The following is a 112,625-nucleotide window of genomic DNA, read 5'->3' on the forward strand; positions in this document are numbered from 1 at the left end:
CGCCAGCATTTCGCCTTCGGGCAGCATGTCGACGGTGCCAAGCGCGATTTGTTCGAATGTATCCTGATGCTTCATAGTCATAAATTGGCCGGTGTTTTGTGATGAGGCTGCATATTAGCATTGGCGGGCTCCCGGCTGAATGCTCTTTGCCGACATCGGGATTGGCGTCATGGGTCACGGTCAGGCACTGGTTAGTCGCCGCAACAAAGGCACCTTGATCTGGTCGAGGATCAGGGTGTAGAGCATCGTCGCCAGGAGCAGGCCGGCGATAAGCGGTATCGGTAAGGGCGCCATCAACCAACCCATCGCAGCCAGACCGCCCACCACCAGAATATCCGCGAGACTGGCCCAAAGCAGGAAGCGACCGGGGACTGACGCCCAGAGATGGCCGCGCTCCCGCACCAAAAAGACATTGGCCAGGCCGGAAAATACCAGGCCAAGGAAATCCAGGGTCTGCACCGATGCCAACGACAGCCCCAGCGACCGGCCCACACCATACACGGCGAAGATATAAATCAGCCAGGCGAAGGCAACGACCAGCGAGGAAAATACCAGGGTATGTATGTCCCAGCGATCCGGTTTTGGCGAGGGGCGCACGTTGTCCTCCGCCAGGGACATGGTCACGAAATCATTGGCGAAGAGCAGCAGAAGAACCAGCAGTGGGGTAACCACAAAGCTGCGGAACAGCAGGAAGCCCAGGCTCAGGAACAGGGCGACCTGAAAAACTTTGACAATTTTATTGAGGGTATAGGTGAGCATGCGCTGATAGACGCGCCGGCCGGTGACCACCGCATCAAACACCCCCTGCAGACCGGGCGTGGTGAGCACGAGGCTGGCCGCCGCCTTGGCAACATCGGTGGCGCTTTCCACGGCGACGCCCATCTCTGCCTGTTTGAGGGCGGGGGCGTCGTTGACCCCGTCGCCCGTCATTCCGACGATCCGGCCTTTTTTCTGCAAACCTTGTACCAGATGAAACTTGTCAGCGGGGAAAACCCCGGCATACACGCCACAGTCCTCCGCCAGGGCCTTGCCGTCACAAACGCTGCCCATGATACCCAGCGCTGTGGCAACATTTTTTGCGGTCTGCGGACTGTCACCGGTGACCATGCGCACCTGCACGCCCAGTTCCTGCAATTGTTGAACGACTTGGGCCGCATCCGGGCGGATCGGATCAGCGAGCGCAAGCAGACCGAAAAATCGTGGTTGGCCATCCGGGCCCGCTGCCACGGCGAGCACCCTTGCGCCACCGGCGGCGAGATCCGTTGTCGCCTGTTCCCAGTCCGTATTGCCGCAGAGTTTGGCGATGATCTGGGGTGAGCCTTTGAGTGCGCGCCAGGATGCGCCGTCCTGCATGAAAACCCCCTCCGAACGCTTGGTAGCGGGATCAAAAGGCACGAACTGCTGACGATCAGGGAGGTGGGGGGTCTGGGCTAGCGACGCCTGGAGAACGGCGAGATCAATGGGATCCTGAGTGGCGCTGTCGCTGGCGATGGCCGCCATCTTCAGAAGCTCCGCCTCTTCCACGCCGGGCCAACCCTTTGCCTGACTGAGGCTGAGACGGTTCTGCGTGAGAGTGCCGGTTTTGTCACTACAGAGGTCGCTCATGGCAGCGGCTTCTTCCACGGCGGCCAGGCGGGTAACCAGCACACCCCGATGCACCAGATGCAGGGAGGAGATGGCCGTAGCCAGGGTGAAAGTGGCGGGCAGCGCCACTGGTACCGAAGCAACCAGCAGGATGAGCGCAAAAGGCAATATTTCCGCAAGAGGGACGTGACTGGCGGCTGCGTAAATCAGGATCGCGGCGACGAGAATGACGTCCATCATTACCAGATAGCGGACGATGGAAAGCACCAGTTCTTCCAGGTGACTTTTGGCACCGGCGCCGCGCACCAGTTCAGCGGTCTTGCCAAAATAACTTTTGGCCCCCGTGGCCGTAACTTCCCCCGAAGCTTCGCCGCGACGGACGACCGAGGCGGAATAGAGGGTGTCGCCCGCCGCCCGCTCCACGGGCATGGATTCCCCCGTCAGGGCGGATTGGTCCACCAATATGCCGCCATCGCTGAGACACAGATCGGCGGGAACCATATCCCCAACCCGTACATGAACCAGATCGCCTGGCACAAGGTCGGCGGCCGGGATACTTTGCCATCGTCCATCGCGACAGGCGCGGGCCTGAATCCGCAATCTCTCTTTCAGCAGTTCCAGCGCGCTCTGCGCCTTGCGTTCCTGGCTGAAACCGAGCACTCCATTAAAAATGAGGAGCAAAGTGATGATGATCGCTTCTGGCCACCTACCCAATATGGTTTCCAGAATCAGGGTGCCTTCCAGCATCCAAGGTACCGGTGCCCAGAACTTGTGGAGAAAGAGAAGCCAGTTTTTGGGTTTTTCTTCGGTGACTGCATTGGGGCCATATTGGGCAAGCCGTTGCCGCGCTTCATCACTACCCAGTCCGCTACAGGTGTTTTCCGGCATATTCCGTTATCCTGATATCTTTTACGTTTTTCCAAGTATAGAACCCCGAGACCTGCGAAGGTTCCCCCACAGGCCATGCTGGTAGTAAACTGCGCAGATCGCGTTGTATGGGGAGCATGGCGTCATGTTAAACCTTCTGGGAAAAATGGTGATTGAGGCAGGGATGCCGGCTGCCCTGGCGTCTGTCGCCCGGGGGGCAATCCGGCTGACCAGCCGCCCGCCCCGGGAAGAGGGTCGGCGATGATTCTGTTAACCCTCCTGAAGGGCAAACTGCATCGGGTGCGGGTCACGGCTGTCGAACTGGAATACGAGGGTTCCTGTGCGATCGACAGCGACCTGTTGGCTGCGGCGGGCATTCATCCTTATGAGCAGATACACATTTACGATGTGAATAACGGTGACCGATTCAGTACCTACGCGATCAGCGCGTCAGCGGGGTCGGGCATCATTTCGGTCAATGGTGCGGCGGCGCGCAGAGTGTCCCTGGGAGATGTGCTGATCATCGCCGCCTACGCGCAGGCCACCGCAGATGCCGTGGCCGGTTTCCGGCCGCAACTGGTATATGTAGACGAGCACAATCGCATCATACCGCGCAATCAGCACATTGACTCCGCCCCTGCCTGAACGACACCCCCCTTGCTGAAAGGGGTCCCCCGTACTGCGCGACTGCTGATGGGTGCACGAGCTGCGCGCAGCGTGGGGCAGGGTGCGCTGGTCGTCGACTTTGCACTCTATCTGCATGCCCTGCATTGGTCGGCATTGACTATCGGCCTCCTGTACTCGGCCAGCCTGCTGGTCGGCGCTGTGGCGACACTGCTGGTGGGCCCCCTGAGCGATCAATATGGTGCCAAAGGCTTTCTGCTGGGCTACGAGGCAGTTCAACTCATCGCGGCGTCCATTGCGCTGAGTACCGCCCAGCCCGTCTGGCTCACTCTGGCAGCCGTATTGGGCGGGTTCGGTCGCGGCGCCAACGGCGGGGCAGGGCCCTTCGCACCAGCGGAGCAATCCTGGATGTCCCGGAGTGTAACCCGCGGGCAATGGGGGCAGGTGTTCCATTTGAATACCAGCATCGGGCTTCTGGGGATGGCCGCCGGCGCTACGCTGGCAACCTTACCCGGCATATTAGCGGGCGTATTGCCGGGTACCGAGGCCTACAGACTGCTCTTCCTGGTTGTCTTGCTGGGTTCGCTTATCTGTCTGCTGTTCTTGGGTGCGGCAAAAGAATCGACAGTCGATACGGCATCCGCAGTGCAAAGTGAGCAGATACAGACTGCCCCCCCGGAGGTGCGCAAGCCCATCTGGCGGGTGTTGCTGACTTTTGGCACTATCAATGCGCTGAATGGCCTGGGAATTGGCATGGTGGGACCGTTGATGGCGTACTGGTTTCACCTGCGCTTTGGGGTAGGGCCCGCGGCGATTGGCGGCGCGATGGCCCTCGCCTTCGTCAGTGCCGCTGTCATGTCGCTGATCGGTCTGCGCCTCATTCGGCGCTTTGGCCTGGTCGGAACGGTTTTGCGTATGCGTCTGCTCGGGCTGGCGCTGCTGCTGGCTCTGCCGTTTGCACCGTTTTTCTGGGTGGCGATGCTGCTCTTCATCGCCCGTGCGGCTTTGAATCAGGGGAGCATAGGCTCACGGCAGGCCCTCTTTCTGGGGCTGGTGGGCAAAAGCCAACGTGGTCTGGCCGCGACGGTGAACAGCCTGTCTGTACAGGCACCGCGCTCTATCGGCCCGACCATTACCGCCATGTTCTTTCAGGCAGAGATGCTGGTAACACCTTTTTTGGTTGCGGGGGCGCTGCAAGGCGCTTATCTATACTTTTTCCAGCGGTTTTTTAGCCGGGCGGAGGACCACGACCAAACCGCGTAGCCGGTGGCGCTGTCCGTCGCCGGACATGGTCAGGCGCCACCGGCGGCTACCATCGTATCGGGCCGTTTACGGCCGCACCGGGCCAGACCCAAGCGGTGACAGGCATAAATTTGGGCTTCCGATTGCCAGATAAGGCGCATGGCGACTATGCTCTGGGCATGGACCATACCAACCCCAATTCCTTTCGTTTCGCGCCGCTACGGCGGGCAGCCTATCGCCTGAGTGTGACCCAGCCTAGCCAGTTGCCCGCCGATGATGGCGCCGAAGTGGCCATTGCCGGCCGTTCCAATGTCGGTAAGTCATCCACCCTCAATATGCTGACCGAGCGCCGCGCACTGGCGCGGGTCAGCCGCACCCCGGGCCGTACCCAGGCCATCAATATTTTCGATCTCGATCCGGGGCAACGCCTCGTGGACCTGCCCGGCTACGGGTACGCCAAGGTCCCCGAGGCACTGCGGCGCTCCTGGGGGCCACTGCTGGAACAATATCTACGGCGGCGCGGCAGCTTGCGCGGATTGATCCTGGTCATGGATATCCGCCACCCCTATACTGCCCATGATGCCGACCTCATTGCCTTCGCGGAGGGCTGCAATAGACCGGTGCATGTCTTGCTCAACAAAGCAGACAAACTCAGCCGCGGTGCGGCGATTCAGGAAATGGCCCGCTTGCGGCGGATTCCGGAATTGCAGGGGGTCGATATGCAGCTATTTTCCGCCCAGTCAGGGTTGGGTATCGATGAGTTGCATGAACGTATAGCAAGATGGTTCACACCGGATTCAGAAAAAGAAACCCCAGCCGAAGCCGGGGCTAATAGCGAGTTCTCAAAGGGAGGGGAGAACTCATGATCCGGTCAGGGAGGGTAGACCGGACCCAGACAACCAACGGGTCATCTACAGCGTTGGAGTGACGCGTGCCAAAAAAGTTCAGTGAACAACATCCCTGGCATGTTTTGCGGCCAGACCGGCGTGCCCGCTGGCGCGCGCGCAGGCAGCACTGGACGAACGTCCTCCACCTGGAGGACTGGTATCCGCATTTTCCCATCGCGGCGGCGGTAGGTTTTCTCGGGCTCTTCAATATCCTCCCGGCGCTGGAGCATCTGCTGGGCCTGAGCTACGTCGACAGTCTGGCGGATGTCTCGCACAGCTTTGTGCTGGATGCCTTTCGCGGCGTTCCCCAGGGTGCTGCGGGCGTGGTGTTGCTGATCATGTCCCTGGGCCTGGTCTTCCGCTCCCGTTTCGCCTGGGCTATCGTCCTGACCATGGCGACGGCCATCCTCGCCTTTGGCATTTACCGCCATCCTCAGCAGATTTCCGTGCTGCTCTGTTATAATGCCGCGCTGGTCTTTTTCCTCTGGATATTTCGCGGCCGTTTTAACCGCAGCAGTCTGGCCACCGGCACGCTGTTTGCGTTGGTCGGCGCCATCATGGTCATGAGCTACGGCGTCTTTGGCGCATATATTCTGGGGAACGGGTTCAGACCGCAGATTCATAGCCTGTCTACGGCACTGTATTTTTCGGTGGTCACCATGGCTACCGTGGGCTACGGCGATATCCTGCCGGTCAGCAACGAAGCGCGACTTTTTGTGGTATCTTTAATCGTGCTGGGGATAACGGTGTTTGCCACGTCGCTTTCGGCCATTATCGTTCCGGCAGTGAACAACCGCCTGCAATCCGCCCTGCAAGGAGAAAAGCGCCACATGATCCGCAAAGGCCATTATATTATTGCGGGCGACACCCCGCTGGCGCGCAACAGCTATCGCGAACTCAAGAGTCGCAATCTACCCGTGGTAATGGTTATGGGGCATCAGCCTGATGACTCCATCTATCAGCCGGAAGATCTCATTATCGGCGACTCCAGCGACACGGATGTGCTGCGCAGTGCCGGGGCCGACCAGGCGGCGGCCGTACTTGCCCTACGCGCCGACGACTCCGAAAACGCCTTTGTGGTGTTGGCGGTCAAAGAAATGGAGGGCTCCGCCAAAACCGTAGCTGCCGTCAACGATAGCAAAAATCTGGGACGCGTCCGCCGGGTGCAGCCGGACATGATCATCGCCCCGCAGGTGCTGGGCGGGGAACTGTTGGCCATGGCCCTCAATGGCGAACAACTGGACAGCGATGCAGTGATGAAGATGTTCCGCTTCAGCAGCGGAACGGAGACTGCCGGGAAAGCCTGAGTTCAGCCGTGCGCTTCATCCCAGTGCTTGCCGATACCCAACCCCACGAGGAGCGGCACCGCCAGTTCCGCTACACCCTCCATACGCGCCTTTAGTGCCGACTTCGCAGCCTCCAGGCCGGCCTCCGGCACCTCCAGAATCAGTTCGTCGTGTACCTGGAGAATCATCCGACCACGCTCGGGCTGTTCCTGCAACCAGGTATCCACCGCAATCATCGCCATCTTGATGAGATCCGCCGCGGTGCCCTGCATCGGTGCGTTAATGGCCGCACGCTCGGCATAATTACGCCGGGCCGGGTTGCTGGAGCGAATTTCCGGTACATACAGGCGACGGCCAAAGAGCGTCTCTACATAGCCCTGCTTTTTCGCCAGGGCACGGGTCTGCTCCATATATTCGAGAACACCCAGATAGCGCTCAAAGTAACGGTCCATGTACTGTCGCGCGGCCGTCTGATCAATGCCCAACTGTTGCGCGAGGCCATAGGGCGTCTGCCCGTAAATCAGACCGAAGTTGATAGCCTTGGCGGCACGACGTGCGGCACTGTCCACATCTTCCGGGGCCAGATCAAAGACCTCGGCGGCGGTGACCGCATGAATGTCCTCGCCCTCCGCAAAGGCTTGCAACAGGCGAGCATCCCCGGAGAGATGGGCCAGGATACGCAGTTCGATCTGTGAGTAATCGGCGCTCAGCAGCCAGTGCCCCTCCTCGGCGACAAAAGCCTGGCGGATACGCCGACCCTGTTCGGTACGCACCGGGATATTTTGCAGATTCGGATCGTTGGAGGAAAGGCGTCCGGTGGCCGCGACCGCCTGCTGAAAATGGGTATGGACCCGGCCGGTGTCGGGATTGATCATCTGCGGCAGCGCATCCGCATAGGTGTTTTTGAGCTTGGCCATGCCACGATAATCAAGAATCAGGCGTGGCAGATCGGCATGAACAGCGAGCTGGGCGAGCACGTCTTCATTGGTCGACGGCTGACCGCCGGGGGTTTTCTTGAGTACCGGCAACCGCATCTTGTCGAAGAGGATTTCCTGAATCTGCTTCGGGGAGTTGAGGTTGAAGGATTGCCCCGCCAGAACAAAGGCCTTCTGTTCACAGTCCGCCATGTCTTTACTCAGTTCCGTGCTCAGCACTTCGAGCTGGGCACGATCGATTTTGACGCCCGCTTCTTCCATACGCGCCAGCACCAGCACCAGCGGCATTTCTATTTCCATCAACACGCGCCGCAAGCCCGGCTCGCTGGCGAACCGCGGCCAGAGCTGCGCGTCCACACGCAGACAGACATCGGCATCCTCTGCCGCGTAGGGCAACGCCTCCGCTACCGGCACATCGGCAAAACTACGCGCTGACTTGCCTTTGCCGACCACCTCTTCGTAGCGGATGTTCTGATGTTGCAAGTAGCGCTCGGCGAGGGTGTCTAGATCGTGACCATTGTGACTGCTGTTTAAGACGTAGCTCTCCAGCAACGTGTCGCGGGTCAGGCCGGCGGGGTGGATGCCATGTCGCCAGAAAACCCGCCAATCGTATTTAGCGTTCTGGGCCAGCTTGGCGGCCTGTGGGTCTTCCAGCCACGGGCGCATGGCGGTGAGGACTGCCTGTCGATCCAGTTGCGGACCAGCGTCGCGGTGGCCAACGGGAACGTAGACAGCCTGATAGTCGCCACCGGCCTGCCAGGCGCAGGAAATCCCCACCAGATCGGCATGCAGTGGATCGAGGCTCGTGGTTTCCGTGTCCAAAGCGACCACATCGGCCGCTTTCAGGGCAAGCAGCAGCGCATCCAGCGCTTCCGCACTGGTGATGGCCTGGTAGGCGGCGCGATCTATGTCACTGCTCCGCGTTTCCGGCGCTTTCCCCGCATCGTCCGCCGGCAAGTCCCTGAGCCAGGCCTGAAAACCCAGGCGCTGCGCCAACGCCCGCAGGGCGACCACGTCTGCCGCCTGGCGGGCGTAAGTCGCGACAGGCAGCGTCAGACCACAGCGAATGGTCGCCAGATCGCGGCTCAACGGCAGATAATGTGCGGAGGCACGCAGCGCCTCACCCACCTTGCCGCCGATGTCGCCGGCGTGGGCCAGCACGCCGTCCAGATCGCCATATTGCGTCAACCACCGGGCGGCCGTTTTCGGTCCGACGCCGGGCACGCCGGGGATGTTGTCCACCTTGTCGCCGATCAACGCCAGCAGGTCGGCAATACGCTCCGGCGGTACACCAAAGCGCTCCTCAACCCCGGCCACATCCGTTTCGATACCTTTCATGGTGTCGACAAGCCGCACCCGCGAATTCACCAATTGAGCCATATCCTTGTCGCCGGTGACGATAAGCACCTGCTGGTTGGGCGCCGCCTCCCGGGCCAGGGTGCCGATCACGTCATCCGCCTCCACGTCGGGCTCGATCACGAGCGGCAGGCCAGTGGCCCTGATCCAGTCGTGCAGCAGCGGAACCTGGACTCGTAGCTCCTCCGGCATGGCGGGCCGGTGTGCCTTATACTCAGGATAAAGTCTGTCCCGGAACGTCTCGCCGGGGGCGTCGAATATGACGATGATTTCGTCACTCGGATACTCTTTCAGCAAGCGGCGGAGCATGTTGGCGACGCCGTAAATAGCCCCGGTCGGAAGATTGTCCGGGGCGCGCAAGTCAGGCAGCGCGTGAAAGGCACGATAGAGGAAGCTGGAGGCATCGACGAGGATACGGGGATCTTGGGGCATGGTCTGGGACTTCTCCGCGGATTTCCGTCATAATACGGAAAACTACCACCATTGACACTGGAACGACGGATGCGGGCACATCTTGATGCGGAAAAACTGCGCGACAAGGGCGAGGGGCGCCTCACCCGCGAAGCCTGGAAAATTTTTCAGATTATCGCTGAGTTTGTACATGGTTACGAAAAGCTGGCCGACGTCGAACCCTGCGTCAGCATTTTCGGTTCAGCCCGCATCGAGCCGGAACATCCCTGGTATCTGAAAGCCCAGGAAATTGCCGAGAAGCTCTCCAATGCCGGGTTTTCTGTCATCAGCGGCGGCGGTCCCGGCGTGATGGAAGCTGCCAACAAGGGCGCCTTTCGCGGCACGGGCTACAGCATCGGGCTCAATATCGAACTGCCCCATGAGCAACACACCAACCCTTACCAGGATGTCTCCATATCCTTCGAGCATTTCTACTCACGCAAGGTCATGTTCGTAAAATATGCGGTCGCCTACGTGGTGATGCCGGGCGGTTTCGGAACCCTGGACGAACTGGCGGAGTGCCTGACCCTGGTCCAGACGGGCAAGACCCGCAAAATGCCCATCATCCTGGTGGAGTCCAGCTTCTGGAAAGGGCTGATCGACTGGTGGCAGGGCTCCATGCTTGCGGCAGGCACCATCAGACAGGAAGATCTCGATCTCATCACCATGATCGACGACACCGACGAAGTGGTATCGGCCATTTTTAATCACTATGAAAAACGCGGCTTTGCACCATCCGCCGCTGAGACAGAGGCCCTTCTCAACCTTTAAGGACCCCAGGGAGTATTACCATGTCCATTCGTATCTTCGTGCTGGTTGTCGGTACCTGCTTTGCGTTAGGCGCCAGCCTCTCCACATGGGCGGCGGACAATCTCCAAAAACTGCATCTGCCGACGCTGGCCCCCGAGGCCAAAACCGGACCCAAAGCCGAGATCAAGGTGCCGAAAGGCTCCCGGATCGAGGAATATAAGGTCAATGGCAAGGTGTACATGGTCAAGGTCATCCCACCCAAACCGTTCCCTCCCTACTATCTGGAAGACAAGGGTGGCACCGGCCGCTTCACCGAAGTGCCGCAGACGGCGGCTGAACACCTGAGTGTGCCGCATTGGGTAATTTTCCGCTGGTAATTCTGCCCCGTTCCTTCCCATCTCTGAGCGAAAGTGCCGTTTATGTCTGTTTATACCAATGTCAGCGAACCCGAACTCGCGCAATTTCTCAGAGATTATGACCTCGGCGGCGCCCGCGCGCTGATCGGCATCTCCGCCGGCGTGGAGAACAGCAACTATTTCCTCGACACCGAAAAGGGTCATTTTGTCCTGACAATATTCGAGCGTCTGCCGCGTAATAAAATCCCTTATTTCCTGGATCTTACTGAATGGCTGAGCCTACGCGGCATTCCCTGCCCACGCCCGGTGCACACCACCGCAGGAAACAGTCTCAGTACGTTATGCGGCAAACCGGCGGCCATCGTTCAGCGTCTGAGTGGCGCATCCATCGTGGGGCGGGCACCCTCTGTTGCCGAAATCGGTGTGCTTGGCACCTTGCTGGCGCGCATGCATCTGGCTGGAGAGGCCTTCCCGGAGCGGCACCAAAACCCCGCCGGACTCCTCTGGTGGCAGGAAACGGCCAGATATCTGGTGCCGCACTTGAGCCCGGAAAACAACGCCGTGATTGCGGATGAAATCGCCTATCAGAGCGCCCTGAATCGCAGGGATCTTCCCGGTGGCGTCGTCCATGCGGACCTTTTTCCCGATAATGTCCTGTTCGAAAACGGCCAGATCTCCGGCACCATCGATTTTTACTATGCTGGGGACGATGCCTGGCTTTACGATCTGGCGGTGGTGGCCAATGCCTGGTGCTCGGAAGCCGATGGTCGTTTCGACCGGGCATTGGTTACGGCGTTGTGGGATGCCTATGTGGCTACCCGACCTCCGCGGACCGGCGAGGAAGCATTGTGGTTTCCACTGCTGCGCGCAGCGGCCCTGCGCTTCTGGCTCCTGCGCCTGGATGCCGTGCACTTTCGCCGCCCCGGGACCATCACCCAATGCAAAGACCCGGAGGAATACCGGCGGATTCTCCTCATGCGCCAGCGAGGCGCTTAGCATAAACCTGATGCTGCTCGGAGACATGCCATTGGTATCACGACTGATCATCGGGTGGCTTCTTCCCCGACCAGTGTGCGAGCACCACCAGCGCGAGCCCGAAGAACAGGCCCTCGCTGGCCGGTAAGGCCCAATCCAGCGCATGCCCACCGGCAAGGATCGAGGCGAAGAGTGCAGCCGCCGCCACCATCAGAAAGATCCCCAGACTCTGCATGATTTTTTGAAACCGTATGGTATCGACCGAACTGACCAGGTTCCACAAACCCAGCAAGCGCAGCAGCCGTTGGGTCTGGCGCGGAAAGAGCACGGCCAGGACGATACCTACGGCGATGCAGGTGTTGATGACGTACAACCAGATCATGGGCCTCTCCCTTATCTGCACCAGCCGGTATCCAACGACCTTTCACGCGCGCCGGGCCCCGGGGTTATAGGATATCAGAGTGTTCTTATAATCCTGCCGAGGTCGGGATTCAAGCATCATCTTGGCGGTCTGGCCTGCCTGGGTTAGAGTGCTCCGATCCACCCTGAATCCGGTCCGTTTATGACGTGGAGGCGTCGCCCGATGATCATGTGTGCAGAAGCCAACCCGAAACCGCCCCGTAATATCTGGCCCCGGGAGGGCCGTTGGCTGCATGCAGGGATTGCCTTTGGCGTCACCTGGCAGCTCTGGTCCTCGCTGTGGATGGAGCCCAACTGGAAGCATGCCAACTATAGCAGTGTCGGCGGCATCCTCTTCAGCCTCCATTCCTGGATTGGCCTGATGACGGTGCTGTTCATTCTCTGGCAGTGGTTATGGATTGCCAGCGAACCGCAGATCCGCCGTGAGATCTTTCCTTGGAGGGGGCCATGGGCGCCCATCCTGGCGGATGCCCGCATGCTGCTGCGTGCCCGCCTGCCGCCAACCGGGCCTCGTTGCGGGCTGGCCGGCCTGATGCATGGTCTGGGACTGCTGGCAGTGACCTGCACCGGGGTCATCGGCTCCGTCATTTTCTTTTTCCTGCCCCAGAGCGGAACCCCGCCGGGGGGCACCCTGCACATGCTGGTTCCCTTGCATGAATTCCTGGGTACCGTGGTCTGGGTCTATTGGATCGGGCATGTCGGCATGGCAGCCCTGCATGCCTGGCATCGCGAACCGATCTGGGGGATTTTCCGCCTGATGGACTGAGGCAGATCGCTTAGTCCTTCAGCGAGAAAGCGTTCGTCTGCGGGCCGCTTTCCAGGATGTATCCGTGACTGCCGTGCCGGACAACGCGCTCCTCGCCGGTCGGCACGGCGGTATGGGAATGGCCGGTGTGTCTGGCTGCGGTTTGTGGCAAGGTCGTGGCACCATCGAGACTGAGCACCGGGCGCAACCGCTCCAGGAGCCTGGGACCGATACCGTGAACACTGGCGAGCTCATCCACGCTCCTGAAAGGCCCGTGCGCCTGCCGGTATTCCAGCACCGCCTGGGCCTTGGCCGGACCGATGCCCGGCAACGCATCCAGCGCCGTCGCATCCGCAGTATTGATATTCACCGACGCCCAGACGGCGGGTGCAAACAGCAGAAATAGTACGCACAAAACGCCCTGTAGTTTCATTTTCATCACGCTCCACTCCTTGTTTTAAGGTAACCGCTCCAAAGCCACCACCCCCAGCGCCAGCCATTTGCTTCCCGACGCAAACTGCACCTGAATCCGGCCCTGGCGACCGCCAGCCTCATAATCCAGCACCATTCCCTCGCCAAAGACCGGGTGCTGGAGGCGCGCCCCCAGAGGATAGGGCATTCCGGGTGTCTGTACTCGCACTGGCATGACAGGTCGGCTGATCCGTGCCCGGGGCCTCAGCTCCCGCAGCAGTTCCTGGGGAATCTCCCGCAGAAAGCGCGAGGGCATGGTCATCCGCTCACTGCCGTGCAGGCGGCGGCTCTCGGCATGGCTGATGACCAGCAGACGCATGGCCCGGGTCATGCCGACATAACACAGGCGCCGTTCCTCAGCCAGCCCCTGGGGGTCTTCCAGAGAGCGCTGATGGGGAAACAGCCCCTCTTCCAGCCCCACCAGAAACACCAGCGGGAACTCCAGGCCCTTGGCGCTGTGCAGGCTCATCAACTGCACACAGTCCTCCCAGGCGTCTCCGGCGCCATCCCCGGCTTCCAGGGCAGCGTGGGTCAGGAACTCCGAGAGCATATTGCCCGGTTGCGGCGCAAGATCACCGAGATTGGGGTCGGCGGACCAGTCCTGGGCATAGCCGCGTGCCGCATTGATCAGCTCATCCAGATTCTCCAGGCGGCCTTCGGCGCGGTCGCCCTCGCGACTGTGCCACTCACGTAGGCCGGTGCGGGACAGTACCATCTCCACCCGCTCGCCGAGATCCACCTCCGCCGTTCGTGCGGCGAGATCATCCACCAGATTGAGGAACGCACTGATTTTCGGCTGACCGAGTTCGCCGGCGGCCTGCCAGAGCGAGAGGCCGCGCTCGCGGGCCAGATTCCGCAGACGCTCGACACTGACCGCACCAATGCCCCGCGCTGGCACGTTCACCACCCGTTCGAAAGACGCATCATCGTGACGGTTGGCGGTAAGACGTAGATAGGCCAGCGTATCCTTAATCTCCGCTCGCTCGAAAAAGCGCAGACCACCATAGACCCGATAGGGCATCCCTTCACGCACCAGCACTTCTTCAAAGGCCCGCGACTGGGCATTGGAGCGGTAGAGGATGGCGCAGTCCGCACGCCGCCCACCACCGTCCAGCCATTGCTGAACGCGGCCCACCACATAGCGCGCCTCGTCAAATTCGTTGTAAGCGGTGTAGAGTTGGATGGCTTCACCGCCCCGCTCCGCCGTCCACAGGGTTTTGCCGAGACGATCGGAATTGTGGGCGATCACGGCATTCGCCGCCTGCAGGATGGGTGCCGTAGAACGGTAGTTCTGCTCCAGGCGCACCACCCGCGCCCCGGCAAAGTCTTCGCCGAAGCGGAGCAGATTCTCCACTCGTGCGCCCCGCCAAGCGTAAATGGACTGGTCATCATCGCCGACAGCAAAAATCTGCCCATTCCGGGCCAGCCCCTTCAGCCATGCGTACTGCACCGCGTTGGTGTCCTGAAACTCATCCACCAGAATATGCTGAAAACGGCGCTGATAATGATCGAGGATTTCCGGCGATTCCCAAAGACGCAGGGCGTAGAGCAACAGGTCACCGAAGTCCACCAGCCCGGAGCGCTTTTTAGCCGCTTCATAGGCGCTGTAGATGGGAATGAAGGGCGCCGCTGCCGGACCTTCATATTGTTGCACCTGTTCCGGCCGCCAACCCTCGTCTTTCCAGCGGCCGATACGCCCGGCCATGGCGCGCGGCGGCCACTGCTTCTCATCCATCTGCGCTTCGCGCATGATCCGCCGCAGCAGGCGCTGACTATCGTCGGCATCCAGGACCTGAAAGTCTGCAGGCAGGCCCAGCACTTCGTGATGCATGCGCAACAGACGGTGGGCGATGCCGTGGAAGGTGCCCATCCACAAGGCCCGCAAGTCCATGGCCACCATGCCATCCAATCGCCCGCGCATGGCGCGTGCCGCCTTGTTGGTGAAGGTCACCGCAAGAATTGCGCCAGGGTATACGTCCCCTTCCAGCAGGTGGGCGATACGACTGGTCAGCACCCGCGTTTTTCCCGATCCTGCCCCCGCCAGCACCAGCGCCGGACCGGGCGGCAGGGTTACCGCCTCCATCTGGCGGGGATTGAGAGCAGACCATTCAGACACGACAACTCCTTGCGCGCACGCGCCCAGGCTTGAAAATACGGCGTAATGACCGCATTGTGGCAGGCAGACTTGCAGTCGGACCGCTGTCTGCTATAACCAATGATAAGGGGGACGAGTTGGAATACAAGGACTACTACAAAATTCTGGGGGTCGAACGCAGCGCCGATGCCGATGCCATCAAAGCGTCCTATCGCAAAATGGCGCGCAAATATCACCCGGATGTGAGCAAGGAAAAGGATGCGGAGGAACGCTTCAAGGACCTCCAGGAAGCCTACGAGGTGCTCAAGGATCCGGAGAAACGTGCCGCCTATGACCAGTTGGGCAGCAACTGGCGCGCCGGCCAGGAGTTCCGGCCCCCGCCCGGCTGGGGTCAGCAGGCCGCGGGTGGCTTTGGCGGGGGTGGCGGTGGGTTCAGCGACTTTTTCGAGTCCATATTCCGCCAGCAACAGGGTGGTGGGTTCGGTAGCGGCGGGGCGGGCGGATTCCGCAGCCAAGGCGAAGATAGCGAGGCCACGATCCGCGTCAGCCTGGAGGATGCGGCCCAGGGCGCCCAGCGTGAGATCAGCCTGGAAGTACCCACCATGGGGCCCGATGGCCGTATGCGCCGTGAAGCGCGGCGCCTGACCGTCAAGATCCCCAAAGGCATCCGCGAAGAACAGCGACTGCGTATGGCCGGGCAGGGCGCGCCGGGTATGGGTGGCGGTCCCAATGGGGATCTGTACCTGCACATCCAGTTTCTGCCACACCCCAGGTTTCGGATAGAGGGCAGTGATTTATATCATGACCTGCACATCACTCCGTGGGAGGCGGTGCTCGGCGCCAGCGTCGAAGTTCCCACCCTGGATGGCGACGTGCGCATGAAGATTCCGGCCGGCAGCAGCAGCGGGCAGAAGCTGCGGCTCAGTCAAAAGGGGTTGCCCGGCGCCGGCAGCAAACCACCTGGAGATTTGTATGCCGTAATCCAGATTGTCGTCCCCAAAAAAATCGGCGAACCGGAGAAAGCCCTGTGGAACCAACTGGCAGAGATGTCCGACTTCCATCCCCGCCGCTGACGAGAAGACCGAGGAGAATGCGCCATGGTTTCACCACCGATCACCGTCATCGAAGCGGAGTTGCTGGAAGAGGGCGATTTCTGCTTTGATTTTCCGCACTTTTGCACCCTGCTCCACTGCGCCGAAGGCGAAGCCGTGCAACTGGTGCATTACGGCGTCATTCGTCCCGAAGGCAGCGGCCCGCAGCACTGGCGCTTCCGCAGTCTCGATCTCTATCGCGCCCGCCTCAGCCGCCGCCTCAGCCGCGATCTGGAGATCGATATGGCAGGGGCCGCGCTGGCGGTGGACTTGCTGGAGCGGTTAAGGGGGTTCCAACCATGACTACTTATCCCCCGAATTATGCCAGCCGTGAAGCGGCAGCGGAATTACTGGCGCGCAGCCTGACCGCTTATGATGGCAAAGATCCCCTGGTGCTCGCCATTCCCCGCGGGGCACTACCCATGGGGCGCATCATCGCCAACGCGCTGCACGGTGACCTTGACGTGGTTCTGGTACGCAAGATCGGGGCGCCCGGCAACCCCGAATATGCCGTAGGCGCCGTCGATGAAAGCGGGCGGATATGGATGGATCCCATTGCCGGCCGTCTGGGCATCGGCGAGCAATACATTCGCGACGAAGCCACCCGGCAACTGGAGGTGATCAAGGCGAGACGGGCGCAATACACGCCGATTCACCCGGCCATCGATCCCCGTGGCCGGATCGTCATTGTGGTTGACGACGGCGTCGCCACCGGTGCTACTCTGGGGGCTGCACTGCGTCTCCTTCGCCAGCAGCGGCCCGCGCGCCTGATCGCCGCCTTTGCCGTGGCCCCTCCCGACACCATCGCGCGTTTGCATCCCCTCGCAGATGATCTGGTTTACCTGTCGGCCCCGGAGCCGTTTCATGCGGTAGGAGAGTTCTTTACGGATTTCCGGGAAGTCAAGGACGAAGAGGTGCTGGAGATATTGCGCAATACACCGCCGCCACAAAAACCGCCGCATCCCTAAGTCATGCCCGTTCTCAACCCCGACATCGCGCGCGCATTCGACGAAATCGCCGATCTTTTGGAGATCGAGGACGCCAACCCCTTTCGGGTGCGGGCATACCGCACCGCCGCCCGCCTCGTGCTGGGGCTGACCAGCGACCTCAAAACCATGGTGGAGGCTGGCGAGGACCTCACCGAGCTACCCGGCATCGGCGAGGATCTAGCCAAAAAAATTATCGAGATCGTCACCACGGGACACTGCTCCTTCCTCGAAAAACTGGAAAAACAAACCCCGCCAGCGCTGACGGAGCTGCTCAAGGTGCCGGGTCTTGGACCCAAGCGGGTCAAGGCACTTTGGCACGAACTGGACGTGGAAACCGTGGACCAGCTCACCCGCGCCGCCAGAGAGGGGCGCATTCGCAGTATCCCCGGTTTTGGCGAGAAAACCGAAGCGCGCATTCTGGAAGCCCTTCAGGCCCAGATCGCCGCCGTTCCTCGTTTTCCCATCGCCGTCGCCGCTCCGTATGCCGCCGCCCTGGTTCGCTATCTGCGGAACGTACCCGGGGTGCGGCGAGTGGTGGTGGCCGGCAGCTTCCGGCGCGGCAGGGATACGGTGGGCGACCTGGATATACTGGCTACGGCCTCTGCGGACAGTCCGGTCATGGAGCGCTTCACCGCCTATGAGGATGTGGCGGAAGTGTTCTCCCAGGGTACCACCCGGGCCACCGTGATCCTGCGCAACAAGCTCCAGGTGGACCTGCGCGCCGTGGACGAATCCGCCTATGGTGCCGCCCTGCATTATTTTACCGGCTCCAAGTCCCACAACATCGCCATCCGCCGCATGGGTCAGGATATAGGTCTGAAAGTCAACGAATATGGGCTTTTTCGCGGGAAGGAACGGATTGCCGGCGATACGGAGGAGTCGGTCTACGCCGCTGTCGGCCTGCCTTATATCGAGCCGGAATTGCGGGAGAACCGCGGCGAGATCCAGGCCGCCCGCGCCGGACATCTGCCGAAACTGGTGGCGATGGGCGATTTACGCGGTGACCTTCACGCCCACAGCAAGGCCAGCGATGGCCACTATAGTATACGAGACATGGCTGCGGCGGCCCGGGCCGCGGGTCTGGAATATCTGGCTATCACCGAGCACAGCCGCCACCTGACCGTCGCCCATGGCCTCGACCCGGTGCGTTTGCGTCGGCAGATGGATGAGATTGATACCCTCAATACCGAACTCGACGGTATCACGCTCCTCAAGGGCATAGAGGTAGACATTCTGGAAGACGGCAGCCTGGATTTACCCGGCGGTATCCTGTCCGATCTGGACCTGGTGGTGGCGGCCGTGCATTACCGCTTCGATCTGCCCAGGGGCAAACAGACCGCACGCATCCTTAAGGCCATGGACAACCCCCATTTCACCATCCTCGCCCACCCCAGCGGGCGACTCATCGGCAGCCGGAACCCCATGGATGTGGACATGCCCCGCATCATCCGCCATGCGCGCGAGCGAGGATGCTTTCTGGAGATCAATGCTCAGCCCGAGCGGCTGGATCTCGTCGATATCCATGCGCGGACGGCCAAGGAAGAAGGGGTGCTGCTGGCCGTCAATTCCGACGCCCACAGTATTCACGACTTCGACAACCTGCGTTTTGGCCTGCAGCAGGCGCAGCGCGGCTGGCTGGAGATGAAGGACGTGCTCAATACGAGAACGCTCAAGGAGTTGCGGCCCCTGCTGGCAGCGACCATGAGCCGGTAGATATTGACGGACAAAACTGTCACCCCGGCATAGCCGGGGGATTTCCTGTTTTTGGTCAGGCAAGCTCAGCCTGCCAGCGCAAGCATCAACTGATTGATACGGGCGACGAAACCGGCGGGATCTTCCAATTGCCCCCCCTCGGCCAGAATCGCTTGATCCAGCAACAGTGCTGACCATTCGGCGAAGCGAGTATCGTCTTTTTCGCCTTCTATGCGTGCCAGCATGGGATGGGTGGGGTTGATCTCCAGGACAGGTTTGGTGCTGGATATTTCGTGACCGGCCTGCTTGAGCAATTGCTGCATGTACAGGGCCATGTCCCGCTCGCCCAGGACGATACAGGCCGGAGAACTGGTCAGGCGATGGGATACGCGCACAGCCTCCACCCGCTCGCCTAAGGCGTTTTTGATGCGTTCCACCAAACCCTCGGCATCCTTTTCGGTTTCTTCCTGCGATTTGCGTTCTTCTTCGGTTTCGATGGCGCCCAGGTCAAGTGCACCTTTGGCGACGGACGTCAGTACCTTACCCTCAAATTCCGGCAGATGGCTGGTCAGCCATTCATCCACGCGATCACTGAGCAGCAATACCTCGATGCCTTTTTTGCGCAGCAACTCCAGCTGTGGGCTGTTCTTGGCGGCAAGGAAGGAGTCCGCAGTGATGTAGTAAATTTTGTCTTGACCCTCGGCCATACGCGCGAGGTAATCGGCCAGCGATACATTTTGCGTGTCCGTGTCCGTGTGGGTGCTGGCGAAGCGCAGCAGCCTGGCGATCTGTTCGCGGTTGCTGTAATCCTCGCCCGGCCCTTCCTTGAGTGCCCGTCCGAATTCATTCCAAAACGTCTGATATTTTTCAGGCTCTTTCTCGGCCATTTCCTCGAGGAGACTCAGTATTCGTTTCACCGAACCGGAGCGCATCTGATCAATGACTCGGTTACCTTGCAGAATCTCGCGGGAGACGTTAAGAGGCAAATCGCTGGAATCGATCACACCGCGCACAAAGCGCAGATAGCGGGGAAGGAGCTGCTCGGCATCGTCCATGATGAAGACGCGCTGCACATAGAGCTTGATACCGTGGGAATGGTTGTGATCCCAGAGATCAAAGGGTGCTTTGGCAGGAATGAAAAGTAAGGAGGTGTATTCCAGCCGTCCTTCCACATGGTTGTGGCTCCAGGCCAGAGGGTCGCCATAGTCGTGGCTGACATAGCGATAAAACTCCTTGTATTCGTCGTCGCTGATCTCGGACTTGGATCGTTGCCAGAGAGCGGAGGCCTTATTGACCGTTTCCCATTCGTCACCAGGTTTGCCATCTTCGCCTATTTTGCGCATACGGATCGACAGGGGTATGTGATCCGAATACTTGTTGATGATGCTGCGCAAGCGCCATGCGCTGAGCAGGTCCTGGCGTTCTTCCTCACGCAAGTGCAAGACGATTTCGGTACCGCGCGCGGGCAGATCCTGGGTTTCCAGGGTGTAGGTTCCGGTACCATCCGACTCCCAGCGAACGCCATGCTCGGCCTCCATGCCGGCGCGACGAGTGTTCAGGCTAACGCGATCTGCAACGATGAATGCCGAATAAAAACCTACTCCGAACTGGCCGATCAGCTTGGCGTCTTTGGTCTGATCGCCGCTGAGGCGTTCAAAGAATTCTCGCGTTCCGGATTTGGCGATGGTGCCGATATTAGCAATCACTTCGTCGCGGTTCATGCCAATACCGTTGTCCCGCACGGTAATGGTGCCGGCTTCGGGATCGAAGTCCACCTCTACCTTGAGCTCGCTGTCACCTGTCAAGAGGGCGGGGTCAGCCAATGCCTCGAAACGTAGCTTGTCGCAAGCGTCGGAGGCATTGGAGATCAACTCGCGCAGAAAGATTTCTTTGTTGGAGTACAGCGAATGGATCATCAACTGCAATAGCTGATTGATCTCGGTTTGAAATTGCATGGTTTCCTTGCCGGTGGCCATTATCTCTCCTGATGAAGTAACGGGGTTCGCGCAGCGAGCGAACGGTTGAATGTAAGCACGCTGAAAGTGGTGCCTGCCAAAGAAAAAATCAAGGCCGCAGGTGCCTCATCCAAGGCTGGCGCCGATGGGGATTCCTCGCGAATGGAATATCGGAACTGTTCTCACCCCTTGCTGCGAACGCAATTTGGATTATCCTTTCCATCGCTGTAGTCATCCAGGTTCTGGATCGTGGTGTCCGCGATGGTTTTTAGGGCCTCGCGGGTAAAAAAGGCCTGATGGCCGGTAACGATAACGTTGGGGAAGGTAAGCAACCGTTCGAAGCTGTCATCGCAGATAATGTCGTCGCAATGATCCTTAAAATATAATTCCGCTTCTTCTTCATAGACATCCAGACCCACTGCACCCAGATGGCGGCTTTTCAGCGCCGCAATGAGTGCCGTGGTGTCGATGAGCGGACCGCGGCTGGTATTGATCAGCACGGCACCATCGGGCATCAAGGCGAACCGTTCCGCATTCATCAGATGCCGGGTTTCCGGGAGAAGCGGCACATGGAGGCTGACGATTTGGCTTTTGGCGAGCAATTCTTCCAGCGGTACATACGCAACGCCGAGTTCCAGGCACGCGGGATTGACGACTGTGTCATAGCCCAACAGGTGGCAGCCCATACCATGCAGAATCCGGGCGAGTGCCTGACCAATTTTTCCAGTGCCAACAATACCGACAGTTTTGCCATGCATATCAAATCCAAGCAAGCCGTCGAGGAGAAAATTACCGTCACGCACTCGATTATAAGCTTTATGCAAATGCCGGTTCAGGGTCAACATCAGGCCGACGGCATATTCAGCCACCGCATAAGGAGAATAATCGCGCACCCGCATGACGGTGATGCCATACTTCTCGGCAGCAGGGATGTCCACATGGTTGAACCCGGTGCTGCGCAACACCAGTAGTTTAGTCCCCAAGCGCGCTATGGTTTCCAGGGTTTTTGCGTCCAGCGTGTCATCCACGAAGGGGCAAATGGCAGGGTATCCCTGGGCAATGAAGGCCGTATCCGCGCTCAATGCGGTTTCAAGAAATACCAATTCGTGGCGTCCGTGGTTAGCGGCGCTGAGGAACTGCTCATCGTAAGGGCGAGCACTGCTAACCAGACAACGCATAGCACCTCTCCTTCTCTGTATTCATCAGCACACGGGGGATCAGCAAAAGTAGCTGCCCGTGACACGGACTATAGCCGGCGCCTCTTCACAGATCTCCCCCGGCACGCCGTGACCATGCCTGCGCCATTCACAGCCCAGTTCGCTGCGTCTGCCAAGCAGGTCCGGCCGCCCGAAATTCAGGGAAACGCCGGGATGATACTCTATTGTCCGTTAACAACACCCGGTACACCGAACCGCCCCATTACTCCACCGTCACGCTCTTCGCGAGGTTACGCGGCCGGTCCACATCGGTGCCCTTCACCAGCGCCGCGTGATAGGCCAGCAACTGCACCGGGATAGCGTGGACGATGGGGGAGAGCAGACCGGCGTGACGGGGCAAACGCATCACATGCACGCCCTCACTGGCGTTAAAGTGGCTGTCCGAATCGGCAAAAACATAGAGCTCACCGCCACGGGCGTGGACTTCCTGCATGTTGGCAGCGAGCTTTTCGAGGAGGCGGTCATTGGGCGCGATCACCACCACGGGCATGTCGCGGTCCACCAGGGCCAAGGGGCCATGCTTCAATTCGCCCGCAGGATAAGCCTCGGCGTGGATATAGGAGATTTCCTTGAGTTTGAGCGCGCCCTCCAGCGCAATGGGGTAGTGCAGGCCGCGCCCCAGAAAAAGCGCATGGTCCTTGCTGGCAAAACGTGCCGCCCACCCCTGAATCTGCGGCTCCAGGTTCAGGGCTTGCTGGACACTGCCCGGCAGTTGCCGCAAGGCATCCAGGTGATCAGCCTGCTGCACTTCGTTCAGACGCCCCTGCGCCTTGGCCAAAGACAGAGCCAGCAGATAGAGCGCCGCCAACTGGGTGGTGAACGCCTTGGTCGAGGCCACTCCGATCTCTGGGCCGGCCCGGGTCAGGAAACGCAACGCCGACGCCCGCGGAATAGCGCTCTCCGCGACATTGCAGATGGCCAGTGTGCGCGTATGACCGAGATCCTTGGCACGGCGCAAGGCCTCGAAAGTATCCAGCGTTTCGCCGGATTGCGAAAGGGTCACCACCAACTGGCGCGGGTCGGGAATGGAGTCCCGGTAGCGATATTCGTGCCCCAGCTCCGCCTGCGCCGGAATCCCTACAATGCTTTCCAGCCATTGGCGTCCCACCAATGTCGCGTAGTGGCTAGTGCCAGAGGCCAGGAACAGCACCCGGTCCACATCGCGAAACATGGCCGCGGCACCATCTCCCCAGAGGTCCGTCAGATCCAGTTGACTGTTCAGCGCACCTTCCAGGGTATCCGCAACTGCGCGGGGCTGTTCGTGGATTTCCTTCTGCATGAAGTGGCGGTAAGGCCCCAGATCGACAGCCGCCGCACTGAGCTGGCTCCAGTGTTCTTCCCGCTGCCGTGACGCTCCGGCCTGATCCGTAATCCGCAGGGTCTGTCGCTGCAGCATGGCCACATCGCCGTCTTCGAGATACAACACGCGGCGGGTCACCGGCAGCAGGGCCGCCACGTCCGAAGCGAAGTAATGCCCATCATCGGCAATGCCCAGCAGCAGCGGGCAGCCCATCCGTGCCACGCACACGGTCTCCAGATCGCGGCTGGAGATCACCGCGATGGCATAGGCGCCGCGCAGATCGCCCACTGCCCGGCGAGTCGCCGCGAACAGGTCCGGCGCGGTCTGCCGATAATGGTGCACCAGATGCGCGATGACCTCCGTGTCGGTCTCGGAGGTGAAGGTGTACCCAGCTGCTTCCAGGCGGGCGCGCAAGGCATGAAAGTTCTCGATGATACCGTTATGGACCACTGCGATCTGTTCATGGGAGATCATGGGATGCGCATTGCATTCGGCGACGCCGCCATGGGTGGCCCAGCGCGTGTGGCCGATGCCCACCTGACCCTGCAAGCCACGCTCGACAACGGCGGCAGTCAGCTCGGCGACGCGCCCGACGCTGCGCACCCGCAGCAAATCCGCATTGGTCCCCAATATCGCCAGCCCGGCAGAGTCATAGCCACGATACTCCAGGCGCTGCAGCCCCTCCAGAATCATCGGGACCAGATCTGTTTTGCTCACCCCACCGACAATACCGCACATGATCCTGTTCTCCTGTCATCGAAGACCATCCCGCGTTATCGGGAATTACTTTTTGTCACGCCGCGGCCGCTGCCAATGAGGAATGGTACGCTGCGGGTTGCGACTCAGCGTCAGTCCTCCCGGAGGTACCTCTTTGGTAATGGTGCTGCCCGCGCCGATGGTCGCTCCGTCGCCAATGTGCACTGGCGCCACCAACTGGCTGTCGGAGCCGATGAACACGTCATTGCCGATGATGGTCCGATGTTTGTTCGCTCCGTCATAATTGCAGGTAATCGTCCCGGCGCCCACATTCACTCCGGTACCGATCTCCGCGTCCCCGATGTAACTCAGGTGGTTGGCCTTGCTGCCCGCGCCGATTTTGGCAGCCTTCACCTCGACATAGTTGCCGATATGAGCGGCTTCGCCGATCTCCGTTCCGGGGCGAATCCGCGCGAAAGGTCCGATCCGCGCCCCGGCCCCAATTTGGGCGCCTTCGATAAGGCTGTAGGGTAGAATCTCCACGTCGTCGCCAATCTGCGCATCCTGCAAAACGGCGCCAGCTCCTACGCGGACGCGATGCCCCAGATGCACCTCGCCGACAAACAACACGTTGGCATCCACCCAACAGTCCTGACCGCAAGTAAGCTCGCCACGAATGTCTACCCGCGCCGGGTCCGCCACCCGTAATCCCCGCATCTGCAGCGCGCGCAGTTGCTGCCGCTGAAACACACGCTCCAGAATCGCCAACTGCAAGGGGTCATTCACCCCCAGAGCCTCGGTCGCATCAGCCAGTGTAAAGGGCCAAACGACATAGCCGTCCGCCCGCGCTGCCGCCACCACATCCGTCAGGTACATCTCGCCCTGGGCATTGCGTGCAGACAGTCCCTGTAGCCAGCCCGCCAGCGGCTGTACCGGCAGTACCATCATCCCAAGATTTATCTCGCAGATGGCCTGTTCGTCCGTCTGGCAATCCTTGTGCTCACGGATAGCCTGCACCTGGCCGTCCGTATCACGGAGAATCCGGCCGTAGCCGTGGGGCTCGCTTACCGATGCCGTCATCAATCCAAGTGCTGTCGCCGGGGTTTGTTGGAGAAATTCGCGCAGTGTCGCTGCCGTCAAGAGGGGCACGTCGCCATACAGTACCAGTACCCGGTCCGCTCCCATGAAACCCGGCAACGCCGATTTCAGCGCATCGCCGGTACCGAGCTGCCGTGCCTGAGTCCACCAGCTCGCCGGCGTGTCCGGGAAGACGGCCTGCACGGCATCGCCGCCGAAACCGACCACAATGTGGATACGCCGCACCGCCAGATCTGTCGCCGTAGCCAGTACGTGGGCAAGCATTGGTTTTCCCCCAAGCGGTTGCAGCACCTTGGGTAGAGCCGAGTGCATGCGCGTGCCCTGCCCGGCAGCGAGGATTACGATATCCGTCAACATGATGTCTCCATGCCTTGCGTTGTCTGTCAGCATAAACGCCAGACCACAAAATACACAGACCCCAGGGACTCTTCAGCCGCTGGGGTCTGTGTGGTGTTACACGACGCGCCTGCACACATTGCGCGACGGTCAGCGCAGCAATCCCTGCTCCCGCAGGCGTTGCACCGTCTTCAGGCGAGCAATCTGCTCCAGCAATTCCGCCTGGGCCGCCGCATACTCCATCTGATCCGTGTGTCCCGCCATCCGAGCTTCCGCAGCCTGCTTGGCCGCTAAAGCCTTGGCTTCGTCGATATCTGTCGCGCGTTCCGCCGAGTCAGCCAGCACCGTCACCATGTCGGGTTGAATTTCCAGAATCCCGCCATTGACGAAGAGATATTCCGTCTCCGCGCCGTGAATGATCCGCAACTCACCGGGGCGCAGCCCGGTCAGCAACGGCGCGTGGCGGGGCAGAATGCCAAGCTCGCCCATCTCGCCGGGGGCCACCACCATATCGGCGACCCCCGCGTAGATGCTGCCTTCAGCGCTGACTACCCGCACATCTATGGTCATCGCCATGATTTAGCCTTGCTGCAGCTTTTGCGCCTTGGCAAGGGCTTCATCTATGGTGCCGACCATGTAGAAGGCCTGCTCGGGCAGGTGGTCATACTCTCCTGCCACGATCGCCTTGAACGCACGGATCGTTTCCTTCAGGGAGACATAGGTACCGGGGCTGCCGGTGAACACTTCAGCGACAAAGAAAGGCTGGGACAGATAGCGCTGAATCTTGCGTGCCCGCGACACCAGCAGTTTGTCGTCCTCGGACAATTCATCCATGCCCAGAATGGCAATGATATCCTGCAATTCCTTGTAGCGCTGCAACGTCTTCTGGCAGGAACGAGCCACATCATAGTGCTCTTGGCCAACGATCTGCGGATCGAGCTGACGGCTGAAAGAATCGAGTGGATCGAGCGCGGGGTAGATGCCCAGTTCCGCAATCTGCCGCGACAACACCACCGTGGCGTCCAAGTGGGCAAAGGTCGTCGCCGGAGAAGGATCGGTGAGATCGTCCGCCGGCACGTAAACGGCCTGCACAGAGGTGATGGACCCTACCTTGGTGGAAGTGATACGTTCCTGCAACTGGCCCATTTCTTCAGCCAGCGTTGGCTGATAGCCCACCGCAGAAGGCATGCGCCCCAGCAGCGCCGAGACTTCAGTGCCGGCCAGCGTATAGCGGAAAATGTTATCGATGAACATCAAAATGTCGCGACCTTCGTCACGGAAGTGCTCCGCCATGGTCAGGCCGGTCAACCCGGCGCGCAAACGGTTGCCAGGCGGCTCGTTCATCTGCCCGTATACCAGGGCGACCTTGTCCAAAACGCCGGAGTCGGTCATTTCATGGTAAAAGTCGTTCCCTTCGCGAGTCCGCTCGCCGACGCCTGCGAACACCGAATATCCGGTATGCTCGATAGCGATGTTGCGGATCAACTCCATCATGAGCACCGTCTTGCCCACGCCGGCGCCGCCGAAGAGGCCGACCTTACCGCCCTTGGCGAAAGGACAGACCAGATCAATGACCTTGATACCGGTCTCCAGCACCTCGGTGCTTGCCGCGAGTTCGTCAAAGGCCGGCGCCGGGCGATGGATGGCCTGGCGATCTTCCGTCTGTACGGGTCCTTTGCCATCTACCGGCTCACCCAGGACGTTCATGATCCGGCCCAGAGTGGCATGCCCTACCGGCACACTGATCGGCGCACCGGTACGGGTGACGGCCAACCCGCGTTTGAGGCCTTCGCTGGACCCCATGGCGATACCGCGCGCCACGCCGTCACCCAACTGGGCCTGCACCTCGATGGTCAGATTGTTTTCGTCGACCACAATAGCTTCCATGATCTCGGGGACCTGCCCACGAGAAAAGGCGACGTCGATCACCGGCCCGATCACCTGGACGATATGGCCGACGGCGTTTTCTTTAGCAACCGCTTCGCTCATGATTTAACCCTCAAAAATTCCAAAAAATGCTGTGCACATCGTCAAACCGCCGCCGCACCGGCGCTGATCTCGGCGATTTCCTGAGTAATGGCGGCCTGGCGCGCCTTGTTGTAGGCCAACTGGAGGTCATCCACCATACGTTTGGCGTTGTCCGACGCACTTTTCATGGCAACCATGCGCGCGCTCTGTTCGCAGGCAAGGTGTTCGATAACCGCCTGGTACACCACTGATTCCACATAGCGCTGCATCAGACGATCCAGCACCGGACGGGCTTCGGGCTCATAGATGTAATCCCACAACTCCGCACGCGGTTCTGCGGACGCCGTCGGTTTTTCGACCGGCAGCAATTGCTCGACCGTTGCTCGCTGCAACATCGTATTCACGAAACGGGAGGAAACCAGATAGACCACGTCGACCTCGCCCTTGGCGTAAGCATCCGCCATCGCCCGGATGGGTCCGATCATGTCGCCCAGATGCGGGCTGTCACCCAATCCGTTCAGCTCCGCCACGAGATGCGCACCATGGCGCCGCAAAAAGCCCAACCCTTTGTTGCCCACCACCGCGAGATTCGACTCGACCCCCCCATCGTGGAGCTCGCGCATCTTTTGGACGACGCTACGCAGCACATTCACGTTGAGCCCGCCACAAAGCCCTCGATCCGTGGTCACCACCAGAAAGCCTGCCTTTTTGACGGGGCGCACCTGCATCAACGGGTGTTCATACTCGGGATGGGCCTGCGCCAGATGTCCCAATACCTCGCGAATTTTCTCCGCGTAGGGACGGGCGGCGCGCATCCGCTCCTGAGCGCGCCGCATCTTGCTCGCAGCCACCATCTCCATGGCGCGCGTGATCTTGCGCGTATTCTTTACGCTCTTGATCTGCCCCCGGATTTCCTTGGCGTTGGCCATGCTACTCTCCTAGTACGTCGAGCCGGACTTGAACTGCTTGACCGCCGCGTCGAGTTGCTTCTTGAGGTCGTCCGTCAGATCCTTCTTCTCTTCGATTCCGGCCATCAAGTCTTTGTAGTTGCTGTTCAAATAAGCGAGCAGCGCCTTCTCGAAGGGTCGTACATTGGCCACTTCGACATCGTCCAGCGCACCACTGCTGGCCGCAAAAAGCGCCGCGCCCTGCTCTGCCACAGACATCGGAGAGAACTGATCCTGCTTCAGCAATTCCGTGACCCGCTTGCCGCGATCGATCTGCTTGCGGGTAATTTCATCCAGATCGGAGGCAAACTGCGCAAAGGCTGCCAGCTCACGATACTGGGCCAGATCCAGACGAATACCGCCGCCCAGCTTCTTGATGAGCTTGGTCTGCGCCGCGCCACCCACCCGCGATACCGACAGGCCGGCGTTGATGGCGGGACGGATACCGGCGTTGAAAAGATCGGTTTCCAGATAGATCTGGCCGTCAGTGATGGAGATCACGTTGGTGGGCACGAAGGCCGACACGTCACCCGCCTGGGTTTCGATGATGGGCAGGGCGGTCAACGAACCGGTCTTGCCCTTCACCTCGCCCTTGGTAAACTTCTCGACGAAATCCGCATTGACACGCGCGGCGCGCTCCAGCAGACGGGAATGCAGATAAAACACATCCCCCGGATACGCTTCACGGCCCGGCGGACGGCGCAACAGCAGGGAAATCTGGCGATAGGCCCAAGCCTGCTTGGTAAGATCATCATACACGATGAGCGCATTCATACCGCGGTCGCGGAAATATTCCCCCATGGTGCAACCGGCATAGGGCGCCAGATACTGCATGGCGGCAGATTCGGAGGCGTTGGCGGCAATCACCGTGGTGTACTCCATGGCGCCGTATTCTTCGAGCTTGCGCACCACGCTGGCAACGGTGGAAGCCTTCTGGCCGATGGCAACATAGATGCACTGCACATCCTTGCCTTTCTGATTGAGAATGGCATCGATCGCGACGGCCGTCTTGCCGGTCTGGCGGTCGCCGATGATGAGTTCGCGCTGACCACGACCAATCGGCACCATGGCGTCGATGGACTTGATGCCGGTCTGCATGGGCTCGTCGACACTCTGCCGGTCGATTACGCCAGGGGCGATTTTTTCAAGGACGTCGAACTCCTCGGCGTCAATGGCACCCTTGCCATCGACAGGCTGGCCCAGGGCATTGACGACACGACCGAGAAGCGCCTTGCCAATGGGCACCTGCATGACTCTGCCGGTGCACTTGACGACGTCGCCCTCCTGGAGACCGGAGAACTCGCCGAGCACGACTGCGCCGACATTGTCCTGTTCCAGATTCATGGCCAGCCCGAAGCGGCCGCCGGGGAGTTCCAGCATCTCGCCGTACATTACGTCTTCCAGACCGTGAATGCGGAGAATGCCGTCACTCAAGCTGATGATGGTGCCCTGCGAGCGCGTTTCGACACGGCCTTCAAAGCCGGCGATCCGTGCGCGGATCAGTTCACTGATTTCCGATGGATTCAGTTGTTGCATACCATTTCCTCAAGACTTAGCTGCGAAGGGTTCGGGCAAGCTGCTGCACTTGTCCACGCACGGAAGCATCTATGGTGAGATCACCCGTATGAATAACTAGGCCACCGATCAGCGCGGCATCGACCGCTTCCCGGAATGCCACCTTGTGGCCGGTAAAGCGGCGCTCGAGCGCGGACTGCACAGCCGTCTTCTGCCCGGCGTCCAGGGCGACGGCGCTGGTGACCAGGACATCGACAATGCCTTCCGCGCGGCGCACGGCGTCCGCGAAAAGCGTGCCGATCTCGGCCGTCGCGGGCCAGCGATCATTGTGGATCAACAGCGCCAGGAATGCCCTCCACGCCTCGCCGTCCACCGCCACAGGAACCGCAGTCAGCAAGGACACCTTTTCGGCGTCAGCACGCTCCGGATCAGTGAGAAAGGCCTGCGCCTGAACATCGGCAATCATGGCGGCAAGCGCCTGCAGCGCATCCGCCCAGGCCTGTTCCTGGCCACTCTCTTTCGCCAGCCCATAAAGCGCCTCTGCGTAGGGACGCGCCACCGTGATCAGATCCGCCATGGGAGGCTCCTCACAATTGGCCGACCATACGGTCGATGATGTCGCGGTGGGCCTGATCGTCGATTTCGCGATGCAGAATGCGCTGGGTGCCATTCACCACGAGCTCCACCACCTGCCCACGCAGCACTTCGCGCGCCCGATTGGTTTCGACGTCGATTTCGGCGCGCGCGCTGGCGATGATCCGATCGGCTTCCTCGCGCGCCTTACCCTGTGCCTCTTCACGCAACTCCACACCACGACGCTCGGCATTGGCGATGATTTCTGCCGCCTTTTCCTTGGCTTCACGGAGCAGTTCCGTCGCACGCTTCTGCGCCAGAGCCATCTCTTCCTTACCGCGTTCCGCTGCCGCCAGGCCGTCGGCGATTTTGGCGCGACGGTCATCCATGACCTTACGCAAAGGACCATACATATACTTGTACAGCAAGGCCACCAAGATGACGAAGGTGACGAACTGTACGATCAGCGTTCCATTGATACCTACTGGATTCATGACTACCTCACTTGCAAGTGGGCCGGCTCAGCCGGTCCAGCATCAGCCCAGGAACGGGTTGGCGAAGAGGAACCAGAAACCGAAGGCCAGAATAATGAAGGGGAAAGATTCCATCAGACCGGCAAAGATGAAAGTATTCACCAACAACTGTGGGCGCATTTCCGGCTGACGGGTGATACCTTCAATAGTCTTGGAGGTGATCAGACCCCAACCGATGGCGGAACCCAGACCGGCGGCGCCGAAAATGATACCTACGGCAATGGCAGTAGCAGCAACAATGATGGTATGTGCGTCCATGGTAACTCCTTACAAGTGTCGCAAAGTGAAATAATAAACTCTTAGTGATCCTGCATGTTCGCCATGCCGAGATAAACCACCGTCAGCACGGTGAAAATAAATGCCTGCAGGATGATGATCAAACTCTCAAACAGTGACCAGACTTCGCCCATGACCAGCCCGCCCCACCAGGGCAGCATGGCCAGCAGCAGGAAGACCAGTTCGCCGGCAAACATGTTGCCAAAAAGTCGCAGACCCAGGCTCAAACGGTTTGGTGATCTCTTCGATCAGCGACATGATGATATTTATCGGCGCCAGGAAGATACCGAAAGGATGGGTCAGGTAGGTCTTGAAATAGGAGAATCCCTTGACGCGCAGATTGGTGGCGATCATCAACAGAAACACGGCGACGGCGACACCCAGAGTCGTATTCAGGTTGACCGTGGGGGTAATGCGGAACTCCGTGAGCCCGAACCCGTGTGCAACCATCCCCGGCAGGTACGCGGGGATGAGGTCCATGCTGTTCATCAACAGAATCCAGAGAAACACCGTCATGGCGACCGGGGCAATCAGTGGATCCTTGACCGGGAAGCTGCCTTGTACCAGATCGTCGATGAAATCCACCACCCCCTCCAGCCAGTTCTGCATCCCGCTGGGGGCGCTGGCCTGCAAACGGGAGCCCACCACCATGGCGGTAATCACCAGGATGGCGGCCAGGACCCAACCCATGACGATGGTGTCGAGATCAAACGTCCAGAAACCGGAACCAATCGTCCAGTTTACGAGGTGATGGGCGATATCGCCTGATGCCACGCTTAACTCCTTTGTCTGGAACGTTCCCGCACCAGAAATGCCAAAAATACGAAATGGGTCAGCAAGAATCCGGCGACCAGCCCGATGACCGGCAGGCGCAGCCAGAATATTGCAAAAATCAGTCCGAGGATGGTGATCGTCCAGCGCTGCAACACCGCTCCACCCAAGCGCTGTGCAGCGCGTTGCGCAGAGGCGGGGAGCGCGATCAGGCGACCACCCAAAATAAGCATGTTGACCACACTCAAAAATGCTGCAAAAAGCACTGCGTAGGCTTCTTCACGCCCCCAGCCCCAGGCCGCTACCGCAGCCATCAGCAGCGCTAACGTCAGTACAGTGGCGGTCACCCGCCCCACATACGACGAAAAATTGACCATCGCGGTTTGTTTTTTTAGCGCCTTCAACAGACAATTCTTGAATACGCGGTGAGTCTAAACACGCCGATGCAGCCCGTCAAGCGCCGAATATCCACCTTCGTCATCATCCAGAGACACGCCCAGACACTGAAAAAGTGCCGCCTCCTGTTCCGGATCCTCCCAGCGGATCCGCAATTCACCGCCCCGCCCCTGCGCACGCAGGTCGACGGGCAGCCCCAGGCGCGCGGCGATCCGGGCGGAAAGTGCGGCAATATTGGCGTCGGGCTCCGCCTTGGGGGCCTTGATCCGGCCTTCGGCCTGGACCAGTCGCTCGGTGGCCCGCACACTCAGGGCCTCACGCACCACCCTTTCCGCAATCTGCACCTGGCGCCCGTCCGGCAGGGTCAGCAGGGCACGGGCGTGACCGGCGCTGAGCGCGCCATTTTCGACATGGGGATGGAGGTCCGGACAGAGGCGCAGCAGGCGCAACTGGTTACTGATCGCAGCGCGGGAACGGCCGAGGGATTCGGCCAGCGCTTCGTGGCTGAGGCCGAACTCGTCGAGCAGGCGTTGCAGGGCCTGCGCTTCTTCCAGCGGATTCAGAGCCTGGCGCTGGATGTTCTCGATGATGCCGATGGCAAGGGCCTGTTCATCACTACACTCACGGACCACGGCGGGGATGTGGCTGAGGCCCGCCAATTGCGCCGCGCGCCAACGGCGCTCGCCGGCGACGATCTCATAACGGCCGCCACCGATGGCACGAATGACGATGGGCTGCACCACCCCCTGACTGCGGATGGATGCGGTCAGTTCTTCCAGAGACTCGGCACTGATCAGGCCGCGCGGCTGATAACGCCCGCGCTGCAGTACGTCGAGGGGAACCTCGCGCATGGCCGTGCCCGCACCACCTTCACTGGCGAAAAGGGCGTCCAGACCCCGGCCCAGGCCGACCCGCTTCATTTCAACCACTCGCGGCGCAAAAATTCGGTGGCAACGCCCTGATAAGCCCGCGAACCGGCGCAGGCAGGATCATAGACCAGAGCGGCACGGCCAAAGCTGGGCGCCTCGGCGAGGCGGATATTGCGAGGGACGACAGCCTGGTACAGCTTGTCGGGAAAATGCCGCTCCAGCTCCAGTGCCACTTCGGAAGCCAGCCGGTTGCGGTTATCGAACATGGTCCGCAGCAGACCATGCACCTCCAGACGGGGATTCAACTGGGCGCGGACCCGGCGCACCGTGCCAAGCAATTGGGTCAGCCCCTCCAGTGCATAGTATTCACACTGCATGGGGATCAGGACACTATCGGCGGCGACCAGCGCGTTTATGGTGAGCATATTGAGGGCAGGCGGGCAGTCGATCAGGGCATAGTCGAAGCCCGCGACCGGTGCGAGGGCATCCTGCAGGCGCCGCTCACGATCGGGCCGGCCATAAAGCTCCACCTCCGCACCCGCAAGATCGGGGCTGGAGGGCGCAAGGGAAAGACCCTCCGGAAACGCATTCAACAACACCGCGCTCAGGGGCAGTTCGCCAAGGAGGACGTGGTAGATCGTCGCCGTGGCACTGCTGCCGAGACCCAGACCAGTGGTCGCATTGGCCTGGGGATCGAGGTCGATCAGGAGAACGCGCTTGCCGTTCTGGGCGAGTCCAGCGGCCAGATTGACGGCGGTGGTGGTCTTACCCACCCCCCCCTTTTGATTGGCAATAGCGACGGTGCGCATGGCGACTGGGCGGAATTCCATTCTTCGACGATAACTTGGCGTAGGATACCCCGTAGCGGTGCGGGGGGCTAGGGCGTGGCGACCGGGATGCGCCAGGAAAGCAGAAAACGCGGCGGCAGGCCGGGAACGGCGAGGTCCTGGCGGGTGATGTGGAGGGTTGCGGCGCGGGGCCAGTCGGTCAACTCCTCCCCGACGCCCGGACCTTTCTGGGCGAGCACCCAGGTGTGCGGACCCTGGAGGTGCCTGGTCATGGCGTCGAGACGAGCGAGGGGCGCGGTGGCACGGCTGATGATGACGTCTGGCAGGAGATCGGGGTGATAATCTTCGCTGCCCTGTGGGGCCACCTGCACGTTGGTCAGCCCAAGATCCGCGATGGCGTAACGGAGGAAAGCGACCCGTTTGGCCGCCGGTTCCACCAGGGTGAACGCTTGTGCTGGGCAGCAGATGGCGAGAGGGATGCCGGGTAATCCGGCACCGCTACCGATATCCACCACCGCACCCTCCGGCAAATAGGGTAGCACCGCCAGACTGTCCAGCAGATGGCGGGGCACCATCTCCAGGGGATCGCGCACCGCCGTCAGGTTGTGGGTGGCATTCCAGCGCTGCAGGAGGGCGACATAGTGGATCAGCAGGTTACGCTGCTCGGCGCCGACCGTGTTGTCGAGGCCGAGAGCCACCAGTCCGGCATTCAGACGGGCACGCAGCTCTTGCGAGGAGACCTCCGGCTTGGCCATCGAATCAGCCTACCTGCTGCAGACCGCGACGTTTCACATGAATCAGCAGCAGGGAGACGGCAGCCGGGGTCACACCAGGGATACGGCTGGCCAAACCGATGGTCTGCGGTCGCTGACGGGCGAGGCGCTGCATCACTTCGGTAGAGAGACCCCGCACCGCTGCGTAGTCCATGTCGGCAGGGATATCCATTCCCTCCCAGCGTGCGGCGCGGGTGATCTCATCGTGCTGACGGGCGACATAGCCGGCATACTTGCACTCGATCTCCAGTTGCTCGCGGGCCTGCGCATCGCTGCACGGAACGAGGTCGAGCACCTGGAGCAGGCTGGCGTAATCCCAGTCGGGGCGGCGGAGGAGTTCAAGGGCAGTGACATCGCGGGAGAGGGGTTGATCCGTCTTCGCCGCAATACGCCCGGCGATGGCGCTGCCGGGATGGATGCGCAAGCCCTCGAGGCGGCTGCGCTCCGCCTGCACTGTGTCCTGCTTGGCACTGAAAGCCGTCCAGCGCCGCTCATCCACCAGCCCCAATGCCCGGCCATGTGGCGTCAGACGCAGGTCGGCATTGTCCTCCCGCAGTTGCAGGCGATATTCGGCGCGGCTGGTGAACATGCGGTAGGGTTCGTCGAGTCCGCGGGTAACCAGATCGTCCACCATCACCCCCAGATAGGCTTCGTGGCGACCGGGCGTCCACGCCGCGAGTTCGCGCGCGCGGCGGGCGGCGTTGAGACCAGCGAGCAATCCCTGGGCCGCAGCCTCCTCGTAGCCGGTGGTGCCGTTGATCTGGCCGGCACAGAACAGACCCGGCAAGCGTCGGCTTTCCAGACTGGGGCGGAGCTCGCGGGGATCGAGGTAGTCGTACTCGATGGCGTAACCAGGGCGCAGCAACACGGCGTTTTCCAGACCGCGCATGCTGCGCACCATTTCGACCTGGACACCGAAAGGCAGGCTGGTGGAGATACCGTTGGGGTAGACTTCGTGGGTATCAAGGCCTTCCGGTTCCAGAAAAACCTGATGCGACGCCTTATCGGCAAAGCGCACGACCTTGTCCTCGATGGAGGGACAGTAACGCGGCCCTACCGACTGGATATGACCGCCGTACATGGCCGACTGGTGCAGGTTCGTCTGAATGATTTCATGAGTACGGGCGTTGGTGTGGGTGATGTGGCAGGCTAGTTGTGGCACGTCGATGCGCCGGGTCATAAAGGAAAAAGCGGGCGGTGGCGTATCACCGGGTTGTGCCTCCAGCACCCCATAGTCGATGCTGCGGCCGTCGATGCGCGGCGGGGTACCGGTTTTCAGCCGCGCCACTGGGAAGGCCATCTCCCGCAGGCGTTGCGCCAGAGCGTTGGACGGCGGATCGCCGGCGCGGCCGGCGGGGTAATTCTGATCACCCATGTGCACCCTGCCACCCAGAAAAGTACCTGTGGTCAGAACGACCTGTGCAGCACGCAGCACCTGGCCGGTTTCCAGGATGACGCCACCCAGCCGGTCGCCTTCCATGAGCAGATCGCCGACCATGCCCTGGAACAGTTGCAGGGCGGGTAGGTCTTCGAGCAAACGGCGTACGGCGCGCTTGTATAGGCTGCGATCGGCCTGGGCGCGGGTGGCGCGCACCGCCGGACCTTTGCTGGCGTTGAGGGTGCGGAACTGGATGCCCGCCTGATCGATGGCGAGCGCCATGATGCCGCCGAGCGCGTCGACTTCTTTGACCAGATGACCTTTGCCAATGCCGCCGATGGCCGGGTTGCAGGACATCTGGCCGATGGTATCGAGATTCTGGGTAAGCAGCAGCGTGCGCACACCGAGACGGGCGGCTGCGGCAGCCGCTTCCGTCCCGGCGTGACCGCCGCCGACCACGATAACGTCAAATGAGTTTTGCATGGCGGGATTATCTGCGTTTCACCGGGGTTTTGGCAATTTTTTCAGGATAAAACGGGCAGCCAGCGGACCCGTGAAGGCTTGCCATCCATGCCCAGTTGGGTGAGCTGGTTTTCACCGACACGGTGGAGAGTCGTCCCACCGCGCATGCCTTCCAGCCGAATAGTGTTGCCGTCGACCCAGGAGAATTCGTTTCCCCGAAGGATGGCAACAGAGAGAAACACGGTGTGCGGCCTCAGCATCGCCATACCCCTGCCGCCCGATCCACATCCTCCTGCAATTCCAACAAAGTCAGCGCCGGGAATGCCCCGGCCAGCTCCCCAGGCTTCAGACGGTACTCCGGATTTTGCGGCCCGCGCCCAGCGTATGCCCCCGCCCAAGTCTCATAAAACAGCAGACCGCCCGACCGCGATGCCGCCGCCAGGGCCGGAAACAATGGCCGGTACAGAAAATGCGCGACGACGATTACATCGAAAGATTCCGGCTCCGGAGGATGAGCGACCACGTCCCGGCATTCCACCCGCAAGGGTAGGGCATCCGCCCGCTGCCGCAACCCGGCCACCGCACTCTCCGCGTAATCCCATGCCCAGGTCTCCAGCCCGCGTCGCGCCAGAAACAGCGCATTCCCGCCTCGGCCGCAGGCGAGGTCCAGCGCCCGACCGCCGGCAGGCAGCCAATCCGCATGCGCCGCCAGAAAAGGCAGCGGTTCCGGCGCCAGTGTCTCTGCCTGCGCGTAGCACGCGTGCCAGCGCGCCCGCTTCTCGTCCTCTGCCATCATACCCGCTCAGTGCTCGTACCGGATGCGCGGCAGCAGTTCGCTCAGATTGCAGGGGCCGTGCCGGATGTCCAGTTGCGGAATGATGATGGCCTCCATGCCGAGGCGGACGCCGCCGGTGGAACCAGGGAGGAGAAAGACGATGGTGCCATCGCAGATGGCGGCTTCGGCACGGGATTGGATGGTGCTGGTGCCGATCTCCTGAAAGGAGAGCATGCGGAAAAGTTCGCCAAAACCGGGGATGGGCTTGCTGATGAGAGGCGCGAGGGCCTCGGGAGTGACGTCGCGACCCGTGATGCCGGTACCACCGGTGGCGATGATCACGTCGATGGCGGGGTCGGCGATCCAGTCGCGCATTTGCGTGCGCAGGGTTTCGGCGTCATCGGCGATGATCTGACGGGCGGCGATCTGGTGTCCGGCATGGCTGGCGAGTTCGGCAACTTTGTCGCCGGATTTGTCGGTTTCCGGCGTGCGACTGTCGGAAACCGTGAGGATGGCGATGGCGAGAGGTAAAAAGGCTTTGCCTTCGGGTGACTGCTGCGCACGGCTCACGGCGGTATTCCCTTTACAGGATGACGGAAAGTCCAGTATAAGAGGCTCCGTCCTACGGTCCAAGGGGCACGGCGTGCGGCGATCATCATAGGCGTTGATTTTCCGGACCTCAGCCCCGAAACAGTCCGCTTCTGACCAGGAGAGCGTCATGGATGTGTCCCTGCCAGCAGATCCGTACCATCCCCCCGCATCGAGCTCCGCGCTGGTGAACGGGAGCGGCTGGCAGCATCTCACGGCGCCGCGGCCGACAGACTGGGAACGGGCGGGGCAACTGGCGGATGACTGGGACTTTGCCCAGGATATCCTCGATCCCGATGAACGCTCCTGGCTGCGCCGCGATGGCGGGCGCGTCTTCATTACCTTGCAGTTCCCCGTGAAAGGGGGTGACGCAGATGCGGATAGCTGGGAACAACGGCCCCTGGGCGTCATCCTGCAGGGGCCCCGGATTACCACGGTGCTGGCGCGGGAACTTGCCCCGCTGTCGCCCTTTTTCGGGCAAATGGAACACCTTTCCAGCCCACCGGAAAGCGTCGAAATTCTCGCCGCCATCCTCAAGATTCTGGCGCAAAGTTACGAAGACGCCCTGCACGAGCTCAATGCCGCCATCCACGATAACGAGCAGCAACTGGACTGGACCCAGAGCAACGGCGACTTTTTTACCCTGCTGGAGATCAGCAAGAGCCTGACCCGCTTCGAGGTCGCGCTGGTCGGCAATATTGCAACGGCATTCAAGATTTCCCGTCTGCCGGAAATCCGCGACGACCTGCCCGCCACCCGCCAGATCGACACCGCCCTGCTGGAACTGCAGGTAGCCCATGAACGGGCGCGGGTTTATGCCGGGACCAGCACCTCCATGATGGACGCCTACGCAGGCATGGTACAGAACAATATCAACCATGGTCTGAAGGTGGTGACGGTGCTGGCCATGATCTTTTACGTGCCCAGCCTGCTCGCGACCCTCTACGGGGTGAATACGACCCTGCCTTTTCAGAACACCCATTGGATATTCTGGGTGATAGTGGGTCTGGGGACAAGCGTGTCTGTCGGACTGACACTGTTTTTCAGGCGGAAGGGCTGGATATGAACAGACTGACGGGCGCACGGAGGGATCGGGATGCTGCACTGGTTTGACGAAAAAACGGATGCTCCGTTGGAAGTCACGGCGGATTTTCACTGGCCGCCGACCGCAACCTGGATTCAGGTGGTGGCCCCCACGACTGCGGAGCTGGATTTTGTCGCAAAGCACTTGCAGGTGCCCGACTACCTGTTTCAGGACGTTTCCGATGAGGACGAGCGCCCGCGCCTGGAGCGGGAAGGAGATATTGCGCTGATCATTCTCAAGGTGCCCGCTCCCATGCAGGCCGACGCCGAGTTGCGCTTCCGGACACTGCCCGTGGGACTCTGGTTGCTGCCCCACCAGATGGTGACGGCGAGCACCCAGCCCTTGGCGCTTTGGGATGAATTGCGCGGGCAGCGCCAGCGGGGCAAGGCACTGCACGTACGGGGGCTGCTGGCGGAGATTTTTCAGGCCATCGCCAGGGACTATCTGCGCGCCTTGCGCCTGATCAACGCCGAAATCGCCGCCACCGAAAAAATACTGCGCGACTCCCAGAATAACAATGAGTTTTTTCGGCTCCTCGCCCTCAACAAAAGCCTCATCCTTTTTTCTTCGGCACTCAAAGGCGACATCTCGGTGGCCCAGCAAACCCTGCGGCTGCCGCTGCTGAAACAGGACGAAGGCGATCTGGAAGATATCGCCGATGCCCTGATCGATCTGCAGCAGGCGCGGGACATGACCGAAATTTACGCCTCCACCATTACCAACATGATGGATGCCTACGTCGGCGTGCTGCAGAACAACATCAGCAACACCCTGAAAATCATCACAGCCTGGACCGTGGTCGTGGCCGCGCCCGCGACGGTGGCGAGTATTTACGGAATGAACGTGCCCCTGCCCCTGCAGCACTGGGCCTATGCGTGGCCCGTGCTCATGGGGGGAGGATTTGTGGTATCCGGCATGCTGTTCATGATTTTCCGCAAGAAAGACTGGATCTGAGCGCGCCATGGGCTGCCAGTTTTACGACAAGGCCGCAGGCGCCTGGACAGCCGCCGAACACTATACGGCGGACGGCCTATTTCTGCTGACACCGGAAGCCGTTTATCGCTGCCCGCAACTGGAAGCGGTGCTGCAGCACTGCTCGGAACAACGTCTTTACTGCCGGGACACCGAGATCACCCTGCGCCTGCCCGTGGCGTTGCTGGAGCAGGACGCACGGTTTGGTACGGTGGCACGGATGGAGCACCTGACCCTGCATTATACTCCCCGGAGTCTTGCCATTCTGGGTGAAGAAGCGTTGATCCCTACACTGCAACGGGACTGGCTCGGGGACTTGCGGCATAGCGCCATGGACGAACTGCTGCAGCGCGTGCTACTGAGCAGCATCTATAGTCACGAGCGAGTGGCGCGGGTGCTGGTGGAACGCCTGCAGGTGCTGCGCATGGCGCTCAAAACCGCCATGGGTAACGCGGAACTACGCCAAATTGTGGTTCTCAATCGCGACCTTGGTGAACTGGTTATTGCCCTGCGGGAAACTGGCCTCATTCTGCGCGATGCGTTGCGCGCCACCGCCGGCGAGTCACCGGTCTACCCCCTGCTGGACGCGGCGTTACGTGAGCAACGCCGGATAGAGGATGGCGTAAATCTGATTCACCAACGCTATCTGGCCGTGACGAACGCCTATAACGGCATCATCCAGAACAATGCCCATACCGTGATGAAGGTCATGACCGTATGGCTGGCCCTGCTCATGATGCCCATCGCTTTCATTATGCCCTGGCACATGATGACGCCTTTGCCTTTGGAGCACTGGCATTATCTCTGGTTTGGACTGCTCGCCTACGTCTTTGGCGTGACTTGGCTCTTCGCGCGCTGGGCCGGCAAGCACGGCTTTTTTTCCATGTAAGGGGAGGATAGCTCCATGATGCGTATCATCCGCGATTCCCTGCTGTCCGGGAACGCCAACCGGCGGAGCTGGATGGCTTTGACCGATCCCTCCACCAGCGAACTGACGCAGGCGGCAGCGACTCTGGACATCCCCGAGAGCTTTCTGCGCAAACGCCTGGAGGGCGAAGCATCCCGTCCCCTGATCAAGGAGGAGCGGCTGATTTCTCTGCAGTTCCAGGTACCCATGCCGGAAGCGGGTGCGGCAGGACAATTTACCCTGGTGCCCCTGAGCCTGTATTTCGTACCCGGTTATTTCGTCACCCTGGCCGAGCGCGAGATTCCCTTCCTGAACCGGCTGATCGATCCGCAAAAGCCGCGCAAGCGCTGGGAACTGGTCCTGCGCATCATTGCCGAAGTCACACGTAATTATCTGCCCACCGCACGCTCGGTAACTCGGGAGATGACCGTAGTGGAGCGGGACCTGCGCCAGGCCCAGCGCCATGATGTGGTGTACCGCGGACTGGATATCAACGACCGTCTGCTGGCGTTGGATCTGGGACTACTGCAACTCGAATACGTGGTCAGTGAAATCGCGCATTTTCTCCCCGCCGGAGACACGTTCCTGATGGAACTCCACGAAGACACCAGGGTTGAACTGTCCCAGGTACGGGACCAGGTGGACAGTGATCAGGCGACCCTCAGCGAACTGCTGGAATCTTATGCCTATGTGGTGCACAACAATGTCAATCACCTGTTCAAATTCATGGCGGCATTGATCATTCTCGCGACGATTCCGCTCTTCATTCCCGGAGCGGTCGCCATGAACGTGCCCCTGGGACCTTTGCCGCACTGGCGTTACGGCTTTGCGGCGGTGACCGGCGGGCTGGTGCTGGTGGAGATGCTGACGGCCGGGGTGTTTTACCGCATGGGGTGGCTAAAGCTGGATTGAGACGTTTCCTGTCTGACCGCCGATTGCTCCAGTTCCGCCGCCAGCGCCAGATAGCGCTGGGCGTCACGCAGCCCGGTGATGAAACGACGAGGAATTCCCTGCAGACCTACCTGGGCGCCCACGAGCGCGCCCGTCAACATCGCGCGAGACATATTTTGTCCGCCCCCGTTGATGGCGTGCAGTACGGCTGATTCATAATCTTCCCGGAAACGACTGGCCAGGTAGTAAGCCGCAGGCAGTTGGTGGTAAATGGCGCAGGGCATGCCGTAAACCAGACTCACCTTCCAGGCGGGTTCAATGGCGATGTCAGGATCCGCTGCGGCGAGCGCGGCGTATCCGGCCGTGAGCAGGGCGTCGGGCGACATGAACTGACCGACCTGCATCCTTTCGCCACCTTGCGGCGGTGGCTGCAAGTGGCCTTGGGTAACCATGTGGAAGGGCAGGGCTCCGCTGCGCACCTGCGCCATGAGCGTGGCGCCAATCTGCGGCGTCAACGAAGCGCCAGAGACCAACTGGGCCAAAACGGCGTTGAAGGCGACGCTCATGGCGACGATGGCCGGATCATGCTGGGTCAGGATGATGTTGCTACATACGGCCTCCGCCATTTTTTTCGGCTGCAGCGCATAAAAGGCAGCGATGGCCATGGCGCGTTCGGCTCCCTCCGTCGTGTCCGCATCCCCGGCGCATTCTCCCCATGGACGACGCTCCGGCACGCGCTTACGCCAGGCCTCCCGAATGGATTGATTGGTATAGCCTCCCGGTCCCTGCATGGGCGTGCCATCCAACTGCGGGAACAGTTCCGTATCCAGCCGACGGGTGAAATCGTCCTCCTCATAACCCGCACAGTGCACCAGCGACTCCATCAGCATGACCAGCAGCAGTCCGGTTTGCGAGATATCCCCCGCAAGCAGGCCGCTGTGATAACGACCGGGGCGCGGCGTCAGATAGTCGGTAATCCAGGGGCCACATTCCCGCCGCATTTCGGCAAGGTCGTAGTACCAATGACACCCGACAGCCAGCGCATCACCAATCAGGGCACCCATCACAGCACCAGCTACGCGTTGCATACTTCACCTCCCTCGCCCATACCACCATGGGCACCCCGTGTTCCGGGAAAGTGGTCGATGGAACCGGCACACGGAAAGTATCAAACCAGTTTACCCCCTCCCATTATAGCAACCTACGACAGAGTGGACCGTCTCCAGGCCGCCAGCAGGCCCTTTATAGGGTTGGTCAGCGGCAACGCCAAATGAAAACGCCGTTTACACCAATTTCAGGACACCCTCCTTTCCAGGACCGCCTGTTGGTAGTTACCTGATGGTACCTACTTTACAATATATACAAACCGTCTTTACTCTTGAGCAACATTGGCCAACAAGGGGAGACCATCATGAGCAAAATTGAGCAAAATGCTGATGCTATACTATGTCAAAGGTTTGGGGGGCATATCGACACCATGGCCGGTTCCATTGCCGAACGCGCACCCCGAAAAGGGGATGGCAGCCCTGACCCCAGTGACAACGAACTGCCCATCGCCTGTTGTCAGGGGCGGCATGTGGTCGAAATGACCCAAGAGTGGAGGATATAACCCATGGAGAACATCGGCTTGCCATCGGAATCCGTCCGTCGCTCAAGGACGATCGAGCGTATTGTGGCGGGACAGGCCACCTCTGACGGCGCGGGCGTTCAATTAACCCGGGTTTTAAACCAATCCCTGCAGCACCGGCTGGATCCCTTTCTGATGCTCGACGCTTTCGGTAGCGACAATCCAGGTGACTACATTGCCGGGTTTCCCGATCACCCGCACCGCGGCTTCGAGACCATCACCTACATGATAACGGGCAAAATGCGTCATCGTGACAGTGCGGGACACGAAGGGTTGCTCGAAAGCGGGGGCGTGCAATGGATGACCGCAGGGCGGGGCGTGATTCACTCGGAAATTCCGGAACAGGAAAAAGGCGTCATGGAGGGATTTCAGCTCTGGCTCAACCTGCCGAACCAGGACAAGATGGCACCGCCGTGGTATCGCGATTTCTCTGCCGCAGATTTGCCGCGCTTTGTGACACAGGAAGGGGTCGCCGTCACGGTCATTGCCGGAGAGAGTCATGGAGTCACTGGCGCAGTAACGCGGGAGCGCACAAATCCGCTTTACCTGGACCTGCAATTGCCGGAAGGCACACATTTCAAGCAGCAACTGCCTGCCGATGATAACGCCTTTCTTTATGCATATCGCGGAACCCTGGAAATCGTCGGCACCCCTGTGCCTGTCCAGCGCATGGCCATACTTGAGAATAGCCCGGAAACCGACGGTGTGGATATCAAGGCTCTTACGAGTGCACGCTTACTGCTGATTGCGGGCCGTCCGTTGCATGAGCCAATTGTCCAGTATGGACCATTTGTCATGAATACTCGGGAGGAAATATACCAGGCCTTTGAAGATATGAAGGAAGGCCGGTTAGTCTAATGCGCATTAGATTCACGCTTTGGCAATCTCAAATTTGTCTAGTTAGAGATGCCCCAATGACATTGCCCTACTTCATACTTCACAATGCCGTAAGTCTTTCGTCACTTGAGGGGAATCGAGAAATGGGCATGATCCTGAACCACCCGACAGACATTTCCGTGTTGCAAGCGCAATTTGCGCGGGACCGGAAGGCGGCGGAGGCAGCATGAGGCGCACGCATATCCTTTGGCTGCTTTTGGGGTTGCCGGGCATGGCGGTGGCGAAGGTACCGACGCCGACCCCCACCAGCGTGAATTTCCATGTGACAACACATTATCGGGTGCCCAAGACGGTATTGCATGCCGACCTGCAGGCGGAGGCATCGGGGAGAAGCCCGGCGAAGTTGGCCGCCATGGTCAATCAGGACGTGTCCTGGGCAAAGGCCCGGCTGCAATCGGTGCCTGGGATTACCTGGCATAGCGCCGGGTACCAGACGCAGGCGACAGGGCAGACCGGTGCGCGCTGGCTGGTACGGGAAGATCTGGCCGTGCAAAGCACGGATCCGGCGGCGTTGCTCCCCTTGCTGGGCACGCTGCAATCCCGGTTACACTTGGTCGGGATGCAATATGCAGCGCCTTCCGCCGCCGTACGCAAGGCGCTGCGAACTGCCGAGCTGCGGGGACTGCGCCAGTACCGGAAACAAGCACAGCAGAATTGCGCGGCGCTGGGCTACCATAGCGCGCGTCTGGGGCAGGTATTCATCAATACGAATGTCGTCCCACTGGCGCGGCCAATGCCAGTCATGGCGTTAGCCACCAAGGTCGTCCCTGGACCCGTAGTCGGCCGGGGCGGGACGGAAAGGGGCAGGGTGGTGGTTGGAGGAAATGCTTATTGCGAGAAGTGAGGCATGGGAATGGTGTTACGTCCCGCAATAAATCAGGTGTCCTGTCCCGAGCTATTCTCGCTTCACTCCAAACGGCGAAATTAATGCAATAGCCTCAAACATCAAAACCATTATCGCTATAGATCCATATGTATAAATGAACCTAAAGGTTACATTTGGCGAGTAATTTGCCCAAAGGCATGCGGAAATCATCCGGGAAGAGGCGGGTACCTACGCAGCCGAAGACCGCGACGAATACACGGCGGAAGGCGTGTTCTGGGTACCCTTATCGGGCCGCTGGGACAGGGTACAGGCCGCCGCCAAACAGCCGGACATCGGCAAGCGCATCGACGATGCCATGACCGAGATCGAGCGGGAAAATCGCCATCTGAAAAACATCCTGCCCAAGGGCTACGCCCGTCCCACGCTGGATCAGCGCGGCCTGGGGGAACTGGTGGACCTCATCGGCACCATGAGGAAAACGGATTTGCGATTTATACCCAATAAGATATAAGCTACCTCATGGTTCAATCGCAACGTCCTTTATTCTGGGTGGCCTCCGCCAAAAAAGATCTCATGGATATGCCCGAGGATGTGCGGGATACCTTTGGGTATGCGCTGCATCTGGCGCAAATCGGCGGCAAACATGCCCAAGCCAAACCGTTAAAAGGCTTTGGCTCGGCGGATCTGGTTGAGATCGTCGAAGATTTCAAGGGGGACACGTTTCGAGCGGTGTATACGGTGCGCTTTCAAGAGAAAATTTACGTTCTGCACAGCTTTCAGAAGAAAGCGACGCAGGGCATCCGCACACCCAAACCCGATATGGACAAGATACATGAACGGTTGAAATGGGCAGAGCGACACGCCAAGGGGGTGATCGAATGAACATCGAGATGAGTAGTGGCAATGTCTATGCGGACATCGGTGCGCCGGATGCAGAGGAAATGCTTTTGAAGGCACAACTGGCATCCCGTATTGCGGACATGATCCAGAGCAAAGGATTTACGCAATCGCAGGCAGCGGAACTGCTGGGTATCCCACAACCCAAGCTGTCCCTGATGCTGCGGGGGCAATTCCGGGGAATCAGTGAAGCCAAAATGCTGGAATGCCTGGCCCGGCTGGGCCGGGATATTCAGATCGTCATCGGACCGGAACATGCAGGGACCGGGAATATTGTGGTGGTGTGACATGAGCATTGATCGAGACCGTAGGGTGGCCATAGTCCATGCGGTCATGGACCCCATGGATGGGGATACGGTATTGGGGCAGCGATGAAGAAGCGCTGCTTTCAGAATCCGCGCTGGCTGAAGACTGGTTGAAACCGGAAGAGGATGAGGCATGGGCCTACTTGCAGCCGGTCAGGTAGTGGTGCTGCCTTTTCCGTTCTCTATTCACCCTGCTCCAGCGGGATTTTTTATGAGAAGAATTGAAATGTCATGAGAATGTCATGTTAGTTTCATTATAGTGTCACATTGTTACGTTATTCTTGTCGGCAAGGTGCATATCACCCCCGGGCATGCTGAACCTGGGTGTAGAGGACACGATACCGGTCCACGCCGATTATGTGAAAAATGTGAAACTGGCGCTGAATATCGACAACTTGCTGAATCGCCGGTATTTTCCTAAGGGTTTCAGCAATACCGATTATTACGGCAATACCTACCTGTCCGTCCTGGAAGGCATGCCGCGCTTCGTGTTCGGCAGCGTGACGGTGAAGTTTTAGTATGGATGAGGTGATAATATGAACGCGGTTGACGTGGTGGTGCATCTCTCCGCCCCGCCCTCGATAAATGACTAGGATATACTGCCGTGAAAAAATGGAATTCCATCGTAGCATGTGCTGTTGGATCTGCGTTGATGTTTTCGGTGCCGGCTTTTGCCGATGTGGGGGTTTCCAACACGCGCGACATCAACGGCCCGATTCATATTCAAGCGGCGAATCAGGGCTCGGTGACCCATGTGTTGCCCACGGGGCGGATCGTCAGCCCTGTGGGTCTGGTCAATGGCGCCCCCAATTTTGTGACCGCGGTCGTGCCCTTGGGCGATCATATCGCGGCCATGGCGAACGGAGCCACCCGGGCGCAGACCATCACCCTCTATGATCAGCACACCCTGCATCGGGTGGCGGAAATTGCGGCCTATAAAAAAGCCCCCCAGAAAGCCGCGCCGATGCCCACGGACGTCACCGACCTGCATAGCGATGTCATTGGCCATCAAAGCTTTTTCCAGGGCATGGCGGTGGGACCTGACCACGTGCTCTATACCGCAGGCGGCGAGAGCAGCGATGTCGCGGTATTCAGCGTTCAGGGTGGGAAAGCAAAATTGCTGCGCCGCTATCCCCTAGCCTGGCAGCCTTTCCCTAAAAATCAGTATCCCTATGCATACCAGGGACACCATATCGGTAAGCCGCGACTCTTTTATCCGGACGCCATCGCCGTGGGACCACGGAACCGGCATCTGTACGTAACCGGCCTGCTGTCCAACAGCCTCGCCCGCATCAATATCCAGACCGGACATACCCGGTATCGCAATGTGGGTCCATATCCCTTTGCGGTTACCTTGGCCGATGCGGGGAAAAGGCTGGTGGTCAGCCTCTGGGGCGGCAATGCCGTTGCGGTGGTGGATCCGGCCACCATGCGGATGCTCGGCACGGTGCGGGTTGGCCCGCCCACCGGCCCTAAGCATAGGGCCGCAGGTGTGCACCCCACGGCGCTGGCGGCGGTACCCCATTCGCCCGATGTCTTCGTGGCACTGGCCAACATCGATCGGGTAGCCGAGATCGATAGCCCCGATCTGCGGGTAAAGGGCTTCATCAACGACAGCCCCTATCCTGATGCGCCGCCGGGCAGTTATCCGGACGGTTTGACCATTACGGAGGGCAAACTCTTTGTGGCCAATGCCGGCAACAACGATGTTGCCGTCTACAACGATCAGACCGGTAAGAACCTGGGACTGATCCCCACGGGCTGGTACCCCACCGCCATCACGCATGCGCATCATGCGCTGTACATCGTCGCCGCCAAGGGGCTCGGCTCTGGTCCCAATGTGGAGCACCAGTGGGTCGGGAACATGATGGATGGCGTGGTGCAAAGGGTCCGCCTTCAGCATCTCATGTCCCATCTTCCCGCATGGACGCAGGAAAGCTTGCACAACGACGGCTTTACTCCCGCGCAGCAGGAGACACGTCACGCAGAGGATGTGAAAACGGATGCCTTCCTGCGCCAGCATATCCAGTACGTCGTTTTCATCCTGCGCGAGAACAAAACCTTCGATGAGGATTTTGGCGATGACCAGGCGGCAGGCGCCTGGGCCGACCCGCATCTGGATCTCTACGGACCCCAAGAGCTGCCGAACCTCTATCACCTCGCCCACCGCAACACACTCTTCGTGAATTTCATGGCCGACGGTGAGGTGACCGCCCAAGGCCATCAGTGGACCACCGCCGCCTCGGACTCGGATTTCGTGCAACGCACCTGGCCGGAGTACTACTCCGGGCGCGGACTCGTGGCCAATCCCGGCTGGACCCAGTCTCTGGTTCCCGGCGGGGCGACGGGTACGGGTGGAGTGCCCCTGGGTGTCGACAATCCCTATGCCATCTATGAGAACCTCTCGGCATTGGGCAAGTGGTCCAATCCCTGGATCAGTTATCCCCAGCGCCTCTTTCTCTTCAACGACCTGCTGGATCATAGGGTGTCTTTTGAAGACTTCGGGGAGTTTGTATCACGTTCTGAAGCGGGTAACATTTCCACGGCCATGAAAAGGCATCTGGCGACGGGCTTTCCCGGCTGGGACCGGATGATCCTCGACACCTATCGGGAAAAGATGGCGGTGAACTGGCTCAAGGCCCATCCCGGTTCAAAATTCCCGCACTTCATCTATATCTGGTTGCCGGATGATCACACGGCCGGACGCCAGTCCTGCTACTACACGCCGGATTACTATGTGGCCAATAATGACTATGCCACGGCCAAGTTCATTCATTACCTGTCCACCACCCCGGAGTGGAAGCATATGGTGGTGTTTTTGACCGAGGACGATGCACAATCCGACGCCGACCACATCAATGCCCATCGTACCTTCGCCCTCGCCGTGGGCCCTTGGGTGAAAAAAGGCTATCTCGAAACCAATCTCTATTCCCAGGTGAACATCCTCAAGACCACCGAGGCCATCTTCGGTCTGCCGCCCATGTCCCAGTGGGATCAAAACGCCAGCGTCTTCTCGGGGATGTGGACGGACCATCCGGACTTCGCGCCCACCAAGGTGCTGCCCATGCAGGTGCCGGTCACCTTCAATGCGGGGAAATGCGATCACTACACGTTGCTGCGTCGCGAGGCGGGCGCCACCGGACATTACCTGATCGCCGACGAAATGGCTTGGTACAAAAAGCATCAGACCAAAAACGGCGCGGGTCTGCCCGCCCCGAGCAAGGCCGACACTTATACGCCTACCACGCTGCTCAAGGTTCCTGGTCCCGAACAGATGAAACAGGAATGGATCGCCAGCAAGGGGGTCAAATCCTACGCGCGGGTCATGACCTACCTCAAGGCCTATTCCGCGCAAAAAGATGCGCCAGTAAATGCCTATCAGGCCGGTGAGAAAGAATGACGCTGAACAGTAACGCTCTGTCAGCGGGACATTTCCGGAAATCCCCCCTTGGGGGCAGACTCCGGATCACAGTCCGGCAGTGACCAAGGGCAAACTTTCCGCTGGGGAGGGAAAGTGATTGAAACCCACCGTGACCGCGGCGCTGCCCTATGTCCCGCGAAGCGGGCCATGCTGCTGGGTTCACTGATCGTGATGCTCGTCATGGGATCCTGCCATGACGCTCCTCGTGGTGTTATTGGTACCCCTTTTGGCGCTTCCCAATCCTGACGATGAGGGGGTTCTGTGCTATAACCACCCAAAGAATCAAAAGGGGACACCATGCCGCGCGGACCAGCCAAGAAGAAGACCGAAGACACCAGTCATCAAAGCCTCGAATCCAAGCTCTGGGCCACCGCCGACAAGTTGCGTGGCCATCTGGACGCCGCCGACTACAAGCATGTGGTGCTGGGCCTCATCTTCCTGAAGTACATTTCGGACCGCTTTGCCCAAAGGCATGCGGAAATCATCCGGGAAGAGGCGGGGACTTACGCAGCCGAAGACCGCGACGAATACACGGCGGAAGGCGTGTTCTGGGTACCCTTGTCGGGCCGTTGGGACAGGGTGCAGGCCGCCGCCAAGCAGCCCGACATCGGCCAGCGCATCGACGATGCCATGACCGAGATCGAGCGGGAAAACCCCCATCTGAAAAACATCCTGCCCAAGGGCTACGCCCGTCCCACCCTGGATCAGCGCCGCCTGGGGGAACTGGTGGACCTCATCGGCACCATTGGGCTGGGTACGGCGGAACATCAGGCCCGCGATACCCTGGGCCGCGTCTACGAGTATTTTCTGGGTCGATTCGCCAGTGCGGAAGGTAAACGCGGTGGCGAGTTCTACACCCCGGCATCGGTGGTCAGAACCCTGGTCACCATGCTGGCCCCGTACAAGGGACGCATCTATGACCCTTGTTGCGGGTCCGGCGGCATGTTTGTCCAGTCGGAAAAGTTTATCGAAGCCCATGGCGGCAAGGTGGGCGACATCAGCGTCTATGGGGAAGAATCCAACCCCAACACCTGGAAGCTGGCCCTCATGAATCTCGCCATTCGCGGCATTGAGGCCGACCTGGGACCGGAAGCGGCGGACACCTTCCATAAAGACCTGCATCCCGATCTGCGGGCGGACTACATCCTTGCCAACCCGCCCTTCAACATATCCGATTGGGGCGGCGACCTGCTGCGGGATGACAAACGCTGGCAGTATGGGATACCGCCTACCGGCAACGCCAACTTCGCCTGGGTGCAGCACATGGTCCACCACCTGGCGCCTTACGGCATTGCAGGCTTTGTGCTGGCGAACGGTTCCATGTCATCCAATACCAGCGGCGAGGGCGAAATCCGCAAGAACCTCATCGAGGCCGATCTGGTGGACTGCATGGTGGCCCTGCCCGGTCAGCTCTTCTACAGCACCCAGATTCCCGTCTGCCTGTGGTTTCTGGCGAAGAACCGCGATGACGGACGCGGCATGGCGGGCAAGGAACTGTTTGAACGCAGCGGCGAAGTGCTGTTTATCGACGCCCGCAACATGGGTTTCATGGCCGACCGCACCCATCGGGAACTGAGCGATGCGGACATTCAGAAGATTGCCGATACTTACCATAACTGGCGGGGTGATGGGGACGGGGAATACGCGGATATTCCCGGATTCTGCAAGGCGGCCAGCCTGGATAACATCCGCAAGAATGGCCACGTCCTGACGCCGGGCCGCTATGTGGGGGCAGCGGCCATGGATGACGACGGTGAACCCTTTGAAGAAAAGATGGCACGGCTGACCAAAGACCTATCGGAACAGTTGGCGGAAGGGCGGCGGCTGGAAGAGGAAATGCGGAAGAATCTCGGATTGTTGGGGTACGACATCTAAACCTTCTCACCTTGACGAAACAGGACATCAACATAATAATCAATATGAAGCTGGATTGGGATGAAGAAAAACGGCAGACCACCCTCGCTCACCGGGAACTGGACTTTGCAGATTGTGTAGAAGTGTTTGCCGATGTCACCTTTGAGTTTCCCGATACGCGCAAGGACTATGGCGAAGCGCGTACCGTTTGTATCGGATTCCTGAAAAATCGAATGGTTGCCGTGGTGTACACTCAAAGAGGGGATACCCGGCGGATTATTTCAATGAGGAAATGTAATGACCGTGAAATCGAAACCTACCGCGAACGCCTGGCTAGATGAAGACGACGCAGAGGAATTAACCGGCAAAGAACTGGATCACCTGGAAGGCCGCTGGCTGAAGGGCGGTGAATCCATAAATAGCGAACAAGGCCAAGCCGCTTTTCGTGAGCATTTACGTAAAAAACAGGTCAACATGCTGATTGACCCAGATGTTCTCGACTACTTTCGCCGAAAGGCGGGGCGTCGTGGTTATCAAACTTTGATTAACCGCACTTTGCGGGAATCCATGGAACGGGAATCCCTGCTGGATGCCGTGCGCAAAGTGGTTCGGGAAGAATTGCACCATACGGACTAAAGCGGCTAGTGATCTGACCGTGAGGTCATTTAAGGGGGTATCATGAGCGTGGACCGTACCCGTGGGGTAGCGATTGTCAACGAGGTCATGGACCCTCTGGATGGGGATACGGTATTTGGGCAGCGATGGGGTAGCGGTGAACTCATCCGCATAACGTCCAAGGAATTGAACGCCCTGATGGAAGGCAAAATCATCGCCGTGGATGTCGAGGGTGAGTCTGTGGTGTATCTTCAACTGGGTGCAGAATCTGAGGATTGAGCCACGACGCAGGCTGGAAGATGAGATGTGTAAAAATGAATAGATAATTGGGTTAGAACTGTAGCTTTCACTTGACCGCTGAGGATGCCGCTATGAATGAATCACTACCGGAATGCTGCAAAGAAAACACCATCGCCAACAGGGCGGAATTGATTGATTGCATGGAAGCTCTTGAAGATACAACAAATATGACCATCGAGGCTCTAAGAGAACGGCTGCAATACTTGAAGGTAATGCGTCATACAGACCACTTGGCGATGTTTAAAGAGGATGAGGGTTTACTGGACATCTACGACCGCGCAAGTCTTACATTACAGAATGCTATTGATGCCTTGGGTAAATCATAGGCACCTGGATGAAAGCCCATCCAGCAATATTTCGTCAGGCAATGTCTTGATTCAGGGATTGGACATCGTCATCCTGCTGAAAAACCGACCCAATGAGGATCTGGTGAAAGGTGATGTAGGGTCCGTGGTGTTCATCGATGAGGGCGGCAAAGCCTTTGAGGTTGAGTTTACTACTCTGGCCGGTGATCCATTAGGGGTGCTGACCTTGGCAGAGGATGAAATCCGCCCCGTCTCGGCAAGGGATGTACCGCATGTGAGGGTGGCGTGAGTAATCTGTCAAAGAATAGTCCTGAACTTAAATGTGTTAAAGCGAAGGATTACTGCCTTTCCGTTCGTGATGGTACCCATGATTCACCCAAACCCGTAGATATAGGGTTTCCCCTTGTAACATCGAAACACCTAAAGTCAGGGCAGATAGAAATAAATGCTTGCTATCAAGTAGCTGAGGATGATTATTATGAAATAGTAAAGCGAAGCAAGGTTAATCAATGGGATGTGTTGATTTCGATGATTGGCACAATCGGTGAGGTTGCTTTAGTTAAAAATGAACCACATTTTGCAATAAAGAATGTTGGTCTTTTCAAATCACGTAGTGAAGCTGACGGAAAATGGCTTTACTATTACCTTCGTACAGATTTCGCGCAAAATTATCTTAGGGAAATTTCCAGAGGCACGACACAGCAGTATGTCCCCTTAGGTTCTCTAAGAGAAATGCCGATATACGTGTTTGATGACAAATCTGAAATGTCTCGCATCGCCAACATTCTGGGCACCCTTGACGACAAGATCGAGAACAACCGCAAGACGGCGAAAACCTTGGAGGCCATGGCGCAGGCCATCTTCCAGTCGTGGTTCGTGGACTTCGATCCGGTACGCGCCAAGATGGCCGGGGAATCGCCAGAAAGCATCTGCAAACGGCTGAAGCTCACGCCGGAAATTCTGGACCTGTTCCCGAATCGGCTGGTGGACTCGGAATTGGGGGAAATTCCTGAAGGGTGGGTTGACGGCTCGCTAGGCAATATTTGTTCACGGCGATCGGCACGGATCGGTAACCGCGATGCCAAAGTTCTGTCAGCGGTCACCGAAGGTCGTCTTGCTATATCGGACGATTACTTCACCAAACGGGTATACAGCAAAGACATAAAGAATTATCTGGCCGTCGAGTGGTATGATTTTGCCTATAACCCTTCTCGCATAAATATTGGATCAATAGGCATGCTTGAATCACATTTTCTTGGTGCGGCAAGCCCAGTCTATGTTGTTTTCCGTCCTGTCGAAGGGTACCAACAATTTATAAAATTATACCTACGCCTAGCAACCACCAAACAGTGGATTGCCAATTTTTCAAGTGGTAGTGTTCGACAATCTCTCTCTTATGACGATTTTGCAGCTATACCTTCTGTCATTCCGCCAAAAGTAATAATAGACGTTTTTAGTTCTATCCACGATTTTATGAAACATTCCACCGATTCCTTATATGAATGTGCTATTAAAACATCCGGTCTTCGCGACGCCATTTTACCTAAACTCATATCTGGTGAAATTCGTGTCCCTGGCCTAGATGATGGTGCCGGGTAGCCTATGTCGTTATCATCTATACTTATGTTCATCTCAGCTTTCGTAACATTTTGTTTGGTTTGTGTTACAGCATGGATGGCTTACCAGACAAAAAGGCTGGCGAACTATAATCAGGAAATTGTCAAGCAAAACAGAGCACTTTCCAAAAAGAACGACGCCCTGATACAGCAAAGCGAAAGACAGCATAAAGAGCGACTGCGTCCACTATGCTTTCCAATCACGCAGGATAGCAATGTTATAGATTTCAACAAAGCCATAACTATGGGGGCGCCAAGTTCAAATCATGGCCCGGGAATCCCTCCTCACATTGAGTTTCTTGTATGTAACAAGGGCCTTGGACCGGCCATAAACATGCGTTTTCATATCAACGATATACATAATCGGCGAATCACCAAAGATTTTATGGTCACACATGTCCTTCCACCCAATGAGGAAAATAAATTTGTATCACACATTCCGCCGCTGAATATGCTAGATGAAAATGGTGGTTTGTTTTTTGGAATGGAACCAAGCCAAGTTGTCAACGATGCATATTTTATTATTTGTGAATATGGAAGTATGTTTTCTAAGGAAACTTTCCATTCCATAGTTGCAAAAGGCTATCGGGACCCTTCATTGGCCGGCGACGGCAAGAATCAGTGGCGGCTCAATCGCCCTCTCACCCCACCTGTTGAGTTTAGGCTCGGACTGGACCCGTCTAAGCCAATATGGCCGCTTCCGCCTGAAGACGCTAATTATTCCGCCGAGTTCCTCAATCTTTCTTCGCCACCGGAAAATGGGCAGTCCACATGACCCCCCTCAACGAATCCACCATCGAACACCACGCCATCGCCCTATTCAAAGAAATGGGCTACACCTACGCCTTTGGCCCCGACATCGGCCCTGACAGCGACCATCCCGAACGGGCAGATTATGAAAACCCCCTGTTACTGGAACGCCTGAGCACCGCCATCCATCGTCTGAATCCAGAAGCCCCCAAGGACATCCGCGAGGAAGCCCTGCGCCAGGTGCAGGCCATCGCCGTGGGTGGACTCATGACCGAGAACAGCCTCTTTCAGCAGATGCTCGTGGAAGGGGTCAGGGTGGCCTTTATGGTGGACGGCGAAGAACGCGGCAGCATCGTCCGCCTGCTCGACTACGACCATCCCGAAAAGAACGATTTTTTGGTCGTGAACCAATATACCGTCATCCATGACCGGGTGAATCGCCGGGCTGACTTGGTGGTCTTCCTGAATGGCCTGCCGCTGGGCCTCTTTGAACTCAAAAACATGGTGGACGCCAACGCCACCATCCGCAAGGCATGGAATCAGCTACAGACCTATCAGGCCGATATCCCGAACCTCATGGCCTACAACGCCGTGCTGGCCATCAGCGATGGCCTCAAGGCCGCCGTGGGCTGTCTGGGTGCCCCCTATGAACGCTTCCTGCCGTGGAAAACCATCGACGGGCAGGAACTCATGCAAGGCGGGGATGACCCGCTACGCTTTCTGATTCACGGGGTTTTTGAACCCAGCCGCTTTCTGGACTTGATCCGCTATTTCATCGCCTTCAGCGACGATGGCCGCACGCTCAGCAAGAAGATCGCCGCCTATCATCAGTTCCATGCCGCCCAAAAGGCCCTGCTGACGACCCTTGCAGCGGCAGGCATGGGCGGCGACCGCCGGGGTGGTGTGGTCTGGCATACCCAGGGGTCCGGCAAGAGCCTCACCATGCTCTTTTTCGCCGGAATGCTGATTCAACATCCCGCCCTGGAAAACCCCACGATTCTCATGCTCACCGACCGCACGAACCTGGACACCCAGTTGTTCGATACCTTTGCGGCGGGCAAGCAACTCTTGCGGCAAGACCCGCAACAGGCCGACAGCGTCAGTGATCTGCGGGAACTGCTGCAAAGGGCTTCCGGTGGCGTCCTCTTCAGCACCATCCAGAAGTTCCAGAAAGACCGTAACGATGCCTTGACGGCACATCCCGTGCTGTCCGACCGAAAGAACATCATCGTCATGGTGGACGAGGCCCAGCGCAGCCAGTACGAGATTCTGGATGGGTACGCCGCCAACCTGCGGGCGGCCTTGCCCAACGCCACCTTTGTGGCCTTTACGGGCACCCCGCTGGAACTGGATGACCGGGATACGCGGGTCGTCTTTGGGGATTACATCGACATCTACGACATCCAACGGGCTGTGGAAGATGGGGCAACCGTCCCAATTTATTACGAAAGCCGACTGGTGCGCCTCAATCTGCCGGAAGACCAGCGCCCGGTCATCGACAGCACCTTTGAGGAAATCACCGAAGACGACGAGCAGGAAAACCGCGAACGCCTGAAAACCCGCTGGGCGCAACTGGAAGCCCTAGTGGGTGCGCCGAAGCGGGTGGAACAGATTGCCGCCGATCTGCTGGAGCACTGGGAAAAGCGGAAAAGCATCCTGTCCGGCAAGGCCATGATCGTCGCCATGAGCCGCCGCATTGCCGTGGAACTCTATGATGCCATCATCGCCCTGCGCCCCGACTGGCACAATGAGGATGACGCGCAAGGCGGTATCAAGGTGGTCATGACCGGTTCCGCCAGCGATCCCATCGAATGGAAGCCGCACATCCGCAGCAAGGCGGGCAATGAAGCCATTGCCGACCGCCTGAAAGACCCCGAAGACCCGCTGGAAATGGTCATCGTGCGCGATATGTGGCTGACCGGCTTCGACGCCCCGGCCCTGAATACGCTGTACGTGGACAAGCCCATGCGCGGGCACACGCTCATGCAGGCCATCGCGCGCGTCAACCGGGTATTCACCAACAAGTCCGGCGGACTGGTGGTGGACTACATCGGCATCGCCCAGGACCTGAAAAACGCCATCGCCACCTACACCCGTTCCGGCGGCAAGGGCAATCCGGCGGAAACCGTGCAGGAAGCCATCAAGGTGCTGCTGGAAAAGCTGGATATTTGCCGCAGTATTTTCCATGGGTTGGACTATCAGGATTATCTGACCGGCGACGGGTCCGAAAAGGTGGCCACCCTGCGCAAGGCCACTGAATTCATTCTGTCCCAGGAACTCACGGAAGACGGCCTCAAGCGCCGTTTTCGCAACGCCACCTCCGGCCTCAAGAAAGCGGCGACCCTGGCCGCCGGTGACGACATCGTGGAACGCTGCCGGACCGAGATCGTTTTCTTCCTGAGTGTCCGCGCCACCCTGGACAAGACCAGCGAAGCCGAATCCCTGGTGGAAGAACAGGAATATGCCATCCGCCAACTCATCGACCAGTCCATCGCCCCGGAAGGCGTGGTGGACCTGTATGCGGTGGCGGGCCTGCCCAAAAGCGAAATATCCCTGCTGTCCGATACATTCATCCACCAGATCGAGGCCATGCCCGAAAAGAATCTGGCGCTGGAAATGCTGCGCCGTCTGCTGCAAGACACGGTACGCAAGGAAGGCAAGGGCAACCTGATCCAGAGTAAAGCCTTCTCGGAAAAGCTGGAAGAAGCCCTGCGCAAGTACCACAACCGCTCAGTGGATACCGTCGAGGTCATGCAGGAACTCATCGAACTGGCCAAAGCCTTGCAGGCGCTGGATCAGCGTCATGCGGCGCTGGGCCTCAGCAAGGACGAAGCGGCCTTTTACGATGCCCTGGCGACCAACGATTCCGCCGTGCAGGCCATGGGCGACGAGGCCCTGAAAATCATCGCCAAGGAAGTGGCCGATACCGTGCGCCAGAACACCCGCATCGACTGGTCCATCCGCGAACAGGCGCGGGCGCATCTGCGGCGCATGGTGAAACGAGTCTTACGGAAACACGGCTATCCGCCTGATATGCAGGAAGGGGCGGTGAATATGGTTATTGAGCAGGCTGAGGGGTTGGTGGGGTAATCGGCAAAAGGCGAACTCACCCCCGATACTGCCCATCGCGCCATTTTAATGCTGGATTATCTACAGGAACTCGTAAAGTCAGCCTGGAATATTTGGCAATAGTAGACAGTCCCGTTTCAAGCGGCCAATCGTATGCCCGTGCCTCTTCTGGCTTTGTGGGGCATGCGTAAATAACGTAATATTTTTTACTTCCATGCACATTCCGAAAGCACCAATAACGAGTTAAGACTGGAAGTGGTCACTCTGCAGCAGAATGACATCATTCGACCCGCCGCCGCCATTCGCCCTGCTGCTACGAACGACAGGAATGCAGCGGATGCGGTCGTTCAAATTCGGGCGGATTGGTGTAGAATCAAAAAAGTAGGACGGTTGTAGCCGAGGAGATCCGGAAATGTTATACGGCAATGTCGGGTGTTATGCTGCAAACCCGGTGCAGTTGAATTCACGTTAGGGTGAAAGAGAGCCATGGATTCTGCTATGCCAACAAAAATTCGAATCGCCGCAGTGCAAATGAATTGCCGCCCCGGAGAAGTAGCCCATAACTTGGCGCATGCTGAGGCCATGGTCGCAAGTGCAGCAGAACAGGGCGCTACACTTGTTCTGATGCCTGAATTGATGCCCAGCGGATACATGGCAACAGAGGAAATATGGAACTCGGCAGAAACCATTGATGGCCATTCAGTTAAATGGCTATTAAGCACCGCCAAACGCTTTAGAATTTACCTTGGCTTTAGTTTCTTGGAGGCCGAAGGTGAGGATTTTTATAACTCATTCGTGCTAGCCAGCCCTGAAGGTAAGCTCATTGGTAGAGTGCGCAAAAACCCACCGGCCTCGATAGAGGCCTATTTTTACAAGGCCGGTTCTGATCCCCACGTTATTGAAACAGAGATTGGCCGAATTGGCGTGGGTATCTGCTACGAGAATCTTCTTTACGACCAGATGTGTTTTCTTCATGGCGAAAATGTCGATCTAGCGTTATCACCCGCTGCTGCAGGTAGACCAAAACCGTTTATTCCGGGAGACGTCAAGAGGTTCGAGGACATGCTGATTAATGGCCGGGCGATATTTGCAAAAACCCTTGGGGTGCCTGTAGTCATGGCAAATAGAGTCGGCCCTTTGGAAACCGATCTTCCCGGAAACCTGCCGTATTTGAAAAGCAGTTTTCCAGGGTTGTCGTCGATCGTTGATTACGATGGCGCGGTAAAAGCAGAGCTTGGCGACGAGGAAGGCATTATCCTGGCCGATGTTCATCTTGGACATAGTGTCGAACGAAAAAACAAGCCAAGGCGATATGGGAAAATATGGGGCATTCCCGTGCCTTGGTACGCTTTTATCTGGCCGCTGACCCAGAAATGGGGTGAGAAAAGCTATGCAACTAATATTCGGAGAAAAGAGCGTGCTTTGTCGGTTAGTAGGAGTGCGAAAAGTGTCGCACCCTAACAACGCCATCAACGCGGACGGGCAAAAGCGCCGCTTCGCTCTGCTTTTGCCCGCCGGTTATGGCGAGCGTTAGGCCCTCAAGCCTAGGAAAGGACACGACATGACAGTGAATGTATGGCCCCGGAATCAATACACCGGGGTTGGCGGCGGCGCCTATACCGGAGTAGGTGGTGGGATGTATACGGGAGTTGGCGGTGGCGCCTACACGGGTGTCGGAGGTGGCCTTTACACGGGCGTGGGTGGAGGTCTTTACACCGGTGTTGGAGGCGGCATGTACACGGGAGCGGGTGACTCATTACATGAGCAACATTCCACCGTGGCCACATTTCGTGCGAGAACTTGAGGCGAGGGGATATCAATCGCAAGCGGACATGATCCGAAGGTATCTTCCAGAAAGGCTTTGGCCAGAGAACTACTTTCAAAAGTGAGGCTTCGTCCAACCAGTCGCTTGAGCCGACTCACGTCGGCAAGCCGCTACTCGCGGCCCAGCTTCAACGTTAAAGGGCAAATGTCTGCAATCAGTCTGGGCGAGCCATCAGACGGCGTTGTTTCCTGCGATCCAGTATGGAAACTGAGAAGTGCGGGACTAACAGACACCGTTATTTGACGCTACTATCGGATCGCGTTAGCATTCACCGATGATCATGAGCTTTGCGGACAAGCAAACCGCCGCAGTCTTCGCTGGCCTGAAAGTGCGCCGCTTTGGAGCGGAATTATTGCGGATGGCGCAGCGGAAACTGGCACAGTTGCATCGCGCCGGCCGGATCGAAGATCTGGCTGTACCACCAGGCAACCGCCTGGAGAAGCTCTCCGGCGATCGGAGCGGCCAATGGAGCATGCGCATCAATGACCAGTGGCGGATTTGCTTCGTATGGCGCGACAGCAACGCCTGGGACGTGGAGATCGTGGATTATCACTGATGGATGGAGGTATATCGTGAGCATTCGTGTGGACGAGATCGAAAAGATGGATTTTTCCGATGTGGCGAATCTGCGCGAAGGTCGGTCTGCCCCCATTCACCCCGGCGAGATCTTGCTGGAAGACTTTCTGAAGCCGATGGGCATCACCCAGTACCGTCTAGCCAAGGAAATCGGCGTCCCGCAGCGCCGTATCGGGGAGATCGTGATGGGAAAGCGGGCCGTTACCCCGGATACCGGGCTGCGGCTGTCCCGGTTTTTCGGGATGAGCGACGGTTTCTGGGTGGGCCTGCAAACCGATTACGATCTCGCCGTGACGCGCCACGCCATGCAGGCAGTTCTCAATAAGATTCAACGATACGACGTTCATGCGGCGTAACGACCAGAATCCGCTGGTAACGACTCCGGCAGGTTGAGTTTGCCACACTCTGTGGCAGGTGGGCTGAAAGGCTATATTGCAGCGTAAGCGGTCGTCCAGCGGACTGATCATCATGTTCTGGAAACTTGAATTCAATTTACACAAGGGATTGAGTAGAGAAGAATGGTTGCCAAATTTGAGCACGTCAAAGGCGAGATGCGGCAACCTGTCAGTTTGATGGGCATGGGTTGCATTGAACCGATTGTTGTGATGACCGAGTATGGTTAAATTGTAACCTGGTTCAATCCAAGGAGAATCATTCATGACCAATTCAACGGACTACGTGCCCCCTAAGATTTGGGTCTGGAACAAGACTGAAGCAGCTAGTGCCTTCACGCTTCTCAACCGTCCCGTTTCAGGACCAACCCACGATAAAAAACTCCCCGTCGGTCATCACCCATTGCAACTGTACTCTCTGGCGACGCCCAATGGCCAAAAAGTAACAATCCTGCTAGAAGAGTTGTTAGCACAGGGTCATATCGGTGCAGAATACGACGCGTGGCTAATCAGTATCCGTGACGGGGATCAATTTGGAAGTGGTTTTGTAGCAGTGAATCCGAACTCCAAGATCCCAGCTCTCGTGGATCACAGCGGTTCACAGCCTATTCGGGTTTTTGAGTCTGGTGCGATCATGCTGTATTTAGCACAGAAATTTGCGGCGTTCCTGCCTACCGATCCAAGTAGGCGCGCCGAGTGCCTATCATGGCTATTCTGGCAGATGGGGAGCGCCCCTTACCTGGGTGGCGGATTCGGTCATTTCTACGCCTATGCCCCAGAAAAGATTGAATATGCAATCAATCGTTTTGCTATGGAAGCCAAGCGACAACTTGATGTGCTCGATAAACGGCTCTCGGAAAATGAATATATAGTAGGTAGCGAATATACGATTGCTGATATGGCCATCTGGCCTTGGTATGGTGGTTTGGTTAAAGGCTGGCTGTACGATGCTGCGGAGTTTCTTTCGGTGAAGGACTACCCGAATGTTCGGCGCTGGACAGACAACATCTACGCCCGCCCTGAGGTACAACGCGGGATCAAAGTCAACCGTATCGTTGGCGAACTTTCCAGCCAGTTGCATGAACGCCATGATGCGAGTGACTTTGATCTACGCACGCAAGATAAGCTCGTAAATGCCAAGCCATAATCAAAGGCGTGGCCATTCATACTGAAGCAAACCTCGTTCCTTTGGGGGGTTAGTGACGAGTTTCTTCTGTCATGAAAAAAACTAAATTCTGCAATTGTGATCATGGATAATGAATGTCCGCTTCCAGTCTGGACCAGCCCTTCGGTAAAAAACTCTACAGGAGATATCTAACCGGAGAGAGTCTAGGTAAAAGTTTCATAAACTGTACACCATCTCCCTCCAACCAGAAAGCTTCCGCACACACTCCTCACAGACATTCATCTTCCAACCCATGGCGCAGCAAGTATTGTCAGGGTTTTGGACACCGAGGACATAGGTTTCCAACCAGATTTTGCATATAGCCTTTTTTCTTGTACTTTACCCACCTGCCGCCGCGAGCAAGGCCATCCTTGTAAGTGGCTAAACGGCGGCCATAAAGCGGTCAAACGAGGGGTGTCGTTTCACCCAAGGCGTGACCAATGGATCAGGTCGCGGCAGCAGCGGAAGATAGCTATCTTCCGTGCATTCCATATGTACCGCAACGGCCTGGAACCATGATCATGCGTGTTGTCATTATTGACATCATTACCACGGGATTACATGATAGCCTCCATGAAAGCTACCCTGATCACCAGCTTCAAGGATGTTGCGCCGAATGGCGATCTCATGGAGATGGTGGTGTGGCGCGTACCGAAGCCTGTGCTGCCATGTGGGCACTGCTTCAAGTACCGGCTGGTCTACGTGGTCAACGGCACAAGGGTCATCGGCTATGACAACGAGCCCGGCAAGGGCGACCATCGTCACGTCACCGGCGAGGAAAATGAATATACGTTCACCAGTGTGGAACAGTTGATGGAGGATTTCATCGCGGAGGTGGAACAATGGAAATGCGAACACTGACCATTACCGTACAACCGGACTGGAAAGCAGCCCTACGCGCTGCCGGTAAAGCCGCGCAGGCTGAAACCTACCAGGGGGAAACCCTGAACTTTGAATCGCCGGATGTGTTCCTGGGCCGACTGACTGCGCTGCGATGGTCTCTGGTGCGCCAGATCATGAGTGCAGGGGAAGTGTCCATCCGGGAGCTGGCCCGGCGGGTAGGCCGGGATGTGCGTCGCGTACACGATGACGTGCGGGTACTCGCCGAACTCGGACTGATAGAACGCACGGCCAACGGCGGGGTGTGCTGCCCGTTCACCGACATTCATCTGGATATGCACTTGCGCAAGGCGGGATAACGCGGTGCTGGAGAAAGGAATATGACACGGCGCAAGATTGTACAGACAGCCGATCCTTATCAAATCCAAGAGGTCATTGAAAAGGATGGGCGGATTCATTGGGAAATTTTTGGTCCCTATGGATTCCTCAGCGATCATACATCGTTAGCTGATGCGGAAACGAAGGTAAAGGATCTCATCAAAGGTATTACACAGTAACGAGCCGTCTGCAAGGCGGTGGTTTTTGCGGGTAAATCGGAGTGTGGCGCGTACCGCGCTTGCGTTAAATCGCCGCTGGTCAGGGTGTCTGGCTGAGCCGCCTGCGGGGCGATCTTGCACGTTGAGCAATCAATATGCACCACATAATGACAGGATCGCAGCGGGAGCGGCCATTCACCTCCAAGTTGCGAACGAGTAGTATCAGTCTGTACCTGCCCTTCAACAAGCAGCCTCGACCGACAGCTCTTGGCCGGTACTACTCGTTCCTGTTCCCAGTGGGAATGTCTGTTTACGCTTGCAACACCCATACAGTTATTTCTGGTCGACGTAGCCAGACGTTATATCAGTGAGATAATTGAAAAAAGCTCTATAGACATCGGGAAATGGCCGGTTACTGAGGTTCCACCACCACCGCCGTTCCATAAGCCGTGACCTCATTCATGGCCTGCCCCTGCCCAGCGTCAAACTCACCGGAATCGAAGCGCATGCCAAGAATCGCATTGGCCCCCAAGGATCGAGCATGCTCGGCCAGTTGTTCCAGCGCATCATCGCGGGTCTGGGCAATCATCTTGAGATACCCCGCCTGCTTGCCGCCAAAGATGGCACGGACACCACCGAGAAGATTACCGATGATGTTGCGGGATCGGACACCCGTGCCGTAGACCGGCCCAATGACCCGGACCACGCGCATGCCGGGGCAGTCGTTGATGGTGAGGATGAGGACGGGGTTGGCTACGTTGGTCATTTTAACGCCTCAAGATTCCCTGTGAAAATGGTTCTGTAGGGCTTCCATATCCCTTACAACGGCGGCAATGTCTTTGCCTCTGATGGATGCCAGAGACATCTTTGCAAGGGGTCTGGCCTGCCATTGGCGAAGTTAAGCTTGGACGCAAAAAACCACCTAGCAATTTAAGCCAAGTGGTTGATTTATTTGGTGGCGCTTCAGGGACTCGAACCCCGGACACGCGGATTATGATTCCGCTGCTCTAACCAGCTGAGCTAAAGCGCCGTGAGGCGCAAATTAAAGCCCTAACCTGCGTGCCTGTCAAGAGCGACGCGGCAATTCGCCCATTCATCGTCAGCGCAGCAACCGGCGACTGAGCAGACGCCACCCAAGCACATAGGCCACCAGGGTGTACAGCAGCAGCACGCCCGTGTGGTACAGCACCTCATGGGGCAGATGCCCGGTCAGCAGCGGTCGCAGCAGGGCCACCGCATGGGTCAGCGGCAGCACCCCGGCAATGTCCTGAGCGAAGGGCGGCAGCGATTGGATGGGGTAGAAAACGCCGCAAAAGAGAAACATCGGCGTCACCGCCAGAGTGAAATAATACATGAAGAAATCATAACTGCGTGCCAGTGCCGTGATGACCAGCGCCACCCCGCCGAAGCTCAGCCCCGCGAGCAAAATGACCGGCAGCGCCAGGATCACCCAGGGGCCCTGTATGGCGCCAAAAAGGCTGGCGACGATGATAATGGCCACGGCACTGATCAGGCCTTTGACGGCGCACCAGGCCACCTCACCGGCGAGGATGTCGCTGACCCGCAAGGGAGTGGCCAGCATCGCTGCGTAAGTGTGCTGGGCGCTCATCCGGGTAAAGGCCGAATATAGGCCCTCGAAGCTGGCGGTGTTCATCACGCTGCTGGCGACGATGCCGGAGGCGATGAAGGTGATATAGGGCATTCCGTCCATCCGCCCGACGAAGTGCCCCAGACCGTAACCCAGCGCCAGCAGGTAAAGAAGCGGGTCGCCGAAGTTGCCAAGCAGGCTCGGCACCAGCAACTTGCGCCAGACACCGAAGTTGCGCTGCAGGACAGCCAGCGCCCCAGCCCCTGGCAAGGCGTCGCGTATCGGCATTATTCGGTTTCCTCCCGCAGATCGCGTCCCGTCAGGCGCAGGAACACATCCTCCAGACTGGCGGGACGCTGTATCCAGCGATAGGCCGGATCATCGCCAAAGTGCGCCAGCAGCGGACTTAGATCCGACCCGTAGCAGATCAGGGTGTCGCCCACGCGCTCACTGAGGCTCACCCACTGGCGATGCAGATCCTGCGGGTCCGGCGGCTCACCGTCCACCCGGCGCAATTCGACGACGCCCCCGGGGATATGGGTGGCGATCAGCCCGCGTGGACTGTCTTCCGCCAGAATCCGGCCATGGTCGATGATCCCGACCCGATCCGCCAGACGTTCCGCTTCATCCATATAATGCGTGGTCAGGAGCAGGGTGGTGCCCTGTCGCCGCAATTCGCGCAGACGCTGCCAGATGAGATGGCGGGCCTGGGGGTCGAGTCCGGTGGTGGGCTCGTCCAGCAGCAACAACTTGGGGGCGTTGATCAGGGCGCGGGCAATGGTCAGGCGGCGTTGCATGCCGCCTGACAAAGAGTGGATCGGTTGCGCGGCGTAGCCGCTGAGGGCCATGAACTCCAGTAACTCGGCGCTGCGCTGGCGAATCAGCGCTTTCGGCAGGCCGAAGTAGCGGCCGTAGGTCCAGAGGTTTTCCTGAACGGTAAAATCGGGGTCCAAGTTGTCGGTCTGGGGCACCACCCCCATGCCTGTCCGCGCCGTGCGCCCCATTTCCGCGAGCGTCCGGCCATCGATGCGAACCTCTCCGCCATCGGTGGGCGTCAGCCCCTGGATCGCCCGTACCGTAGTGCTTTTACCCGCCCCGTTGGGGCCGACCAGGGCGAAGCATTCTCCGGCGGCGACGGCGAGGTCTACCCCGCGCAGCACCTCGCGCCCGCCATAGCGCTTATGCAGCGCCCGTAGTTCAAGAAAAGCTGGCTTCACGACAGGGGCTGCTGACTCCCATCTCGCTTGCTTCTTCACTGAGGGACGCCAACAGTGCCGCTCGCAGCGCATTGAGCTGACCATGAAAGAAGTGGTCCGCGGGAAGCAAAATTTGCCTGGGCTGGACGGGCAGTGTATCAACCCAGTTTTCTACGCTCGTGGCGGGCACCAGTTCGTCCAGTTCGCCCTGAATCAGGGTCCACGGGCAGGAAGGTGCCGGCAGCACCGTGAAATCAAAAAGATTGACGGGCGGGGCGACGGTCAGCAGACGGCGGATGCGCGGATGGCGATGCACGCTGCGGTAGGCCACATAGGCTCCGAAGGAAAATCCGGCCAGCCAGATGTCGAAACCGGGGCGGCGCTCCTGCACCCAGTCGAGCACCGCCAGGCAATCCTCGGTTTCACCACGACCATCATCATAGACGCCGCCGCTCTCGCCGACTCCGCGAAAATTGAAACGTAGCGAGGGGATACCCAATTGATTGCAGGTCCTGCTCAGATAATGCACTACCTTGTTGTGGAGTGTGCCGCCATAAAGGGGGTGCGGATGGAGAATGACCGCCACCGCGCCGCGCGTCTCTTTGTCGGGGCAATCGGTAATGCCTTCCAGCGGACCCGCCGGACCCGGAATGATGACCCGCTGGCCTACACATTCCAGGCTGGCCAGTTCGCCGCCGTCATAGAGGTGACTCCGGTCGATAGGCAGCATCAGATCCGCAACCGTTCGACGGGTATGCCGTCGCGCAGGTGAGACTCGACGATCTCGCGAATATCGTCGGCATCCACGTAGGTGTACCAGACGGCGTCTGGGTAGACTACGGCAACCGGGCCCTCATCACAGCGCCCCAGACAGCCGCAGCGGTTGACGCGTACCTGTTTTTTACCGTGAATGCCGAGCGCTTTGGCGTGCTGCTTAGCCACATGAAACACCTCTTCGGCAATGCCGCTGTTATTGCAGGCACGCTCACCGTTCTCGCGCTGATTCAGGCAAACGAACAGATGCCGTTGATAAAAAGCACCTTCCATAAGCGTTGACCCTCTATCCATAGAAGGACATCATACCCTAATTAACCCTTACTGACAGCGTGCGGAGGTGTCATGTTCAGCGATCAAGTCATTGCCAATATCGATAACGCCTTGCGTACCCTGACCGGACAGCAGGTGGGCAGTGATCGACCCTATCCGGCCAGGGATATTCCCGATACCCTCCTGCGCCCCTGGGAGCGACAGCGGGCCGGGCGCATGATGCGGGTCAACCATGCGGGTGAGATCATGGCGCAGGCACTCTATACCGGCCAGGCAACCGGCACCGATGACCCTGAATTACAGGAGCAACTACAGCGCGCGCGCACCGAGGAAGAAGACCATCTGCGCTGGTGTGAAGCCCGCCTGAGGGAGTTGGACAGCCGCCCGAGTCTGCTCGCTCCGCTCTGGTACGGCGCGGGCTGGAGCATGGGTTTTCTCGCCGCCCGGCGTGGCCGCGCCAGCAATCTTGGCCTGGTCGTTGCGGTAGAAAATCAGGTGGAAGAACATCTCAACAGCCATCTGGATGAACTCCCTGCCGACGATGGCCGCAGTCGCGCCATCGTGGCGCAGATGCGCGATGACGAAGTCGGGCATGCCGCAAAAGCGGAAGAACTGGGCGCGGAAAAACTCCCCATGCCCATCCGCCTGGCGATGGGGGTTTTTTCCAAGGTTCTGACGCGGGGGGCGCTGTGGGTCTGACGGCTCAGGAAAAATCACTGCCGGATGTCGGCGCCGGGCGGATATGCAAGTGGTCCCCACCCGCCAAGTGGATGCGGTAACGACCGGCCATTACGGCCTCCGCCATGCTGGCGATGGTCTGTCTGCCGAGCAGGTCGATCACCTCGGCCTTGAGCGGCTTCCACTGGGTATGCACGGGGCAGGCGGTTTCATCCGCGCACGCCTTGAGGCCGAGTACGCAGCCCTGACCAAACGCCTGCCCTTCCACGATCTCGATGATGTCGAGGATGTTCATCTGTCCTGCTCCGGGGCGCAGGACAAAGCCGCCGCCGCGGCCCTTGAAGGAATCGAGCACCCCGCGCTTGGCCAGATCCTGCAGGATCTTCGCCAGATACTGGGCCGGGACGTGTAGGTAATCGGATATGTCCCGACTCAGCACCGGCTGCCCGGATGGCTGTGCCGCGAGGTAGATCAGGGCCTGTAAGGCGTATTCGCTGGTTTTACTCAGTAGCATGGAGGCATCCTCAGCATTCTTCTCGAATCTCATAGTCGTGGGTGATCGCCGCAGTTTTGCCCAACATGATGCTGGCCGAGCAATATTTTTCTGCGGATAGGCCGATGGCGTGGCTTACCCGCTTGGGATCAAGCGCCTTGCCGGATACCACAAAATGCAGATGAATCCCGGTGAACACCTTCGGGTCCTGCTCCGCCCGCTGGGCCGCCAACTCCACCACACAGCTGCGGATATCCTGCCGGGACTTCTGAAGGATCATCACCACATCGATACTGGAGCATCCGCCCAGACCCATCAGCAGGAGCTCCATGGGGCGCGGGCCGAGATTACGTCCGCCGATCTCGGCGGCGCCATCCATGACCAAGGCATGGCCACTGTCGGCGTCGGCAACGAAGCTCATCTGCCCAGGACCCATCCATTGTACGCGTGCTTCCACTCTTCGCTCCCTATTCCCGGACACCACCGATTCCCATTTAATGACAATCAACTAGCCGTGTAAACTGCGTTTAGTCAAAAAACAGGTGTTGCAGGGCGTCTCCCGGCTGGGCAGTGCGCATAAATGCCTCGCCAACGAGAAAGGCACCGACTCCCGCCGCGCGCAGGGTGGCTACCTCCTCCCGGCTGCGGATGCCGCTTTCGGTGACGACGATCCGCTCTCGGGGAATCTCCGGGAGCAGTTTCAGCGTGGTTTCAATCTCGGTGACAAAACGCCGCAGGTCCCGGTTATTGATGCCGATCAGTGGGGTCCGCAATTTTAACGCGCGCTGTAACTCGGCTGCATCATGCACCTCCACCAGCACCGCCAGGCCCAGGCTCTGCGCCGTTGTCTCCAGACTCTGCAGCTCCGCATCGCTCAGGGCCGCAACGATGAGCAGGATGGCGTCGGCCCCAATGGCCCGTGCCTCCCAGACCTGATAGGGATCGATGCAGAAATCCTTGCGCAGCACGGGCAGTGGGCAGGCCTCACGGGCGGCGGCGAGATAGAGGTCGGCGCCCTGAAAATAGTGTTCATCGGTCAGCACCGACAAGCAGGCTGCACCATGGGCGGCGTAGTCTTGGGCAATGGTCACCGGGTTGAAGTCTTCGCGGATTACCCCCGCCGAGGGCGATGCCTTTTTGATTTCGGCGATCACTGCGGGCTGTCCCTGGGCCATTCTGGCCCGAATGGCGCCGACGAAGTTGCGCGGCGGTGCCGTCAGGGCCACTGCCGCCTGCAACTCCGCAAGGCCCAGGCGGGTTTGGCGCTCCACCAGTTCCTCCCGCTTATGGGCAATGATTTCCTGAAGTATGTCGGTCATGTCTTATCCCTGTGAAGTCCTGCCCAGCAATGCCTGCCACTTATCCCAGGCGGCGCCGGATTTGAGCACAGCCCGGGCGACCACCACGCCCACCGCCATATCGGGGACCACGTCTGCCGCATAGAGGGCGGCCCCGGCATTGAGCAGAACGACGTCGCGACGCGGTCCGGGGCGATCCTGCAATACCTCTTCCGCCGCCGCCAGGGCCGCCGCCACGCTGTCGATTTGCAGGGTCGCCAGCGGTGCTCGTGACAACCCGAAGTCCTCCGGCTGAACCCGGCTGCGACTGATCGTCCCGTCTTTTAACTCGGCTATGTCTGATGGCCCGGACAGGCTGATCTCATCCACGCCATCGTGCCCATGTACCACCAGCACATGGCGTGATCCCAGTTCCCGGGCGGCTTCTGCCATGGGAATCAGCCAGCGCTCGGCATAAACGCCGAGTACCTGGTGCGGCGCCCCCGCCGGGTTGCTCAGTGGCCCCATGAGATTGAACAGCGAACGGATAGCGAGCTCCTTGCGCGGACCAACGGCGTAACGCATGGCACCGTGGTGCGCCGGCGCGAATAGAAAACCAATACCGATGCGCTCGATACTGTCGGCGACTTCTGCGGGGCTCATGTCCATGGGCAAACCCGCGGCTTCCAGCACGTCAGCGCTGCCGCTGCGGCTGACCATGGAACGGTTACCGTGTTTGGCCACCCGCGCCCCGCCGGCCGCCGCCACCACGGCAGACACCGTCGATATGTTGAAGGTGCTCAGTGCGTCACCTCCGGTACCGCAGGTATCGAGCAGGTGATCGGTGGAGACCTCCACCCGCGTCATACAGGCGCGCAAGGCCTGGGTGGCGCCCACCAGTTCCTCGACCCGCTGCCCCTTCATGCGGAGTCCCATGAGCAGAGCGCCGATCTGGGCGGGGGTCCATGCGCCGGCCATGATAGAGGCGAAGACTGTTTCCGCCTCTTTGCGCGACAAGTCCTGCCCCGCCACGATTTGTTCGAGTATGTCCCGGACGATCATCGTGCGCCCCCTTGCAGAAAGTGTTGCAGCAAGGTCTTGCCGTGCTCGCTAAGAATGGACTCTGGGTGAAACTGTACACCCTCCACATCCAGGGTACGGTGGCGCAAGCCCATGATTTCTCCTTCTGCGGTCCAGGCCGTCACCTCCAGCGCCTCGGGCAGTGAGTCGCGCTCGACGATCAGGGAGTGATAACGGGTGGCGACAAAGGGGTCGGGTAAGTCGCGGAAGACTCCTTTGCCGTTATGGAAAATTGGTGAGGTCTTGCCATGCATCACTTTGTCGGCACGGATGACTTTGCCGCCGAACGCCTGACCGATGGCCTGATGCCCGAGACAAACGCCGAGCAGCGGGATTTTCCCGGCGAAATGATGGATGACGTCCAGCGAAATGCCTGCTTCGTTGGGTGTGCAGGGTCCAGGGGAGATGCAGATGCGGCTGGGAGCTAGTTGTTCAACAGCCGCCACGTCGATGGCATCATTGCGCTCGACCCGCACTTCCGCCCCCAGTTCGCCGAAGTATTGCACCAGGTTGTAGGTGAAGCTGTCGTAGTTATCAATCATGAGTAGCATGATCTGCCCTCCCTTCGGGGTCGAGGCCGTTTTCGGCCAGTGCTACGGCGCGGAACATGGCGCGGCGTTTGTTCATGGTTTCTTCCCACTCCGCCGCGGGCTCCGAGTCGGCGACAATGCCGCCGCCCGCCTGGATATGCAGCATGCCATCCTTGATGACGGCGGTGCGAATGGCAATGCAGGTGTCCATATTGCCATTCCAGCCCCAGTAGCCCACCGCTCCGGCATAGACGCCGCGCGCTACCGGCTCCACCTCACGGATGATTTCCATGGCGCGAATCTTGGGCGCACCGGACACCGTGCCTGCCGGGAAGGTCGCTCGTAAAGCATCCATGGCGTCCAGCTCCGGGCGCAATCGTCCCGTGACCTGGGAGACAATGTGCATGACATGGGAGTAGCGTTCGATACCAAACGAATCGGTTAGCTGCACCGAACCGGTGTCGGCGATACGCCCCACATCGTTGCGCGCCAGGTCGATGAGCATGAGGTGTTCGGCGCGCTCTTTGGGGTCGGCGAGGAGTTCCTGCTCCAGCGCCTCATCTTCGGCGCGGCTCTTGCCGCGCGGACGGGTGCCGGCAATAGGGCGCACCGTGACCTGATCCTCTTCGACGCGCACCAGTATCTCCGGCGACGAGCCCACCAGATGGGTATCCCCCAAGTCCACATAAAACATGTAGGGGGAAGGGTTGATGCCACGCAGGGCGCGATAGAGATCCAGGGGGTGCGCGGCCAGCGGTGTGGACAGGCGTTGGGAGGGCACCACTTGCATCACGTCCCCGGCGCCGATATATGCCTTGATGGTGCGCACTGCCGCCATATAGCCCTCACGACTGAAGCTGGCAGTGAAATCTTCCTCGCGCACGTGTCGGGTGCTCACTGGCGGTGGGGACGGCGGTACCGACTCGCGCAACCGCTGTTGTAGCGCCCGCAGGCGGGCGGTGCCACGCTCCCAGGCCTCGGGTTGGGCGGGGTCGGCATGCACCAACAGGCGGAGGGTCCCGCGCAGGTTATCGAAGATCAGCAGTTCGTCGGCCACCAGCAACTGTATTTCCGGCAACCCCAGCGGGTCGGGCAAAGGCGTGCTGCGGGCGAGGCGGGGTTCGATGCTGCGGACGATATCGTAGCCAAAATAGCCTACCAAGCCGCCGCTGAAACGCTCATCGGCATTTTCCAGTGGTGCTACATGGAAGCGTCTGCGGAAGGCGCTGATCCATTCCAACGGGTCCGCCGGGGTAGCCCGCTCGGTCTCGACGCCGTCCACATGAACAGTGACAACCCCCTGGGTGACTCGCAATATCTGCTGTGCCGGAAGACCGATGATGGAATAACGGCCCCATTTCTCGCCGCCCTGCACAGATTCCAGCAGGTAGGCATAGGGACCGTCGACCAGCTTGAGATAGGCCGATAAGGGAGTATCGAGGTCGGCGATGACCTCACGGGAAAGGGGTATACGGTTGTAGCCTTGGCGCGCCAAGGCCTCAAAGGTTGCTTTTGGAATCACGGATCACCTCGTTAGAGCGATAGATAAGGAAGCCACTGCCTTTCAGCAGCAACGCCATCGTCTCTCCCACCGCAGTGTTTTCCGCATGGTACCTCTGATCCCTCGCAACGCTACGCCAGAATATCCAATAATTCGCTCATGTTGTCCAGTACCGCGTCGGGCTCCAGGCAATGAACGGACTCGTCGCCGTTATAACCGTAGGTCACGCAGGCAATGGGCATGCCCGCCGCGCGTGCCGCCTCGGTGTCGTTACGTGAATCGCCGACCAGCAGGCAGTTTTCCACCGGCTGATGAAAGTGTTCAGCCGTGTGGGTCAGGGGCAACGGGTCGGGCTTTTTCCGTGGCAGGCTGTCGCCGGACAGGACCAGTCCGAAAAAATTGTAGAGGTCCAGTCGCTGGAGCAGCGGCACGGTGAAGGCCGCGGTCTTGTTGGTGATACATACCAGTTCCCGGCCCTGAGCCTGCAAGGTCTCCAGCGTTCTGCGCACGCCCGGGTAGATCACGCTATGATCCAGCAGATGCTCCCCGTAGTACTTGCTGAAATCGACCATGGCCGCATCCAGTTCCGCTTCGCTGGGATCGCTATAGATCGCTAACGCGCGACGCATCAGTTCACGGACACCGTTACCGATGAAGCCACGAATGACCGGCATTTCGGCGGGCGCACGCCCGAGTTTTTGTAGCACATGGTTGGCCGCACCGGCCAGGTCCGGCGCGGTGTCTATCAGCGTGCCATCCAGATCGAGCAGGACGACGCGCGCGGTAAACGGCGTACCGGTATTCAGCGTTACCATGATTCAGCCCGCCAGGGCTTTGCGGAAAGCGGCGATGGTCGCAGCGTAGTCGGGGGTGTTATAAATGGCGCTGCCCGCCACGAAGACATCGGCGCCGGCATCGGCGACCCGCCGCACATTGTCCACCTTGACGCCACCATCCACTTCCAGTTCGATAGCCTTGCCGGTCGCCTCGATGCGCTTGCGGATCGCCTCGATCTTGCGCAGGGTGTACTCGATGAAGCTCTGCCCGCCGAAACCGGGGTTGACGCTCATCACCAGCACCAGGTCAAGACTCTCCAGGACATAGTCCAGCACATCGAGGGGCGTGGAAGGATTGAGGGAAACGCCAGCCTTACAACCCAGGCCGTGGATCAACTGAATGGTACGGTCCAGATGGATCGTCGCTTCGGGATGCACGGTAATGATATCGGCGCCGGCCTTGGCGAAATCGGGAATGATGCTATCCACCGGTGAGATCATGAGGTGGACATCCAGCGGCTTTTGGGTGTGGGGCTTGATGGCGGCCGCCACCAGCGGACCGATGGTCAGATTGGGGACGAAATGGTTGTCCATGACGTCGATATGGATATAGTCGGCACCCGCCGCATCGACGGCGCGCACTTCTTCACCCAGACGGGCAAAATCCGCCGAAAGGATGGACGGGGAAATCTTGAACTGAGTCATTTTGCCTCCAAAACAAGGCGAGAGCGCCATGCGCCCTCGCCAGTCGACCGATAGGTAGCGTTATTTAGACGCCGGTGACGCGGGGGTCGAGTTCACCCTTGCTGTAGCGCCTGAACATGGTATCCAGCGGGATGGCCTTGATCTTGCTGGCCTGCCCGGCGCTACCGAAGGCCTCATAACGCAACCGGCAGATATCGCGCATGGCATCGATGGAGGCAGTCAGGAACTTGCGAGGATCAAAGTTCTTGGGATTTTTGGCCAGACTCTGACGCACCGCACCGGTTGCCGCCAAGCGCAGATCGGTATCGATGTTGACCTTGCGCACACCGTACTTGATGCCTTCCTGAATTTCCTCTACCGGCACACCGTAGGTTTCGCCGATGTCGCCACCGAATTCGTGGATGATCTTCAACCAGTCCTGCGGCACCGAGCTGGAGCCGTGCATGACCAGATGGGTATCCGGGATACGGGCGTGAATTTCCTTGATCCGGTCGATACGCAGGACCTTGCCGGTCGGCGGCCGGGTGAACTTGTAAGCGCCGTGGCTGGTGCCGATGGCGATCGCCAGGGCGTCCACTTTGGTGGCTTTCACGAATCGGGCCGCTTCTTCGGGATCGGTCAGCATCTGGTCATGGCTCAGACAGCCCTCGGCACCGACACCGTCCTCTTCGCCCGCCATGCCGGTTTCCAGGGAGCCGAGGCAGCCCAGTTCGCCCTCGACGGTCACACCGACGGCGTGAGACATCTCCACGACCCTGCCGGTCACAGTGGCATTGTAATCATAGCTGGCGGGGGTCTTGGCGTCCTCCAGCAGGGAACCGTCCATCATCACGCTGGAGAAGCCGGAGCGGATGGCCTGGATGCAAACCGCCGGGCTCGCGCCGTGATCCTGATGCAGGACGACGGGGATGTCGGGATACTCTTCGATGGCGGCCAGAATCAGATGGCGCAGAAAGGGTTCGCCAGCATACTTGCGGGCACCGGCGGACGCCTGAAGGATGACCGGCGCGTCGGCGGCAGCCGCCGCTTCCATGATCGCGCGCACCTGCTCCAGGTTGTTGACGTTAAAGGCGGGGATGCCGTAGCTGTGTTCCGCGGCATGATCCAACAACTGACGCAATGAAACCAGGGCCATAATACTTCTCCTAAATGTGAATAAAAATGGATTGGGTCTTGAGCAATCGTATAGAGGAGCCCCCCAAACCGCAAGCCGGGCCCCGTAACGGTCGGGAGTGGCCAGACTCAGGCGCGGTGCGTGACATCGCCGACCCGCACCAGCTTGAGGGTATTGGTGCCACCCGGAGCGCCCATGGGCTCACCGATGGTGATGAGGATCAAATCTCCGTCGCGAACGACGCCGCGCCGCCGCAGTTCATCCTCGGCCGCATGCATCACCTGCAGGGGGTCATCATGGCGACTCTGGGGGAAATTGACCGGGTGGACACCGCGATACAAAGTCACCTTGCGCCGGGTATAGACCTGGGGGGTCAGCGCGTAGATGGGCACCCGGGGATTGGCGCGGGACAGCCACAGCGCCGTGGAACCACTCTCGGTAAAAGCCGCGATGGCCACGATGGGCGAGCGCATGGTGGCCAGAATGGCTGCCGCTGCGATGGTTTCGTCCATGCGTTCCAGTGGCCGGTCGATGATCTGCACGGTACCGGTGGCCGGTGCCTGGCGCTCGGCTGCGCGACAGGTACGGTCCATGGCGGCGACCGCCTCTACCGGGAAGGCTCCGCTTGCCGTTTCGGCGGACAGCATCACCGCATCCGTACCGTCGAGGACCGCATTGGCCACATCGGAAACTTCGGCGCGGGTAGGAATCGGCTGGTGAATCATGGACTCCATCATCTGCGTCGCCGTGATCGTCAGACAGTTGTACTTCTGCGCCAAGGCGATAATCCGCTTCTGCACCGGAGGCACCGCCGCATCGCCGATCTCAACGCCGAGGTCGCCCCGCGCCACCATGACCGCCTCGGACACCGCCATAATCTCTTCGATGGCCTCTACCGCCTCGGCCCGCTCGATTTTGGCAACCAAGGCGCCGTGACCACCCGCCTCGCGGAAGAGACGACGGGCTTCCTCCATGTCGGCGGCGCTGCGCGGAAAAGAAACCGCCAGATAGTCCGCCTCGAGGCGCGCAGCGGTGATGATGTCCGCCCGGTCCTTATCGGTCAGCGCCGGCGCCGTCAGGCCACCACCCGCCCGGTTGATGCCCTTGCTGTTGGAGAGTTCACCACCCTGCACCACCCGGGTGTGAATTTCGGAGCCCTGCACCTTTTCCACCCAGAGCACGATCATGCCGTCATTGAGCAGCAGGGTTGCCCCCCGGTCCACATCATTGATCAGTTGCGGGTAGGTCACGCCAACCCGCGTCTGATCGCCAATGGTGCACGTGGTATCGAGAATAAAAGGCTCGCCTTCCCGGATATGGATCTTGCCTTCGGCAAATTTGCCGATGCGGATTTTGGGCCCCTGCAGATCGGCCAGCACCCCGATGGCCCGGCCATGAGCGCGCGCCCTTTCCCGGACCATCTCCGCACGCTTGACGTGATCCTCTGCCGCGCCATGGGAGAAGTTGAGGCGAACGACATCAACACCCGCCTCGATCAGGCGATCGATGACCCGCACATCAGAACTGGCGGGACCCAGGGTTGCGACGATCTTCGTCCGGCGTATCAAGTGTGTGTACCTCGTGCACGTTCTTCCAGCATGGCTACGGCAGGCAGAGTCTTGCCTTCGAGAAATTCCAGGAAGGCGCCCCCACCCGTACTGATATAGGAGACCTTATCTTCGATATGGAATTTGTTGATCGCCGCAATGGTGTCCCCCCCCCCGGCAATGGAAAAGGCGCTGCTTTCCGCCACTGCCCGGGCGATGGCCTCAGTGCCATGGGCGAAAGCGTCAAACTCAAATACGCCCACCGGGCCATTCCAGACGATGGTGCCCGCCTTGCGCAGGATATCGCCCAGCGTTTTGGCGGTGTCGGGACCGATATCGAGCACCATGTCATCGGCAGCGATATCATCCACCCTGCAGGTTCGCGCCGGGGCCGTCGCCGAAAATGCCTTGGCGACCACCACGTCGCTGGGCAGCGGGACATCGCCGCCCTTGGCCCTGGCTGCGGCGATGATGGCCTGAGCATCAGGCACCAGATCCGCTTCACAGAGGGATTTGCCGACGGAATGACCTGCGGCGAGGATGAAGGTGTTGGCGATGCCGCCACCCACCACCAGTTGATCCACCTTGTCCGCCAGGGACTTTAGGATGGTCAGCTTGGTGGACACCTTGGACCCGGCGACAATGGCGACCAGAGGACGCCGGGGGTTCTGCAGGGCCTTGCCCAGTGCGTCCAGCTCATTGACCAGCAGCGGACCGGCGCAGGCGACGGGAGCGAACCTGCCGACCCCATGGGTGCTGGCCTGGGCGCGATGGGCGGTACCGAAGGCATCCATCACAAACACGTCACAGAGCGCAGCCATCTTTTTGGACAGCACCTCGTCGTCCTTGCTTTCGCCAGTATTGAAGCGCACGTTTTCCAGCACGACGACATCGCCGTCCCGAAGCTGCGCAAGGCGGTCTTTACCGGCTTCCAGCCAGTCCCGTACCAACGGCACATCGCGGCCCAGCAACTGGCTGAGGTGGGCGGCGACCGGAGCGAGGCTGGCCTTTTCGTCGAAAACGCCTTCCTTGGGACGCCCGAGATGGGACATCAGCATCACACGCGCGCCGCCGGCCAGCGCGGCGCGAATGGTGGGCAGGCTGGCGCGGATGCGGGTGTCATCGGTAATAGCCCCCGCATCATTCATGGGGACGTTGAGGTCCTCACGAATCAGCACCCGCTTGCCCTTTAATGGCACATCCATCATACGCAGGACATTTATGGTCACGGATTCCTCCTCAGCGGGCCTGACCCATCATGGCGAGGGCGGTATCCACCATACGGTTGGAGAAACCCCACTCGTTGTCGTACCAGGAGCAGACCTTGACCAGCTTGCCCTTGACCTTGGTCAGTGAGGCCTCATAGGTGGAGGAGTGCGGATTGTGGTTGAAGTCGATGGAGACCAGAGGCTTGTCGTTGTAGCCGTAGACACCCTTGAGTGCGCCTTGGCTGGCTGCTTTCATGGCGGCGTGGATTTCGTCGATGGAGACTTCCTTGTTGACGATACAGGTGAGGTCAACGAGGGAGACGTTCTGCGTGGGCACGCGAATGGCGAAGCCGTCCAGCTTGCCTGCCAGTTCCGGCAGTACCAGGCCGATGGCCTTGGCGGCACCAGTGCTGGTGGGGATCATGCTCATGCCGGCAGCGCGGGCGCGGCGCAGGTCTTCGTGATAGACATCGATGATGCGCTGATCATTGGTCATGGAGTGGATGGTGTTCATGGTTCCCGCCTCGATGCCGGCGAGATCATTGAGGGTCTTGGCCAGGGGTGCGAGGCAGTTGGTGGTGCAGGAACCGTTGGAGACGATGTGGTGCTTGGCGGGGTCGAGCAACTGGTGGTTGACGCCGTAGACGACGGTGAGGTCGACCGCATCTTTTGCCGGTGCGGAAATCAGCACTTTCCTGGCGCCGCCCTTGAGGTGCAGGGCCGCCTTTTCGCGGGAGGCAAAGAAGCCGGTGCACTCCAGGACCACGTCCACGCCCAGATCGCCCCAGGGCAGTTTGGAAGGATCGCGCTCGGCCAGCACCTTGACCCGGTCGTCGCCGATCAGCATGTCGCCGTCGTCCACGTTCACCGAGAAAGGGAATTTGCCATGCACGGAATCATACTGTGTCAGGTGGGCGTTGGTTTCGGGGCTGCCGAGGTCATTGACCGCGACAATCTGAACTTCGCCGGTGCGGTTCGCCTCATAGACGGCCCGCAGGATGTTCCGTCCGATACGCCCATAGCCGTTAATACCAATACGCAGTGCCATAATGTGAACTCCTCAACGTTTTAGAATGAATGATTTACAGTGCCTGGAAGCGCGCGACGACGTTATCCGCCGTGAAGCCGAATTTCTCGAACAGGACCGAGGCCGGGGCCGAGGCGCCAAAGTGGTCGATGCCGATGACCGCGCCGTGCAGACCCACATACCGGTACCAGAGCCCCGTGGTGCCCGCTTCGATGGCCACACGCTTGGTGATGCTGCCTGGCAGGACACTCTCCTGATACGCCGCGTCCTGCGCCGCAAAGATATTCATGCACGGCATGGAAACCACGCGCACGTGATGCCCCTGCTCCGCCAGCTTGGCCTGGGCCGCCAGCGCCAGCTCCACTTCGGAGCCGGTGGCGATCAGGATACCCTCGGCCTTGCCGTTTTCGGCCTCCTTGAGCACATAGCCGCCGCGCCGGGCATTGGCCACGGTCTCGTCGGTATGGGGCAGCGCCGGGAGATTCTGCCGGCTGAGGGCCAGCAGGGATGGCGTCCGTTCCAGTTTGACCGAGGATTCCCAGGCGATGGTGGTTTCCACGGCATCCGCCGGGCGCCAGACATGGAGGTTGGGGATCAGACGCAGGCTGTTGACCTGCTCGATGGGCTGGTGGGTGGGGCCGTCTTCGCCGAGACCGATGGAGTCATGGGTCATCACATAGATCACGCGAATACCCATCAGCGCCGACATCCGGATCGCATTGCGGCTATAGTCGGAGAAAATCAGGAAGGTGCCGCCGAAGGGCAGGAAACCGCCGTAGAGAGCGATGCCGTTCATGATGGCGGACATGCCGAATTCCCGCACGCCGTAGTGGATGTAGTTGCCCATCAGGCGATGCGGGCCGATGTCGATGGCTTCCTTCCAGCGCGTGTTGTTGGAAGGCGTGAGATCGGCGGAACCACCGATAAATTCGGGCAACTTCGGTGCAAGGGCCTGAATGCACTGACCGGATGCCACGCGGGTAGCGATTTTGGGCGCCGTCTTACGGAAATCGGCGATGAGCGCCGCCGCCGCCGCGTCGAAATCGCTGGCGGGGGTACCGGCCAGGCGCCGCTCGAGCTCTGCCGCCTCTTCGGGATAGAGTTCCCGGTATTTGGCGAAACGGGCCTTCCAGGCGGCCTCCGCGGCCTCCCCTTTGGCCCGGGCATCATAGGCGCGGTAAACGGCCTCGGGAATCTGGAACGGCTCCGCAGACCAGCCCAGGTTTTCCCGGGTCAGGCAGACTTCTTCGGCGCCCAGAGGCGCGCCATGACAGTCATGGCTGCCGGCCTTGTTGGGGGAGCCATGGCCGATGACGGTTTTGCAACAGATCAGGGTGGGCTTGCCGGTCTGCTTGCGGGCATCCACGATGGCCCTTTTGATGGCTTCGGGGTCGTGTCCGTCGACGTGACGGATCACATGCCAGCCGTAAGCCTCGAAACGCGCCGGGGTGTTGTCGGCGAACCAGTCACCCACATGACCGTCAATGGAGATATTGTTGTCATCGTAGAAACAGATGAGCTTGCCCAGTCCCCAGACACCCGCCAGGGAACAGACCTCATGAGAAACGCCTTCCATGAGGCAGCCATCACCGAGGAATACATACGTGTAGTGATGGATGATTTCGTGATCGGGGCGGTTGAAGTGACTGGCCAGCATATGCTCCGCCAGCGCCATTCCGACACCGTTGGCAAGGCCCTGACCCAGGGGGCCAGTGGTGGTTTCAATGCCTGGAGTGTCGCGGTACTCCGGATGACCAGGGGTCTTGCTGTGCCACTGACGGAAGTTTTTGAGGTCTTCCATGGAGACATCGTAGCCGGTGAGATGGAGGAGCGCGTACTGCAGGAGGGAACCGTGTCCATTGGACAGAATGAAGCGGTCGCGGTTGGCCCAATGGGTATCGGCGGGGTTGTGGACCAGAAAGTCGTTCCACAGCACTTCGGCGATGTCCGCCATGCCCATGGGCATGCCGGGATGACCGGATTTTGCCTTTTCCACGGCGTCCATGGTGAGAACGCGGATGGCGTTCGCCAGATCTGTACGGGTCACAGTCATAACATACTCCTCAATAATATAGAAATCAGTCGATGCGCTGGTGGGTGCGGACCCGGCGCAGAATGCCGTCGTGACCAGAAATAACCAGGCTCTCACTTTCCACAAAGTAGTGGGAGCGGGTCACGCCATCGAGGATGTCGCCGGAGGTCAGGCCGGTGGCCACGAAGAGCACGTCATCGCTGGACACCAGTTCATCACGCCCCAGCCACTGCCCGGCCTTGAGGCCGGCGGCGGCGATGGCTTCTGCTTCGCCAGGTTTCTGCGGCGCGAGGCATCCAAACATGTCGGCGCCCATGGCGCGGGCGGCGCAGGCGGAAATGACGCCTTCCGGAGTGCCACCGATACCCATCATGGCATCCACCTTGGTGCCGAGGGCGGCCATGATGCCACCGCTGACGTCGCCGTCTGTCTGCAGGCGCACGGTGGCGCCAGCGGCCTGAATTTCGCGGATCATGGCCTCGTGACGCGGCTTCTTGAGCAGGAAGATGCGCAATTCACGGACGTCCTTGCCGACGGCGCGGGCCAGGTCGTGGAGCTTGTCCTTCATGGGTGCAGCGGGATCGATTTTGCCGCGGGCCGGGGCCGGGACGATCAGCTTGTCCATATAGAAGGCCGGACCGGGCTGGAACATGCTGCCTTTGGGAGCCGCTGCCAGCACGCAGATGGAGCCGGGCATGCCCTGGGCCAGAAAGGTGGTACCTTCGACAGGATCAACGGCAATCTCTACCTCTGGACCGGCACCCGAGCCTACCACCTCACCATTGTAGAGCATGGGCGCTTCGTCCTTTTCGCCCTCACCGATGACCACCACCCCACGCATGGGGACCTGGGCAATGGCGATACGCATGGCGTCCACTGCGGCGCCGTCGCCGAGTTCTTTTTCACCGCGGCCGATCCAGCCGCTCGCGGCACGGGCCGCGGATTCAGTGACGGGAAGCAGGGACAGTGCGAGATTACCTATGGAGGCCATGCGATTCTTTTCCTTCAGTGACGGGTTCGTTGGGAGAGATGAATTGTTTTAGCATAAATCAAAGGGCTGCATTTGGGAACTCGGCAGGCGTTTCACCGACCGCTTCCAGCCACCGCGACCAACTCTGGTGCAGCCGCGGATCGAGGGTGGCGAGCACGGAGCGCGTCTGCAGATCATTTTCGCTGAGGCTGCCGCCGTTGAATTGCGTGGCCCTGCCGCCCGCCTCGTGCAGTATCAGGGCGCCTGCGGCGCGATCCCAGAGTTGTTGCGCGCCGTGCAGGTAAAAATGATAACGTCCGGCAGCGAGCCAGCACCATTCGAGGACGGAAGCGCCGAAGTTGCGTTGGCTGTGGAAAGGCCGCTCGTCGATCAGGCGCAGGGCGAGAGCGCGATCGAGCCTTTTGTAGTCCAGGACGCCGACGCATTGCCCGAGCGCCGGCGCCTGCCGAACCGCCATAGGTACGCCGTCCACCCGCGCGCCACTCCCCTTTGCTGCGGAGAAGAGCTCGGCGCGCACCGGGTCGTACACCCAACCGAGCACCGAGTGCCCGCCTTGCAGTAACGCCAGGGAGATACCGAAGATCGGGACGCCGGCGGCAAAATTGCTGCTGCCATCCAGCGGATCCAGGCACCAAAGGGCGTCAGCCTCGTGCAACAGGCGGGTTTGTTCCGTTGCACTCATTTCTTCTCCCAGCAGGGGGATATCGGGATAACGGGCCGTGAGCATGTCCTGCAAAAAGTTCTGGCTATCGATATCGGCACTGGTGACGATACTGCCATCGGGTTTGCGGCTGGCGCTGACGGCGTGGAAACGAGGCAGCACGAAGCGTTCGGCACTGGTGCGCAGCAGTTTGCCGACCCATTGCTGGTCGATTTCCGGTATCATGGTCGTGCCTCCCGTATCCGTCTTAGATATCCGGCCCCGGGCTCCGGCGCGTTAGAATATCCAGCGCGATCACCCGGGCAGGGTGGCGTCTTTTTTCTGCGGACTTTTTGATCGCGTTATTCAGGGCCTGATGAAACTCCATGGGCAGGCGACGCAGGATTTCCTCCCCTGCCGGGCTGAAAAGATCCATCTGGCAGGTCACGCCGTCGTGCAGGTTTTCCCTGGACTGGTGGTCGAAGTGATGCCAGACACTAACGGCAACACGGCCGCCGAGGTAGTCACAGAACACCCACTCGCGTTCCAGCAGGATGGCCATGACCGAGACGTAACGCAGGGGAATGAAGACGGGGCCGGTGGCGGCGTGCTGCAGAATGAGGGCCTGATTGTATATCCAGGCCGGGACCAGCCCGGGCCGCGTCTGCCAGACCGGTGGGCGACGGCAATCGGAGTCATTGATCATGCGCCACCCGCGCCAGCGCCACGATGATATAATCCCACCTGTGTTCTCCTGCCCGATATCGTAACCTATGCCGCGCATTCATTTATACGCCGATTCCGACCTGCCCGAAAGCGGCCCCTTTTTGCTGCCGGCGGGGGCCAGCCATCATCTGCTCAAGGTGTTGCGCGCCCGCCATGGCCAGGAGCTGACCCTGTTCAATGGCGATGGCTGGATGTATCGGGCGTCCCTGACCGGGATTTCGGGGGCGCAAGCGCAGTTGGCGATCAGTGGGCGGCATCCGCGGTCGACCGGTTCGCCGCTGGCCATTCAGGTGTTTTTGCCGCTGACGCGCGGCGAGCGCTGGGACTGGAGCCTACAGAAGGCGGTGGAACTGGGGGTGCGACGGATTCAGCCGGTGGCCTGCCGCCACGGAGTGGTGCAACTGAGTGAAGCACGCGGAGAGAAACGTCTGGCGCGCTGGCGGGATATCGTCATTGCGGCCTGCGAGCAAAGCGGCAGCACGACGATTCCCGAACTCGCTCCGCCGGTTGCGCTGGAAACCGCATGGGCCGGTGTGCGGGGGGCCGCCTTCGTACTCGACCCCGACGCCGCGCAGCGGTTTACCGATCTTGGCCATCCGGGGCCGGAGATCACCCTGCTCAGTGGCCCCGAGGGTGGGCTGGCGGCAGAAGAGGTGGCCGCCGCGCAGGCCCATGGCTTTCGCTCGTTGCGCATGGGGCCGCGCATCCTGCGCGCGGAGACTGCCGCCATTGCCGCTATCGCCGTCACCCAGGCGCTGTGGGGCGATCTCTGAGTCACCACCGGAATAGCCAACTTGCGGTGGTTGACAGGGCGGGCGGCAGGACGGACCATTCCCCCTGTTCAACTTCGGGAATCTCAGCATGGATATTTTGTTAGCCAATCCGCGTGGTTTCTGCGCGGGGGTCAACCGGGCGATTCAGATCGTCGATCGCGCCCTGGAGCTTTTCGGTGCGCCTATCTATGTGCGTCACGAGGTCGTTCACAACCGTCACGTCGTCGAAGACCTGCGCGCCCGTGGCGCCATCTTCGTCGAAGAGCTGGATGAGGTGCCGGACGCGGCTACGGTCATTTTCAGCGCCCATGGCGTGCCCATTGCCGTCCGTGAGCACGCGGCGGCGCGGGGTCTGAGCGTCTTCGACGCCACCTGCCCGCTGGTGACCAAGGTGCATATGGAAGTTAAGAAATACAGCCGGGACGGTATGGAAATGGTACTCATCGGTCACGCCGGACACCCGGAGGTGGAAGGCACCATGGGTCAGGTCGAGGAGGGCATGATGTATCTGGTTTCCAATGTCTCCGATGTGGCCACCCTGGCGCCCCGCAACCCGGACAAGCTTGCCTACATCACTCAGACCACTTTGAGCATGGATGACACTGCAGAAGTGATCGCCGCCTTGCGCTCACGTTTTCCCCTCATCGAAGGTCCGAAAAAAGATGATATCTGTTATGCCACCCAGAACCGCCAGGATGCGGTGAAGTCGCTGGCCCCTGATGTCGATATCCTGCTGGTGGTGGGCGCGCCGAACAGTTCCAATTCCAGCCGCCTGGCAGAACTGGGGACGCGGCTGGGGACGCGGACCCATCTCATCGAGGACGCTCAGCAGTTGCGCCGCGAATGGTTCGAAGGTGTGGGGAAGATTGGTATCAGTGCCGGGGCTTCGGCACCGGAAAGCCTGGTTCAGGAGATTATGGACACCCTCCGGGGCTGGGGCGCCCGAGTGCCCCAAGAAATGCCCGGCGTAGAGGAAAAGGTGACTTTCAGCCTGCCTCTGGCGCTGATACAGGCGCAGACGCGGCGGGAAGGCGCCTGACCTTGCTGCGCTCCGCCTGCGGCTAGTGCTGGTCCGCGAGCGGGGCTGTGGTATCCGGTCCGATGAATTCTTCCGCCTGAAGGAGGCGCGGGATCCGCTCCACGGGGTCCATGCCGGGTAGCTCTTTTGCCTCGGGCGTAGCCTTGAGGTCGCGGAACTTGCGCGCGGAGACCAGTACCCGGCTTTCCAGCGACCCCGTCGCGCTGTTGTAGGCCTCCACCGCCTGCCCCAGCCCCTTGCCCACCCGCGCCCAGTGCCCTGCCAAAATGCTGATACGATCGTAAAGCTCTTTGCCGAGATCGCTGATGGCACGGGCATTTTCGGCCAGCGATTCCTGCCGCCAGCCATAGGCCACCGCCCGCAGCAGAGCGATGAGGGTGGTGGGGCTGGCCACGATCACCTTCTGCTCGACGCCGTATTCGATAAGCGACGGGTCTTCCTGGAGGGCAGCACTGAAGAACACCTCACCGGGCACGAACAGGACCACGAACTCCGGAGTCGGCTGGAACTGTTCCCAGTAGGATTTTTTGCTGAGCTGGGTCATGTGGGTGCGTAGTTCGCTGGCATGCTTGTGCAGGAAATGTGCGCGTTTCTGCTCATCATCGGTTTCCATGGCCTCCAGATAAGCACTCAGTGGCGCCTTGGCATCGACGACGATGCGTTTGCCCCCGGGCAGGCGCACCAGCAGATCGGGACGCTGCTGACCAGAATCGGTATTGACTCCCTCCTGCTCCGTAAAGTCGCAGTAAGCCAGCATCCCGGCCATCTCCACGACCCGCTTGAGCTGCATTTCGCCCCAGCGCCCCCGGGCCGCGGGCTGGCGCAGGGCCTTCACCAGCGCCGCGGTTTCCTGATGCAGGCGCGGCAGGTGGTCCTGGACGAGACCACGGATCTGCTCATTGAGAGCGCCGTAAGCATCGATGCGGGTCTTCTCCATGGCATCGATGCGGGTGCCCACCTTCTCCAGGGACTCACGGATAGGCTCCACCAGTTGCCCTACAGCCTTTTGTCGGCCCTCCCAGTCGGTTTTCGCGCTTTCCTGGAAACGCTCCAGATTTTCCCGCGCCAGTTCCAGGAAGGACTGGTTGTTGCGGCGCAGGGCCTCCGCGGACAGGGACTGGAAGGCGTCGCCGAGACGTTGACGGGCATCTTCCAGCAGCGCCAGCTTCTCTGTACCACGTAGACGCTCCTGTTCCAGCCGCTCACCCAGTTCTGCCAGTTGGCCACGAATGACGCTGTTTTCCGTCTGCAGGCGCGCGGTATTGCCGCGTTCCGCCACCAGGGCATTTTCGAGCGCCGGGATACGACCGCTTTCCGCTTCTGCGGCGGCCCTGCTCTCGCTCTCGTGGCGGAGGACTTCCTGCTGTTCCCGGGCCTGTTGCCGCAGGGCATTTATTTCGTGCTGCAGGCTCTCCGTCTGGGCTGCGCTGGCCTGCTGTCCTTCCCGGAGTGCCGCGCTGATATCCTGCTGACGCTGGATCATGCTGCGCGCCACCAGCCCGGCGACCACCAGACCGAGCACGACGCCGATAATGAGGTATAACAGGTTTTCCCAGATCAATGGCGGGTCCCGAGTGTGGGGAGCATTTTCAGGACTCCAGTGGCGAGGTGCAGTTGGGACAGCGTACCGCGGCCAAAGGAATGGCGGAGGCACAGAAGGGGCAGGTTTTGGTGGTCACGGCCGGGGCGGGTTTGGGGTAGAGCTTGTTGATCGCCCGCACGATGGAAAATATCACCAGGGCGATAATGAAAAAGCTGATCAGCGAGGTAATGAAGAGGCCGTAGTTCACGGTTACGGCGCCCGCCTTTTTGGCGGCTTCCAGGGTCAGGTAAGGGCCGGGAACGGTGCCTTGCTTCAATACGATATAGAGGTTGGAAAAATCGACCTTGTCGAGCAGCATGCCGATAGGCGGCATGATCACGTTGCTGACCAGCGAAGTAACGATGGCGGAAAATGCCGAGCCGATCACAAAAGCTACGGCGAGATCGATGACATTACCGCGCTGCAGAAATGTTTTGAAATCCTGGACGAATTTTTTGAGCATGAGGACCTCCCTGCGTGATAACCGGCTGCTGATAACATATCGATTCCAGTACCCTGGTGCACCAGCATAATTTAGTTCATCCGGGGATGAAAACCAGCAACACCTAAATCCTCAGCGGCTGCAAAAGCGGTTTACGACATTTTTATAGTCGTCCATCTGCTGGTGGCCGGATGCGGCGGAGCAGGCTTTCTGGCCATCCTGACAGGTAATGGCCCAACCCTGAGCCAGGTCAAAAAAACGTGCCGCCTGCGCCGCCGGCGTGGCGTAGGCGCCCCCCTGGAAAAGGGGGGCCAGGGCATGGAAATAGCGGCTCTCTTCCTGCGTCCATTGAGATACCGCCTGCCAGCAGGTGGCCTGTTCACCGAGCGGCATTCGCGCGCAACCCATGGCGTTGCGGCGCGCCTGGCCGAGCGCCTGCCGCCAGTTCGGGCAGAATTGCTGTTCGGCCCCGGCGCGCTGAGCGGCGACGGCGGCAAGGCGTTGCTGTGCCGCTTCGGCATCACGGTCGGCCGTCGCGGCGCCCTGCGCGGCGGCGCTGGCCGTGGCGGTTGACGAAGGTGGTGGCAGGGACGCGCAGCCTGACAGGGCAAGCACGAGCAGGAGAAAAAGAATTTTTGCGGGCATCTTCCGGGCCTCCCGGGTATTGGTCTTTGTCCGCTATATATCACAATTTGGCGAAATTGCAGAACCGACACCCTCCGCCTTCGCTTCCGAAACCGCCATGCGGCCCTTCCAGCGCCCTTTCCATCCCTCAAAGAGGACGTAGAACGCCGGCGTCACGTAGAGCGTGAGGAACTGCGACACGATGATACCGCCCGCCACCGCCACGCCCAGGGGCACCCGGGACTCGGCGCCCGCGCCAATGCCGATGGCGATGGGCAGAATGCCCAGCACCGCCGCAAGGTTGGTCATCATGATGGGACGAAAGCGGGTGATACAGGCATCGACCATGGCGTCCACCGCCGTGGCGCCCTCGCGGCGGCGGTGGATAGCAAAGTCCACCATGATGATGCCGTTCTTTTTCACCAACCCCACCAGCATGATGATGCCGACGAAGCTGAACAGATCCAGTTCCTGATGAAAGATCCAGAGGGCCAGCAAGGCACCAAAGCCAGCCAAGGGCAGGGCGGTGAGGATGGTCAGGGGATGGATGAAATCTTCATAGAGAATGGCCAGAATGGCGTAGATCAGCGCCACCGTCGCCAGCAGCAGCATGGGCAGACTGCCCGTGGACTGGGAGAATGCCGCCGCGGATCCTCCGAATTCCCCCTGCACATCCGCAGGCAATATTTTTGCCGCCGTGTCCTGCACCGCCTGGGTGGCGTTTCCCAGGGAAACACCGGGCGCCAGGTTAAAGGAGATGGTCACACTGGGCAGGCCGTTGTAGTGGCTGATGCTCAGGGGGCCGACGCCATAGGCGAAGTGCGCCAGTGCGGCCAGCGGCACCAGCCCGGCGCTGCCCGGCACGGTGATGGCGGCAAGCGCGCCGAGATTCGTCTGAAACTGCCGCGCGAGGTCGAGAATGACCTCATATTGGTTGGTCGAGGCATAGATAGTGCCCACCTGGGTGCCGCCGAAGGCAAAGTTCAGCGCCTGTTCGATGATTTCCGGGGTAACGCCCAGCGCCTGCGCCCGCTGATGCAGGATGTGTACCTCGATCTCTGGATTGGCCAACTGCAGGTCACTGTTGACGGCCTGTAGTCCGGGTACCTTGCGCAGGGCCGTTACCAGTTTGGGCGCCGCCGCGTTCAGGCTGTCCTGGTCTTCGCTCTGCAGAATATATTGATAATTGGACTGGGAGGAGACCGGCCCCATCTGGATAGCGGGCGGCAACTGGAAACTCGCCTGCACCCCGGCGAAATGGCTGACGGTCTGGCGCAATTCGGCAATGACCTGGGTTCCCGACGGCCGCTCGCCCAACGGCTTGAGACGGATGATCAGCCGCCCGCTGTTGCCGGAACCGAAGGCACCGGCGCCCTGCCCGGCGCTGGACATCACCGCCTGCACCGCCGCGTTGTGGCCGACGGCAGCAGCGATGGCCTGCTGGGTCTTCTCCAGTTGGGCAAAGGAAATACCCTGGGGATACTCCAGGTTGCCCATGATCATGCCGCTGTCTTCGGTGGGGATGAAGCCCTTGGGGAGGATGATGAAAAGCCCGATCATGGCCAGCAGACTCAGCAAGGCACCGCCATATATCCAACCGCGGTGTCCAAGCATCGCCCGCAGGCTGCGTCCATACCAGTCACGCAGCCGGATGAAACCGCGCTCGAAGCGGCTCTGTCCCTGGTGTTTCACCCGCAGATAGCGGGCGCAGAGCATGGGTGTCAGGGTCAGGGAGATCAGCCCGGAGAGCAGGATGACCACGGCGATGGTGACACCGAATTCGCGAAACAAACGACCGATGATGCCGCCCATGACCAGAAAGGGTAGAAAGACCACCGCCAGCGACAGGGTCATGGAGATCACCGTAAAGCCGATTTCCCGGCTGCCCACGAGCGCTGCCTGATAGGGCTCTTCACCATTTTCCTCGTGACGGGCGATGTTCTCCAGCATGACCACCGCATCATCCACCACAAAGCCCACCGACAGGGTCAGGGCGAGGAGCGTCAGCGTATTCAGGGTGTACCCCAACTCATAGATGATGGCGAAGGTGCCGAGGATGGAGGCGGGGATTGCCAGTGCGCCGATCAGGGTCGGGCTGCCGCGGCGCAGGAAGAGCCAGAGCACCCCGGCCACCAGTATGGAGGCGAGCAACAGGGTGACCTCGACCTCTTCCACCGCCGCACGGATATAGTCTGCCTTGTTGTACACCACGGTCATGTGGGCACCGCCGGGCAGACTGGCGCTCAGCAACGGCAGGCGCTTCTGGATGGCGTCGGAGATAGCCACGGTATCCGCGTCGGGCTGGCGAACCACGGCGAGAATGAGGGCACGCTGGCCACCGATCCAGCTGGCGATCTGGTCATTGTCCACCCCGTTGCGGACCTCGGCGATATCGGCCAGCGGCACCACCGCACCATTGGCGAAAGTAATGGGCATGCCCGCAAAGGCTTGAGCGTCGTGGAGTTGTCCATGCACGTTCACCGCATAATTGCGCACCGCACCCAGCACCGTGCCCTGGGGCAGGTTGACGTTATGACTGGAAATGGCCTGGGTAAGGGCCTGCAGCGATATTCCGTGCGCCTGCATGGCGAAGGGGTTGGCGTGAATGCGCACCGCGTAATTCTGCTCCCCGAAGATCTGCACCTGGGCGACGCCGGGAATACCGGAAATGGCGGGCACCACCTTGTCCACCGCATACTGGTTGAGCTGGTAGATGGGCATATTGGGCGCAGCGAGGGCAATGAACTCGATGGGCGCCGCCGACGGATTGAGCTGCTTGACGAAGGGCAGGCTGGGCATGCCCGGCGGCAGCAGGTGAGAGGCCTGGGTGACCGCGTTTTCCACATTCTGGGTGGCGACATCGATGTTCTGGCTGAGGTCGAACTGCAGAATGACCCGCGTCGAGCCCTGATTGTTCACCGAGCTCATGGAGGAAAGGCCGGGAATGGAGGAAAACTGCTTTTCCAGCGGTGTCGCCACGGCGCTGGCCATGGTCTGCGGGCTTGCTCCCGGCAGACTCGCCGCGACCAGGACCGTCGGAAAGTCCACGCTGGGCAACAGGGCCACCGGCATGTTCGTAAAGGAAAAAATGCCATAGAGCACCAGCCCGAGGACCAGTATGACCGTCATCACCGGGCGACGAATGAACAGGGCGGAGAAATTCATGGTCTTTTCCCCGGCGCCCCTGGGGGTTGGACGGCAGGCCCACCCGCGCCGCTCAGCGCCACCTTAACCCCCGGATAGAGCCGGGCGGGGAGGGGATAAATCACCCGAATACCCGCGTCTATCCCCTGCACCACCGCATCCGTGCCCGACTCCCAGAGCACCTGCACCGGCTTGTCCATGGCCGTGCCATCTTTCACCGTATAGACAAAGGGCCCGGTACTGCCCTGCTGGATCGCGCCTACCGGCAGCACGGTGGCCTGCGCCAACTGCTGGATCGGCATCTGCACCTGCACGTACTGTCCGGGCCAGAGGCCGAGGTTGGTATTGGGTACGGTGGCCTGCAGGCTGATGGTGGCGGTTCCCGCGCTCACGCTGTTGTCGATGAAGGTGAGCTTGCCCTGAGCGAGCACCGTACCACCCTTCTCATCCTCGATCGGCAGCGGAATGGCCTGCTGTTGGGCCAGCCGCGCCGCCGAGAGCAGGCTTTGGGGAACGCTGAAATTCACGGTGATCGGTGCAACCTGGTTGATGATCGCCAATTGCGTCTGGTTGGCGACAACCAGGTTGCCTGCCTTGACCTGGGCCAGGCCGATACGGCCGCTGATGGGGGCGGTGATGCGGGTGTAGGAGAGATTGAGGCGGGCCTGCTCCAGGGCGGCCTGATCCGCCTGCACCTGCGCCGTTGCCGCTTGCGCCTGGGAAACCGCCTGATCGAAGCTCTGGACGGTGATGAAATCCTTTTCCGCCAGTGGACGGTCCTGCTCCACGATATTGCGGTTATAGCGCGCAGTGGCCTGATCCGCCACCAGCTTGGCCTGGGCCTGGGCAAGTGCTGCCTGCATCTGCGCCGGGTCGATGGTGAACAGGGTTTGTCCCTTGTCTACCATGCTCCCCTCGGTAAACCGCACGCTCTGCAGGATGCCGGAAGTCTGCGGCACGATGGTCGCCGTCTGCAGGGGCGTCACCGTGCCCAGAAAACCTTCATAATGGGTCATGGGACGGGTGCTGACGCTGACCAGGCCGACCTGCAGGGGCGGGGCCTCATGTTTGGCCTTGGTCTGGCAACCGCTCAGCATCAGGGAGAGGGTCGCCAGCGTCAGCAGAAGGACAACGGGGGAACGGGTCACGGTGTATTCTCTCCCAAAGGCATGCCGACGGCCTGACTGAGTTGCGCCAGGGCCACATAACTGTTAACCAGATTCTGAATCAGGGTGTAGCGCGCCTGCGCCAGGGTGGATTCGGCGAGGAGGACATCCTGAATGGTAGCCTGGCCGACGCGATACTGGGCCTGCACCACCTCCAGCGCCTTCCTGGCATTTTCCAGACCGCTCTGTGCGCCGGGGTAGGCCGCAACCGCGCCCTGGAAGTTGTGAAAATCCTGCCAGACTGTAGCTTCGGTGCTGCTGCGGCTGGCCGCGAGGTTGGATTGGGCCTGGTCCCTCAGGGCCTGCGTCTGGCGTATCTGATAATGGGTGTTGAAACCGGTGAAGAGGGGTACGGTCAGGGTAAAACCCACGGTCCAGGTGTCGCCGGGCAGATAGCCGTTCTGAAAGGCGTAGCCGTAGGAACTGCTGACCCCCAGACTGGGCAGACCGCTGGCCTCGGCGCTGCGGACGTTGGCCTGGGTTACGGCAACCTGGGCCCGCGCCTGCTGCAACGCGGGATTGGCGGTGAGGGCTGCGTGCATCAACGTCTCAGCGGCGCTGTGGAGTTGGGGCGGTTTCTGCCCGAGTTTGAGGGGCGCTATCCTCAGCATGGTCTGCGGACCGAGGTTCAGGGTGCTGGCCAGCAATCCTTCGCTGCTGCGCACGGTCTGGCGTTGCGCGGCGAGGGTAGACTGCGCCTGCGCCATGGCGGCACGGGCCTGATAGAGGGCGCCGATGGTGGCTTGTCCGGCACGATGCAGGACTTCGGCGGCCTCCAGGTTTTTCCGGTTTTCCGCAACGGTCTTTTCATCGGCCAGCAACAGGGATTGATTGCCGAGAAGCTGGTAATAGGCCTGCGCGACGCTGAAGGCAACGCCCTGGATGCTCTGGTTCTGAGTGAAGCCCGCCACCCATTCCTGGGCGCGGGCAGCATCCACCTTGGCGACGCGCAGGCCAAAGTCCCACAGGGTGTAACTCAGGGTCAGATTGGGGTTGGCGCTGTTGCGTGCCGGCACCGTGAAGCCGATGGTGGAAACCGCCTGCCGACGACTGAAATTGGTATTGAGGGTGAGGCTGGGCAGCCAGGCGCTTTCCGCCATTCCCAGGCCTGCCGCCTGGGCGCGCAAACCGTCCCAGGCGGCGGCGGTCTGCGGATTGTGGGCGAGGGCATATGCGGTGAGTTGCGGCAGCGTCCAGACCTGGCCCTGCTCTGCCGCAGGGAGGGTTTGGGGCTTGGGGACTCCGGGGAGTCTGCGAGGTGCTGTCCACGCCTGCGCGGGGCTGGCGCTCATACCACTTTCGGTATCCAGAGGGTCCGCCAGCCACGCTCCGACGCTGGCTTGCGCCAGCGCGCCCTGAGCCACACAGAAAACGGTACAAACAGCCAGCAATAGCGCTTTGGGGGGCACGCTCAGGCTCCTCGGCAGTGGAGCCGCCATTCTCCCGGAAAGCGGGATCATAAGGAAGATGTGGGCACCGAGGAAATTGTTGCGAAATGTTAAGGACTGGCCTTGCGGAAGACGGATCATGTTCTATATAAGTCTTTACTGACTCTGCGACGTGTGTTGTTTTTGCAATCAGTTACAGGCTGATTCAGCTCGTGAACACTATCTTAAGGGATAAAATAAAAGGATGTCCGCATGATCAACAAGAAAGCTATCGCAACCCTGACCGCAGCAAGTTTGGCCCTGTTTTCCGCCTCTGCCATGGCCGACAGCGCCTGGAATGCCAGCCAGAATCCAATCGTTGCGGCCAACAATGAAATAGGTCTCGCGGCGACGGGTACATTGATGAATTATCAAGAACACTTTGCCACAACCGGTGTCCTCAGCGCTCCAATGGATGATACGGAATCAGGGTGGTTGCCAGGATTCTCGGTAAATCTCTCTGGGATGAATGACAACCTTACAAAAAATCTGTATTTATCGCTTAATTACAATTATTCTTCGGCCGGGATAGCTTATAAAGGGTTCACGTACAACCCTGGCATACCGAACTCAGCTAGGCGCGCTGATACAACGGATCAGGCGACCACGCAGAACTTCCTGGGAAAATTGGGTAAAGGTTTTTCTATTAGTAATAACATGATGCTTACACCATATGTAGCGGGTGGATTTCAATTGTGGAACAGACAGCTTCCCGGTACTCATGAGCGTTACCATTCTGAGTTTGTTGGCGCCGGTCTCATGTATCAGTACGCACCGACAGCCAGGTTGGTCCTCGGTGCTGACATGCGTGTACTTGCTCTTGTTGGCGGAGGTATCAAAACATCCCAATGGTCCTCTGGGTTTGGCACCAGTGGAGAAGAAACCGTAGGGATTCATGCAGACTATAAAATTTCTGGTGGATGGCATGTTTATGGTGGCTTGAATTTCACCCACTTTACCTACACTGGGACGGGCATTGTAACGTTTTATCAAGGTGCCACGGAGTATATTGGTAAGGAGCCCCCATCATCGACCAATCTGCTCGGTATGAGTGTCGGGCTTGCCTATGGTTATTAATCCGGTTTGTCCGCGAGCAGAGCACGCATGCGCTGTCAACGGACAAAATAGTATCATCCTAGTCCCCTGATCCACAGACGGCTGAGTATGCTTGTAGGACAGGGTCGGCCCTAGCTATGGACGGCGTGAGAGCAGTTGCGGGGAGTGTGTGCCCGAAGCGCGCGGCGGCAACCGTCTTTGGCCTCTTGCGACAGGCCTTGTCTACAGGCGACGGGGTGCCATAGTACCTTGCGGAGCGAACGGCAGTAACAGACTGAACCCAGACGTTCCATCGCTCGCCGTTTCGACTGTGGATCATTAGCGTCGCCGACTATATACTGATGGGTATGGAAACAAAAAACTTGACAGGGTGTATCAGAAGATTGTGGCAGCGGAAAACATAACCATTTGCATCGAATGGAGCTTTCATGGCTGTCCTGCCGCTATAAATTTTGTCGCGTAACGATACATCAGGTTTGCAGGGGGTATGGAGCCTATGGTGAAATATCAGTGTATGGCTCGTCTTACTAGGGAGCAAACAGCCAATCTTAGTAGACAAATTGGTTTGCTTTTGATGACAACCAGAAGCCGCCGGCTCGTTGTACCAAATAGGTCATTAGAAGACTATGCTTCACATTACAAAGCAATCATACTTTTCTGAGCGGGAAACCACAAAAGAAAAATGGAGGGACATGTGCGATTTAACTATAAGGTATTTGTGTTGTTTATAGCTTCCACAGTGATATTTGCGGCGCCGACATCGACGTATGCAGTGACGTCGCTCCAAGAATATGAAGGCCTGATTTCTCAGAGCATGACAAATTTATCCAATGTTCCAGAAAAAGCGACCTTTGTCATCACCAGTAGTCAGGGTGATTCTGTGACTCGAGGCTCTGTACTTACTGATCCGATTGATAGGAAATCAACAGGGGTCTTCACGGTCACTGTGCCGGGGATACCACCTGTTACCATAAAAAATGTCCAAATGGGTCGTACTGATTATTCCTATATGAATGGACGATTGGCAGAAAAGTTGAGATCTCCTATTGCGGAACCAATGGGAAAATCAGAAAACTTCTTCACATATATGTCCGGCGTTCGTCAAATCAGTGGGATAAGCTATCATCGCGAAACGCTAGAAGGTCTTTCTGGTGTCGTTGATAGGCAAAATTATTCTATTTTCCAATCGGATGTTTCAGGCGTTTCATTGCCTCAGGTCGAGGCGAGAACTCCCGTGAAGAAAGCCGATGTAAAAATATATTTTAATCCCGAAAATGGTCGCGTTCACGAAATAAATATAATTCAATACTGTTATCAGGATGGGGTTAGCTATACCGTTAATGAGACGGAAACTATAAATTATCTCACTGCAAAATGAGCGCAGAGTACGTGCTGCAGGAAGTATGGTCGCGGTAGAGACAGTAGTTACCCACCCCCCCCCCCCCCCCGCACAGATCCGTACGAGCGGAATTACCGCATACGGCTCCGGCCTCATGTCATAACGCGAAACCTTTGCGATGGGTGGGAATGAGCCAGTTTTACTGGAGGAAGCTAACGGTTCACTATCGGTCCAAAACGCCACCGAGACATTCGTGCGCGCTGACTGCGCCGCCTTAACGCACGCAGCCATGCACGAATCACTTCCGTCATAGAATTGAGGGCGTTTTAGAGGATATGGCCGAGGCGGTCACCGCAGTGGATCCTTGTATAGTAGTGACGGAAACCGGGCTTGCCATCTCTGGCAATAAACGTTCCATTTGTTGGGTGGATATCAATCCGTCGATATGCTCATAATGACCATCACTCAACTGAAAGACCAAGGCAGGGACACCATTGAACCCGAGATACTCCATGACTCTCTTATTGGTGTCCAGATCTTGTTGCGCTGCTCCTGTCGGACTTTCCATATACGCTCGCAGGCCAGCATTGTTGCTGCTGAACGCTACGCTCTCATAGGCATTCAAGACACCCGGGGGATTAGGCGATTGCAGTATATCCGCTGCGATCCGTGTGCTTTGGCTACTCAGAAAAGCCACGGGCACGTAACGTACGATCAAGCGCCCCTCCCTTATCAAGGTTGTCTCTTCTACAAAGAGTTTGTGGCAGTAGGGACAGAGCGGATCCTGGAAATCGTAGATCACTGGCCCGCTGTTGCCCTCCTGGATATAGGTCACCTGAGCAAGTTCTGCAGCAATGTTTTGTGTAGACGGATACGTTGGTGCATTGCTCTTCGTGCAGGTATAACCCGGCGGACAGGCTGCCGCCGTGCTGGCACTGGGCATTCCGGGCAAGGCGCTGTAGCCACCATCATGGACTTCCTGAGCCAGCTGGCTGAGATTGGACAGAGAGCTTGGCATACGTATCCCGGTGCTTTGCGCCGCATTCTCGACGTCACCGAGCAGGCCAAAAATACCGGCCTGAGCCATGACCGGCAGCAGTAATGAAATGTATAAGCTAAATTTTGTGAATCGTATCGTTCTTTTCGTCGACATGCTTATCCTCTTGAATGGTGATAGTCGCTAGAGGGCGAATTCAAGTTTGAACTGCAATTCCGGCCGGTGCGCGAACCGTCTATTTGCCTCTTGTAACATACTGAATATTAAAACATTAGGCAAGCGCTGGCCCCAAATCCTATATGGATGTCTCCATGTGTGCAAGAGGATTTTTTTGATGTCTGGCATGGTGAGGTCGGGTTGCAGTCTTATATCCGGCCTTTGATGCAGAACGACAAGCCTGCTGGCCCTGATTCCAAAACTGGCGATCCGCGCCGAGTACCGCTGTCCAGTCGCGCCTTGGCCGTACTGGATGCCCTACCCCGCCGTATGGATGGTGAGGTGTGGGGTGTCAGGGCAGATAGCATCACACAAGCCTTTGCTCGCGCCTGCCACCGAGCAGGTATCGAGGACCTACGCTTTCACGACCTCCGCCACGAGGCCACCAGTCGTTTCTTCGAGAAGGGATTGAATCCCATGCAGGTGGCGGCCATCACAGGGCACAAGACCTTGCAGATGCTGAAACGCTATACTCACTTAAGAGCGGAGGACCTGGCGAAGATACTGGGGTGAATATTACCAGAAGGGCCGGTACAGACTTATGTCTTGGAATCGGCTAGAGTATGCCGCATACTTAATGGGGTAAGAGTAGCGGAATTTCATTGTTTTGTCTCATGTTGCGGCTTTAGGAGAAGGTTAATAAATACAATCTCATATGGTTATAATTGGTGGCACCACATAGGACACAAAGACGCATTCTGTCTGGTAAATCCGCAGGGAGATCATCCAATGTTATACGGCATACCCCCTTGTTACACTGCACCGATAGTGCCATCGAATTTGCGTTAGCCTCAAAGATGATCACGCGGACTCTCAAGGCGACATCCGAAGATGGCGCAACTCGCGAGGAAGTAACGCTGTCTTTCTCTGAAACAGATGTACAACTTCTTGAGCACTATCTGACAAACTGCGATCGCCTCAAGGAAGCGCGCCTACTTAAAGGTGAGTTTCCGAGAATAAAAAACATCACATGGACCGCTGAAGCAGGCTTGTCGTTTACTCTGTCCGAGTTTTCGTATGGAGATGTTTGCGAGCTTCTCCATCTTGCTCGTCCGATATTCTTATCGAGAGAGCCGGTATCCTTTGAGAAGGCGACGGCCACCATTGGAAGACAGGCCAAGGGCACCGCTATTGCCCAGCATCTAAAGTTCCTGCGCTCCACTTACGAGCGTGGAGACTATCAGCCCTATTTTCAGGTAACTGTTGGTGGAGTCCCATTGTTTGAAGATGAAACATTGAAACGCTGGCTAAATGGGGTTGAGTACCACCAAGACAAAGAGAAGGCTGAGATCGTTAAAGACCTTGAGAGCAGCCTCACGAAAGAAGTGGCGCGAGGAATATTCGTCTCACAGCTTTCGGGTCGCGTGAGAGCCGCGTTGATGTTGGGCCATCTCGCAAGCCTCATCGCACGACCAGAGGCTAACAAGGCGCTCCAGCCGACGTCTCCGCCTGCGGCAGAGCCGCGGCTGAGCTAGGGCGTTAGCCGTCATGCAAGTAGTCCACGCCGTCCCTGAAGATGCCCGCGCTGTTGCCGAGATTCACGTCGATGCATGGCGCTCGGCCTACTCGCGAATCCTTCCTGCGGACTATCTCGCCTCCTTGTCAGTCGAGAAGCGGGAGGCCATGTGGAAGAACATTGTCGAATCTGGGCAAACGGAGCTCCTCGTCGCTAAGGATGGCGGGGCGATTCTTGGCTGGGTGTCGTTCGGTGCTTGCCGAGACAAGGATGCACCATCCTCTCAAGCGGAACTGTGGGCCATCTACGTGGCACCGAACAGTTGGTTCAAAGGTGTTGGGCGTCAGTTGTGGCTACGGGCGCGAGAGCTCTTGTCTCAGCAGGGCTACAGCACGTGTAGCCTGTGGGTGTTTGCGGAAAACGAGCCAGCCATCCGCTTCTACAAGGCTATCGGGTTCGTGGCAGACACCCTACCTCCGCAGGAACTCGAGTGCGGTGGTCGGCAGCTTCAAGAAGTGCGCTGCGTCTGCAGAATTGACGCCTAACCCTTCGCCCAGCTCAAACGTAACGATGCGATATGTTGATGGCGTGTAGTTCTGAAGATGCCTCTCTCGCTGCTCGTCTTCGTTCCAAGCGCCCCAGGTCTGAATCACGTATTCCCGCATCGCGTCTCGTGTGATCTCGTAGGTGAGTTCAAGGTCACTGGGGTTCGCTGGGCGGAGTGAGTAGGTGCTCAACTGTGTGGGGCCTAACAAGAGGGTATGCCGGATAACATTGGATGATCTCCCTGCGGATTTACCAGACAGAATGCATCATTAATATCTTACTGTAAAAATGGCCTTTATGATGCCTATAGACTCCGTTAGCATCAGGCTGCATCCAGCACCGGCAGCTCTATGTGTAGCTCTGCTGCTGTCGCCATATTCACCAACATGTCCAGACTAAACAGGTCAATCTTGCCGCGCACCAAATCGGAAACGCGCGGCTGTGTTACTCCAAAAAGCTGCGCCGCCCGGGCCTGGCTCATCCCGGTACGGGCAATATGGCTCTTGAGTAACATCATCAGCTGAGAACGTAGCTTCATATTCCCTGCTTGTTCACGAACATCCTCAATCGCATCACATACACTCGCAAATCGTTCTTTGCTCACGATTTCATTTCCTTCAATAAATCCCGGTACCGCTGTCCGGCAAGATCCATATCTGCCTTGCGGGTTTTCTGGGTCTTCTTTTGAAAATAGTGCAGCACATAAACGGCATCAGCGAATTTCGCCACATACATGATTCGGTAGGCCACCTGTTGCATCCCGTATCCGAATTTTCCGAATGCCTTGACCCACGCTATGCATCGGCTTCCAGTCGTCCGGCTCTTGACCTTTCTGCACCCAATCCAACTGGTGTCCTGCTTTGCGCTTGGCCGATAGGGGAAAGGTGCGGAGATCTTCCAGAGGAGATGCCTGGAATATGATAGGTTTTTGGGTGTGCCACCGGCCAAATATATAAAAAATTATATCACCATACAACCCTGTACGCCTCTCCCATAGCCAAATGTCCTGTCAGTGATCCGCACAAATGGCCGTTTTCGCGAGCCTTCAGATGACGGCGATTGTTGCACGGTATATCAAACAGTTGTAATTATCTAAAATTATTCTCAAAAAACTGCTACGGTTTACAGCCATGGTGACGAGTTTCCAGAACATGATGATCAGTCCGCTGGACGACCGCTCCCGCTGCATACCTGCCACTGGAGATAAAGAGCATACCGGGGGCAGAGAACCTGTGAGACGCCAGGATCATACTTTTTGTCTGGGAAAGTCGTTTGTAATTTTTGACATAATGATCCAGGATGAAACATTAATTTTTATGTTAAATCCAGAGAACAAAAAATCAATGAGTTACGGAGTTTTCAGGATGAAACTTTTTTGTCACTGAACAAGTGGCTCAGTTCGTTTTGCATTGGAAGTACCGCGCAATCCCATATAGGGTTGCTATTCCTCAGGAGTGGACCACCATGCGCGTCCATAGCGACAAGCAATCACCCCCATTCATAATTCTTGACACTTTGCCGCTGGCATCCGTCGGGGTGGCGCGCTAACTTGTTTTCCACGGAAAGGGCGTTCTTTCCCCCTGAACGATGAGGAGCAGAGTAATGTTAAAATTCAAGCAGATAGTATCCGGATTGATGGTCGGAATGACGGCGCTGGCGGCAGTGCCTGCCTTTGCAGCAGTTACAGAGACTCCGCCGGTCATGAATGGTGGCCCCATGGGACCGGGCATGATGCAAGGCCATCCTTGTCCGGGGGGGTGGCGGCATGGCCCCATGCGCAAGGGTGGTTGGATGCGGAATGCGCCCGTGCCCATGCTGATGCCCATCGTCTGGCGGCATGCGGTGGACCTCAAGCTGACCCCCGCGCAGGAAACGGATCTGAAAAACTGGCGTGCCCAACAGCTAAAGGAAATGCCCACCTGGCGTCAGAATATGCAGGTTCACAACGCCGCGCTGCGTGATGCGCTTCTGAACGGTGAATCGGGTAGCGCCATCGTCCCCTTGCGGGAAGCGGTCCTCAAGGATCATGCCACGATGCTCGAACATGGCATTCAGCAGGTGAATTATCTCCATAAAATATTGACGCCTGTGCAGTGGCAGAAAGCTACCGCGCTGTATAAGGAAATAGGGGGCAGGCGGGGACCCTGGAGCAAGTAAATGACGGAAGGCGGCAAAATCCTGCTGGTCGATGACGACCCCCGACTGCGCACGATGCTGGTGCGCTACCTGGAAGGGCAGGGTTTTGTCGTCCACGCCGCCGCCTCCGGCGTGCAGATGGATCGCCAGTTGGAGCGGGAATACCATGACCTGCTCCTGCTGGATGTCCTTATGCCCGGCGAAGACGGCTTCAGCATCTGTCAGCGTCTGCGGGTGCAGGAACCACATTTGCCCATCATCATGCTGACTGCCCGGGGGGACTTGGCCGACCGGGTACAGGGCCTCGATGTGGGCGCCGATGACTATCTCTCCAAGCCCTTTGAGCCCCAGGAACTGGTTGCACGCATCCGCGCCGTGCTGCGCCGCAGTCAGGATCAGCGCAGCAGCGACCCAACCCCCGGCGCCATCATTTTCGGCCCTTTCCGCCTCGCCCTCGACAGTCGCAGTCTCTGGCGGAATGACGAGAAAATCTCCCTTACCGACAGCGAGTTTTCCATTCTGCACGCGCTGGCCAGTCATCCCTGGCAGCCGCTCTCGCGGGACCGCCTGCTGGCCATGACCCATGGCAACGACGACGCCACACCGGGTTCACGGGGTATCGATGTGTTTATCTCGCGCTTGCGACGCCTTGTTGAAGACGATCCCGGCGAACCACACTATATTCAGACCGTCTGGGGGCGGGGGTATGTGTTGGTACCCGATGGCGGAGATGCCACACCCAGGGAAGAAGGCACTTTACCCGGATGAACAAATCGCGCCCCTGGCCGGATACGCTGTTTACCCGGATGTTTCTCATCATCGCCGGGCTACTGCTGCTGAGTCAGCTTGCGGTGTACTGGTTTTTCAATATCTATCAGGCCAACCCGCAGGCCGAGCGTCTGGCGCAGAACTGGGCGCAAATTCTGACCCTGAGCGAAGCTCTCACCCCCGCCCAGCGTCAGGAGACGGAGTCCGTGCTGCTGCACCAGGGTCTCCGCATCGTTCCTGCCGGTGCGGTGCGCGGCCACAATCCCCGTCTGCCGGTACTGGCCAACGCCCTGCAACTGCTGCACCACATGGGCTGGCCGCAGGCGCAACTACGCGTGGACGGCCAACGCCGGATGCTCTGGTTGCAAACCCGGCCCGATGCAACCCTGGCGCTGGCCATGCCCATGCCCCATCCACCGGGGCTGCCGTTGCCCTGGTTCAAGCTGGCGGCGATTTTGCTGCTCTCCTGGCTGGGGGCGTATCTGGCGGTACGCCAGGTCACCCGGCCCCTTACCCGGCTCATGCAGGGGGTGGCACGTTTGCGCGGCGGTGATACCCCGGCGGATCTGCCCGAGGCGGGTCCGGCCGATCTGCGGCGCCTGGCCGAACGTTTCAACCAGACCCTGCGCGATTTGCATCGTCTCTGGAAAGAGCGGGAAATGGTGCTGGTGGGGGTCTCTCATGATCTACGCACACCGCTCACCCGGATGCGCCTGAGCGCCGAATTCCTGCCGGCCGAGGAGGAGGCCCGCAGCGAAATCATCGCGAACATTCAGGAGATGGACAAGGTCATCCACCAGTTTCTCGATTACGCGCGTAGCGGCGAACAGGAACCGCTGGTGGCGACCGACCTGGGTCTCTGGCTCAAGGCGTTCATTCTACGCCAACCGGCTGGCGTGGTGTGGCACCCCCCTGCAGTCGCACTGCCGAAAATACCCATACAGGAAGTGGGCCTGGCCCGTGCCCTGCAGAACCTCGTCGACAATGCACAGTCTCATGGTAGCGCCCCCATAGACGTCAGCGCCGAACCCACCGCAGACGGCGTGCTGATCCGCGTCCGCGATCACGGGCCGGGCATTGCGGAGGCGGAGCTGGAAGCGGTGCGCGCCCCTTTTGCGCAAGCCGGTAAGGGCGGTGGGGTAGGACTTGGACTGGCCATCGTCGAGCGGATCCTGGCCTATCACCATGGACGCTTCGTTCTGGTCAACGCGCCCGGCGGTGGCCTGGAGGCGCGCATAGTCCTGCCGTCGGCGCCCTGAGGGCGGCGCATCAGGGGTGTTTGGGCGCCGCCGGCGGGCAAAGTTTTCGGAGGTGCGCCACCTCGGAGGGGCTGAGATCGTGCCATGCGATATTGCCACACCTGCCGTTGAGTGGGCCTTCCAGTGTGCCCTCCTGCGAAACCGCCCCACCCACCGGAAAATTGGCCACGGATTGCGTCGATATGGCGGGTCCTACGGTCTGCGTAGCCGCCGTCGTCTGCACCGGCGCCACGGTCTGCTGATTTTGCCACCAGAAGAACAGCACCACCGCGACGACCAGCACCAACAACAGCACGACCAGCCAGCGCCAGCCATGCGTCTTTTCCGCTTCGTCCATGCATTGCACTCCCACGTGTCGGCTCCATGAAGACTTTAGCAAGAGCCGGGGAGGAATGCCAAAGGGCCGCCGCCCCGACCGGGAATACTGGCGAACGATACCCCCTTTTCGCTATAGTCGCGGGCAGGACAGGAGGTGTGGGCATGAGCAAAAAAATGTGGGGTGGGCGCTTCGCGGCAGGTACCGACCATCTGGTCGAGGCCTTTACGGCATCCATCCAGGTGGACCGTCGTCTGTATGCGGAGGACATCCGTGGTTCCATGGCCCATGCCCGCATGCTGGGCCGGGTGGGCGTGCTGACGGAAGCGGAGGTGGAGGCCATCGTCACCGGGCTGGCGCAGGTGCGGCAGGAGATCGTCGAAGACCGGCTGCCCTTTGTCGATGCCCTGGAAGACATCCACATGCACGTCGAATCGCGCCTCACCGAAATCATCGGCGATGTCGGCAAGAAGCTCCACACCGGCCGGTCCCGCAACGATCAGGTGGCCACCGACCTGCGCCTTTATACTCGCGGCTGCCTGGATGACCTCGTCCGGGAGCTGCAGCACCTGCAACACGTCTTCATCGACCTCGCCGAGCGGGAGGTGGAGACCATCCTCCCGGGTCTGACCCACATGCAGGTGGCCCAACCGATCAGCTTTGGTCACCACTGTATGGCCTACGTGGAGATGTTCCACCGCGATACCCAGCGTCTGCTCGATGCACGACGGCGGGTGAATGTGCTGCCCCTGGGCGCGGCGGCGCTGGCGGGGACGACCTTTCCCATCGACCGCTGGGACGTGGCGCGTCAGCTCGGCTTTGAGGCCGTCGCCGAAAACAGCCTCGATGCGGTCTCCGACCGCGACTTTGTGATGGAAGCGTTATCGGACCTGGCCATCCTCGCCGTCCACCTCTCGCGGCTATCGGAAGAACTGATCCTGTGGATGTCGGCCCCCTTCGGCTTCATCGACCTGCCCGACGGCTTCTGTACCGGCTCCAGCATCATGCCGCAAAAGAAAAACCCGGATGTCGCGGAAATCATTCGCGGCAAAAGTGGGCGGGTGATTGGCGATCTTGTCGCCATCCTCGTCCTCATGAAGGGGCAGCCCCTCGCCTATAACCGCGACAATCAGGAAGACAAGGAAACCCTTTTCGACGCCCTTGACCAGATGCGCGCCAGCGTGGAGATCATGGGGCGGATGCTGCCGGGTCTGCAGACCCGTCCCGACGTCATGCGCGCGCAGGCGGAACGCGGCTTTGCCACCGCCACCGACCTGGCCGATTATCTGGTGCGCAAGGGGCTGCCTTTCCGTGATGCCCACGCCGTGGTGGGCCGTGCCGTGCGCCTGGCCCAGGAACGCAACATCGGCCTGGAGGCTCTGCCGCTGGCGGATTTGCAGGCCCTGTCGCCGCTCATCGACCGGGAGGTCTATGCGGTGCTGGTGCTGGAAGGCTCCCTGGCGGCGCGGGACCACTTGGGTGGTACGGCACCCCGGCAGGTGCAGGCCGCCATCCAGCGCGCCCGAGAGCGCCTGCAGCGGGAGGCCCTGTGAACCGCATTCGCGCCATCTTTCTCCTCCTGCTGCTAGGCCTCGCCCTGGGCGGTTGCGGCCGTAAAACGGCCCTGACCCTGCCGCCCGCCCCCAGCGTTACCCCCGCCGCACCGACGGCCCCCGGCCAGAGCCCCACATCCGCGGGGCCCACGGCGCCTGTCCAGAGTCCTGCTGCACCATGAATACCTTCCACTACCGCAACCACGCCCTGTATGGCGAAGACCTCCCCTTGCAGGAAATAGCGGAGCATTATGGCACGCCCTGCTACGTCTATTCCGAAGCGGCGTTGCGCGAACGCTATCACTCCTTCAGCGCCGCCCTCGGTAGCAACACCCGGGTCTGTTATGCGGTCAAGGCCAACAGCAATCTCGGTATCCTGCGGATTTTTGCGGAGATGGGCGCGGGCTTCGATATCGTCTCTGGTGGTGAGCTGGAGCGGGTGCTGCGGGCGGGCGGCGATGCCGGCACCATCGTTTTTTCCGGTGTCGGCAAGTCCAGCGTCGAAATCCGCGCCGCCCTCGGTGCCGGTATCTTTTGCCTCAATGTCGAGTCCGCCGCCGAACTCTGGCGCATTGCGGACATTGCTGCCGACATGGGCAAACGTGCGCCCGTCGCCCTGCGGGTCAACCCCGACGTGGACCCCGGCACCCATCGCTACATCGCCACGGGGCTGAAAGAGAGCAAGTTCGGCATCCCCATGGATCAGGCCCGCCACCTCTACCTGCAGGCCGCGCAGCACCCGGCGCTGGAGCTGAAAGGGATTGCCTGCCACATCGGCTCCCAGTTGCTGGACCTGACGCCCCTGGGCGAGGCCGCAGTGCGGGTGCGTACGCTGTATGACGAACTGGCGGCCCATGGGATCGCCCTCCAGCATCTGGATCTGGGCGGCGGTGTGGGCATTCGCTACCACGACGAAATCCCGCCCAGCCCCGCCGATTACGCCTGGACGCTGGATCAGGCTCTGCACGGCGTAGCGGTACGGCGAGTAGTGGAACTGGGCCGCGCGCTGGCGGGCAACGCGGGCGTGCTGCTGACCAAGGTGGAATACCTCAAGGACAACGACAGCAAGCCATTCTGCGTGGTGGATGCGGCCATGAATGACCTGTTGCGCCCCGCGCTGTATGGTGCCTGGCACGACATCCTGCCCCTGCACCAAAGTGCCGAAACAGGACCAGCCATGGATGTCGTCGGCCCGGTCTGTGAAAGTGGCGACTTCCTCGCCAAGGATCGTCCGCTAGCGGCCAAAGCCGGTGACCTGCTCGCCGTCATGAGCGCCGGGGCTTACGGTTTCGCCATGAGCAGCAACTACAATAGCCGCCCCCGGCCTCCTGAAGTGCTCATCAGCGGCCACCAGCACCGTCTCATTCGCCGCCGCGAGACCCTGGCCGATCAGTTGTCGCTGGAAGAAAACCCGACCTCCCAAAAGTCTCCCTTATAAGGGTCACCAGGCAACGGCTCCGTCGTCACCGCCGACTATCTGCTACTCTTAGGTGGTAATGGGATATTTCTGAGGAGGCCACCATGGCAGAGATGAAGGTATTCAGCACCGGCATCGATCCCGACGACTGGATCGCCAGACGTTTCACCCAAACCGGCGACGGGCGCACCCCGCCCATTTTCTGGCAGCATCTGCCAGCCGACACCAAGAGCCTGATCCTGCTCATGGAACATCGTGAGGCGGAACCGGGGCGCAAGGTCCAATGGCTGATCTACGACCTGCCGCCTGCCGCTGAAGGCATCCACGAAGATGGCCCGTTGCCCGATGGCGCCAGGCTGGGGCGCAATGACTTCGGAACCATGGCCTACCGCCCGCCGGAGGCAGGTGCCGACCACCAGCTCCGACACTACGACTTTATCCTGATAGCGACCGACCTGCCCACCCTCGGGCTCGCCGAAGGCGCCAACTGGGAATCGGTGAAGGGAAGGCTGCGCAAGGGAGGTCAGGACAGCGACCAACTCGGACCACCCCCCGCCGCGGACCCCCGCGCCCGTGAATTCCATCCGCTCGGTCACATCCTTGACTACGCGGAGTTTTCGGGCCATTTCGCGCTGGATACGGACAAGCACGTTTGAACGATTTTGCTCCGTCCACTACGGGGAAACGATGGGAAGCATACTGGTTCTGGGGCTGGGAAATGTCCTGCAAGGGGACGATGGCGTGGGTGTGCACATCGTCCGCTACCTCGCCGGGCAGGCGCCCATGACCGGCGTCACCGTTCTGGATGGGGGCACGATCGGCGCGTCGCTGCTGGTTGAACTGGAGGGGGTGGATGCTTTGCTGGTGGCGGATGCCGTGGAATCGGGACAGGAAGCCGGGCAGGTAACCCTCTTCCAGGGAGCAGAGATGGACCGGCTCCTGACCCGTCCCCAGGCCGGCAGCGTGCATGAAGCCGGCCTGGCCGAATTGCTGGACATGGCGCGTCTGCTTGGTTGTCTTCCGGCCCGACGGGCCTTGCTCGGCGTTCAGCCCCGGACGATCGCCTGGGGCGACGCCCTGAGTCCGCCGCTGGCCCGGTCCCTGCCCGAAGCGGGGCGTCGCGCCCGAGCGCTCTTAGAGGAATGGGGACGTGAAGATTCTTGATACCATTCCCATCCGTCCTGCCCCCAGCCCCGCCGCCAACGCGCCGGCCTTGCTGCAGGAGGTCGCGACGGCCCTGGACGCCTTGCTTCTCTCGGGGCGGCGGCACTGCATCGACCTCGGCTCCCTGCCCCTCTCCCCGGCCGACCGGGATCTGCTCCGGGAGACCCTGGGGACAGGAGAGGTCCGCATGGAACTGCTGGCCTTGGGAAGCTCCCGCATCGAGGAGACCGGGGTGCCGGGAGTGTGGTGGGTGCGCCATTCCAGCGAGGACGGGATCCTGCTGACGGAGTCGCTGGAGGTATGCCACGTGCCGGAGATCGTTCCGGCCGATACCACAGACATCGCCATTGGGCTGCAGCGCTTGCGGCAACGCATCGCGGTTCCCGAATCGGGAGGACGTTGATGGACGAGACCATCCTCGACGCATTCCGGCAAAACGGCCTGAGCCGCCGCGCCTTCCTGAAGTTCTGCGCCGCCACCGCCTCCCTGCTGGCGCTGCCCCCTGCCGCCGCCGCGGCCATGGCGGAAAAACTGGCGATCACCCCCCGCCCCACGGTGATCTACCTTTCCTATCAGGAATGCACCGGCTGCCTGGAATCCATGACGCGCTCCTTCTCGCCCACCATCGAACACCTCATGTTCAACAACATCTCCCTGGCCTTCAACGATACCCTTCAGGCAGCCGCCGGGGAGGCGGCCGAGGCGGCCCGGAAGGAGGCCATGCGCAAGGCCTGGGGCAAGTACATCCTCATCGTGGACGGGGCCGTACCCATGGGAGCGGGCGGCGCCTACTGCGTGGCCGCGGGGCAGAGCGCCGTCGACGACCTGCGCCATGCCGCCCAGGGGGCGGCGGCCATCATCGCCGTGGGGACCTGCGCCGCCTTCGGCGGCGTGCCCTACGCGGCGCCCAATCCCACCGGCGCGGTACCGGTTTCCGAGGTCATCCGCAACCGCCCCATCATCAACGTCTCGGGCTGTCCGCCCATTCCCGAGGTCATGACCGGGGTCGTCGTCTATTACCTGAGCTTCGGGATGCCCGCCCTGGACCGCCAGGGGCGGCCGCTGACGTTCTACGGCAATACCATCCACGACCGCTGCTACCGTCGGCCTTTCTATGACGAGGGCCGTTTCGCGCACACCTTCGACGACCAAGGGGCACGCAACGGCTGGTGTCTCTACGAACTGGGCTGCAAAGGGCCGGTGACCTACAACGCCTGCGCCACCCTGAAATGGAACCAGGGGACCAGCTTCCCCATCCAGTCCGGCCACGGCTGCCTGGGCTGCTCCGAGCCGGACTTCTGGGACAAGGGCGGATTTTACCGGCCTCTGCCCGCAGCCACCGGCCACTGGCCGCGCGGAGAGGTTTTGGGTGGTGCGGCGCTAGGGGGGGTAGTGGTCGGGGCGGGAGCGGCGGCGCTCGCCCGCTCCCGTCAGCACGCGGTCGCCGCGAAAAGCGCCAAAGAGGGGAGCAGCCCGCCCCCAAGGGAGGATTCCCATGAGCACTGAGACAGACCTGCTGGATTTCGCCCGAGGCCCCGCCCTGGAGGCGGCGCTGATCATCCTGGTTTTCGGCATCTTCTGGCGGCTCGTCGGGGTACTCGCCCTGCGCCGGAACCGCGATCTTTCGGAACCGCGGATGCGCCACGCCTGGCTGGGGGGCGTCAAGACGATTTTCACCCGCATGTGGCCGCGCCGGGAGTTCCGGCCCCGCATCCTGCACTGGGAGGCGGTGAGCTATGTCTTCCACATCGGCTTGGCGGTGGTGATCCTGGGGCTGGTGCCCCACATCCTCCTCATCCGTGACATCACGGGCCTGTCCTGGCCGGGTTTGCCGACGGGGGTGATTACCTTCGCCGCCGGTGTCGCCCTGATCAGCCTCCTCGCCCTCCTCGCCCATCGCGCCACCCACCCGGTGCTGCGCCAGATCTCCAATTTCGACGACTACTTCAGTTGGCTGCTGGTCTTTACGCCGCTGCTCACGGGGCTCATGGCCTATTACCATCTGGGTGGTCGTTACGAGGACCTGCTGGCCCTGCACATGCTGAGCGCGGAACTCCTGCTGGCGTGGCTGCCCTTCAGCAAGCTCGCCCATACCGTGCTCTTTGTCTTCTCCCGCGGCGTCACCGGGACGATCTACAGCCGCCGGGGGGCACGGATATGACCGACACGGATACGCAGTTCCCTCTGGAGTTGAACCAGCCTCGTCTGAGCGTCCAGAAACCCGAGCAGCGTTACGACAAACAAGGGGAGATGGCCGACGCCGAGCGGCTCGACCGGGCCATGCGCGGCTTCGTCAAGGATTTCGGCGCCACCGCCGCCCTCTACATGGAGTCCTGCGTACATTGCGGCCAGTGCGCCGAGGTTTGCCAGTACTATGTGCAGACCGGCGACCCCCGGTACACTCCCATCTGGAAGCTGGAGCCCTTCAAACAGGCCTACAAGCGCGAGACAGGGCCTTTTGCGCCCTTTTTCCGCCTCTTCAACCTCAAGCGCCGCGTCACCGTGCAGGAACTGGAAGACTGGCAGGATCTGATTTACGACAGTTGCACCCAATGCGGGCGCTGCACCATGGTCTGCCCCATGGGCATCGATATCGCCAGCCTCGTAGGCCTGGCCCGGCATGGCATGGCCGCCGCCGGGCTGGTGCCCCATGAACTCTGGGCGACCGTGGAGCGCGCGAAACGGGAAGGTAGCCCCCTGGGTGCCACCCCGGCGGTCCTCAAGGACCGCATCGCCTGGCTGGAGGACGAGCACGGCGTCGAGATTCCCCTGGATCGGGAACGGGCGGACGTCCTCATGACCATCTCCTCCATCGAGGTCATGAAGTATCCCCAGTCCATCGTCGCCCTGGCCAGGATCATGAAGCGGATGGGCGCATCCTGGACTTTTCGCAGCGATGGTTACGAGGCCACCAATTTCAGCATGTTCGCCGGCGACCGGCAGGGTCAGCGGGAGGCGAGCCTCAAGCTCATCGAGGCCGCCATCGCGGTGGGCGCCAGGACCCTCATCCTGCCGGAATGCGGCCATGCCTATCAGGCCCTGCGCTGGCAGGGCGCCAACCTCTACGGCAAGCCTCTGCCCTTCCGGGTGCTGCAGATCGCCGAGTATCTGGCGGAAGGCATCCGCCAGGGCAAGCTGCAACTGCAACCGGTGCAGAATTCGGCGACCTTCCACGATCCCTGCCAGATCGTGCGCCGCGGCGGCGTCACCGAGGCGCCGCGGGAGGTGCTGCGCGCCTTGGGGATGGAGTTGCGGGAGATGGACGCGCACGGCGCCTACAACTGGTGCTGCGGGGGCGGCGGTGGGGTGGTGACCATCCACCGGGCCGACCCCCTGCGTTACAAGACCTACCAGATCAAGATGCAGCAGGTGGAGGACACGGGGGCGGAGATGCTGGTATCGACCTGTTCCAACTGCCGCCAGACCTTCGACGACGGCCAGGCCCATTTCCATTGGGACAAGACGGCGCAGAGTCTGCTGGAACTGGTGGCCGATCACCTCGTCACGGAGCAGGAGTGATTCATGGCCAAGCAAACCGTCGTCGTCGACCCCGTTACCCGCATCGAGGGCCATCTGCGCATCGAGGCCGAGGTCCAGGATGGCGTCATCACCGGCGCCTCCAGTTCCGGGACCATGGTGCGCGGCCTGGAAATCATCCTCCAGGGCCGCGATCCGCGCGACGCCTGGGCCTTCGCCCAGCGCATCTGCGGGGTCTGCACCCTGGTGCATGGCATCGCCTCGGTGCGGGCGGTGGAGGACGCCCTCCACTACCCCATCCCGCAAAACGCCCAGTTAATCCGTAATCTCATGATCGCCGCCCAGTTCGTCCACGATCATGTGATGCATTTCTATCAACTGCACGCCCTGGACTGGGTGGATGTGCTCTCCGCCCTCCAGGCGGATCCCGCCAAAACGGCCGCGCTGGCCCAGTCCCTGAGTGATTACCCGCGCTCCTCGCCGGGCTACTTCGCCGAGGTGAAGGACAAGTTCACCCGTTTCGCGGCCTCCGGACAGCTCGGCATCTTCGCCAACGGCTACTGGGGCAACCCCGCCTACAAGCTGCCGCCGGAGGCCAACCTCATGGCGTTGGCCCATTACCTGGACGCCCTGGCCTGGCAGCGGGAGGTGGCCAAGCTCCATGCCGTCTTCGGCGGCAAGAATCCCCATCCCAACTTCGTGGTGGGTGGCGCCCCCACGGCCATCAGCGTGTCGCCGGCGGCATTGCACAACGGTGTGGCGGCGGGGGTCGGAGCCACCGCCGTCAACATGACGGGCCTGGAGATCGTGCAAAACGTCATCCGCGAGATCCGCCGTTTCGTGGATCAGGTCTACCTGCCCGACACCCTCGCC

120 protein-coding genes, 1 tRNA gene and 1 pseudogene (2 of these 122 cut by a window edge) are annotated in these 112,625 nt (G+C 59.8%); 61 read left to right on the forward strand and 61 right to left on the reverse strand.

Annotated features, from left to right (window positions below; genetic code table 11):
* A protein-coding gene (gene tyrS, locus F6A13_RS14580) for a tyrosine--tRNA ligase (protein WP_172959356.1) crosses the window boundary here: on the reverse strand, positions 1–81 show its 5' end (the start). Its footprint begins 1,143 nt before the window's first position; 81 of the gene's 1,224 nt are visible here — the first part of the coding sequence; the start codon lies at positions 79–81; the stop codon falls past the left edge of the window.
* A gap of 99 nt (positions 82–180) precedes the next feature.
* Entirely contained in the window at positions 181–2,472 is a 2,292-nt protein-coding gene (locus tag F6A13_RS14585; RefSeq protein WP_126604835.1) for a plasma-membrane proton-efflux P-type ATPase, read from the reverse strand.
* Between the two features lie 240 nt (positions 2,473–2,712).
* Here F6A13_RS14585 and panD point away from each other — a divergent pair, with 240 nt between their 5' ends.
* From panD to kch, 4 genes are all read left to right on the forward strand, one after another.
* Positions 2,713–3,096 (forward strand): aspartate 1-decarboxylase, encoded by a 384-nt coding sequence (panD, locus tag F6A13_RS14590; protein WP_113527659.1) that lies wholly within the window; start codon positions 2,713–2,715, stop codon positions 3,094–3,096.
* Between the two features lie 48 nt (positions 3,097–3,144).
* Positions 3,145–4,338 carry an MFS transporter gene (locus F6A13_RS14595; protein WP_113527658.1) on the forward strand — a complete coding sequence of 398 codons (1,194 nt, stop codon included), beginning with the start codon at positions 3,145–3,147 and terminating at the stop codon, positions 4,336–4,338.
* Positions 4,339–4,460: 122 nt separating this feature from the next.
* Positions 4,461–5,183 carry a ribosome biogenesis GTP-binding protein YihA/YsxC gene (gene yihA / locus F6A13_RS14600; protein ID WP_353850885.1) on the forward strand — a complete coding sequence of 241 codons (723 nt, stop codon included), beginning with the start codon at positions 4,461–4,463 and terminating at the stop codon, positions 5,181–5,183.
* A gap of 65 nt (positions 5,184–5,248) precedes the next feature.
* Positions 5,249–6,511, forward strand: a complete 1,263-nt coding sequence (gene kch / locus F6A13_RS14605; RefSeq protein WP_113527656.1) for a voltage-gated potassium channel protein — start codon at positions 5,249–5,251, stop codon at positions 6,509–6,511.
* Between the two features lie 2 nt (positions 6,512–6,513).
* Here kch and polA read toward each other — a convergent pair whose 3' ends face one another.
* Entirely contained in the window at positions 6,514–9,213 is a 2,700-nt protein-coding gene (gene polA, locus F6A13_RS14610; RefSeq protein WP_126604834.1) for a DNA polymerase I, read from the reverse strand.
* A 69-nt stretch (positions 9,214–9,282) separates the two neighbouring features.
* Here polA and F6A13_RS14615 point away from each other — a divergent pair, with 69 nt between their 5' ends.
* Genes F6A13_RS14615 through F6A13_RS14625 form a run of 3 tightly spaced genes read left to right on the forward strand, consistent with a single transcriptional unit; the run spans position 9,283 to position 11,333 of the window.
* Positions 9,283–10,002, forward strand: coding sequence for a TIGR00730 family Rossman fold protein (locus tag F6A13_RS14615; RefSeq protein WP_113527654.1), 720 nt, complete (start codon positions 9,283–9,285; stop codon positions 10,000–10,002).
* Positions 10,003–10,022: 20 nt separating this feature from the next.
* Positions 10,023–10,358 (forward strand): DUF2782 domain-containing protein, encoded by a 336-nt coding sequence (locus F6A13_RS14620; RefSeq protein ID WP_113527653.1) that lies wholly within the window; start codon positions 10,023–10,025, stop codon positions 10,356–10,358.
* 42 nt (positions 10,359–10,400) lie between these two features.
* Entirely contained in the window at positions 10,401–11,333 is a 933-nt protein-coding gene (locus F6A13_RS14625; protein ID WP_126604832.1) for a homoserine kinase, read from the forward strand.
* Positions 11,334–11,370: 37 nt separating this feature from the next.
* Here the strand turns inward: F6A13_RS14625 and F6A13_RS14630 are convergent, their stop codons facing one another.
* Positions 11,371–11,694 carry a hypothetical protein gene (locus tag F6A13_RS14630; protein ID WP_113527651.1) on the reverse strand — a complete coding sequence of 108 codons (324 nt, stop codon included), beginning with the start codon at positions 11,692–11,694 and terminating at the stop codon, positions 11,371–11,373.
* A 201-nt stretch (positions 11,695–11,895) separates the two neighbouring features.
* On the opposite strand from F6A13_RS14630, the gene F6A13_RS14635 reads away from it, so the two are divergent.
* Positions 11,896–12,498 (forward strand): cytochrome b/b6 domain-containing protein, encoded by a 603-nt coding sequence (locus tag F6A13_RS14635; protein WP_113527650.1) that lies wholly within the window; start codon positions 11,896–11,898, stop codon positions 12,496–12,498.
* A gap of 10 nt (positions 12,499–12,508) precedes the next feature.
* Here F6A13_RS14635 and F6A13_RS14640 read toward each other — a convergent pair whose 3' ends face one another.
* Positions 12,509–12,916, reverse strand: coding sequence for a ComEA family DNA-binding protein (locus F6A13_RS14640; protein ID WP_126604829.1), 408 nt, complete (start codon positions 12,914–12,916; stop codon positions 12,509–12,511).
* 18 nt (positions 12,917–12,934) lie between these two features.
* Positions 12,935–15,064, reverse strand: coding sequence for a UvrD-helicase domain-containing protein (locus F6A13_RS14645; protein WP_126604827.1), 2,130 nt, complete (start codon positions 15,062–15,064; stop codon positions 12,935–12,937).
* Between the two features lie 116 nt (positions 15,065–15,180).
* Between F6A13_RS14645 and F6A13_RS14650 the strand changes: the two genes are divergently transcribed.
* The 4 genes from F6A13_RS14650 to polX are packed head-to-tail and all read left to right on the forward strand — an operon-like array spanning position 15,181 to position 18,836.
* Positions 15,181–16,116 (forward strand): DnaJ C-terminal domain-containing protein, encoded by a 936-nt coding sequence (locus F6A13_RS14650; RefSeq protein ID WP_126604826.1) that lies wholly within the window; start codon positions 15,181–15,183, stop codon positions 16,114–16,116.
* Positions 16,117–16,140: 24 nt separating this feature from the next.
* The gene (locus F6A13_RS14655) at positions 16,141–16,437 is read left to right on the forward strand and encodes a chaperone modulator CbpM (RefSeq protein ID WP_113527646.1); all 297 of its coding nucleotides are present in this window, start codon (positions 16,141–16,143) and stop codon (positions 16,435–16,437) included.
* The gene (locus F6A13_RS14660; protein ID WP_126604824.1) at positions 16,434–17,102 is read left to right on the forward strand and encodes a phosphoribosyltransferase; all 669 of its coding nucleotides are present in this window, start codon (positions 16,434–16,436) and stop codon (positions 17,100–17,102) included. Before F6A13_RS14655 ends, F6A13_RS14660 begins: the two co-directional genes overlap by 4 nt.
* 3 nt (positions 17,103–17,105) lie before the next feature.
* Positions 17,106–18,836 (forward strand): DNA polymerase/3'-5' exonuclease PolX, encoded by a 1,731-nt coding sequence (gene polX / locus F6A13_RS14665; protein WP_126604822.1) that lies wholly within the window; start codon positions 17,106–17,108, stop codon positions 18,834–18,836.
* 65 nt (positions 18,837–18,901) lie between these two features.
* Here the strand turns inward: polX and htpG are convergent, their stop codons facing one another.
* The 21 genes from htpG to moaB form a co-directional block, all read right to left on the reverse strand.
* Positions 18,902–20,791, reverse strand: a complete 1,890-nt coding sequence (htpG, locus tag F6A13_RS14670) for a molecular chaperone HtpG (protein WP_126604820.1) — start codon at positions 20,789–20,791, stop codon at positions 18,902–18,904.
* Positions 20,792–20,952: 161 nt separating this feature from the next.
* A complete protein-coding gene (locus F6A13_RS14675; RefSeq protein WP_126604818.1) occupies positions 20,953–21,948 on the reverse strand; it encodes a 2-hydroxyacid dehydrogenase in 996 nt (331 codons plus the stop codon).
* Positions 21,949–22,189: 241 nt separating this feature from the next.
* On the reverse strand, positions 22,190–24,025 hold the full coding sequence (gene glmS, locus F6A13_RS14685; protein WP_126604814.1) for a glutamine--fructose-6-phosphate transaminase (isomerizing): 1,836 nt from the start codon (positions 24,023–24,025) through the stop codon (positions 22,190–22,192).
* Positions 24,026–24,070: 45 nt separating this feature from the next.
* Positions 24,071–25,438 (reverse strand): bifunctional UDP-N-acetylglucosamine diphosphorylase/glucosamine-1-phosphate N-acetyltransferase GlmU, encoded by a 1,368-nt coding sequence (gene glmU, locus F6A13_RS14690; RefSeq protein ID WP_126604812.1) that lies wholly within the window; start codon positions 25,436–25,438, stop codon positions 24,071–24,073.
* Between the two features lie 129 nt (positions 25,439–25,567).
* Positions 25,568–25,993 (reverse strand): F0F1 ATP synthase subunit epsilon, encoded by a 426-nt coding sequence (locus F6A13_RS14695; protein WP_009569104.1) that lies wholly within the window; start codon positions 25,991–25,993, stop codon positions 25,568–25,570.
* Between the two features lie 3 nt (positions 25,994–25,996).
* Positions 25,997–27,406: a F0F1 ATP synthase subunit beta gene (atpD, locus tag F6A13_RS14700; RefSeq protein WP_113527598.1), complete on the reverse strand. Its 1,410-nt coding sequence runs from the start codon at positions 27,404–27,406 to the stop codon at positions 25,997–25,999.
* A 41-nt stretch (positions 27,407–27,447) separates the two neighbouring features.
* Complete coding sequence (atpG, locus tag F6A13_RS14705; protein ID WP_113527597.1) at positions 27,448–28,314, reverse strand: F0F1 ATP synthase subunit gamma; 867 nt, start codon at positions 28,312–28,314, stop codon at positions 27,448–27,450.
* A gap of 9 nt (positions 28,315–28,323) precedes the next feature.
* On the reverse strand, positions 28,324–29,868 hold the full coding sequence (atpA, locus tag F6A13_RS14710; protein ID WP_113527596.1) for a F0F1 ATP synthase subunit alpha: 1,545 nt from the start codon (positions 29,866–29,868) through the stop codon (positions 28,324–28,326).
* 16 nt (positions 29,869–29,884) lie between these two features.
* On the reverse strand, positions 29,885–30,424 hold the full coding sequence (locus F6A13_RS14715; RefSeq protein WP_113527595.1) for a F0F1 ATP synthase subunit delta: 540 nt from the start codon (positions 30,422–30,424) through the stop codon (positions 29,885–29,887).
* 10 nt (positions 30,425–30,434) lie between these two features.
* Entirely contained in the window at positions 30,435–30,914 is a 480-nt protein-coding gene (atpF, locus tag F6A13_RS14720; RefSeq protein ID WP_113527594.1) for a F0F1 ATP synthase subunit B, read from the reverse strand.
* A gap of 42 nt (positions 30,915–30,956) precedes the next feature.
* Entirely contained in the window at positions 30,957–31,211 is a 255-nt protein-coding gene (atpE, locus tag F6A13_RS14725) for a F0F1 ATP synthase subunit C (RefSeq protein WP_009561114.1), read from the reverse strand.
* Between the two features lie 41 nt (positions 31,212–31,252).
* Positions 31,253–31,411, reverse strand: coding sequence for a hypothetical protein (locus F6A13_RS15890; protein ID WP_264158148.1), 159 nt, complete (start codon positions 31,409–31,411; stop codon positions 31,253–31,255).
* Positions 31,338–32,003 (reverse strand): FoF1 ATP synthase subunit a, encoded by a 666-nt coding sequence (locus tag F6A13_RS14730; protein WP_264158129.1) that lies wholly within the window; start codon positions 32,001–32,003, stop codon positions 31,338–31,340. Before F6A13_RS14730 ends, F6A13_RS15890 begins: the two co-directional genes overlap by 74 nt.
* Positions 32,004–32,005: 2 nt before the next feature.
* Positions 32,006–32,404 carry a hypothetical protein gene (locus F6A13_RS14735; RefSeq protein WP_225981864.1) on the reverse strand — a complete coding sequence of 133 codons (399 nt, stop codon included), beginning with the start codon at positions 32,402–32,404 and terminating at the stop codon, positions 32,006–32,008.
* 27 nt (positions 32,405–32,431) lie between these two features.
* Positions 32,432–33,316, reverse strand: coding sequence for a ParB/RepB/Spo0J family partition protein (locus F6A13_RS14740; RefSeq protein WP_113527592.1), 885 nt, complete (start codon positions 33,314–33,316; stop codon positions 32,432–32,434).
* Positions 33,313–34,095: a ParA family protein gene (locus F6A13_RS14745; protein WP_113527591.1), complete on the reverse strand. Its 783-nt coding sequence runs from the start codon at positions 34,093–34,095 to the stop codon at positions 33,313–33,315. The genes F6A13_RS14740 and F6A13_RS14745 overlap by 4 nt, the downstream gene beginning before the upstream one ends.
* Before the next feature lie 47 nt (positions 34,096–34,142).
* Positions 34,143–34,808, reverse strand: coding sequence for a 16S rRNA (guanine(527)-N(7))-methyltransferase RsmG (gene rsmG / locus F6A13_RS14750; RefSeq protein WP_126604810.1), 666 nt, complete (start codon positions 34,806–34,808; stop codon positions 34,143–34,145).
* Between the two features lie 4 nt (positions 34,809–34,812).
* Positions 34,813–36,687: a tRNA uridine-5-carboxymethylaminomethyl(34) synthesis enzyme MnmG gene (mnmG, locus tag F6A13_RS14755; RefSeq protein WP_126604808.1), complete on the reverse strand. Its 1,875-nt coding sequence runs from the start codon at positions 36,685–36,687 to the stop codon at positions 34,813–34,815.
* Positions 36,688–36,728: 41 nt separating this feature from the next.
* Positions 36,729–36,926 carry a copper resistance protein NlpE gene (locus F6A13_RS14760; RefSeq protein WP_225981865.1) on the reverse strand — a complete coding sequence of 66 codons (198 nt, stop codon included), beginning with the start codon at positions 36,924–36,926 and terminating at the stop codon, positions 36,729–36,731.
* Positions 36,920–37,462: a class I SAM-dependent methyltransferase gene (locus F6A13_RS14765; protein ID WP_225981866.1), complete on the reverse strand. Its 543-nt coding sequence runs from the start codon at positions 37,460–37,462 to the stop codon at positions 36,920–36,922. Before F6A13_RS14765 ends, F6A13_RS14760 begins: the two co-directional genes overlap by 7 nt.
* 6 nt (positions 37,463–37,468) lie before the next feature.
* On the reverse strand, positions 37,469–38,011 hold the full coding sequence (gene moaB, locus F6A13_RS14770; protein ID WP_126604806.1) for a molybdenum cofactor biosynthesis protein B: 543 nt from the start codon (positions 38,009–38,011) through the stop codon (positions 37,469–37,471).
* A 148-nt stretch (positions 38,012–38,159) separates the two neighbouring features.
* Here moaB and F6A13_RS14775 point away from each other — a divergent pair, with 148 nt between their 5' ends.
* Genes F6A13_RS14775 through F6A13_RS14790 form a run of 4 tightly spaced genes read left to right on the forward strand, consistent with a single transcriptional unit; the run spans position 38,160 to position 41,904 of the window.
* On the forward strand, positions 38,160–39,095 hold the full coding sequence (locus tag F6A13_RS14775; protein WP_126604804.1) for a magnesium transporter CorA family protein: 936 nt from the start codon (positions 38,160–38,162) through the stop codon (positions 39,093–39,095).
* A 30-nt stretch (positions 39,096–39,125) separates the two neighbouring features.
* Complete coding sequence (locus tag F6A13_RS14780) at positions 39,126–40,067, forward strand: magnesium transporter CorA family protein (protein WP_113527586.1); 942 nt, start codon at positions 39,126–39,128, stop codon at positions 40,065–40,067.
* 7 nt (positions 40,068–40,074) lie between these two features.
* Positions 40,075–40,974 (forward strand): CorA family divalent cation transporter, encoded by a 900-nt coding sequence (locus F6A13_RS14785; RefSeq protein ID WP_126604803.1) that lies wholly within the window; start codon positions 40,075–40,077, stop codon positions 40,972–40,974.
* A gap of 15 nt (positions 40,975–40,989) precedes the next feature.
* On the forward strand, positions 40,990–41,904 hold the full coding sequence (locus tag F6A13_RS14790) for a CorA family divalent cation transporter (RefSeq protein ID WP_126604801.1): 915 nt from the start codon (positions 40,990–40,992) through the stop codon (positions 41,902–41,904).
* Here the strand turns inward: F6A13_RS14790 and F6A13_RS14795 are convergent.
* The gene (locus F6A13_RS14795; protein WP_126604799.1) at positions 41,874–42,971 is read right to left on the reverse strand and encodes an ADP-ribosylglycohydrolase family protein; all 1,098 of its coding nucleotides are present in this window, start codon (positions 42,969–42,971) and stop codon (positions 41,874–41,876) included. The genes F6A13_RS14790 and F6A13_RS14795 overlap by 31 nt on opposite strands.
* Positions 42,972–43,294: 323 nt before the next feature.
* On the opposite strand from F6A13_RS14795, the gene F6A13_RS14800 reads away from it, so the two are divergent.
* From F6A13_RS14800 to F6A13_RS15495, 24 genes and pseudogenes are all read left to right on the forward strand, one after another.
* The gene (locus tag F6A13_RS14800) at positions 43,295–43,492 is read left to right on the forward strand and encodes a hypothetical protein (protein WP_113527582.1); all 198 of its coding nucleotides are present in this window, start codon (positions 43,295–43,297) and stop codon (positions 43,490–43,492) included.
* Between the two features lie 3 nt (positions 43,493–43,495).
* On the forward strand, positions 43,496–44,368 hold the full coding sequence (locus tag F6A13_RS14805) for a pirin family protein (protein ID WP_126604797.1): 873 nt from the start codon (positions 43,496–43,498) through the stop codon (positions 44,366–44,368).
* A 205-nt stretch (positions 44,369–44,573) separates the two neighbouring features.
* On the forward strand, positions 44,574–45,251 hold the full coding sequence (locus tag F6A13_RS14810; RefSeq protein WP_126604796.1) for an SIMPL domain-containing protein: 678 nt from the start codon (positions 44,574–44,576) through the stop codon (positions 45,249–45,251).
* Positions 45,252–45,432: 181 nt separating this feature from the next.
* Positions 45,433–45,744: pseudogene (locus F6A13_RS14815) on the forward strand (DNA methyltransferase); the annotation flags it as partial.
* Positions 45,745–45,806: 62 nt separating this feature from the next.
* A complete protein-coding gene (locus F6A13_RS14820; protein ID WP_225981868.1) occupies positions 45,807–46,115 on the forward strand; it encodes a type II toxin-antitoxin system RelE/ParE family toxin in 309 nt (102 codons plus the stop codon).
* Entirely contained in the window at positions 46,112–46,417 is a 306-nt protein-coding gene (locus tag F6A13_RS14825) for a helix-turn-helix domain-containing protein (RefSeq protein WP_113527577.1), read from the forward strand. The genes F6A13_RS14820 and F6A13_RS14825 overlap by 4 nt, the downstream gene beginning before the upstream one ends.
* A gap of 329 nt (positions 46,418–46,746) precedes the next feature.
* A complete protein-coding gene (locus F6A13_RS14830; protein WP_225981869.1) occupies positions 46,747–46,953 on the forward strand; it encodes a TonB-dependent receptor in 207 nt (68 codons plus the stop codon).
* Positions 46,954–47,087: 134 nt separating this feature from the next.
* Positions 47,088–49,835 (forward strand): bifunctional YncE family protein/alkaline phosphatase family protein, encoded by a 2,748-nt coding sequence (locus tag F6A13_RS14835; RefSeq protein ID WP_192796472.1) that lies wholly within the window; start codon positions 47,088–47,090, stop codon positions 49,833–49,835.
* Positions 49,836–50,153: 318 nt separating this feature from the next.
* Positions 50,154–51,731, forward strand: coding sequence for a type I restriction-modification system subunit M (locus F6A13_RS14840; protein WP_126604792.1), 1,578 nt, complete (start codon positions 50,154–50,156; stop codon positions 51,729–51,731).
* 44 nt (positions 51,732–51,775) lie between these two features.
* Complete coding sequence (locus tag F6A13_RS14845) at positions 51,776–52,051, forward strand: BrnT family toxin (protein ID WP_126604790.1); 276 nt, start codon at positions 51,776–51,778, stop codon at positions 52,049–52,051.
* A complete protein-coding gene (locus F6A13_RS14850) occupies positions 52,008–52,346 on the forward strand; it encodes a BrnA antitoxin family protein (protein WP_126604788.1) in 339 nt (112 codons plus the stop codon). Before F6A13_RS14845 ends, F6A13_RS14850 begins: the two co-directional genes overlap by 44 nt.
* 42 nt (positions 52,347–52,388) lie before the next feature.
* Positions 52,389–52,604: a hypothetical protein gene (locus F6A13_RS14855; protein WP_126604787.1), complete on the forward strand. Its 216-nt coding sequence runs from the start codon at positions 52,389–52,391 to the stop codon at positions 52,602–52,604.
* A 92-nt stretch (positions 52,605–52,696) separates the two neighbouring features.
* The gene (locus F6A13_RS14860) at positions 52,697–52,951 is read left to right on the forward strand and encodes a hypothetical protein (protein ID WP_126604785.1); all 255 of its coding nucleotides are present in this window, start codon (positions 52,697–52,699) and stop codon (positions 52,949–52,951) included.
* 58 nt (positions 52,952–53,009) lie between these two features.
* Positions 53,010–53,219, forward strand: a complete 210-nt coding sequence (locus F6A13_RS14865; protein ID WP_225981870.1) for a DUF4926 domain-containing protein — start codon at positions 53,010–53,012, stop codon at positions 53,217–53,219.
* On the forward strand, positions 53,216–54,529 hold the full coding sequence (locus F6A13_RS14870; protein WP_126604779.1) for a restriction endonuclease subunit S: 1,314 nt from the start codon (positions 53,216–53,218) through the stop codon (positions 54,527–54,529). The genes F6A13_RS14865 and F6A13_RS14870 overlap by 4 nt, the downstream gene beginning before the upstream one ends.
* 3 nt (positions 54,530–54,532) lie before the next feature.
* Positions 54,533–55,321 carry a hypothetical protein gene (locus F6A13_RS14875; RefSeq protein WP_126604778.1) on the forward strand — a complete coding sequence of 263 codons (789 nt, stop codon included), beginning with the start codon at positions 54,533–54,535 and terminating at the stop codon, positions 55,319–55,321.
* Positions 55,318–58,386, forward strand: a complete 3,069-nt coding sequence (locus F6A13_RS14880) for a type I restriction endonuclease subunit R (protein WP_126604776.1) — start codon at positions 55,318–55,320, stop codon at positions 58,384–58,386. The genes F6A13_RS14875 and F6A13_RS14880 overlap by 4 nt, the downstream gene beginning before the upstream one ends.
* 465 nt (positions 58,387–58,851) lie before the next feature.
* On the forward strand, positions 58,852–59,826 hold the full coding sequence (locus F6A13_RS14885; protein WP_126604774.1) for a carbon-nitrogen hydrolase family protein: 975 nt from the start codon (positions 58,852–58,854) through the stop codon (positions 59,824–59,826).
* 638 nt (positions 59,827–60,464) lie between these two features.
* Positions 60,465–60,746, forward strand: a complete 282-nt coding sequence (locus tag F6A13_RS14895) for a type II toxin-antitoxin system RelE/ParE family toxin (RefSeq protein ID WP_126604773.1) — start codon at positions 60,465–60,467, stop codon at positions 60,744–60,746.
* Positions 60,747–60,762: 16 nt separating this feature from the next.
* Positions 60,763–61,122: a HigA family addiction module antitoxin gene (locus F6A13_RS14900; RefSeq protein ID WP_010642615.1), complete on the forward strand. Its 360-nt coding sequence runs from the start codon at positions 60,763–60,765 to the stop codon at positions 61,120–61,122.
* A gap of 301 nt (positions 61,123–61,423) precedes the next feature.
* Entirely contained in the window at positions 61,424–62,305 is an 882-nt protein-coding gene (gene yghU / locus F6A13_RS14905; RefSeq protein WP_054609019.1) for a glutathione-dependent disulfide-bond oxidoreductase, read from the forward strand.
* Positions 62,306–62,896: 591 nt separating this feature from the next.
* Complete coding sequence (locus F6A13_RS14910) at positions 62,897–63,184, forward strand: DUF6516 family protein (RefSeq protein ID WP_126604771.1); 288 nt, start codon at positions 62,897–62,899, stop codon at positions 63,182–63,184.
* On the forward strand, positions 63,166–63,522 hold the full coding sequence (locus F6A13_RS14915; protein ID WP_126604770.1) for a hypothetical protein: 357 nt from the start codon (positions 63,166–63,168) through the stop codon (positions 63,520–63,522). Before F6A13_RS14910 ends, F6A13_RS14915 begins: the two co-directional genes overlap by 19 nt.
* A gap of 21 nt (positions 63,523–63,543) precedes the next feature.
* On the forward strand, positions 63,544–63,720 hold the full coding sequence (locus F6A13_RS15495) for a hypothetical protein (protein ID WP_192796473.1): 177 nt from the start codon (positions 63,544–63,546) through the stop codon (positions 63,718–63,720).
* A gap of 391 nt (positions 63,721–64,111) precedes the next feature.
* Here the strand turns inward: F6A13_RS15495 and F6A13_RS14920 are convergent, their stop codons facing one another.
* The 6 genes from F6A13_RS14920 to F6A13_RS14945 form a co-directional block, all read right to left on the reverse strand.
* On the reverse strand, positions 64,112–64,465 hold the full coding sequence (locus F6A13_RS14920; protein WP_126604769.1) for a YbjQ family protein: 354 nt from the start codon (positions 64,463–64,465) through the stop codon (positions 64,112–64,114).
* A 187-nt stretch (positions 64,466–64,652) separates the two neighbouring features.
* A tRNA-Met gene (locus tag F6A13_RS14925) sits at positions 64,653–64,729 on the reverse strand.
* Positions 64,730–64,798: 69 nt separating this feature from the next.
* A complete protein-coding gene (locus F6A13_RS14930) occupies positions 64,799–65,575 on the reverse strand; it encodes an ABC transporter permease (RefSeq protein ID WP_126604768.1) in 777 nt (258 codons plus the stop codon).
* Entirely contained in the window at positions 65,575–66,504 is a 930-nt protein-coding gene (locus F6A13_RS14935; RefSeq protein WP_126604767.1) for an ATP-binding cassette domain-containing protein, read from the reverse strand. Before F6A13_RS14935 ends, F6A13_RS14930 begins: the two co-directional genes overlap by 1 nt.
* On the reverse strand, positions 66,485–67,213 hold the full coding sequence (locus tag F6A13_RS14940; protein ID WP_126604766.1) for an alpha/beta hydrolase: 729 nt from the start codon (positions 67,211–67,213) through the stop codon (positions 66,485–66,487). The genes F6A13_RS14935 and F6A13_RS14940 overlap by 20 nt, the downstream gene beginning before the upstream one ends.
* Positions 67,213–67,551: a (2Fe-2S) ferredoxin domain-containing protein gene (locus tag F6A13_RS14945; protein ID WP_225981871.1), complete on the reverse strand. Its 339-nt coding sequence runs from the start codon at positions 67,549–67,551 to the stop codon at positions 67,213–67,215. The genes F6A13_RS14940 and F6A13_RS14945 overlap by 1 nt, the downstream gene beginning before the upstream one ends.
* A 51-nt stretch (positions 67,552–67,602) precedes the next feature.
* Here F6A13_RS14945 and coq7 point away from each other — a divergent pair, with 51 nt between their 5' ends.
* Entirely contained in the window at positions 67,603–68,229 is a 627-nt protein-coding gene (gene coq7, locus F6A13_RS14950; protein WP_126604765.1) for a 2-polyprenyl-3-methyl-6-methoxy-1,4-benzoquinone monooxygenase, read from the forward strand.
* 4 nt (positions 68,230–68,233) lie between these two features.
* Here the strand turns inward: coq7 and F6A13_RS14955 are convergent, their stop codons facing one another.
* The 16 genes from F6A13_RS14955 to F6A13_RS15030 all read right to left on the reverse strand — a co-directional run bounded on the left by F6A13_RS14955 (position 68,234) and on the right by F6A13_RS15030 (position 83,835).
* Complete coding sequence (locus tag F6A13_RS14955) at positions 68,234–68,722, reverse strand: RrF2 family transcriptional regulator (protein WP_113527138.1); 489 nt, start codon at positions 68,720–68,722, stop codon at positions 68,234–68,236.
* A 10-nt stretch (positions 68,723–68,732) separates the two neighbouring features.
* Positions 68,733–69,158 (reverse strand): OsmC family protein, encoded by a 426-nt coding sequence (locus F6A13_RS14960; protein WP_009567144.1) that lies wholly within the window; start codon positions 69,156–69,158, stop codon positions 68,733–68,735.
* 70 nt (positions 69,159–69,228) lie between these two features.
* Positions 69,229–70,020 (reverse strand): indole-3-glycerol phosphate synthase TrpC, encoded by a 792-nt coding sequence (gene trpC / locus F6A13_RS14965; protein ID WP_113527139.1) that lies wholly within the window; start codon positions 70,018–70,020, stop codon positions 69,229–69,231.
* Positions 70,021–70,023: 3 nt separating this feature from the next.
* Positions 70,024–71,040: an anthranilate phosphoribosyltransferase gene (gene trpD / locus F6A13_RS14970; RefSeq protein ID WP_113527140.1), complete on the reverse strand. Its 1,017-nt coding sequence runs from the start codon at positions 71,038–71,040 to the stop codon at positions 70,024–70,026.
* The gene (locus tag F6A13_RS14975) at positions 71,037–71,609 is read right to left on the reverse strand and encodes an anthranilate synthase component II (RefSeq protein WP_113527141.1); all 573 of its coding nucleotides are present in this window, start codon (positions 71,607–71,609) and stop codon (positions 71,037–71,039) included. The genes trpD and F6A13_RS14975 overlap by 4 nt, the downstream gene beginning before the upstream one ends.
* Positions 71,593–73,110 carry an anthranilate synthase component I gene (trpE, locus tag F6A13_RS14980; protein ID WP_126604764.1) on the reverse strand — a complete coding sequence of 506 codons (1,518 nt, stop codon included), beginning with the start codon at positions 73,108–73,110 and terminating at the stop codon, positions 71,593–71,595. The genes F6A13_RS14975 and trpE overlap by 17 nt, the downstream gene beginning before the upstream one ends.
* A 110-nt stretch (positions 73,111–73,220) precedes the next feature.
* Positions 73,221–73,904 (reverse strand): phosphoglycolate phosphatase, encoded by a 684-nt coding sequence (locus tag F6A13_RS14985; RefSeq protein ID WP_126604763.1) that lies wholly within the window; start codon positions 73,902–73,904, stop codon positions 73,221–73,223.
* A gap of 3 nt (positions 73,905–73,907) precedes the next feature.
* Entirely contained in the window at positions 73,908–74,570 is a 663-nt protein-coding gene (gene rpe, locus F6A13_RS14990; RefSeq protein ID WP_126604762.1) for a ribulose-phosphate 3-epimerase, read from the reverse strand.
* 64 nt (positions 74,571–74,634) lie between these two features.
* The gene (fba, locus tag F6A13_RS14995) at positions 74,635–75,705 is read right to left on the reverse strand and encodes a class II fructose-bisphosphate aldolase (protein WP_113527145.1); all 1,071 of its coding nucleotides are present in this window, start codon (positions 75,703–75,705) and stop codon (positions 74,635–74,637) included.
* 107 nt (positions 75,706–75,812) lie between these two features.
* Positions 75,813–77,252 carry a pyruvate kinase gene (pyk, locus tag F6A13_RS15000; RefSeq protein ID WP_126604761.1) on the reverse strand — a complete coding sequence of 480 codons (1,440 nt, stop codon included), beginning with the start codon at positions 77,250–77,252 and terminating at the stop codon, positions 75,813–75,815.
* Positions 77,249–78,454, reverse strand: coding sequence for a phosphoglycerate kinase (locus F6A13_RS15005; RefSeq protein WP_113527147.1), 1,206 nt, complete (start codon positions 78,452–78,454; stop codon positions 77,249–77,251). The genes pyk and F6A13_RS15005 overlap by 4 nt, the downstream gene beginning before the upstream one ends.
* Before the next feature lie 16 nt (positions 78,455–78,470).
* Positions 78,471–79,487, reverse strand: coding sequence for a type I glyceraldehyde-3-phosphate dehydrogenase (gene gap, locus F6A13_RS15010; RefSeq protein ID WP_126604760.1), 1,017 nt, complete (start codon positions 79,485–79,487; stop codon positions 78,471–78,473).
* Positions 79,488–79,521: 34 nt separating this feature from the next.
* Complete coding sequence (gene tkt / locus F6A13_RS15015; protein ID WP_113527149.1) at positions 79,522–81,519, reverse strand: transketolase; 1,998 nt, start codon at positions 81,517–81,519, stop codon at positions 79,522–79,524.
* Positions 81,520–81,544: 25 nt separating this feature from the next.
* On the reverse strand, positions 81,545–82,489 hold the full coding sequence (gene glpX, locus F6A13_RS15020) for a class II fructose-bisphosphatase (protein WP_012537679.1): 945 nt from the start codon (positions 82,487–82,489) through the stop codon (positions 81,545–81,547).
* 58 nt (positions 82,490–82,547) lie between these two features.
* Positions 82,548–83,375 carry an inositol monophosphatase family protein gene (locus F6A13_RS15025; RefSeq protein ID WP_113527151.1) on the reverse strand — a complete coding sequence of 276 codons (828 nt, stop codon included), beginning with the start codon at positions 83,373–83,375 and terminating at the stop codon, positions 82,548–82,550.
* Between the two features lie 22 nt (positions 83,376–83,397).
* Positions 83,398–83,835, reverse strand: a complete 438-nt coding sequence (locus F6A13_RS15030) for a hypothetical protein (RefSeq protein WP_113527152.1) — start codon at positions 83,833–83,835, stop codon at positions 83,398–83,400.
* 67 nt (positions 83,836–83,902) lie between these two features.
* Between F6A13_RS15030 and F6A13_RS15035 the strand changes: the two genes are divergently transcribed.
* The gene (locus F6A13_RS15035; RefSeq protein ID WP_113527153.1) at positions 83,903–84,628 is read left to right on the forward strand and encodes a 16S rRNA (uracil(1498)-N(3))-methyltransferase; all 726 of its coding nucleotides are present in this window, start codon (positions 83,903–83,905) and stop codon (positions 84,626–84,628) included.
* A gap of 88 nt (positions 84,629–84,716) precedes the next feature.
* A complete protein-coding gene (gene ispH / locus F6A13_RS15040; RefSeq protein ID WP_113527154.1) occupies positions 84,717–85,667 on the forward strand; it encodes a 4-hydroxy-3-methylbut-2-enyl diphosphate reductase in 951 nt (316 codons plus the stop codon).
* Positions 85,668–85,689: 22 nt separating this feature from the next.
* Here the strand turns inward: ispH and rmuC are convergent, their stop codons facing one another.
* The 6 genes from rmuC to F6A13_RS15070 all read right to left on the reverse strand — a co-directional run bounded on the left by rmuC (position 85,690) and on the right by F6A13_RS15070 (position 94,034).
* A complete protein-coding gene (gene rmuC / locus F6A13_RS15045) occupies positions 85,690–87,228 on the reverse strand; it encodes a DNA recombination protein RmuC (RefSeq protein WP_126604759.1) in 1,539 nt (512 codons plus the stop codon).
* A 28-nt stretch (positions 87,229–87,256) separates the two neighbouring features.
* Complete coding sequence (gene mscL, locus F6A13_RS15050) at positions 87,257–87,712, reverse strand: large conductance mechanosensitive channel protein MscL (protein WP_113527156.1); 456 nt, start codon at positions 87,710–87,712, stop codon at positions 87,257–87,259.
* A 111-nt stretch (positions 87,713–87,823) separates the two neighbouring features.
* Positions 87,824–88,336, reverse strand: coding sequence for a hypothetical protein (locus F6A13_RS15055; protein WP_113527157.1), 513 nt, complete (start codon positions 88,334–88,336; stop codon positions 87,824–87,826).
* 33 nt (positions 88,337–88,369) lie between these two features.
* Positions 88,370–91,480, reverse strand: a complete 3,111-nt coding sequence (locus F6A13_RS15060) for an efflux RND transporter permease subunit (protein WP_113527158.1) — start codon at positions 91,478–91,480, stop codon at positions 88,370–88,372.
* Positions 91,477–92,607: an efflux RND transporter periplasmic adaptor subunit gene (locus tag F6A13_RS15065; RefSeq protein WP_126604758.1), complete on the reverse strand. Its 1,131-nt coding sequence runs from the start codon at positions 92,605–92,607 to the stop codon at positions 91,477–91,479. The genes F6A13_RS15060 and F6A13_RS15065 overlap by 4 nt, the downstream gene beginning before the upstream one ends.
* On the reverse strand, positions 92,604–94,034 hold the full coding sequence (locus F6A13_RS15070; protein WP_113527160.1) for a TolC family protein: 1,431 nt from the start codon (positions 94,032–94,034) through the stop codon (positions 92,604–92,606). The genes F6A13_RS15065 and F6A13_RS15070 overlap by 4 nt, the downstream gene beginning before the upstream one ends.
* A 231-nt stretch (positions 94,035–94,265) precedes the next feature.
* Here F6A13_RS15070 and F6A13_RS15075 point away from each other — a divergent pair, with 231 nt between their 5' ends.
* Together F6A13_RS15075 and F6A13_RS15080 are read left to right on the forward strand one after the other, a co-directional pair.
* On the forward strand, positions 94,266–95,129 hold the full coding sequence (locus tag F6A13_RS15075) for a hypothetical protein (protein ID WP_126604757.1): 864 nt from the start codon (positions 94,266–94,268) through the stop codon (positions 95,127–95,129).
* Between the two features lie 673 nt (positions 95,130–95,802).
* Positions 95,803–96,486, forward strand: coding sequence for a hypothetical protein (locus tag F6A13_RS15080; RefSeq protein WP_126604756.1), 684 nt, complete (start codon positions 95,803–95,805; stop codon positions 96,484–96,486).
* A gap of 268 nt (positions 96,487–96,754) precedes the next feature.
* Here F6A13_RS15080 and F6A13_RS15085 read toward each other — a convergent pair whose 3' ends face one another.
* Complete coding sequence (locus F6A13_RS15085; protein WP_126604755.1) at positions 96,755–97,600, reverse strand: thioredoxin fold domain-containing protein; 846 nt, start codon at positions 97,598–97,600, stop codon at positions 96,755–96,757.
* Positions 97,601–97,759: 159 nt separating this feature from the next.
* On the opposite strand from F6A13_RS15085, the gene F6A13_RS15090 reads away from it, so the two are divergent.
* The 3 genes from F6A13_RS15090 (at position 97,760) to F6A13_RS15100 (ending at position 99,661) form a co-directional block, all read left to right on the forward strand.
* The gene (locus tag F6A13_RS15090; RefSeq protein WP_225981872.1) at positions 97,760–98,173 is read left to right on the forward strand and encodes a site-specific integrase; all 414 of its coding nucleotides are present in this window, start codon (positions 97,760–97,762) and stop codon (positions 98,171–98,173) included.
* A 236-nt stretch (positions 98,174–98,409) separates the two neighbouring features.
* Positions 98,410–99,135 (forward strand): hypothetical protein, encoded by a 726-nt coding sequence (locus tag F6A13_RS15095; RefSeq protein ID WP_126604753.1) that lies wholly within the window; start codon positions 98,410–98,412, stop codon positions 99,133–99,135.
* A 13-nt stretch (positions 99,136–99,148) separates the two neighbouring features.
* On the forward strand, positions 99,149–99,661 hold the full coding sequence (locus F6A13_RS15100; protein ID WP_126604752.1) for a GNAT family N-acetyltransferase: 513 nt from the start codon (positions 99,149–99,151) through the stop codon (positions 99,659–99,661).
* A 323-nt stretch (positions 99,662–99,984) separates the two neighbouring features.
* Here F6A13_RS15100 and F6A13_RS15105 read toward each other — a convergent pair whose 3' ends face one another.
* From F6A13_RS15105 to F6A13_RS16065, 3 genes are read right to left on the reverse strand one after another with little or no spacing between them, the layout of a single operon-like run.
* Positions 99,985–100,266 (reverse strand): helix-turn-helix domain-containing protein, encoded by a 282-nt coding sequence (locus F6A13_RS15105; RefSeq protein WP_113527307.1) that lies wholly within the window; start codon positions 100,264–100,266, stop codon positions 99,985–99,987.
* On the reverse strand, positions 100,263–100,421 hold the full coding sequence (locus tag F6A13_RS15895) for a type II toxin-antitoxin system RelE/ParE family toxin (RefSeq protein WP_197722429.1): 159 nt from the start codon (positions 100,419–100,421) through the stop codon (positions 100,263–100,265). Before F6A13_RS15895 ends, F6A13_RS15105 begins: the two co-directional genes overlap by 4 nt.
* Positions 100,375–100,500 (reverse strand): hypothetical protein, encoded by a 126-nt coding sequence (locus F6A13_RS16065; protein ID WP_404813258.1) that lies wholly within the window; start codon positions 100,498–100,500, stop codon positions 100,375–100,377. Before F6A13_RS16065 ends, F6A13_RS15895 begins: the two co-directional genes overlap by 47 nt.
* A gap of 764 nt (positions 100,501–101,264) precedes the next feature.
* On the opposite strand from F6A13_RS16065, the gene F6A13_RS15115 reads away from it, so the two are divergent.
* Genes F6A13_RS15115 through F6A13_RS15125 form a run of 3 tightly spaced genes read left to right on the forward strand, consistent with a single transcriptional unit; the run spans position 101,265 to position 103,825 of the window.
* The gene (locus F6A13_RS15115) at positions 101,265–101,819 is read left to right on the forward strand and encodes a Spy/CpxP family protein refolding chaperone (RefSeq protein ID WP_151528398.1); all 555 of its coding nucleotides are present in this window, start codon (positions 101,265–101,267) and stop codon (positions 101,817–101,819) included.
* Positions 101,820–102,566, forward strand: a complete 747-nt coding sequence (locus tag F6A13_RS15120; protein ID WP_151528399.1) for a response regulator — start codon at positions 101,820–101,822, stop codon at positions 102,564–102,566.
* Complete coding sequence (locus tag F6A13_RS15125; RefSeq protein WP_126604751.1) at positions 102,563–103,825, forward strand: ATP-binding protein; 1,263 nt, start codon at positions 102,563–102,565, stop codon at positions 103,823–103,825. The genes F6A13_RS15120 and F6A13_RS15125 overlap by 4 nt, the downstream gene beginning before the upstream one ends.
* A 10-nt stretch (positions 103,826–103,835) precedes the next feature.
* Here the strand turns inward: F6A13_RS15125 and F6A13_RS15130 are convergent, their stop codons facing one another.
* Positions 103,836–104,162: a hypothetical protein gene (locus F6A13_RS15130; protein WP_126604750.1), complete on the reverse strand. Its 327-nt coding sequence runs from the start codon at positions 104,160–104,162 to the stop codon at positions 103,836–103,838.
* Between the two features lie 143 nt (positions 104,163–104,305).
* Here F6A13_RS15130 and argH point away from each other — a divergent pair, with 143 nt between their 5' ends.
* The 10 genes from argH to F6A13_RS15180 form a co-directional block, all read left to right on the forward strand.
* Positions 104,306–105,694, forward strand: coding sequence for an argininosuccinate lyase (gene argH / locus F6A13_RS15135; RefSeq protein WP_126604749.1), 1,389 nt, complete (start codon positions 104,306–104,308; stop codon positions 105,692–105,694).
* Positions 105,691–105,876: an LPS translocon maturation chaperone LptM gene (lptM, locus tag F6A13_RS15140; RefSeq protein WP_126604748.1), complete on the forward strand. Its 186-nt coding sequence runs from the start codon at positions 105,691–105,693 to the stop codon at positions 105,874–105,876. Before argH ends, lptM begins: the two co-directional genes overlap by 4 nt.
* Entirely contained in the window at positions 105,873–107,132 is a 1,260-nt protein-coding gene (gene lysA / locus F6A13_RS15145; RefSeq protein ID WP_126604747.1) for a diaminopimelate decarboxylase, read from the forward strand. Before lptM ends, lysA begins: the two co-directional genes overlap by 4 nt.
* An 83-nt stretch (positions 107,133–107,215) precedes the next feature.
* Complete coding sequence (locus F6A13_RS15150; protein WP_126604746.1) at positions 107,216–107,767, forward strand: YbhB/YbcL family Raf kinase inhibitor-like protein; 552 nt, start codon at positions 107,216–107,218, stop codon at positions 107,765–107,767.
* 31 nt (positions 107,768–107,798) lie between these two features.
* Positions 107,799–108,275, forward strand: coding sequence for a HyaD/HybD family hydrogenase maturation endopeptidase (locus tag F6A13_RS15155; RefSeq protein ID WP_126604745.1), 477 nt, complete (start codon positions 107,799–107,801; stop codon positions 108,273–108,275).
* Entirely contained in the window at positions 108,262–108,678 is a 417-nt protein-coding gene (locus tag F6A13_RS15160; protein WP_126604744.1) for a hydrogenase expression/formation protein, read from the forward strand. The genes F6A13_RS15155 and F6A13_RS15160 overlap by 14 nt, the downstream gene beginning before the upstream one ends.
* Positions 108,678–109,781: a hydrogenase small subunit gene (locus F6A13_RS15165; RefSeq protein WP_151528445.1), complete on the forward strand. Its 1,104-nt coding sequence runs from the start codon at positions 108,678–108,680 to the stop codon at positions 109,779–109,781. Before F6A13_RS15160 ends, F6A13_RS15165 begins: the two co-directional genes overlap by 1 nt.
* Positions 109,771–110,436: a nitrate reductase gene (locus F6A13_RS15170; protein WP_126604743.1), complete on the forward strand. Its 666-nt coding sequence runs from the start codon at positions 109,771–109,773 to the stop codon at positions 110,434–110,436. Before F6A13_RS15165 ends, F6A13_RS15170 begins: the two co-directional genes overlap by 11 nt.
* Positions 110,433–111,794 carry a (Fe-S)-binding protein gene (locus F6A13_RS15175; protein ID WP_126604742.1) on the forward strand — a complete coding sequence of 454 codons (1,362 nt, stop codon included), beginning with the start codon at positions 110,433–110,435 and terminating at the stop codon, positions 111,792–111,794. The genes F6A13_RS15170 and F6A13_RS15175 overlap by 4 nt, the downstream gene beginning before the upstream one ends.
* A 3-nt stretch (positions 111,795–111,797) precedes the next feature.
* A protein-coding gene (locus F6A13_RS15180; protein WP_126604741.1) for a nickel-dependent hydrogenase large subunit crosses the window boundary here: on the forward strand, positions 111,798–112,625 show its start. The gene runs 930 nt beyond the window's last position; only the first 828 of its 1,758 coding nucleotides appear in the window; its start codon is at positions 111,798–111,800; the stop codon falls past the right edge of the window.

This window comes from Acidithiobacillus sp. 'AMD consortium', from assembly GCF_008926505.1.
GTDB lineage: Bacteria > Pseudomonadota > Gammaproteobacteria > Acidithiobacillales > Acidithiobacillaceae > Acidithiobacillus > Acidithiobacillus ferridurans.

What these genes read in the sequence shown, in the direction of transcription:
- F6A13_RS15030 (WP_113527152.1), bottom strand. Translation starts at nt 83,835, where the DNA reads ATGATCAATGACTCCGATTGCCGTCGCCCACCGGTCTGGCAGACGCGG.
- glmS (WP_126604814.1), bottom strand. Translation starts at nt 24,025, where the DNA reads ATGTGCGGTATTGTCGGTGGGGTGAGCAAAACAGATCTGGTCCCGATG.
- F6A13_RS15060 (WP_113527158.1), bottom strand. Translation starts at nt 91,480, where the DNA reads ATGAATTTCTCCGCCCTGTTCATTCGTCGCCCGGTGATGACGGTCATA.
- F6A13_RS14860 (WP_126604785.1), top strand. Translation starts at nt 52,697, where the DNA reads ATGAATGAATCACTACCGGAATGCTGCAAAGAAAACACCATCGCCAAC.
- F6A13_RS14595 (WP_113527658.1), top strand. Translation starts at nt 3,145, where the DNA reads ATGGGTGCACGAGCTGCGCGCAGCGTGGGGCAGGGTGCGCTGGTCGTC.
- F6A13_RS15150 (WP_126604746.1), top strand. Translation starts at nt 107,216, where the DNA reads ATGGCAGAGATGAAGGTATTCAGCACCGGCATCGATCCCGACGACTGG.
- F6A13_RS15055 (WP_113527157.1), bottom strand. Translation starts at nt 88,336, where the DNA reads ATGCCCGCAAAAATTCTTTTTCTCCTGCTCGTGCTTGCCCTGTCAGGC.
- F6A13_RS14640 (WP_126604829.1), bottom strand. Translation starts at nt 12,916, where the DNA reads ATGAAAATGAAACTACAGGGCGTTTTGTGCGTACTATTTCTGCTGTTT.
- F6A13_RS14820 (WP_225981868.1), top strand. Translation starts at nt 45,807, where the DNA reads ATGGATATGCCCGAGGATGTGCGGGATACCTTTGGGTATGCGCTGCAT.
- tkt (WP_113527149.1), bottom strand. Translation starts at nt 81,519, where the DNA reads ATGACTGTGACCCGTACAGATCTGGCGAACGCCATCCGCGTTCTCACC.
- rsmG (WP_126604810.1), bottom strand. Translation starts at nt 34,808, where the DNA reads ATGGCCAAGCCGGAGGTCTCCTCGCAAGAGCTGCGTGCCCGTCTGAAT.
- F6A13_RS14695 (WP_009569104.1), bottom strand. Translation starts at nt 25,993, where the DNA reads ATGGCGATGACCATAGATGTGCGGGTAGTCAGCGCTGAAGGCAGCATC.
- F6A13_RS14675 (WP_126604818.1), bottom strand. Translation starts at nt 21,948, where the DNA reads ATGCGTTGTCTGGTTAGCAGTGCTCGCCCTTACGATGAGCAGTTCCTC.
- F6A13_RS14585 (WP_126604835.1), bottom strand. Translation starts at nt 2,472, where the DNA reads ATGCCGGAAAACACCTGTAGCGGACTGGGTAGTGATGAAGCGCGGCAA.
- F6A13_RS15155 (WP_126604745.1), top strand. Translation starts at nt 107,799, where the DNA reads ATGGGAAGCATACTGGTTCTGGGGCTGGGAAATGTCCTGCAAGGGGAC.
- F6A13_RS14810 (WP_126604796.1), top strand. Translation starts at nt 44,574, where the DNA reads ATGAGGCGCACGCATATCCTTTGGCTGCTTTTGGGGTTGCCGGGCATG.
- F6A13_RS14850 (WP_126604788.1), top strand. Translation starts at nt 52,008, where the DNA reads ATGACCGTGAAATCGAAACCTACCGCGAACGCCTGGCTAGATGAAGAC.
- glmU (WP_126604812.1), bottom strand. Translation starts at nt 25,438, where the DNA reads ATGTTGACGGATATCGTAATCCTCGCTGCCGGGCAGGGCACGCGCATG.
- htpG (WP_126604820.1), bottom strand. Translation starts at nt 20,791, where the DNA reads ATGGCCACCGGCAAGGAAACCATGCAATTTCAAACCGAGATCAATCAG.
- F6A13_RS14785 (WP_126604803.1), top strand. Translation starts at nt 40,075, where the DNA reads ATGGGCTGCCAGTTTTACGACAAGGCCGCAGGCGCCTGGACAGCCGCC.
- F6A13_RS14985 (WP_126604763.1), bottom strand. Translation starts at nt 73,904, where the DNA reads ATGGTAACGCTGAATACCGGTACGCCGTTTACCGCGCGCGTCGTCCTG.
- argH (WP_126604749.1), top strand. Translation starts at nt 104,306, where the DNA reads ATGAGCAAAAAAATGTGGGGTGGGCGCTTCGCGGCAGGTACCGACCAT.
- F6A13_RS14660 (WP_126604824.1), top strand. Translation starts at nt 16,434, where the DNA reads ATGACTACTTATCCCCCGAATTATGCCAGCCGTGAAGCGGCAGCGGAA.
- F6A13_RS15175 (WP_126604742.1), top strand. Translation starts at nt 110,433, where the DNA reads ATGACCGACACGGATACGCAGTTCCCTCTGGAGTTGAACCAGCCTCGT.
- F6A13_RS14630 (WP_113527651.1), bottom strand. Translation starts at nt 11,694, where the DNA reads ATGATCTGGTTGTACGTCATCAACACCTGCATCGCCGTAGGTATCGTC.
- ispH (WP_113527154.1), top strand. Translation starts at nt 84,717, where the DNA reads ATGGATATTTTGTTAGCCAATCCGCGTGGTTTCTGCGCGGGGGTCAAC.
- F6A13_RS15075 (WP_126604757.1), top strand. Translation starts at nt 94,266, where the DNA reads ATGATCAACAAGAAAGCTATCGCAACCCTGACCGCAGCAAGTTTGGCC.
- fba (WP_113527145.1), bottom strand. Translation starts at nt 75,705, where the DNA reads ATGGCCCTGGTTTCATTGCGTCAGTTGTTGGATCATGCCGCGGAACAC.
- F6A13_RS14625 (WP_126604832.1), top strand. Translation starts at nt 10,401, where the DNA reads ATGTCTGTTTATACCAATGTCAGCGAACCCGAACTCGCGCAATTTCTC.
- glpX (WP_012537679.1), bottom strand. Translation starts at nt 82,489, where the DNA reads ATGGCCTCCATAGGTAATCTCGCACTGTCCCTGCTTCCCGTCACTGAA.
- F6A13_RS14915 (WP_126604770.1), top strand. Translation starts at nt 63,166, where the DNA reads ATGGAAATGCGAACACTGACCATTACCGTACAACCGGACTGGAAAGCA.
- F6A13_RS14945 (WP_225981871.1), bottom strand. Translation starts at nt 67,551, where the DNA reads ATGGATAGAGGGTCAACGCTTATGGAAGGTGCTTTTTATCAACGGCAT.
- F6A13_RS14805 (WP_126604797.1), top strand. Translation starts at nt 43,496, where the DNA reads ATGGAGAACATCGGCTTGCCATCGGAATCCGTCCGTCGCTCAAGGACG.
- trpC (WP_113527139.1), bottom strand. Translation starts at nt 70,020, where the DNA reads ATGACCGACATACTTCAGGAAATCATTGCCCATAAGCGGGAGGAACTG.
- F6A13_RS14760 (WP_225981865.1), bottom strand. Translation starts at nt 36,926, where the DNA reads ATGCTGAGGCCGCACACCGTGTTTCTCTCTGTTGCCATCCTTCGGGGA.
- F6A13_RS15115 (WP_151528398.1), top strand. Translation starts at nt 101,265, where the DNA reads ATGTTAAAATTCAAGCAGATAGTATCCGGATTGATGGTCGGAATGACG.
- F6A13_RS14895 (WP_126604773.1), top strand. Translation starts at nt 60,465, where the DNA reads ATGATCATGAGCTTTGCGGACAAGCAAACCGCCGCAGTCTTCGCTGGC.
- F6A13_RS14800 (WP_113527582.1), top strand. Translation starts at nt 43,295, where the DNA reads ATGAGCAAAATTGAGCAAAATGCTGATGCTATACTATGTCAAAGGTTT.
- F6A13_RS15125 (WP_126604751.1), top strand. Translation starts at nt 102,563, where the DNA reads ATGAACAAATCGCGCCCCTGGCCGGATACGCTGTTTACCCGGATGTTT.
- F6A13_RS14745 (WP_113527591.1), bottom strand. Translation starts at nt 34,095, where the DNA reads ATGGAATTCCGCCCAGTCGCCATGCGCACCGTCGCTATTGCCAATCAA.
- F6A13_RS14975 (WP_113527141.1), bottom strand. Translation starts at nt 71,609, where the DNA reads ATGCTACTCATGATTGATAACTACGACAGCTTCACCTACAACCTGGTG.
- trpD (WP_113527140.1), bottom strand. Translation starts at nt 71,040, where the DNA reads ATGATCGTCCGGGACATACTCGAACAAATCGTGGCGGGGCAGGACTTG.
- F6A13_RS14940 (WP_126604766.1), bottom strand. Translation starts at nt 67,213, where the DNA reads ATGCTGCCTATCGACCGGAGTCACCTCTATGACGGCGGCGAACTGGCC.
- F6A13_RS14840 (WP_126604792.1), top strand. Translation starts at nt 50,154, where the DNA reads ATGCCGCGCGGACCAGCCAAGAAGAAGACCGAAGACACCAGTCATCAA.
- F6A13_RS14955 (WP_113527138.1), bottom strand. Translation starts at nt 68,722, where the DNA reads ATGCTACTGAGTAAAACCAGCGAATACGCCTTACAGGCCCTGATCTAC.
- yghU (WP_054609019.1), top strand. Translation starts at nt 61,424, where the DNA reads ATGACCAATTCAACGGACTACGTGCCCCCTAAGATTTGGGTCTGGAAC.
- lysA (WP_126604747.1), top strand. Translation starts at nt 105,873, where the DNA reads ATGAATACCTTCCACTACCGCAACCACGCCCTGTATGGCGAAGACCTC.
- F6A13_RS14740 (WP_113527592.1), bottom strand. Translation starts at nt 33,316, where the DNA reads ATGAAGCGGGTCGGCCTGGGCCGGGGTCTGGACGCCCTTTTCGCCAGT.
- F6A13_RS15100 (WP_126604752.1), top strand. Translation starts at nt 99,149, where the DNA reads ATGCAAGTAGTCCACGCCGTCCCTGAAGATGCCCGCGCTGTTGCCGAG.
- F6A13_RS14635 (WP_113527650.1), top strand. Translation starts at nt 11,896, where the DNA reads ATGATCATGTGTGCAGAAGCCAACCCGAAACCGCCCCGTAATATCTGG.
- F6A13_RS14620 (WP_113527653.1), top strand. Translation starts at nt 10,023, where the DNA reads ATGTCCATTCGTATCTTCGTGCTGGTTGTCGGTACCTGCTTTGCGTTA.
- F6A13_RS14795 (WP_126604799.1), bottom strand. Translation starts at nt 42,971, where the DNA reads ATGCAACGCGTAGCTGGTGCTGTGATGGGTGCCCTGATTGGTGATGCG.
- F6A13_RS15120 (WP_151528399.1), top strand. Translation starts at nt 101,820, where the DNA reads ATGACGGAAGGCGGCAAAATCCTGCTGGTCGATGACGACCCCCGACTG.
- F6A13_RS14830 (WP_225981869.1), top strand. Translation starts at nt 46,747, where the DNA reads ATGCTGAACCTGGGTGTAGAGGACACGATACCGGTCCACGCCGATTAT.
- gap (WP_126604760.1), bottom strand. Translation starts at nt 79,487, where the DNA reads ATGGCACTGCGTATTGGTATTAACGGCTATGGGCGTATCGGACGGAAC.
- F6A13_RS15495 (WP_192796473.1), top strand. Translation starts at nt 63,544, where the DNA reads ATGACACGGCGCAAGATTGTACAGACAGCCGATCCTTATCAAATCCAA.
- F6A13_RS14655 (WP_113527646.1), top strand. Translation starts at nt 16,141, where the DNA reads ATGGTTTCACCACCGATCACCGTCATCGAAGCGGAGTTGCTGGAAGAG.
- F6A13_RS15025 (WP_113527151.1), bottom strand. Translation starts at nt 83,375, where the DNA reads ATGATACCGGAAATCGACCAGCAATGGGTCGGCAAACTGCTGCGCACC.
- F6A13_RS14855 (WP_126604787.1), top strand. Translation starts at nt 52,389, where the DNA reads ATGAGCGTGGACCGTACCCGTGGGGTAGCGATTGTCAACGAGGTCATG.
- F6A13_RS15085 (WP_126604755.1), bottom strand. Translation starts at nt 97,600, where the DNA reads ATGTCGACGAAAAGAACGATACGATTCACAAAATTTAGCTTATACATT.
- F6A13_RS15130 (WP_126604750.1), bottom strand. Translation starts at nt 104,162, where the DNA reads ATGGACGAAGCGGAAAAGACGCATGGCTGGCGCTGGCTGGTCGTGCTG.
- F6A13_RS14715 (WP_113527595.1), bottom strand. Translation starts at nt 30,424, where the DNA reads ATGGCGGATCTGATCACGGTGGCGCGTCCCTACGCAGAGGCGCTTTAT.
- F6A13_RS14910 (WP_126604771.1), top strand. Translation starts at nt 62,897, where the DNA reads ATGAAAGCTACCCTGATCACCAGCTTCAAGGATGTTGCGCCGAATGGC.
- F6A13_RS15165 (WP_151528445.1), top strand. Translation starts at nt 108,678, where the DNA reads ATGGACGAGACCATCCTCGACGCATTCCGGCAAAACGGCCTGAGCCGC.
- F6A13_RS15895 (WP_197722429.1), bottom strand. Translation starts at nt 100,421, where the DNA reads ATGCAACAGGTGGCCTACCGAATCATGTATGTGGCGAAATTCGCTGAT.
- F6A13_RS14825 (WP_113527577.1), top strand. Translation starts at nt 46,112, where the DNA reads ATGAACATCGAGATGAGTAGTGGCAATGTCTATGCGGACATCGGTGCG.
- atpA (WP_113527596.1), bottom strand. Translation starts at nt 29,868, where the DNA reads ATGCAACAACTGAATCCATCGGAAATCAGTGAACTGATCCGCGCACGG.
- atpD (WP_113527598.1), bottom strand. Translation starts at nt 27,406, where the DNA reads ATGAGCGAAGCGGTTGCTAAAGAAAACGCCGTCGGCCATATCGTCCAG.
- F6A13_RS14790 (WP_126604801.1), top strand. Translation starts at nt 40,990, where the DNA reads ATGATGCGTATCATCCGCGATTCCCTGCTGTCCGGGAACGCCAACCGG.
- F6A13_RS14615 (WP_113527654.1), top strand. Translation starts at nt 9,283, where the DNA reads ATGCGGGCACATCTTGATGCGGAAAAACTGCGCGACAAGGGCGAGGGG.
- atpE (WP_009561114.1), bottom strand. Translation starts at nt 31,211, where the DNA reads ATGGACGCACATACCATCATTGTTGCTGCTACTGCCATTGCCGTAGGT.
- rpe (WP_126604762.1), bottom strand. Translation starts at nt 74,570, where the DNA reads ATGACTCAGTTCAAGATTTCCCCGTCCATCCTTTCGGCGGATTTTGCC.
- coq7 (WP_126604765.1), top strand. Translation starts at nt 67,603, where the DNA reads ATGTTCAGCGATCAAGTCATTGCCAATATCGATAACGCCTTGCGTACC.
- F6A13_RS15170 (WP_126604743.1), top strand. Translation starts at nt 109,771, where the DNA reads ATGAGCACTGAGACAGACCTGCTGGATTTCGCCCGAGGCCCCGCCCTG.
- F6A13_RS14765 (WP_225981866.1), bottom strand. Translation starts at nt 37,462, where the DNA reads ATGATGGCAGAGGACGAGAAGCGGGCGCGCTGGCACGCGTGCTACGCG.
- F6A13_RS14835 (WP_192796472.1), top strand. Translation starts at nt 47,088, where the DNA reads ATGTTTTCGGTGCCGGCTTTTGCCGATGTGGGGGTTTCCAACACGCGC.
- F6A13_RS14775 (WP_126604804.1), top strand. Translation starts at nt 38,160, where the DNA reads ATGGATGTGTCCCTGCCAGCAGATCCGTACCATCCCCCCGCATCGAGC.
- F6A13_RS14930 (WP_126604768.1), bottom strand. Translation starts at nt 65,575, where the DNA reads ATGCCGATACGCGACGCCTTGCCAGGGGCTGGGGCGCTGGCTGTCCTG.
- F6A13_RS14920 (WP_126604769.1), bottom strand. Translation starts at nt 64,465, where the DNA reads ATGACCAACGTAGCCAACCCCGTCCTCATCCTCACCATCAACGACTGC.
- F6A13_RS14780 (WP_113527586.1), top strand. Translation starts at nt 39,126, where the DNA reads ATGCTGCACTGGTTTGACGAAAAAACGGATGCTCCGTTGGAAGTCACG.
- polA (WP_126604834.1), bottom strand. Translation starts at nt 9,213, where the DNA reads ATGCCCCAAGATCCCCGTATCCTCGTCGATGCCTCCAGCTTCCTCTAT.
- F6A13_RS15035 (WP_113527153.1), top strand. Translation starts at nt 83,903, where the DNA reads ATGCCGCGCATTCATTTATACGCCGATTCCGACCTGCCCGAAAGCGGC.
- polX (WP_126604822.1), top strand. Translation starts at nt 17,106, where the DNA reads ATGCCCGTTCTCAACCCCGACATCGCGCGCGCATTCGACGAAATCGCC.
- F6A13_RS14875 (WP_126604778.1), top strand. Translation starts at nt 54,533, where the DNA reads ATGTCGTTATCATCTATACTTATGTTCATCTCAGCTTTCGTAACATTT.
- mscL (WP_113527156.1), bottom strand. Translation starts at nt 87,712, where the DNA reads ATGCTCAAAAAATTCGTCCAGGATTTCAAAACATTTCTGCAGCGCGGT.
- F6A13_RS14845 (WP_126604790.1), top strand. Translation starts at nt 51,776, where the DNA reads ATGAAGCTGGATTGGGATGAAGAAAAACGGCAGACCACCCTCGCTCAC.
- F6A13_RS14885 (WP_126604774.1), top strand. Translation starts at nt 58,852, where the DNA reads ATGGATTCTGCTATGCCAACAAAAATTCGAATCGCCGCAGTGCAAATG.
- mnmG (WP_126604808.1), bottom strand. Translation starts at nt 36,687, where the DNA reads ATGCAAAACTCATTTGACGTTATCGTGGTCGGCGGCGGTCACGCCGGG.
- atpF (WP_113527594.1), bottom strand. Translation starts at nt 30,914, where the DNA reads ATGAATCCAGTAGGTATCAATGGAACGCTGATCGTACAGTTCGTCACC.
- F6A13_RS14880 (WP_126604776.1), top strand. Translation starts at nt 55,318, where the DNA reads ATGACCCCCCTCAACGAATCCACCATCGAACACCACGCCATCGCCCTA.
- atpG (WP_113527597.1), bottom strand. Translation starts at nt 28,314, where the DNA reads ATGGCCAACGCCAAGGAAATCCGGGGGCAGATCAAGAGCGTAAAGAAT.
- panD (WP_113527659.1), top strand. Translation starts at nt 2,713, where the DNA reads ATGATTCTGTTAACCCTCCTGAAGGGCAAACTGCATCGGGTGCGGGTC.